Annotated in this window: 85 protein-coding genes and 1 pseudogene (1 of these 86 running past the window's edge); 13 read left to right on the top strand and 73 right to left on the bottom strand. The window is 40.3% G+C overall.

All coding sequences use genetic code 11. The annotated features are described in order from the left end of the window. From KW850_RS20615 to KW850_RS20585, 7 genes are all read right to left on the bottom strand, one after another. On the bottom strand, positions 1-392 hold the 5' end (the start) of the coding sequence (locus KW850_RS20615) for an aminotransferase A (protein ID WP_218349636.1). 793 nt of this gene lie to the left of the window's left edge; only the first 392 of its 1,185 coding nucleotides appear in the window; its start codon is at positions 390-392; its stop codon lies beyond the left edge, outside the window. Positions 393-434: 42 nt separating this feature from the next. Next, positions 435-1,712 carry an MFS transporter gene (locus tag KW850_RS20610; protein WP_218349658.1) on the bottom strand — a complete coding sequence of 426 codons (1,278 nt, stop codon included), beginning with the start codon at positions 1,710-1,712 and terminating at the stop codon, positions 435-437. A gap of 297 nt (positions 1,713-2,009) precedes the next feature. Next, entirely contained in the window at positions 2,010-2,690 is a 681-nt protein-coding gene (locus tag KW850_RS20605; RefSeq protein ID WP_218349635.1) for an RraA family protein, read from the bottom strand. A 718-nt stretch (positions 2,691-3,408) separates the two neighbouring features. Further along, on the bottom strand, positions 3,409-4,353 hold the full coding sequence (gene manA / locus KW850_RS20600) for a mannose-6-phosphate isomerase, class I (RefSeq protein ID WP_218349634.1): 945 nt from the start codon (positions 4,351-4,353) through the stop codon (positions 3,409-3,411). Positions 4,354-4,565: 212 nt separating this feature from the next. Then, positions 4,566-6,509, bottom strand: coding sequence for a PTS fructose transporter subunit IIABC (locus KW850_RS20595; protein WP_218349633.1), 1,944 nt, complete (start codon positions 6,507-6,509; stop codon positions 4,566-4,568). 169 nt (positions 6,510-6,678) lie between these two features. After that, the gene (locus KW850_RS20590) at positions 6,679-8,598 is read right to left on the bottom strand and encodes a BglG family transcription antiterminator (protein WP_218349632.1); all 1,920 of its coding nucleotides are present in this window, start codon (positions 8,596-8,598) and stop codon (positions 6,679-6,681) included. A 181-nt stretch (positions 8,599-8,779) separates the two neighbouring features. After that, complete coding sequence (locus tag KW850_RS20585; protein WP_218349631.1) at positions 8,780-9,400, bottom strand: YARHG domain-containing protein; 621 nt, start codon at positions 9,398-9,400, stop codon at positions 8,780-8,782. Between the two features lie 440 nt (positions 9,401-9,840). Between KW850_RS20585 and KW850_RS20580 the strand changes: the two genes are divergently transcribed. The 5 genes from KW850_RS20580 (at position 9,841) to KW850_RS20560 (ending at position 14,122) form a co-directional block, all read left to right on the top strand. Continuing rightward, positions 9,841-10,383, top strand: a complete 543-nt coding sequence (locus KW850_RS20580) for a hypothetical protein (protein ID WP_218349630.1) — start codon at positions 9,841-9,843, stop codon at positions 10,381-10,383. Positions 10,384-10,766: 383 nt separating this feature from the next. Further along, the gene (locus KW850_RS20575) at positions 10,767-11,639 is read left to right on the top strand and encodes a LysR family transcriptional regulator (protein WP_218349629.1); all 873 of its coding nucleotides are present in this window, start codon (positions 10,767-10,769) and stop codon (positions 11,637-11,639) included. A gap of 159 nt (positions 11,640-11,798) precedes the next feature. Next, the gene (locus KW850_RS20570; RefSeq protein ID WP_218349628.1) at positions 11,799-12,458 is read left to right on the top strand and encodes a type 1 glutamine amidotransferase domain-containing protein; all 660 of its coding nucleotides are present in this window, start codon (positions 11,799-11,801) and stop codon (positions 12,456-12,458) included. Positions 12,459-12,521: 63 nt separating this feature from the next. Beyond that, the gene (locus tag KW850_RS20565; RefSeq protein ID WP_218349627.1) at positions 12,522-13,727 is read left to right on the top strand and encodes an MFS transporter; all 1,206 of its coding nucleotides are present in this window, start codon (positions 12,522-12,524) and stop codon (positions 13,725-13,727) included. Between the two features lie 155 nt (positions 13,728-13,882). After that, the gene (locus KW850_RS20560; RefSeq protein ID WP_218349626.1) at positions 13,883-14,122 is read left to right on the top strand and encodes a hypothetical protein; all 240 of its coding nucleotides are present in this window, start codon (positions 13,883-13,885) and stop codon (positions 14,120-14,122) included. Between the two features lie 459 nt (positions 14,123-14,581). Here the strand turns inward: KW850_RS20560 and KW850_RS20555 are convergent, their stop codons facing one another. The 6 genes from KW850_RS20555 to phaQ all read right to left on the bottom strand — a co-directional run bounded on the left by KW850_RS20555 (position 14,582) and on the right by phaQ (position 20,159). Further along, the gene (locus KW850_RS20555; protein WP_308128831.1) at positions 14,582-14,809 is read right to left on the bottom strand and encodes a hypothetical protein; all 228 of its coding nucleotides are present in this window, start codon (positions 14,807-14,809) and stop codon (positions 14,582-14,584) included. Continuing rightward, on the bottom strand, positions 14,806-16,017 hold the full coding sequence (locus KW850_RS20550) for a Ger(x)C family spore germination protein (protein ID WP_218349625.1): 1,212 nt from the start codon (positions 16,015-16,017) through the stop codon (positions 14,806-14,808). The genes KW850_RS20555 and KW850_RS20550 overlap by 4 nt, the downstream gene beginning before the upstream one ends. Beyond that, positions 16,014-17,120 (bottom strand): GerAB/ArcD/ProY family transporter, encoded by a 1,107-nt coding sequence (locus KW850_RS20545; protein ID WP_218349624.1) that lies wholly within the window; start codon positions 17,118-17,120, stop codon positions 16,014-16,016. The genes KW850_RS20550 and KW850_RS20545 overlap by 4 nt, the downstream gene beginning before the upstream one ends. Before the next feature lie 13 nt (positions 17,121-17,133). Next, complete coding sequence (locus tag KW850_RS20540) at positions 17,134-18,720, bottom strand: spore germination protein (protein ID WP_374226372.1); 1,587 nt, start codon at positions 18,718-18,720, stop codon at positions 17,134-17,136. A 448-nt stretch (positions 18,721-19,168) separates the two neighbouring features. Beyond that, positions 19,169-19,738, bottom strand: a complete 570-nt coding sequence (locus tag KW850_RS20535; protein ID WP_218349623.1) for a hypothetical protein — start codon at positions 19,736-19,738, stop codon at positions 19,169-19,171. After that, on the bottom strand, positions 19,713-20,159 hold the full coding sequence (gene phaQ / locus KW850_RS20530; protein WP_218349622.1) for a poly-beta-hydroxybutyrate-responsive repressor: 447 nt from the start codon (positions 20,157-20,159) through the stop codon (positions 19,713-19,715). Before phaQ ends, KW850_RS20535 begins: the two co-directional genes overlap by 26 nt. A 117-nt stretch (positions 20,160-20,276) precedes the next feature. On the opposite strand from phaQ, the gene KW850_RS20525 reads away from it, so the two are divergent. Beyond that, on the top strand, positions 20,277-20,591 hold the full coding sequence (locus tag KW850_RS20525; RefSeq protein ID WP_218349621.1) for a hypothetical protein: 315 nt from the start codon (positions 20,277-20,279) through the stop codon (positions 20,589-20,591). Between the two features lie 94 nt (positions 20,592-20,685). Here the strand turns inward: KW850_RS20525 and KW850_RS20520 are convergent, their stop codons facing one another. The 19 genes from KW850_RS20520 to KW850_RS20430 all read right to left on the bottom strand — a co-directional run bounded on the left by KW850_RS20520 (position 20,686) and on the right by KW850_RS20430 (position 53,165). Continuing rightward, complete coding sequence (locus KW850_RS20520) at positions 20,686-21,501, bottom strand: ABC transporter permease (RefSeq protein ID WP_218349620.1); 816 nt, start codon at positions 21,499-21,501, stop codon at positions 20,686-20,688. After that, a complete protein-coding gene (locus tag KW850_RS20515) occupies positions 21,498-22,520 on the bottom strand; it encodes an ATP-binding cassette domain-containing protein (protein WP_218349619.1) in 1,023 nt (340 codons plus the stop codon). Before KW850_RS20515 ends, KW850_RS20520 begins: the two co-directional genes overlap by 4 nt. Before the next feature lie 465 nt (positions 22,521-22,985). Continuing rightward, positions 22,986-24,806 carry an ABC transporter ATP-binding protein gene (locus KW850_RS20510; RefSeq protein ID WP_218349618.1) on the bottom strand — a complete coding sequence of 607 codons (1,821 nt, stop codon included), beginning with the start codon at positions 24,804-24,806 and terminating at the stop codon, positions 22,986-22,988. A gap of 8 nt (positions 24,807-24,814) precedes the next feature. Further along, on the bottom strand, positions 24,815-26,569 hold the full coding sequence (locus KW850_RS20505) for an ABC transporter ATP-binding protein (protein ID WP_218349617.1): 1,755 nt from the start codon (positions 26,567-26,569) through the stop codon (positions 24,815-24,817). Between the two features lie 416 nt (positions 26,570-26,985). Then, positions 26,986-27,861, bottom strand: a complete 876-nt coding sequence (locus KW850_RS20500; protein WP_218349616.1) for an ROK family protein — start codon at positions 27,859-27,861, stop codon at positions 26,986-26,988. A gap of 20 nt (positions 27,862-27,881) precedes the next feature. After that, a complete protein-coding gene (locus KW850_RS20495; protein ID WP_218349615.1) occupies positions 27,882-28,790 on the bottom strand; it encodes an ROK family protein in 909 nt (302 codons plus the stop codon). Between the two features lie 39 nt (positions 28,791-28,829). Further along, positions 28,830-30,242 (bottom strand): glycoside hydrolase family 1 protein, encoded by a 1,413-nt coding sequence (locus tag KW850_RS20490; protein ID WP_218349614.1) that lies wholly within the window; start codon positions 30,240-30,242, stop codon positions 28,830-28,832. A 20-nt stretch (positions 30,243-30,262) separates the two neighbouring features. Continuing rightward, positions 30,263-31,771 carry a response regulator transcription factor gene (locus tag KW850_RS20485; protein WP_218349613.1) on the bottom strand — a complete coding sequence of 503 codons (1,509 nt, stop codon included), beginning with the start codon at positions 31,769-31,771 and terminating at the stop codon, positions 30,263-30,265. Beyond that, a complete protein-coding gene (locus KW850_RS20480; protein WP_218349612.1) occupies positions 31,764-33,566 on the bottom strand; it encodes a sensor histidine kinase in 1,803 nt (600 codons plus the stop codon). Before KW850_RS20480 ends, KW850_RS20485 begins: the two co-directional genes overlap by 8 nt. Before the next feature lie 155 nt (positions 33,567-33,721). Then, on the bottom strand, positions 33,722-35,179 hold the full coding sequence (locus KW850_RS20475) for an ABC transporter substrate-binding protein (protein WP_218349611.1): 1,458 nt from the start codon (positions 35,177-35,179) through the stop codon (positions 33,722-33,724). 23 nt (positions 35,180-35,202) lie between these two features. After that, positions 35,203-36,081, bottom strand: coding sequence for a carbohydrate ABC transporter permease (locus KW850_RS20470; RefSeq protein ID WP_218349655.1), 879 nt, complete (start codon positions 36,079-36,081; stop codon positions 35,203-35,205). Positions 36,082-36,240: 159 nt separating this feature from the next. Next, entirely contained in the window at positions 36,241-37,170 is a 930-nt protein-coding gene (locus KW850_RS20465; protein ID WP_218349610.1) for an ABC transporter permease, read from the bottom strand. A gap of 266 nt (positions 37,171-37,436) precedes the next feature. Further along, the gene (locus KW850_RS20460; protein WP_218349609.1) at positions 37,437-40,547 is read right to left on the bottom strand and encodes an alpha-mannosidase; all 3,111 of its coding nucleotides are present in this window, start codon (positions 40,545-40,547) and stop codon (positions 37,437-37,439) included. 25 nt (positions 40,548-40,572) lie between these two features. Further along, complete coding sequence (locus KW850_RS20455; RefSeq protein WP_218349608.1) at positions 40,573-42,453, bottom strand: beta-N-acetylhexosaminidase; 1,881 nt, start codon at positions 42,451-42,453, stop codon at positions 40,573-40,575. 28 nt (positions 42,454-42,481) lie between these two features. Continuing rightward, the gene (locus tag KW850_RS20450) at positions 42,482-43,102 is read right to left on the bottom strand and encodes a YesL family protein (protein WP_218349607.1); all 621 of its coding nucleotides are present in this window, start codon (positions 43,100-43,102) and stop codon (positions 42,482-42,484) included. Positions 43,103-43,141: 39 nt separating this feature from the next. Continuing rightward, positions 43,142-44,473 carry a glycoside hydrolase family 125 protein gene (locus tag KW850_RS20445; protein ID WP_218349606.1) on the bottom strand — a complete coding sequence of 444 codons (1,332 nt, stop codon included), beginning with the start codon at positions 44,471-44,473 and terminating at the stop codon, positions 43,142-43,144. Positions 44,474-44,484: 11 nt separating this feature from the next. Beyond that, positions 44,485-47,184 (bottom strand): alpha-mannosidase, encoded by a 2,700-nt coding sequence (locus KW850_RS20440; RefSeq protein ID WP_218349605.1) that lies wholly within the window; start codon positions 47,182-47,184, stop codon positions 44,485-44,487. 199 nt (positions 47,185-47,383) lie between these two features. Continuing rightward, on the bottom strand, positions 47,384-50,389 hold the full coding sequence (locus tag KW850_RS20435; RefSeq protein WP_218349604.1) for an endo-beta-N-acetylglucosaminidase: 3,006 nt from the start codon (positions 50,387-50,389) through the stop codon (positions 47,384-47,386). 106 nt (positions 50,390-50,495) lie between these two features. Continuing rightward, entirely contained in the window at positions 50,496-53,165 is a 2,670-nt protein-coding gene (locus KW850_RS20430; protein WP_308128830.1) for an endo-beta-N-acetylglucosaminidase, read from the bottom strand. A 1,022-nt stretch (positions 53,166-54,187) separates the two neighbouring features. Here KW850_RS20430 and KW850_RS20425 point away from each other — a divergent pair. Beyond that, positions 54,188-54,622 carry a CBS domain-containing protein gene (locus KW850_RS20425; protein WP_218349603.1) on the top strand — a complete coding sequence of 145 codons (435 nt, stop codon included), beginning with the start codon at positions 54,188-54,190 and terminating at the stop codon, positions 54,620-54,622. A 257-nt stretch (positions 54,623-54,879) separates the two neighbouring features. Here KW850_RS20425 and KW850_RS20420 read toward each other — a convergent pair whose 3' ends face one another. The 5 genes from KW850_RS20420 to KW850_RS20400 all read right to left on the bottom strand — a co-directional run bounded on the left by KW850_RS20420 (position 54,880) and on the right by KW850_RS20400 (position 59,885). Next, positions 54,880-56,184 (bottom strand): MFS transporter, encoded by a 1,305-nt coding sequence (locus tag KW850_RS20420; protein ID WP_256358355.1) that lies wholly within the window; start codon positions 56,182-56,184, stop codon positions 54,880-54,882. Positions 56,185-56,333: 149 nt separating this feature from the next. After that, the gene (dgoD, locus tag KW850_RS20415; RefSeq protein WP_088090027.1) at positions 56,334-57,482 is read right to left on the bottom strand and encodes a galactonate dehydratase; all 1,149 of its coding nucleotides are present in this window, start codon (positions 57,480-57,482) and stop codon (positions 56,334-56,336) included. 28 nt (positions 57,483-57,510) lie between these two features. Then, positions 57,511-58,140 (bottom strand): bifunctional 4-hydroxy-2-oxoglutarate aldolase/2-dehydro-3-deoxy-phosphogluconate aldolase, encoded by a 630-nt coding sequence (locus KW850_RS20410; protein WP_218349601.1) that lies wholly within the window; start codon positions 58,138-58,140, stop codon positions 57,511-57,513. A gap of 25 nt (positions 58,141-58,165) precedes the next feature. Beyond that, positions 58,166-59,119 (bottom strand): sugar kinase, encoded by a 954-nt coding sequence (locus KW850_RS20405; protein ID WP_218349600.1) that lies wholly within the window; start codon positions 59,117-59,119, stop codon positions 58,166-58,168. A 16-nt stretch (positions 59,120-59,135) separates the two neighbouring features. Next, a complete protein-coding gene (locus KW850_RS20400; protein ID WP_218349599.1) occupies positions 59,136-59,885 on the bottom strand; it encodes an IclR family transcriptional regulator in 750 nt (249 codons plus the stop codon). Positions 59,886-60,175: 290 nt separating this feature from the next. Between KW850_RS20400 and KW850_RS20395 the strand changes: the two genes are divergently transcribed. Beyond that, complete coding sequence (locus tag KW850_RS20395) at positions 60,176-60,745, top strand: DUF6241 domain-containing protein (protein ID WP_218349598.1); 570 nt, start codon at positions 60,176-60,178, stop codon at positions 60,743-60,745. Between the two features lie 167 nt (positions 60,746-60,912). Here KW850_RS20395 and rph read toward each other — a convergent pair whose 3' ends face one another. The 9 genes from rph to KW850_RS20350 all read right to left on the bottom strand — a co-directional run bounded on the left by rph (position 60,913) and on the right by KW850_RS20350 (position 71,493). Then, the gene (rph, locus tag KW850_RS20390) at positions 60,913-63,585 is read right to left on the bottom strand and encodes a rifamycin-inactivating phosphotransferase (protein WP_218349597.1); all 2,673 of its coding nucleotides are present in this window, start codon (positions 63,583-63,585) and stop codon (positions 60,913-60,915) included. Between the two features lie 139 nt (positions 63,586-63,724). Beyond that, positions 63,725-63,907 carry a hypothetical protein gene (locus KW850_RS20385; protein WP_218349596.1) on the bottom strand — a complete coding sequence of 61 codons (183 nt, stop codon included), beginning with the start codon at positions 63,905-63,907 and terminating at the stop codon, positions 63,725-63,727. 168 nt (positions 63,908-64,075) lie between these two features. Next, positions 64,076-64,270, bottom strand: coding sequence for a YkvS family protein (locus KW850_RS20380; protein WP_218349595.1), 195 nt, complete (start codon positions 64,268-64,270; stop codon positions 64,076-64,078). A 739-nt stretch (positions 64,271-65,009) separates the two neighbouring features. Beyond that, entirely contained in the window at positions 65,010-65,555 is a 546-nt protein-coding gene (locus KW850_RS20375; RefSeq protein WP_218349594.1) for a hypothetical protein, read from the bottom strand. Positions 65,556-65,636: 81 nt separating this feature from the next. Beyond that, a complete protein-coding gene (locus KW850_RS20370) occupies positions 65,637-66,269 on the bottom strand; it encodes a YjgB family protein (protein ID WP_308128832.1) in 633 nt (210 codons plus the stop codon). A 270-nt stretch (positions 66,270-66,539) separates the two neighbouring features. Next, complete coding sequence (locus KW850_RS20365; RefSeq protein ID WP_218349592.1) at positions 66,540-67,811, bottom strand: metal-dependent hydrolase family protein; 1,272 nt, start codon at positions 67,809-67,811, stop codon at positions 66,540-66,542. Between the two features lie 76 nt (positions 67,812-67,887). Further along, positions 67,888-69,078, bottom strand: a complete 1,191-nt coding sequence (locus KW850_RS20360; protein WP_256358354.1) for a hypothetical protein — start codon at positions 69,076-69,078, stop codon at positions 67,888-67,890. A gap of 21 nt (positions 69,079-69,099) precedes the next feature. Further along, the gene (locus KW850_RS20355) at positions 69,100-70,290 is read right to left on the bottom strand and encodes an amidohydrolase (RefSeq protein WP_218349591.1); all 1,191 of its coding nucleotides are present in this window, start codon (positions 70,288-70,290) and stop codon (positions 69,100-69,102) included. Between the two features lie 18 nt (positions 70,291-70,308). Next, on the bottom strand, positions 70,309-71,493 hold the full coding sequence (locus KW850_RS20350) for a M20 metallopeptidase family protein (RefSeq protein WP_218349590.1): 1,185 nt from the start codon (positions 71,491-71,493) through the stop codon (positions 70,309-70,311). Positions 71,494-71,735: 242 nt separating this feature from the next. Between KW850_RS20350 and KW850_RS20345 the strand changes: the two genes are divergently transcribed. Together KW850_RS20345 and KW850_RS20340 are read left to right on the top strand one after the other, a co-directional pair. Continuing rightward, the gene (locus tag KW850_RS20345; RefSeq protein ID WP_218349589.1) at positions 71,736-72,674 is read left to right on the top strand and encodes a LysR family transcriptional regulator; all 939 of its coding nucleotides are present in this window, start codon (positions 71,736-71,738) and stop codon (positions 72,672-72,674) included. A 375-nt stretch (positions 72,675-73,049) separates the two neighbouring features. After that, on the top strand, positions 73,050-74,009 hold the full coding sequence (locus KW850_RS20340; RefSeq protein WP_218349588.1) for a bile acid:sodium symporter family protein: 960 nt from the start codon (positions 73,050-73,052) through the stop codon (positions 74,007-74,009). 568 nt (positions 74,010-74,577) lie between these two features. Here the strand turns inward: KW850_RS20340 and KW850_RS20335 are convergent. The 13 genes from KW850_RS20335 to KW850_RS20275 all read right to left on the bottom strand — a co-directional run bounded on the left by KW850_RS20335 (position 74,578) and on the right by KW850_RS20275 (position 89,476). Next, the gene (locus tag KW850_RS20335; RefSeq protein ID WP_218349587.1) at positions 74,578-75,279 is read right to left on the bottom strand and encodes a FadR/GntR family transcriptional regulator; all 702 of its coding nucleotides are present in this window, start codon (positions 75,277-75,279) and stop codon (positions 74,578-74,580) included. 353 nt (positions 75,280-75,632) lie between these two features. Further along, complete coding sequence (locus tag KW850_RS20330; RefSeq protein WP_218349586.1) at positions 75,633-76,553, bottom strand: aldo/keto reductase; 921 nt, start codon at positions 76,551-76,553, stop codon at positions 75,633-75,635. 66 nt (positions 76,554-76,619) lie between these two features. Beyond that, positions 76,620-77,561: a glycoside hydrolase family 43 protein gene (locus KW850_RS20325; protein ID WP_218349585.1), complete on the bottom strand. Its 942-nt coding sequence runs from the start codon at positions 77,559-77,561 to the stop codon at positions 76,620-76,622. A gap of 59 nt (positions 77,562-77,620) precedes the next feature. Then, positions 77,621-78,733 (bottom strand): Gfo/Idh/MocA family protein, encoded by a 1,113-nt coding sequence (locus tag KW850_RS20320; protein ID WP_218349584.1) that lies wholly within the window; start codon positions 78,731-78,733, stop codon positions 77,621-77,623. Positions 78,734-78,755: 22 nt separating this feature from the next. Continuing rightward, complete coding sequence (locus KW850_RS20315) at positions 78,756-79,760, bottom strand: Gfo/Idh/MocA family protein (protein WP_218349583.1); 1,005 nt, start codon at positions 79,758-79,760, stop codon at positions 78,756-78,758. A 164-nt stretch (positions 79,761-79,924) separates the two neighbouring features. Beyond that, positions 79,925-81,730, bottom strand: coding sequence for a glycoside hydrolase family 2 protein (locus KW850_RS20310; RefSeq protein ID WP_218349582.1), 1,806 nt, complete (start codon positions 81,728-81,730; stop codon positions 79,925-79,927). Between the two features lie 110 nt (positions 81,731-81,840). Continuing rightward, a complete protein-coding gene (locus KW850_RS20305; RefSeq protein ID WP_256358353.1) occupies positions 81,841-83,634 on the bottom strand; it encodes a glycoside hydrolase family 2 protein in 1,794 nt (597 codons plus the stop codon). Positions 83,635-83,666: 32 nt separating this feature from the next. Continuing rightward, complete coding sequence (locus KW850_RS20300; RefSeq protein WP_218349581.1) at positions 83,667-84,089, bottom strand: hypothetical protein; 423 nt, start codon at positions 84,087-84,089, stop codon at positions 83,667-83,669. A 55-nt stretch (positions 84,090-84,144) separates the two neighbouring features. Next, on the bottom strand, positions 84,145-84,981 hold the full coding sequence (locus tag KW850_RS20295) for a carbohydrate ABC transporter permease (protein ID WP_218349580.1): 837 nt from the start codon (positions 84,979-84,981) through the stop codon (positions 84,145-84,147). Between the two features lie 12 nt (positions 84,982-84,993). Next, on the bottom strand, positions 84,994-85,929 hold the full coding sequence (locus tag KW850_RS20290) for a carbohydrate ABC transporter permease (protein WP_218349579.1): 936 nt from the start codon (positions 85,927-85,929) through the stop codon (positions 84,994-84,996). 131 nt (positions 85,930-86,060) lie between these two features. Further along, positions 86,061-87,332, bottom strand: coding sequence for an extracellular solute-binding protein (locus KW850_RS20285; RefSeq protein ID WP_218349578.1), 1,272 nt, complete (start codon positions 87,330-87,332; stop codon positions 86,061-86,063). Positions 87,333-87,531: 199 nt separating this feature from the next. Beyond that, complete coding sequence (locus KW850_RS20280; RefSeq protein WP_218349577.1) at positions 87,532-88,233, bottom strand: FadR/GntR family transcriptional regulator; 702 nt, start codon at positions 88,231-88,233, stop codon at positions 87,532-87,534. A gap of 334 nt (positions 88,234-88,567) precedes the next feature. Further along, positions 88,568-89,476 (bottom strand): ArsR/SmtB family transcription factor, encoded by a 909-nt coding sequence (locus KW850_RS20275; protein ID WP_218349576.1) that lies wholly within the window; start codon positions 89,474-89,476, stop codon positions 88,568-88,570. Positions 89,477-89,845: 369 nt separating this feature from the next. Here KW850_RS20275 and KW850_RS20270 point away from each other — a divergent pair, with 369 nt between their 5' ends. Further along, positions 89,846-89,983: a hypothetical protein gene (locus KW850_RS20270; protein WP_218349575.1), complete on the top strand. Its 138-nt coding sequence runs from the start codon at positions 89,846-89,848 to the stop codon at positions 89,981-89,983. 252 nt (positions 89,984-90,235) lie between these two features. Here KW850_RS20270 and KW850_RS20265 read toward each other — a convergent pair whose 3' ends face one another. Together KW850_RS20265 and KW850_RS20260 are read right to left on the bottom strand one after the other, a co-directional pair. Beyond that, positions 90,236-91,411, bottom strand: coding sequence for a NupC/NupG family nucleoside CNT transporter (locus KW850_RS20265; RefSeq protein ID WP_218349574.1), 1,176 nt, complete (start codon positions 91,409-91,411; stop codon positions 90,236-90,238). Between the two features lies 1 nt (position 91,412). Continuing rightward, positions 91,413-91,862, bottom strand: coding sequence for an AmiS/UreI family transporter (locus KW850_RS20260; protein ID WP_218349651.1), 450 nt, complete (start codon positions 91,860-91,862; stop codon positions 91,413-91,415). Between the two features lie 765 nt (positions 91,863-92,627). On the opposite strand from KW850_RS20260, the gene KW850_RS20255 reads away from it, so the two are divergent. Next, on the top strand, positions 92,628-93,002 hold the full coding sequence (locus KW850_RS20255; RefSeq protein ID WP_218349573.1) for a hypothetical protein: 375 nt from the start codon (positions 92,628-92,630) through the stop codon (positions 93,000-93,002). Positions 93,003-93,193: 191 nt separating this feature from the next. Beyond that, entirely contained in the window at positions 93,194-94,054 is an 861-nt protein-coding gene (locus KW850_RS20250) for a hypothetical protein (protein WP_218349572.1), read from the top strand. A gap of 201 nt (positions 94,055-94,255) precedes the next feature. Here KW850_RS20250 and KW850_RS20245 read toward each other — a convergent pair whose 3' ends face one another. From KW850_RS20245 to hprK, 12 genes and pseudogenes are all read right to left on the bottom strand, one after another. Then, positions 94,256-96,361: a HAMP domain-containing sensor histidine kinase gene (locus tag KW850_RS20245; protein ID WP_256358352.1), complete on the bottom strand. Its 2,106-nt coding sequence runs from the start codon at positions 96,359-96,361 to the stop codon at positions 94,256-94,258. Beyond that, a complete protein-coding gene (locus KW850_RS20240; RefSeq protein WP_218349571.1) occupies positions 96,336-97,022 on the bottom strand; it encodes a response regulator transcription factor in 687 nt (228 codons plus the stop codon). Before KW850_RS20240 ends, KW850_RS20245 begins: the two co-directional genes overlap by 26 nt. A gap of 457 nt (positions 97,023-97,479) precedes the next feature. Next, positions 97,480-97,779 (bottom strand): hypothetical protein, encoded by a 300-nt coding sequence (locus KW850_RS20235; protein WP_218349570.1) that lies wholly within the window; start codon positions 97,777-97,779, stop codon positions 97,480-97,482. Between the two features lie 456 nt (positions 97,780-98,235). After that, positions 98,236-98,406: a hypothetical protein gene (locus KW850_RS20230; protein WP_218349569.1), complete on the bottom strand. Its 171-nt coding sequence runs from the start codon at positions 98,404-98,406 to the stop codon at positions 98,236-98,238. After that, positions 98,403-99,410: a TIR domain-containing protein gene (locus KW850_RS20225; RefSeq protein ID WP_218349568.1), complete on the bottom strand. Its 1,008-nt coding sequence runs from the start codon at positions 99,408-99,410 to the stop codon at positions 98,403-98,405. Before KW850_RS20225 ends, KW850_RS20230 begins: the two co-directional genes overlap by 4 nt. A 135-nt stretch (positions 99,411-99,545) precedes the next feature. After that, positions 99,546-100,190, bottom strand: a complete 645-nt coding sequence (locus KW850_RS20220; protein WP_218349567.1) for a hypothetical protein — start codon at positions 100,188-100,190, stop codon at positions 99,546-99,548. Between the two features lie 275 nt (positions 100,191-100,465). Beyond that, positions 100,466-101,182 (bottom strand): amino acid ABC transporter permease, encoded by a 717-nt coding sequence (locus KW850_RS20215; protein WP_218349566.1) that lies wholly within the window; start codon positions 101,180-101,182, stop codon positions 100,466-100,468. A gap of 64 nt (positions 101,183-101,246) precedes the next feature. Then, on the bottom strand, positions 101,247-102,002 hold the full coding sequence (locus KW850_RS20210; RefSeq protein ID WP_374226374.1) for an ABC transporter substrate-binding protein: 756 nt from the start codon (positions 102,000-102,002) through the stop codon (positions 101,247-101,249). Between the two features lie 59 nt (positions 102,003-102,061). Continuing rightward, positions 102,062-102,784 carry an amino acid ABC transporter ATP-binding protein gene (locus tag KW850_RS20205; protein WP_256358351.1) on the bottom strand — a complete coding sequence of 241 codons (723 nt, stop codon included), beginning with the start codon at positions 102,782-102,784 and terminating at the stop codon, positions 102,062-102,064. A gap of 782 nt (positions 102,785-103,566) precedes the next feature. Continuing rightward, positions 103,567-111,333 (bottom strand): Ig-like domain-containing protein, encoded by a 7,767-nt coding sequence (locus KW850_RS33450; protein WP_483862187.1) that lies wholly within the window; start codon positions 111,331-111,333, stop codon positions 103,567-103,569. Positions 111,334-111,387: 54 nt separating this feature from the next. Beyond that, a pseudogene (locus KW850_RS34300) lies at positions 111,388-112,221 on the bottom strand (RCC1 domain-containing protein); the annotation flags it as partial. Positions 112,222-113,643: 1,422 nt separating this feature from the next. Further along, positions 113,644-114,579 carry an HPr(Ser) kinase/phosphatase gene (gene hprK / locus KW850_RS20130; protein ID WP_218349563.1) on the bottom strand — a complete coding sequence of 312 codons (936 nt, stop codon included), beginning with the start codon at positions 114,577-114,579 and terminating at the stop codon, positions 113,644-113,646. Positions 114,580-115,343 lie beyond the last annotated feature (764 nt).

Genomic DNA, 115,343 nt, shown 5'->3' with positions numbered 1-115,343 from the left:
CTGATAAGCGGTTCGTACCCTGGATAAATAGGAGCTGGGAGAAGGACTTCATCTCCCTCACGCAAAATCGTGCGAAATGCTGTATCAATCGCTTCTGTTGCTCCGTTGGTTACAATGATCTCCTTTTCGGCATCATAGGATAGACCGTATTTAAGCTGCACAAAGTCACTAGCTGCTTGTCTGAGGCTCAGCATCCCCGCATTATGCGTATAGGCCGTTTGATTCTGTCTTATTGCTGTAATACCAGCTTCTTTTATATGCTCAGGAGTACGAAAATCAGGTTGACCAAGGGTAAGATTAATAGCATCAGGATAATCAGCAACCATATTGGAAAATTTTCTGATACTGGGAACCTGAATCGTCGTAACTCTTTTATTGTTCAAATTTTCCATGTGATCTCACCTTTTTTAGTTTTACACTCATTTCAACATTTCCTATTTATTTTCCACTGCAACTAAAGGACGATCAGGCTTAATAAAGAACCAGATCAAAGCAGCAATAATGACAGGGATAATGTTGATTAATAGAGTGGTGTTCCAACCCATTTCTTGTGCAAACCATCCGCAGATAATGGGAGATGTGATCCCTCCAATGGCACCCCATGTATTCATCCAGCCGCTGACGGAACCTGAGAATTCTTGACCTAAATCGTTCGCAATCGCCCAAGAAGCAACAATAGGAAGCCCTAGTGCACCAAGAGTGATGGTCAACCAAACAACGTTTGACCAATGACTAACAGAGTAAGCAGAGAGATACAAGCCTACCATGAAAACGACAAAACCGAATATTGCCATACCGCCACGAGCGATCATCCGCGAGTTTGTTTTTTGTAGGATTCTATCTGAAACAGCACCTCCGATTAGAACAGAGAGACAGATAGCCAACCAAGGGAAACTTGCAGCAAATCCCATTTCTTTTAGAGAAAAGTTCCTTGCCTCCATCAAATATGTAGGCAGCCATGTTAAAAAGAATGTGTTCATGTAGATCACAACTAGATATTGAATCCCTACCAGCCAAAATCGGTAGTTTCTCAAATACTGCTTCCAAGGGGCTGATTTTTTTTGAAGACCGGAAAAACTGCGGTTTTCAATAATGAGCCTTTTTTCTGTTTCAGAAATCCAAGGATGCTGTTCTGGTTTATCCCGTCCGAAGAAATACCAAGCCACTGCAACCACGACACCCAAAAGGCCAAAAACATAAAATACCCCATGCCAACCAAACGCTGCCAAAATGGCTACTGAAATCCCAGGTGCAATAACCGGACCCAAGAAGGAACCAGCTAACAAAGCACTAGACGCACGTCCTTTTTCATGCTTTTGAAACCAGTGCGAGTTGAATACAGCGTTCCCCGGATACATCGGGCCCTCACCAGCTCCAAATAAAAACCGTACGATACACATGACAACATAATTGGCACTAGCAGCTGTTAAAGCAGTAAAGATGGACCACCATGCAACGGCGATGGTCACGATCTTCCTTGCGCCAAACTTTTCTGCCAGCATACCGCCAGGAATTTGCGCAAAACAATACCCTAAGTAAAAAAGTGAAGAGAGTAGTCCAAATTGAACTTTATTCAATCCTAAATCTTCCATCATTGGTACAGCTACGATCGAAATATTTGATCGGTCCATGTAAGCGATGAAACCAATGATAAAAAATAGAAAGGCAAGTCCCCATCGTAACCCGATTTTCTTTTCTTTTACCTGTACCATTTCTATTTGTTTTTCAGCTTCCAATCTTCCCATCGAACCCTCTCCTTTTTTAAAGGCTCTGTTAAACTTGCCTGTTGATTTCCGCTCCAGGCGCTTCGCTTTCCGCGGGCGGTCCGGGGAGCCTCCTCGTCGCTGCGCTCCTGCGGGGTCTCCCCTGCCCCGTCCTCCCGCAGGAGTCTTCGCGCCTTCCACTCCAATCAACAGGGTGCCAAAATCAACAATAAGGTTTAACATAGCCTTTTTAAAATAAATGTAGAAAAGCAGAAAAAATGGTAATCATTTAATAGATTCATATCATTAGTCAATCTTGTTCTTTTCTACCAGCTGATCCCATAATGGGTCGAAACGGCGTAGATAATTCTCTGCACCTAACTGTTCTAAATCTTGGCGGCGTTTTTCATCGGCTTCCTGTTCCTTTTTACCAATTTCGAGATAGGTTACTGCATCCTCTTTTGGGACCACTAACAAGCCATCGTTGCTTCCGACAATAATATCACCGGGATTAATAACACAACCGGAAATGGATACGGGCACATTTACATCGCCATCAAGACTGTAAACTTTGGTTGTTAAAGGGGAAACAGCGTAAGAAAAAACCTTAAATTGGAGATCAATAATCACCTTGGTATCGGTAACCGGTCCGTTAATGATACAAGCAATAGCACCCTTTTCCATCGCAAGTTTAGTTGTGATTTCTCCCCAACAAGCAAAACGTTCTTCTTCGTTCATATCAATAACAACGACATCACCAGGTTTCACAAAATCCAGTGCCTTATTGACTAATAAACCATCATTGGGAGGAATTCTTACGGTGATTGCAGGTCCTGCAAAGGTGTTGTCAATTGGAAATAAGGGTTTGATTTTTCTTGTACTGATTAATTGAAAATTGAGACTGTGTCCATAATCACTTGGCGAAATCGCTTCCAATTCTTTAATCACTTGTGGATCTGGTCTTTGAATTTCAGAAATAATCTTCATTAAGTTATTTCTACCCCTCTCTTCTATTGTATACAAATACAAATACATTATATATGTGGAAAAGATAAATTGTAAATACTATTTAGAAAATTAAACTTTTTACATCCTATTCTTAAATTCGGGATGTCCTAATCTAAGTGGAGCCCCAATCGATCGTAATATACAACCAAGTAGTAAGGCATGAGGAAAGAGGAGAAATGGATAAACCACATAAATGCTGTATGTACTTTTTTAAAAAGGAACCACGGTTTGTGCTGAATCAGAATCTGTGCCATACCCGTTTCCACGACTTGTTGCTAATTACCTGCCGTGAGCTTCATTTTGGGCGTAAAGGAAATCCGTGATTATAGTAGGGAAACAGGGGTGGCAGATAAATTACTAGAAGTGGCTGATATATTCCAAAAGTGGCAGATAAAAATGGAAAGTGGCAGATAAATTACTAAAAGTGGCAGATAAATTACTAAAAGTGGCAGATAAAATTGGAAAGCGGTAGATAAATTCCCCAAAGCGGCAGATAAATTGATCAAACCTTTTAATCAAGTAGCGAATGATCACAAATGGTAACTAAAAAGTACTGCATTGCTGCAAATGAGCTTACTATTCGAACTTTATTTGCGGTAAAAGAGAGTTTATTTGCGATATCACCCGCATTTAACTCCACAGAGACGGTTCTCCTGGCTTTTTTTGAGGTTAAACCGTCCCTATGGTCTACCCTGTTCTAAGTATGTGATACGATTAGTTCAAGTTCACCATTTAATTCAAATTCTCCCAAACCGACTGGGATAATGAAATGTGTTCCTTTTGTCAACGGATACTTCTCACTATTGTGAACTAGCGTTCCATCACCCTTGATCACACTTAGAAGTAAATAGTGATTATTATATTCAAAAGCAGCCTTACCCTCTATTTCCCACTTGTAAACGGAGAAAAACTCAGATTCCACAAATGTTGTAATGGTTACATTTTCCCGCCCCTCAACTTTAGGAGCAACCCCCGCATTTTGATGCGGCACAGTCGTTACATCTATCGCTTTTTCTAAGTGAAGCTCCCTTAAATTCCCGTCAGCGTCCCTACGATCATAATCATACACACGATAGGTTGTATCAGAACTTTGCTGTGTTTCTAATACAAGAGTCCCTTCACATAGAGCATGAATAGTTCCGCTTGGCACGTAGTAAAAGTCACCTGGTTTGATTTTGACTCTGCGAAGCAGCTCGGTCCATTTTCCTTCTTTCATTTTCTCGACCAATTCTTCTTTTGTTTTGGCATTGTGACCGAAGATCATTTCGGCGCCTTCTATACAATCGAGAATATACCAGCATTCTGTTTTGCCAAGTTCGCCATTCTCATGAACCTTCGCATATGTATCCTCAGGATGGACCTGAACAGATAAATCCATATTTGCATCTAATATTTTTGTTAAAAGAGGAAAAACTTCTTCCTTTGGGTTACCAAAAAGTTCTGGTTGTTCTCTCCATATTGCATCCAATGACATACCTGCATAGGGCCCATTTTCAATAATAGAGGGTCCATTTGGATGAGCAGAAATAGCCCAGCATTCTCCTGTTTTATCATTTGGTATTTCATAGCCGAATTCTTCTTGTAAAGCTGTACCTCCCCAAATTCTTTCTTTTAAAACTGGTTTTAAAAACATCGGTTGCATGTATAATACCTCCATCATTTTTATTTTCTACAATCTCGATTCAAGGACGTGCTTACTGCTTTGCCTTTTTTGGGCATAGTGTCATCTATGCCTATGGTATAGTAATGTACGTTTATAAGGAAAAGAGAGCAATGGCTGCTCTCTCTTTCCGGATGGTATCTTTATTAACCTAATTCATTATTCGCAATTGTTCTTTTTGGTTTCTTTCTAGGTTACTGGATTGTCTCAAGCAATTTGAACGCTCCTTCTTTAGAAGTGACCTTTAATAATCGCTCTCTAAAGCTGTCATCCATTAGTTTGCGTGATAGCATTTGTAAGATCTTCAGGTGGGCATCTCCTGCTGCTTTTTCCGGTACGGCAATCATAAAGATTAGTTTTGCATCTGTACCATCTAGACTCTTCCAGTCTACACCGTTACGTTTAATTCCAAAGGCAACAGCTGGCCGTTTAACCGCACTTGATTTTCCATGTGGAATGGCAATATTCATACCCAGACCAGTAGAAGATTCACCTTCACGGTTCAGGATCGCTTGTTTAAATTCTTCCCTCGAACTTAAAACACCAGTAGCATCAAACTTTGTAATCAATTCATCGATAACACCGTCACGAGTTGTTCCGTCTAAATCAACTTCAATTAAGTCCAAATTGGTAATATCGGTCAATTTCTCGATTTCTGCCTTTGTGGCTTCTGCCATTACACCATTTCCTACTATGGGCGCAGCAGCTTGAGTTCCACCATCACCAACAGCAGCAGCCGGCGCTGCCTCAACATCCTTCTTCAATGCCGTAACCATTAACGCTGTTATAACTACCCCAACAATAACTGCAATAAAGAACATAACGACATTGTCTACGGCACCTAACACGGCAACAATCGGACCGCCGTGGGCCACTTTGTTACCAACACCTGAAAGCATGGCAATGACCGAACCAGCCATAGAACCTACAACGATACTTGGAATAACACGCAGCGGATCTTGTGCTGCGAATGGAATCGCACCTTCCGTAATACCGAATAAACCCATTGTGAAGGACGCTTTCCCTGCATCTCTTTCAGTTGGACCAAATTTTCGTTTGTTCAAGAATGTAGCTAGTCCAAGTCCAATTGGAGGAATACAGATCGCTACTGCAATCGGTCCCATAATTTCATAGTTTCCTTCTGCAATCATAGCTGAACCGAATAAGAACGCTACCTTGTTGAATGGTCCACCCATGTCAACTGCAATCATCGCTCCAAGAATCATCGCTAATACAATCGAACTTCCGCCTTGCATACTAGCAAGCCAGTCTGTTAAAGATTCAAATATTTGCGCAACCGGAGCACCGATAACGAAAATGAATAATAAACCTACAATAACAGATGAAAGAATTGGGATAAAAATAATCGGCATAACAGGTTGAACTGCTTTTGGCACCTTCAACTTCTTAATTCCAAGGGCTACATAACCTGCCAAGAAACCGGCAATAATCCCACCGATAAATCCGGCACCTGCTTCACTTCCATAAAAACTACCATTAGCTGCAATATATCCGCCGATCATCCCTGGCACTAGTCCTGGGCGGTCAGCAATACTTACCGCAATAAAACCAGCCAAGATTGGCACCATGAACATGAATGCTGTACCGCCTAGCTTTTCAACTTGTTTCCAAATGGAATCGTCTGGAATGACAATTCCTCCAGGTGTTTGTTGTCCGCCAAGAGTCAAGGCAATCGCAATTAATAATCCCCCAACGACAATAAATGGAACCATGTAAGATACACCATTCATCAAATGCTTATAAATTGGATTCTTTTTACTTTTACTATTCGTTGATCCACCAGCAGATGCTAATTCTGGTTTATAAACAGGAACATCTCCGCTCTGAATCTGCTTAATTAGTTTTTCAGGGTTCTGAATTCCATCTTTAACACCGGTAACAATGACTTTTTTACCAGCAAAACGGTCCTTTGGAACCTCTTTGTCGGCCGCAATTATAATTCCATCTGCTTCCGCAATTTCCTGTTCCGTTAACGCATTTTCTACCCCAATGGACCCTTGTGTTTCAACTTTAACCTCTATGCCTAACGCTTTGCCTGCTTTTTGTAAGTTTTCAGCAGCCATATACGTATGAGCAATACCAACTGGACAAGCTGTTACAGCTAGAATTTTTCCCATAATGGTTTCCTCCTAATGAAAAAATATTAGTAATCGCTTACTTATATAATAAATCCTCTTTGTCTAGTAAATTTTTTTTATTTTTACCGGAAGTTGCGGTAAAAATCATTTTATTACAATAATAAGCAACGAAAAAAAGAGTGGATCACTCGATCTACTCTTTTCTGCACTACTTATTTATGATCCGTAGAAAATCCTGATAATTCTCTGCTTCTGTTAACTCATGAATAACCAATGGTGACTCACTAAGGGAAGCTATTTTTCCGATCACCGCGCGAATGTCTCCTTGATTTTCTTTTGAAATCGCTAGCAGGAATACTAATGAAACCCGTTCATCGCCCCACTCAATTGGCTCATTCATGATGGCTGCCGCTATTGCAGATCTTTGAACCGCAGACGGATTTCCATGCGGAATGGCCACTCCTCCGCCGATCGCTGTAGAAGATTTCCTTTCCCGATTCACAGCGCTATGGATAAACTCTTTCCTAACATAGCCTTTGTTTAAGAGAGTAGTGGCAAGCATTTCGACAACTTCATAACGGTGTCCCTTATCCAAATGAAAAAACACAAGGTCTTCCGTCAAGAATTGAGAAAAAGCATTTTGTTCTAGAAGGTCAGGCTTATTCTGCTTTACCTTCTTAACAAATTGACTTAATCTTTTCTTATCCTCCTGCCCAAATAGCGGTGAAATGACGATGTACTCTATATTGATTTCAAGAGGAACAGTTGAAATAATAAAATCAACGGGATGTTGCCTAGTATAAGCTGCTACTTCTGCTTTGCCGATACAGGCTACTATATCAATGTCCTGATATTGCTGTTCAATTTTTGCCTCTAGCAAATGAGACATGCCAATTCCCATATGACATACGATAAGTGCCTTTTTCTTTAGGTCTCTCTTCCCCTCCATCCGTTCAATCGAGGCTTGAAAATGAAGAACGATATAAGCTGCCTCATCTTCAGGGATTTCTAAATGGAAAGTACTTTTAATTTCTTCGAGCTGTAAAATAACCATATTAAACATATAGGGATACATTTTCTTAATATTAGATAGCAGCGGATTAAAGATCGGAAAACCGTACTTAATTCGATTGATAACGGAGAGCATATGGACAGCAAGGCCGTTTAGTAAAACCGAATCGGCTTCAAAATCAAATAAGGTCAGTTTTCCCATTTTCGCAATGAACACACGTAGGATCTCTGCAACCTCTTCATCATATTCCATAACCTGTTCAGATCCCTCATCTACTCGCTTGCTGCTAATAAGGTGCCAGGTAAAATAGATCCGCTCTGCCTCAGGAAACGTAAGCCGAAATATGGATTCCAGCTGATTAAAAAACCAAATTGCATACTGGTATTCCTTTCGACCAAGTGCCGCTTTCTTTTCAGACTCTTGGACAAATACGGAAGACCTTTGCCGGGTCCGTTTGATCATGATCAGAGCATGAACCAGCAGGCTCTCTAACGCATCATCTGGAAAAGTTATCGAAAACTTGTCCTGCAAATCCTCCAGCGCTTTCCTCACGGTTGTAATTTCATAAGGCAAAAATAGATCCAACACAAAATTTTTCCCGTTTGAAAGAGAGGGAATAAGCTCTGATAAGTGAGCCAACGCGCTCCGTTTTTGCAGCTCTGTTCCTTCAATCACACTTCCAAGCCGTGGTTTAGTGATCAGTTCAAGATTAAATACCTGAAGCCAGTTCGCAATGTCTTCCATGTCTTTTTTAATAGCCGCTTTGGGCATGTAGTAAGAATCGGAAAAATACTGCAAGGTTATAGCCTTATTACTAGTTAAGAGTTGATAGGTGATTTCAATCAGCCGCTCTTCATTTGATTTGGGTTCACTAGAAAGTAGACTTCGCAAAATGGCAGACCGTTCTCCCTCGCCAATTCCAATCATGATTCCAAAACCAGGCTTACGGGTCATTCTAGCGCTGGAATAATCAAGAAGAAACTCCTCTATCCGGTCTAAATCATTCCGTACTGTTTTCTCCGCACAATCAAGCCCCTCCGATAAATCCCTTATATGCAAGGCCCCTTCTTCATTCGTCAGCAATATTCTAAGTAATTCCTTTTGTCTATTATTCATTCTTGCACCTGCTCCAAATAACGATATAGTAAGTGTATCTTTCTTTTGACATCTATTCAATTGGAACAAGGCAAAGTAGTATCCGAATTACTTTAGAAGAATAATGATTTCAGTTGCTTTTTCTAACGAAGCACTCTGAAGCACACTAAAACATTTTCACCACATCTAACGATAATCTTCACTAAAGACTGTCCTCTCTCGCCTTTATGAAGTCTACATTTTCTTTTTCTATTTCATTTAAAGAGCCATCAAAGGTATGGTCTGGATGATACCATGATCTACCCGAAAAATATGTTTGTAAATCCTGTGATTTAAAGACATACCCATGACGCGCGTAGATCTCATTTCTCGCTAAACGCAGCTGCCCTTTTGTAAGATTAGCAATGTCTTCTTCACTCATCATCCTCTTATCACTAGCAGGCAAAATATGTTCTGAAGAGGAAAGATTTGAACTTTCTTGTTTTTTTTCTTCAGTTGAAGGTTGATCATGACTAGCTTGATCTATATTTTCTACATCTTTATCTTTTGATTGATCAATTGTTTTTGTAGCTGTTACATTCGATTTAGGTTCAGGCTTATAAAAATCTTTAACCATTAAGGTTACGCTTATGACAAGCAGCAAACCTATAATCGATCCGAGTCCAACTAATAATCTCGTTTTTGAACGATTTTTCTTTATTTCAATGCGCGTTTCTTGGACTGAGGGCATGTTCTTCTGATCTATTGCAACCCTCGAACCGCAGTATGGACAGAATCTACTAGATTCATTTAATTTTTCACCACAATTTGTGCATAAATCCATTTAAACACTCCCTTTCTATTAAATATCCCTTAGTAAAGGACATCCAAAATTCTATACTTGCAATCATACATATTATAGAACAAAAAGAAGGGGTAATTATTTCAAACAGATTATTCTGATATGACAGCAGCATTTCATTTCAAAGCTCCAAAATCTAAATCCGGGGAACTAAGATTTATTTAACGGTTTATCTATTCAATGGGCGAATTTCCAGGTTCAATGAGCGAATCTGGGGTCATAATGAGCGAATTTTGGGCTTTTATGAGCGAATCTTATGTTTCAATGGGCGAATTAATGAAACAACACTCTATTAGACCTGGGCGATTTCAATTCCGTTAAGGTAGTTGGGACACGCGTCCTTGTGAGAGTAGAACGTTGCCAGGCACATCTAAGACAACCTAAAAAAGGTTGTTTTTGTGTTATGAAGTGGAAATTGGTTAATGTTAAATAATTATGGGTTTTACATGCTTGTTTACGGTCCAATGTCTATCGTAAGCGCTCCGATGGACAAAACTCATGAGAAATCCGGAAAAATGTCTATCGTAAGCTCTTCGATGGACAAAACTCATGAGAAATCCAGAAAAATGTCTATCGTAAGGGTTCCGATGAACAAAACTCATAGGAAAACTGGAAAAATGTCTATCGTAAGCGCTCCGATGGACAAAACTCATGAGAAATCCAGAAAAATGTCTATCGTAAGGGTTCCGATGGACAAAACCCATAGGAAAACTGGAAAAATGTCTATCGTAAGGGTTCCGATGGACAAAACTCATGGGAAATCCAGAAAAATGTCTATCGTAAGGGTTCCGATGAACAAAACCCATAGGAAAACTGGAAAAATGTCTATCGTAAGCTCTCCGATGGACAAAACTCATGGGAAATCCGGAAAAATGTCTATCGTAAGCGCTCCGATGGACAAAACTCATGGGAAATCTGGAAAAATGTCTATCGTAAGCGCTCCGATGGACAAAACGTTTGGTTGAAACGGCTGCAAGTACTGATGGAAAATCATTTTACCTGCATAGGAAGCAAGAAGCTTGTCGAATCACGCTCGAAAATTCCGCAGGAAATAACCCACCTTTCTACAAAATCAGATGGGTTTCTCGCAAACTTCCATTATTCTATTAACATCCCGCCATTTCGAAACTAACCAAACGTTTGATTAAAAACAGCCTCGGGTCCTTCCATTCCTGGCTTTTCCCATGCAAATGCGTGAAAAGAATGTCGACAGTTGTCTTCTTACAACCTGCCTCTTTTAAAAAGAAACTTATACTATCGAAGCGTGACACCCAGAAGATTTTAGTATAGGATTATCAAAAAACAATTCTCGTTATCCTCCCACTTAGAAATAAAGGAGATTTTTTATATGGTCGATTTTGAATGGTATAGAAGCTTTATTTATATCTATAAATACAATTCGGTTTCGGAAGCAGCGAAAACGCGCATTATGACGCAACCAGCAATGAGTCAGCACTTGGCTTCATTAGAAGCAGAAGTTGGAGAGCCCTTATTTACTAGAACTTCTCGAAAAATGATTCCTACCGAAAGGGGAAAGGAATTATATTCACAAGTAGCACCTCTTATTGAGTCTTTAGAGGAGACTAGTTTACGTTTTCATTCTACTTCGTTACCTACTCTCTCCATTATCAGGATTGGGTCTGCCATTGAATATTATTACGAGAATATACTTCCACAACTTCCCGAATACAACACCTGTACCGTTTCTCACTTTGGAACGGCTGATCAATTGTTAGAACTATTAAAGGAAGACACCGTCGATATCCTGATTACTTCTCAAAAGTCACAAACGCCGGGCATTGAGTATATAAAATTATGTGATGAGGAATTTGTCATTGTTGCACCGAAACAAATGGAAATACCCCATCATGATGACCAGAAATGGAAAGAACAATGGCTTTTTTCTCAAAAATGGATTAGTTATGGACTGGATTTACCTATTATTCGAAGACTATGGCGAGAGCACTTTAAAAAAAGACCTTCCATAAAACCAACTCATGTCATTCCTAATTTACATCTTATTCTCAAGACAATCGAACAAGGCGCGGGACTTAGTTTAATTCCAACCTATATCTTAAGGAATTCCATGGATGAGGAAAAATCAAAAATCATTTTCGATGAACTCAAAGTAACGAACGAATTATATATTGCCTACAAAACCAAAAATAAACATCTCCCTGAAATATATCATATAAAGAAGTTATTTCTGGGTGAAAAATAACCATAAAAAGTCATTCAGTTTACTTCTGAATGATTTTTTTGTTATCACCCCATCTATAAATTTATTTATACATAACCCATAAAAACATAATTTGTTTTATAGATTCAACGGGATTAGAATAGCAAATGTAACAAAAATACTTTATGGAGGTCATCACTTATGTCTAGAAAGATTTTAATGGTTGTCACAAACCATAGAGAAATAAATGAAGAAAAGCAGACGGGAATTTGGTTATCCGAGTTTGCTGAAGCATATATCGAGTTCACAAAGAAAGGGTACGAAGTGACCGTGGCAAGTCCCCTTGGAGGAAAAAGTACAGTCGACCCGGGCAGTGTAGATGCAACGACACCGCAAGAGTTTTTAGATACAGCAAAGTATTTACAGGACACATTGAAACTGGATGAAATTTCTCACCAAAGTTTCGATGCTATTTTCCTGCCAGGAGGTCATGGAACTATGTTTGATCTTCCTGATCACAAAAAACTTCAAGAATTGTTACGTGACTTCTTTGAAGGAAACAAGATTGTCGCTGCTGTTTGTCATGGACCTGCCGGATTGGTTGGTGCGACATTATCGAATGGGCAGTCTCTTGTTGCTGGTAAACGAGTGAACGCCTTTACAGACCGAGAAGAGGCAGATACTGGCCTTGCCCAGCAACTTCCATTCCTTTTGGAAAGTAAACTTCGTGAATTAGGGGCTATTTTTGTGGCTGCTCCAAACTGGTCTACTCATTACGAAGTAGACGGGAATTTAATTACTGGGCAAAACCCGCAGTCTACATTAGCTGTAACAAAAGCAGTAATTGAAAAATTAGGTTAATAAATAGGGAGACTGATAGAGGAAATGTCAGTCTCCTTCTCTATTAGAAAAGGAGGGTTCCAAATGGGCTTAATGAACATTAGCCACAATACAACAAATGCTTCAACATCCAATAGCTCAACAGTAGCTCTATATGCCCTTACTCTAGGTGCATTTGCCATTGGTTTAACTGAGTTTATCATTATGGGATTACTCCCAGATGTGGCTTCTAGCCTGCACGTCTCCATCCCCATGGCTGGTATGCTTGTTACTGGATATGCGTTAGGAGTTGCAATCGGCGCTCCCATCATCACCGTAGCCACTCATAAAATGAAACGGAAGCAACTTTTACTTTTCCTTATGATCCTTTTCATTTCAGGGAACGCGTTAGCGGCTCTAGCACCTAATTATTCTATTTTAATGGTGGCGCGCATCTTGGCAGCATTAACCCACGGTTCTTTCTTTGGAGTAGGTTCAGTGATCGCCGCAGAACTGGTTCCGAAAGAAAAACGTGCAGGGGCGATAGCGATTATGTTTACCGGGTTAACGTTAGCCAATATTTTAGGCGTTCCCATTGGGACATTCCTAGGACAGGCATATGGCTGGCGATCAACATTTTGGTCGATTACCATCATTGGTATTATCGCTCTGGTTGGAATCGCTCTAATGGTACCAAAAGTGAAAATGTCCGCCTCTAGTTTACGCCAGGAGCTCGGGGTTTTACGGCGACCAACGGTTCATGTCGCACTCTTGATGACGGTATTTGGTTTTGGAGGAGTCTTTACTGCCTTTACGTACATCACTCCCATTTTGGTAGATATCACAGGATTCTCACCAAAATCGGTTTCATACATTCTCGTATTATTCGGTGTCGGTATTACTATCGGGAATATTTATGGAGGAAGATGGGCTGATAGAAAGTTACTGCCGTCACTAATTGGAATTCTTATCCTGTTAGCGATTGTCCTGGCTCTCTTCAGCCTAACCGATCAATCTAAACTATTGACGCTGGTAACAATATTTTTATTTGGGATTGCCGCATTTGGAACAGTTCCTGGATTGCAGCTGCACATGCTGAATACCGCTAAAGAGGCACCTACCTTAGCGTCTACATTAAACATCGCTGCCTTCAACCTTGGTAATGCGCTTGGTGCCTATATCGGGGGAGTCGTGATTGATATGGAAATCGGCGGCGGCCTTCCGGCTGTTCCGTGGGTGGCATCACTGGTAACAATTGTTGGGATCCTATTAACTATTTTGGGTGCTCGGCAACAAAAACCGAAGCAGTAGAAACTCCACGGGGACGGTTCTCATCTGAACCGTCCCCTGATCAACAAAAACTTTCGATTATTGTCACATCATAATTGTTCAGTGGGATGTTTTTTAACGTATACTTTTTAAAGGTATAGTGAATTCGGCAGCCTTTATGGAGGAGAGGTTAGAATATGCGAGTGGTAACAAAGATCAAATGTGACGAGGTCGAGATTATTAAAATCTACACAGGCAAGAGATTGACCATTACAGTAGAAATTTTCACCGTTCCGAACGGTTACAAAAGCTTTGCAACCAACTCCTTTCTATGCCATGAGTCTTTAACAGGAACCGGATTTCAAAAAAGTAAAAAAGAGAGTGCCAAACAAGCGGTCAAAGATTTACTTAAATCGATGAAAGCGTTTGCGGGATAACGCCCAAAACCATCAAAACTATGCTGGTCAACAGCGTGGTTTTTTTCTTTTTCTCAGATTAGGCATCTAACCATCACTATCCTCTTCCGTCACGTACCGACACACTTTCGACCAAATTCCAAATAGGCTATACTAATCAAACGTTTGATTGAAACAACTGCATGTACTGATGGATAAGAACTTCACCTAAAAAGAGAGCAAGAAGATTGTCGAGACTCGCTGGAAAATTCCGCAGGAAATAACCCATCTTTTTACAAAATCAGATGGGTTTCTCGCAAACTTCCATGATTCTATTAACCCCCTGCCTTTTCGCAACTAACCAAACGTTTGATTAAAAATTGGCTCAGCGCACTCCATTCCTAAGTTTATCCTTCTAAATACCCGAGAAGTATGTCGAGAGATGACATGATCAATGACCTTTTATCTGTTCCAACCAGGGCCTGTCTGCCATCACCCGAATCATTCCTCGAGCAATTTTCCTAACGGTCTAAATAGACGATCAATGAACTGAGTCGGACCTGGTAGATCTGGAAAAAAAACCAACAATTGAGCTAGGAGCAATCCTAAAAGAGAAAGGGTAACTAAGGCAGCTTTTTCCTTTTTCTGGTTTGGTTTCATTTTTGGCCATTCGAATAAAACGATCAGTATTACAATGATGCTATTCCCTGCGAACATGCCCCATTTCACTCATTCTCCACCTCTTCATTTGGAATTGCCGAGGGAGTGGTAACCATACCAGGTCTATGAACCCTCGCTCTGGTTTCAATCGTTACCTCAATATTTTGAAAAATATCGTCCCACTTGTTCTTGTGTTTTTCATAAATTTCAGGATAGGCACGATGAAAAGCATCTGCAAATCCAATAATATCGGCATTCATGTCATTTTGAACCAGGCTTAACGCCATTTCCACTCTCTGATCAATATTTTCTACCAAGTCTTTTTCTAGCGTCTTGATCACTTTAGGATTCAATACGTCTAATTTGGTAGCGTTTTGGATAATATCATCTTCAGTATTTATTTTCAATGTGATTTTCCATTTTCCATTTTTTATTTTCGGTACCAGCTTGGAGTGGCTGCTACGCAAATTCAACGATATGAAGCCTTGCGCATCCTTTGGTTTTAGCGTGACAACTGCTAATTTTATTTCGTTTCTTAGCCATAATACTCCTCTTGTCACTGACTCATCTAGATATCCAACCATTTTTCCTTCTTTTAACACGGCTGTACCAACAATATAGGCAATGGTTTGTTTTTTTCCCAAACCTGATTGAGGAGGCAATATTTTGATATAGGGCACAGCAGCAGCTTTTGAATCACTGATTAACATTTGAGCCAAATCCTTCACGGTTATATCCATTCCAATTTTCAAAACGGCTAATTCTCGGAGCACTTCCGATAAACTTCGTTCTAAAGGGGGCTCAAGGCTCAGAATTTTTTTTACTTTCTGCTGACTAATAAATACGTGGGAACGTTCACGAAGCTGTGGATGACGAAGGATAAAATCAAGATGCGGCCGTAAATCCTCATTAGATAATTCCTTATCGATGATAAACACATCATCGTGCCCCCAAAATAACTTGCGTGGGAATTCTTGCTGAAGCTTAGACATCGCGTCAGCAATTGTATTCCCTTCTGCTGATCGCACTAATTTTGTTGCTCTGCCGTCCCCACCGCTTTCCCCCATCTGCTGCCCGCCTGCTGATTTTGGAACAAAGACAAGAGCGGTTAACTCAATCGTCTTATCTGTTTTTTTATCGATACCAGCAGCAGTAATGATGGCCAAATCATTCACTTCTCTTCGATCCCAGCAACCAGCTAGAAAGAAAACAGTCAAAATTAAGGAGAATATAAAGATTATTCTTTTTCGATTCGATAAAAAGAAAGAAGAGTTCATTTTATTTCACCCTTATTCTGTTGTACTTTTTTTCTTAACATAGCGATAAGAAGCAAAACACATGGAATGCCTAGCTGCAGGGTTAAAAAGTAAAAAGGAGCTGACGTACTTAGAAAATGTTCTAGTTCTGGCAAATTGGGTGCTGTCCATAAACCAAAGATGACTAAAAGTAAGCCAATCGGCAATATGATTGGGCGATAATCGGAAAGATTAAGCCACTGGGCTGTTCCAAGAGCAAGGGCATAAAAGAATATGGTTATTTTCACAAATACACCAGTGACCCAGATGGCCATTACAATTGCCTCCAAATGTTCTAGAAAATCAGCAATACTGATGTAGCGGACGGCAACCATTACTGGATAAGTAAAAGTACCTGTAAGTCCTCCAAATAACATATACGTGGATATATTCGCTAGAACCAAAATAAACAAAATGCTGCATATTGAAATAAATCCCCACTTGAAGCCTTTTTGTCTGTCCTTCAAATATGGCAGCATAAAGGTAATGAGAAGAAATTCACTAAACCAACTTTGAGGAACGATAGAACCCATAAAGGAAGGCTTCATTCCATGCTCCATAATTGGTAGTATATTTTTAACTTCCAAGTCCTTCATAAGCATGAATGAAATTAATAGGTAGAGAATGATTACCACTGGTACAATGATTTGAGCAGCTCTAGCGATGACCTCGATTCCGCCGTATACGGCAAAGGCACTGACTAAAATCATAGCGGATATCACAATAATCATCGGAGTTTGCATAAGAAAAGTTCCGATAACAAACTCCCCATATTCTCGAATGATGATGCCATTGATATGCAAATAAAAAAATAGATAAAAAAACCCTAAGACCTTCCCTGGAATCTTGCCAAGGATATGACCGCTGTATTCAATGATGGTTTCTTTAGGGTATAAACGGTTTAAATGAAAGGCCACATAAACAACTATTAACCCAATGATGGATGCCCAAATAGGTGATATCCACAGATCTTGCTTTGCATGTCTCGCTGTAACTGCTGGAACTAATAGCAATGCGGTTGCCAAAATAGTTGGGTTCATGATAATGGCCATCTGAACAGCCGATATTTTCCCCTTTTCAATCATCTTTTTTCAACTCCTACTCGGTACCTTTCGTAGGATCCGGTTTTTGTCCGGAGGCCTGTCGATATTTGTTATAATTCCCGGTTAGGCGTGGTCGGGAAGTAAGTGACCACCATGGTGCCCTTATCAGTACATCTTTCAATTCTGGACCTTTCATCGGGCCTATTGGCGACAAATACGGCACACCAAAGGAACGCATCGTGCACAAATGAATAAGGATGACAATAATCCCAAGCATAATCCCGAGCAGACCTAATGTACCTGCTAACAACATGATGGGAAAGCGCAGCATTCTGATTGCGATCGCAGCATTATACCGAGGTATGGCAAAGGATGCGATTCCTGTAATCGCCACTACCATAACCATTGGTGCTGAAGCAAGTCCAGAAGAAACGGCTGCTTGTCCGATAACTAATGCACCAACGATGCTGACCGCTGATCCGACTTGTTTGGGTAGCCGAATTCCAGCTTCTCTAAGCACTTCGAAAGTGATTTCCATAATGAGCGCCTCGACAAGAGCAGGAAAAGGAATTTCTTCCCTGGTTTTTGCAATACTGAGCAGCAGATTAGTAGGGATCATCTCATGATGGTAGGTTAGAATCGCCACATATATAGAGGGCAGCAGTAATGCAATCATGACAAAGCTATATCGAAGCCATCGAATTAATGTCCCGATCATAAAACGCTGATAATAATCCTCTGGAGATTGAAGCAGGGAAAATAATGTCGTTGGAACAATCATGACAAAAGGAGTTCCATCTACTAAAATGACTGCTCGCCCTTCAAGGAGACTGGATGTTGCCACATCGGGTCGTTCTGTATTTAAGACTTGTGGAAAGGGAGAAAAAGGATGATCTTCAATAAATTCTTCGATATAAGCGCTTTCTAAAATACCGTCGATATCAATACGCTGTAGCCGGTTATTTATCTCCTCCACTAGGGTAGGATCGGCAATGCCCTCCATATAAGCAATCATGACTTGAGTCTGGGTGTGTCGGCCGATTTTCATGGAGGTGATTTTAAGACTGGGACTTTTAATTTTTCTTCTTAATAATGAAGTGTTAACCGTCAAAGTTTCAGTGAATCCTTCACGAGGACCACGAACGACGGCTTCGGACAGCGGTTCTTCAATCGATCGCTTCTCCCACTTAGCCAATCCCACAGAAACGCCAAAGGATTGTTGATCGATGAGAATCACAGGATTGCCTGATGAAATTTGCTCAATCACTTCAGAAAACGATCGGATCTCTTTTATATTAGAGACCGTTAAATTCTGTTCAAATATCGTATTCATATTCAAGTTATCAGCTGTTGTTTGCTGCATCAGCGGTGAAAGTACGCTTTTATCAATTTCTTCAGTATTAGATAGACCCTCAATATAAATAAGGACGGCTTTTGTTCTTCCGCCAATTAAAAACAAGCGAAAAAAGACATCGGGGCATTTAGTATAAATGGATTGGATAATATGTAAATTTGTCTCTAGACTCATCGTTAGAGAATCATGTTTTGAGTGAGACTGAGAATCCATTCCTTGATTTTGATCAGGACCATGAGACCTTCCTTTCTTCATCTTCTTTATTAACATTTTTTTATACAAATCCATGATCAATCTCCTATATAACAAAATCATTTTCAATAGGCATTATAATCATCATTTTTTTGACATTCATGCGAGTATTTGTTTGTAAATTGGAAAATCTTGTTTTCGCTTCTTTATTTTTCCCACCTTTAAACAAAGGATACTTAGTTTGGCGCATAAATAAAATTTGCTATATAAAATAAAAAATGAACAATTATAAAATGACTGATAGATCAGCATTTATTACAATTGTTCATTTTCTAGATTGAAGAAATCGGTCGCTTATCTATCGTTAAAATTAAAATACCATTGTAGCTGAAATCTGTGCCTTCCTATTTTCTGGTAGATAATTAAAAATTTTTTTAAACTATAATCCAAGTAATAGATTTTGAATTTAAAAAAGAGACAATCGCCCGAACGATTGTCTCTTTACTATTTTTAAGGATGAATCTTAATGATTTATCCTTATTAATTATTTATTAACAAGTACTTTTACACTTTGCTCGATCATGGAAAAGATGTTTTTATGGTTGTTTTTTGCAAATTCTACATATTCACTTGTAACATTTAGCAAGTCGTTACGACGCTCTCTTACATAGTGTACATAATTCTCACTATTTTCCACAAGGCTATTATCAAATCGATCCATTAGATCGAAGGATAATTTAATTGGAGTTAACGCTAGATTCTCTACACGATCAGATACATCTCGAAATTGGTCTGTAAGCTCTGAAAAATCAATCTGTAAGGCATCATTTTTTTTATTAAGGGCGCTTACACTATCAACGATTTCACTGTTAGTCTTTTTAGATTCTTGATAAAGATTTAAAAAAGAATTTCTAAAGTCTTTATTGAACTTAGTCGTTTCTTTTACAGTCTTTAGATAAGCTTCTTCTCCACTTTCTTGTAGTTCCTTTGCCCAATCTAACGATAGCTCGAATTGATTCCATAATGTGTCTACAAATGGCATGACTTGATATCCTTTTTCCTTAACTTCAGCAGCTTTCTTTGCTTGCTCACTTTTTTTTGTCGGTGTATTCATTTTCATTCCTCCTCTTGTCATTGGTGCCTTTCTCTATTGGATCCTTCCTTTTAATTGAAGGGATATAGAGCTCTAGTAAATTAGAATACATTGTGAAGAATTGATCTAACATTGATTGGTAGGTTTCTAATTGATTTGCATATCCCTTTAAGTATGTAACGCCTACCTCCGTGATTGTGTAACGTCTCTTTGCAGGACCATTTCCAGTAGTATCCCATTCAGATGAAACAAGGTTTTCCTTTTCAATCTGACGAAGGAGCCGATATAAGTTTCCTTGATCAATCGTATTAAACCCAAATGTTTCAAGCTTTTGAAATAGCTCGTATCCATGAAGTGACATTTTACTAAGATTTAATAATATAAAAGGCAGAACAAAACTCTTTGATGGTTGAATGGTTTGATTGGCGCTATCTTTTGCCATGGGATTATCTCCTTAGTTCTTCTATATGTGTAATTTACACCTACAGGAATATTATGTCAACCATTTTTATTATAAATTATTTATAATATTATTTATGTTATTACGTTGGAACAAGAGATGGCTATTACTGATTCAACTGATCAAGATTCGGATACACCTGGTTCTTCATTTATTATGAGCACACAGTCTCAATTCTTATTCATAATCCAGATTGGGCCGCCTTACATGAATGACTTCCCTCACTGGACTGCTGTGGCTAAATTTAGTCAAAACAGAAACACAAATAAAAAAGCAGCCAGTTTTCGTAGACCGCTTTTAAGCAAGAACACTAGCACCATTACGCATTTTAGTATTGCTCTAAAGGAACTTAAAGCAAATCAAAAAGGCTTCACGGGGAGCGAAACCTTTTTGTTAACAGAGATATTATTCTAATGTCTTGATTTAAATTAAATATTCTAACCTACTTTACTTTCTTCTATGGCATGTTGCTGTGATCCTTTTCATTAAATCTAACGAATAAACATGTCTATGCTCGGCGCATATATGCACGTACTGTGATAGGTGCAAAGATCAATACAATGACAGCAGCCCCAATGAGAGAGATGCCGAAATCCGTTCCAATGGTTCCAGAATTGGCAAGCTCTCTGACTGCTGTCACAAGATGGGAAACCGGGTTGAACTTCACGAACCACTGAAGCCAATTAGGCATGGTCTCAACTGGAACAAAAGCATTAGAAAGAAAAGTAAGTGGGAACAGCACTAGCATCGAGATTCCTTGTACGCTTGAAGCCGTACGTGCAATCACACCGAAGAAGGCAAAAATCCAGCTAATTGCCCAAGAGCACACAATCACAAGTAGTCCAGCGATTGCGACATAACCTAGACCTCCATCAGGTCTATACCCCATAACGTATCCCATAACAAAAGTAAGCACAGTGGCAATGGCATACCGAATGTTATCTGCCAACAATGCTCCTGCTAACGGAGCAATACGTGCAATCGGCAAAGACTTAAATCGATCAAACACGCCTTTATCCATGTCCTCACGCAGTTGGACCCCAGTGACAATGGAGGTTGAAATCACCGTTTGAACGAGGATACCTGGAATGATGACTGGTAAATAGTCCTGTACGTTCCCAGAGATTGCCCCGCCAAAAATGTAAGTAAACATCAGCGTGAAAATGATGGGCTGAAGTGTAACGTCAAACAATTGTTCTGGTGTGCGACGAATTTTCAACAAACCTCGATAGGCCATTGTAAACGAGTTACGTACTGTTTGACCGATGCTTGTGTTATTTTTTAATTGGCGATTAGAAACCAACTCATTTGTATTGTTTTTCATATGCCTACCTCCCCTACTTCTCCCGTTTCACCAGGCAATGTGTCCTCTACACCATGACCAGTAAGGTTTAAAAAAACTTCATCGAGTGTTGGTTTTTGCACACTCAACTCAGCCAATTGGATTCCTGACTCACGGAAGGCGATAAGTAAGTCAGTCACTTTGTTAGCATCCGCCATTGGTGCAATAATCTTCACACCTTCGGACGACACACTTGACTTAACTTTAAGTACCCGTTCAACCGTATGACGAGCGTTTTCCATATCTTTTGTATTTTTTATTCTCAATTGTAACGATGAGTTCCCAACTGACGCTTTCAATTCGTCCACAGTTCCCTCGGCAACAACTCTGCCACGATCGATAACCGCTATCCTATCAGCAAGTTCATCTGCCTCTTGTAAATACTGCGTTGTTAACAATACCGTTGATCCCATCTTTACCAATCGGCGGATGGTCTCCCACATTTGATTACGTGTTCGTGGATCCAGTCCAGTCGTCGGTTCATCCAAGAAGATAAGCGGTGGCTGTGTAATGAGACTTGCCGCTAAATCTAATCTGCGACGCATACCACCAGAGAAATTTTTCAAAGGACGTTTTGCAGCTTCTGTTAAACCAAATTCCTCTAACAACTCGTTTGCCTTACGTTTTGACTCTGCACGCCCTAGTCCTAACAGTCGAGAAAAGATGACCAAATTCTCCGTAGCACTAAGTGACTCGTCTACCGATGCGTACTGGCCAGTCACTCCAATTAGTTGACGTACAATCTGTGCTTCTTTCACTACATCGTGTCCAAAGATTTTTGCTGAACCCTCGTCTGATCGTAAAAGCGTGGCCAGCATTCTGATTGTGGTAGTTTTCCCTGCTCCATTGGGACCAAGCACACCGTAGATAGTACCGGCACGTACGTTCAAATCTACCCCATCAACAGCACGGTTGTCGCCAAACGTTTTAACAAGTCCACGTGCTTCAACAGCCCAATCTCCATTTTCCGGAAATGTTATCTTTTTATTTATATAATTCATTTCATTTCCTCCCCATATAACTGAATACATAAACAGAGTAGCAAACATTTGTGAATTGAAGATGAACTATTGAGAATTCCATCTAATCTGTACAATTGTCTTACCTCCTTTACCACAGGAAGGTAACCTAAACGAACGTCCAATAGCTCCACTGAAATTAGAAGATAATCACTTTAACGTTCCGATCAAACAGAACCAAGTTAAAACGGTATTATTTTAATTAATTGGAATTACCAACAAAAAGCCTAATCCTTAATTGATTAGGCTTTTTGTTATTATTTCAAAAAATTTAGGAACCGCTCTTACTCGGCCGACATAGCAAAATTTTTGGGCTGATAGGCATTATGAATGGCTCTATCGACCACCATGGCATTTTTCTTTCTATGGCGGGCTTTATGAGCTCTTTGTATCATTTTACAACCCCTCCACCTTCGTTTGCCTAGGTCCATAATTTGGTGTCAGCCATCACACCACATCAAGCATTTTGTATTGGGCTTTCACTAATTCATAATAAACTCCTTGTTTAGCCATCAGAGTGTCATGGTTTCCCTGCTCAAGAATATTTCCATGATCAAGCACCAAGATTTTATCTGCTTCCCTGATCGTCGATAACCTGTGCGCAATCATAATCGCTGTTCTTCCTTTTAATAACGTTCTTAATGCCTTTTGAATCTTGACCTCTGTTTCCGTGTCAATACTTGCGGTGGCTTCATCCAAAATGAGAATTTTCGGCCCAGCGAGAAGGGCTCTGGCGAATGAAAGTAGCTGGCGCTCACCCACAGACAAGATATTGCCCCGCTCTTCCACCTCCGTTTGATAGCCATTGGCAAGCTGGTTAATAAACGAATCAGCTCCTACTACCTTCGCTGCAGCCATCACTTCCTCGTCACTTGCTTTCGGATCTCCAAAACGGATATTTTCCAAAATCGTTCCTGAAAAGATAAACGTATCCTGCAGGACCACACCAATTTGCGAACGGAGACAAGCAACGGACAATTCGTGAACGGGATGGCCATCGATTTTTACAACACCTGACGTAGCATCATAAAAGCGGCTGACCAAGTTGGCAATGGTCGTCTTCCCGGAGCCCGTATGTCCAACAAGTGCGACCGTCTCCCCCGATTTTATGGAAAAAGAAATACCGTTTAACGCCTTCCGCGAGGCATCATAGGAAAACTCCACACCCTCAAAATCAATCTGCCCTTTAATAGAAGGGAGAACCAACGGGTTTGAAGCCTCCGCCACAATCGGCCTTTCATCTAAAAACTCAAAAATCCGCTCAGAAGAAGCCATCCCAATCAGCAGCTGATTATACAGCTGACCAAGACGTGAAATCGGCTCCCAGAACATCCCTAAATAAAAGGCAAAGGAGACAAATTCCCCAATCGTACTTTCACCGCCCGCGACAAGAAAAGCCCCGTACCAGATGAGAATGGCCGTCCCGATAGCATTGGTGATCTCGACAAACGGTCCAAACATGGCATTTTTATGGACAGCTTGTTTCCAAGTTTCAAAGTTTTCCTGGTTGACTCCCTTAAAAAATTGAATGTTTTCTTTTTCTTGGGTAAAGGCCTGTGTGACGCGAATTCCTTGAATACTTTCATTTAAATGGGAATTGAGCTTCGACTGGACGAGCCGAACCGATTGCCACTGCAGCCGGATTTTTTTTCGCAGGCTGGTGGAGATGAAAAACATAATCGGCAAAATCACCATAATCGCAACCGTTAATTTTGCATTCAAAGAAAATAAGATAATAATCGTCGCAAGCAATAGGAGAAAATCGGTTAATAGATTAATAACACCACTTGTAAACAACTCCTGCAATGAATTAATATCATTCATAATCCGTACAAGAATCGACCCGCCCGAACGCTGGTCGAAGAACCTGTGCGATAGGGACTGCACATGTGTAAACAAATGCTTCCGCAAATCATAAATGACATTTTGCCCAAGCTTGTTCATCCAACGGATTCTTAGCAAATTGACAAAATAGGATAAAACATACAGCCCTGAAATGATGAGAATCAGCTGGAGTAATAAGGTTGTATCTTTTTCAACAAGCGCCTTGTCAAGTGTATAGACGCCAATTAAAATCGGTATGATTAAACGGATGGATGTTGAAATGATCACAGCCATAAACGAAAGGGGCAGTAAATTTTTCGTATAGGGCTTTAAGTATTGCAGCAAGCGCCACATCTGATTCCATTTAAATGATTTATCAATCACTTCATCCTGAGAGTAATGAAACCGCTCGAGGATTAGTTGTTTCTTTCGTTTTTCCTCCATGTTTTCACTTACCCTCCCGTCTTTTGCATAATGGCTGCCTGATCTTGATATTGAATGTTGTAGATGCGCCGGTACGCTCCATCATGGGCAAGCAGCTGTTCGTGTGTACCACGTTCGATGATTCTTCCCTGATCCAGCACCAATATTTCATCGGCATGCTTTAGTGATGAAATACGATGGGCAATAATAAGCGTCGTTCTTCCCTTCATGACCTCGCGGAGGGCCTTCTGAATTTGAAATTCAGTTTCCATATCGACCGCACTTGTTGAATCATCTAAAATGAGAATCGCAGGATTCATACAGATGGCTCGTGCAATCGCAATCCGTTGTTTTTGCCCCCCGGAGAGCCCCATCCCCCGTTCTCCCAGCTTCGTGTCATATCCTTCAGGCAGCTCCATAATAAAATCATGGGCCTGCGCCCGTTTGGCCGCATCGATAATTTCCTCCATCTCCGCATCCGGCCTTCCGTAAGCGATATTTGCCTTGATGGTGGATGAAAACAGAAAGGTTTCCTGTAATACAACGCCAATTTGCGAACGCAGCATTTTCAACCCATATTCCTGAATAGGACGATCATCAATCCGAATTTCACCTGCAGTCGGTTCATAAAAGCGGGACAGAAGCTGAATGATGCTTGTTTTCCCGGAGCCTGTTGCGCCAATAAGCCCAATTGTTGTCCCTGGAAGCGCGGAAAAAGTAATCTCCTTGAGCGCTGCTGCCTCTTTCGTTTGATAGTGGAACGTGACCTGATTGAAGGCCACCTTGCCTTCCATTCTGCCGGTACTCCTGATGTCATCGCCGTCAATAATCGTTTCATCCGCTTCCAATACTTCCAGAAGTCTCTCGCCGGAAGCTTTTGCCTGGGAGAACATATTGATGGTGAATCCCAAGTTCATAATCGGCCAAATAATATACCAAACAAGACTGTAAAAAGCGACAAGCTCCCCAGGCTTTAAGGCCCCATTGATCACTTGAAATCCTCCATACGCCAGTAGCGTGACAACGGAAATATTGCCGATCAGCTCCATCAGCGGGAAATATTTCGACCATACCCCCGACGTATACAGCTGTTTGGTCCTGTACTCTTGATTGGAGGAGTTAAAGCGCTTCATTTCCTCCTTTTCTTTGGACAGAGCTTTAACTGTATGGATCCCGTTAATATTTTCCTGCACCATTGTATTTAAGCGGCCGAACGATTCGCGAATCCCGCGGAATGCCGGATGGACGGCTTTGTCGAACTTATAAACCACCACACTTAAAAAAGGCAGCGACATCATCGTGACCAGAGTCAGGGAGACGGAATAATAGAACATCACACAAAGACTGGTGCCCACGACAATAATAAAGCGAAGGACCTCGCAAAAACCGAAGGATACAAAAAAACGAAACCCTTCCACATCCGCGGTTAAACGAGACATTAAATCCCCTGTCTTTGCGTTATCATAATAGCTGAACGATAACCGCTGCAGTTTTTCATATAAGGCATTTCTAAGCATAAACACGGATTTAATGCCGAACATATCCGCCAAATAATGCTGGATGAAAGTAGAGAAGGCTTTTACCGCCATAAGCGCGATAAACCCCAGGGCAATCCATGGCACCCAGTCATATTGCCGGCCAAGCACAACATCATCAATGGTTACCTGCAAAATGACCGGATAGATGACTGTAATGGCTGCGACAATCAGCATAAAGAGCAGCGACCAGATGAAATCCCTTTTAAAAGGAAGATAAAACGACTTTAACTTTTTAAAAACGAACATTTTTTCCTCCTTATGAAACCTATAAATTTACATGCTTTACATATATATAAGTCTAAGTTAGAAATATTTCGAAAATCTTTAAATTAGGTTGTCTAAATTTTTCTTGAAAAATGGTGAACGAAGCTTATAGGTACCACCAGCGAGTTACCACCGTTAACCAATAGCACCTTTACAAATGGCTCACTATGTAATGCATCAAAAGATTATTTGATTGATAAACTCCACCTCCTTTAATAAACATAGTTTCACTTAATGCCATAAACTGGCACCAATGTAAGCCTTTCCACTATTTTAGCAGTACTATCCCTTCCGTCCTATTGGTAAAAACATAGTTTCATTGGTTAAAATAAAGAACACTGTTGATCAAAAACAGAATCAAAAAAACGTACCACACTACGAAGTGGTACGCTTTTCTATTAATAGTCTTTGTTGCTCTCAATCAATGACTGATGGGCCAGCAAAAGCGCCCCTGTAATCCCTGCATCATTGCCTAAACCAGGGGTTACAATATATTCTGAAAGCTCCGGCAATGAAACATAATCACGCAGAAACTCCTCTAAATACTGATAGATAAAAGGGAAAACTTGTTTTTGGTTCATGACGCCGCCGCCAAGGATAATCTTTTTCGGAGAAAGAATCAGAATATATTGCATCAGGGCCTGGGCGATATAGTATCCTTCCAATTCCCATACTTCCTTCCGGCCCGCCAAGTGGATTGATTTTTCACCCCAGCGTTCTTCAATGGCAGGGCCGGCCGCCAGTCCTTCCAGGCAATCACCGTGGTACGGGCACCTCCCTTGATATGGATCCTCCGGATGACGTTTGACCAAAATATGCCCCATTTCCGGATGAGAATACCCTTGAAGCAGCTGTCCCTGAACAAGCGCTCCTGCGCCAATTCCTGTTCCCACAGTAATATATAAGCAACTGTCCAGTCCTTCGGCTGCACCAAAGGTCGCCTCTCCTAAAGCCGCCGCATTTACATCGGTATGAAAGCCGATTGGAACATCAAATGCTTCCTGAACCGTTTGCACGAACGGATAATCCTTCCACCCTGGTTTTGGTGTCGACGTAATATGTCCGTAAGTGGGACTTTCCCGGTTGACATCAATGGGACCAAACGAGCCAATCCCGATTGCCTCCACTGGATATCGTTTAAAAAAGTCGATTACTTTTGGAATGGTTTCTTCCGGGGTAGTAGTGGGGATTTGAATCCGGTCCGCCATCTTTCCCTTTTCGTCTCCGACGGCACAAACAAATTTTGTCCCTCCCGCTTCAATCGCACCCAGCATTCGCAACTCCTCCTAATCTATTATTCTTCAAACCGGCCTTTGTCATTCAGGAAATGAAACAATGCCCCGATTAAGTTGGCATCATTACCAAATTGACATGCTTCCACTTCAATATGTAACGTGGAAATATCATTTCTTAGCCCCTTTAATTCACGATTGATCCCAGCAATCACTTCCTGCCGTTTGCTAATTCCGCCGCCAATGAGGATTTTTTGCGGGTCTAGGGCATATTTTAAATTATAGATACCGATTGCAAGCCTCTGATAAAACTCGGAAAGACATTCTTGGGCAATCGGGTCACCTTCTTCGGCCAAACGAAATACCTCTTCTCCGTTCAGCTCCCCTTTTTCAAGCGAATTTCTCTTTTTCACTTCCTCCACAAGGGCATTGGTGGAAGCCACAAGGCTCCAGGTTGCTTGAAGCGGATTTTGGAAGGGTGCTCCCATAATCATGTAACCGAACTCCCCTCCGTGAAGCGAAGCCCCGCGTAAAATCGATTGGTTCATGACAATACTGCCGCCAATTCCTGTTCCTATCACAATACAAATATAGTAATCCGTTCCTTTGGCCGCACCTAACCAGCCTTCCGCCAAGGCAGCACAATTTGCATCATTTTCAATCGCTGCCTGAAGTCCCGTCCGTTCCGTTATGAGGCCAGCCATGTTCACCCCATGTATATAGGGAATCGCACTGGCCCCGCCAATAAAGCCTGTTTTTACATCTACAGCTCCCGGAGAACTTACCGCAATTCCTTGAAGATCAAAATCAGCCGAATATTTTTCTACTATTCTTTGTAAAGTCAGCAGGAAACTCTCCAATCCATCTTTGGGCGTTGCCAGCTTTCCGCTTATCAGTTTCTTGGCCGTTTCATCCATAACCGAATATTTAATAGATGTGCCGCCAATATCGAATACCATGTAGGCTTTCATTGGAATCCCCCTACTATTAGAATTTTGGCTCCACCAGGCTTAAAATCCATTGTTCTCTGCCAGCAGCTTATACCATCTGCCCGATTTCTTAATGGTGCGTTTTAAACCATTCTTCAAATCTACTTCTACCAATCCGTAGCGGTTCTTATAGGCATTTGTCCAAGACCAGTTATCCATGAATGTCCAGATATGGTATCCCAGGCAATTGGCCCCTTCCTGAATTCCTTTATGTACCCATTTTAAGTGTTCTTTCACAAACTCAATCCGGTAATCATCCTCAATAAATCCTTCTTCGTTGCGAAACTTCTCCTCGCCTTCAACCCCCATGCCATTCTCGGAGATGAAGAAGGGAATATTGCCATAATGGTCACGAAGATCGATCATAATGTCATAGATGACTTCCTCGCAAATCTCCCAGCCGCGGTGCGGATTGATTTTCCGCCCTGGCATGATATACGGATCAAATAGATGTTCCGGCATAAACGGAGCATTCTCCGGTTCCGGCTTCTCCTTGGCTTTTACGCGGCGCGGCTGGTAGTAGTTCACACCTAAAATATCAATCCGATTATCTCTTATCACTTCCAAATCACTGACCTCCACAGTTGGAAGCAGGTCTCTTTCTTTTAAAATATCAACCAAGTCACGCGGATACTCCCCTTTTGTGACTGGATCGAGAAAACTGCGGTTAAAGAATAGATCCGAAATATGGGCTGCGGTCTCATCCTCCGCATCCTTGCTTCTTGGATAAGTTGGGGTTAAGTTTAGGATGATGCCGATTTTGCCATCCACATTCAATTTCTTAAAGGACTCTACCGCCCTTGCATGGGCCACAATCGTATGGTGGGCAACAACGGCAGCCCGTTTGAAATCTGTTACATTAGGATAATGCCAATTATATAAATAGCCCGCCTCGACAGGAACAATCGGTTCGTTAAAGGTAAACCAATATTTCACACGGTCGCTAAATAATCGAAAGCAGGTTTCGGCATACTTCACATAGGCATCGATGACTTCCCGGCTTTCCCATCCGCCTTTTTCCTGCATGCACATAGGCATATCAAAATGGTATAAATTCATAAATGGTTCGATGTCATTAGCAATCAGTTCATCGATGACCTGGTTGTAAAAGGCAACAGCCTTCTCATTTACTTCTCCTGCTCCATCTGGAATCAAACGTGACCATTGAATCGAGGTGCGGAAGGAGTTATGGCCTGTCTCTTTCATCAGCTGGATATCTTGTTTATACCGATGATAGAAATCGGATGTATGTTCCGGTCCTACTCCATTATGAAAACATTCCGGCTCAATACTGTTCCAGTAATCCCAAACGCTTGGTTTTCTTCCATCTAAATGGGCTGCGCCTTCTGTTTGCGGGCCTGATGCGGCACTTCCCCACCAAAAGTTTTTTGGAAAACGATAGGCAAGGTTATTTTCTTGCAGCTTAATGTCCATTGATCATCACCATCTTTTTATTATTTAATTTTTCTCCATTCACTTGGTGTGGTTCCCACACTTTTTTTAAACTGTTTATAGAAATAAGCAGTATCCGAATAACCGACCTTTTTGCCAATTTCACCTGCACGATAATGGGTGGTTTTGAGGAGCTCCTTTGCCTTTTCCAATCGGTACCGGTTTATGTATTCTGAAAAGACTACCCCTACTTCTTTTTGAAATAATTGCCCCAAATATATGGCATTTACATGAAACTGCTGGCCCAATGTTTTTAACGAAATCCCTTCATGATAGTGGGCATGTATATAATCAAGGACATTTTGGACAATCGGACTGCGATTATTGACCTGTTTGTGGATCGAAAAAATTAATTCCTGACAATATTCCTTCAACATCGCTTTCATCTCGTCAATATCAGAGCTATACACCATTCTTTCTATTGCAGCTGTATAATAGGAGAGATCGTTCGGCTGCAACGAAAAATGGATATAAGAAAGTAAATCAAAGATATATTTTCTGGCAGCTTGCGGTGAGATAAATTTTGAATTCTTTGTAAGATCCTGAAAAAATGAATCAATCAGTTGTAAACCTGCTCCATTTGCTTTCAATAGCTGCTTTACAATCGTTTCTTTAAATTCTTGCTGTTTTTTTAATTCTTCATGCTTATCAATTGTCAGATGTTCTGAAATAAGCACATTTGGGACTGAATATAGCTGCAATAAACTATATTCCCTTGCAATCATAAAACTCTCTTCTAATTCATCTAACGCTATTACCGGCTTTCCCATCGCTAAATAGAATAAACCGGCCCCGCTATTTTCATCTCTTAGATACTCTACCAAGCTTTGATTGTATTGATACAATTCCTCTTCCTTTTCGCTCCCCAAAATAATGATCAGGTCTTGATTGGGACTAAATAAACAAACGGCTGAGCAATGGTCCTCAATAAAGCTTCTGATTTTCTTTAAAATCTCAGCTCTGTAATAGTTTTCAAAATTTAAAATAGAAACTGCATAATACGGCTGAGTAAACTGGAGATCATATAATGACAATCTTTCAAGACAGTCATTCTTATCAATCTCGCCATTTAAAAACCGCCATAATGTATTATCCAGTAGGTTAGAAGGTTCCTGTGCCTGATTACCTCCCGACACTGCATTCATTTTCCTGCCTATATTTTGAATGGTCGTTAATAGTTCTTCCTCATCCACAGGTTTGACCAAATAGTTTTCTATCCCTAATAACAGACCTTGTTTAATAAACCCGAACTCCTGGTAACCAGTTAAAACAATACTTTTCACCTTCGGCTGGACTTTTTTCGCTTCTTCAATTAAGTCTAAACCGGACATTTCTCCCATTAATATATCCGTAATAAGTAAGTCGATTGGGTGTTCTTTAAGATAGGCAAGAGCCTCCTCCCCGCTCTCAGCACGCGACACGATTTCAAACCCATAGTCCTCCCAATCCAGGAGAGCTTGAAGGCCTATCGTAATTAACGGTTCGTCATCGACAAGAAGCACCTTATACATGGCTGTTCCCTCTTACTGGAATAGTAAGTGTAACAATCGTTCCTTTATCTTTGATACTTTTGACAGAAATGCCGAATGGATCTCCGTATTTCAGTTTTAAACGTTGATGGATATTTCTTAATCCAATTGAATCCATTTCATCTCCCTCTTCACAATTAAGATGATGGACAATCATCGCAAGATCCTCCTCTGTTATCCCCTTACCATTATCCTCCACTGTGATTTCCAACTTTTCCCCAAGATGAGTGGCACGCACGTGTAACTCATTGTCAGCCCGGTCCTTTCTAAAACCATGAACAAAATAATTTTCTATGATCGGCTGCAAAATTAACTTTTGCACAGGTGTTTGCTCCACATCACTAGGAATATTAAAATCAACCTGTAATTTATTTGGGAATTTAAATTGCATTAATTTTAAATACTGATTTACATATTCAATTTCCGTATATAAAGGAACCGTGTCTTTTGACTCTAACGAGTAGCGAAATAGTTTTGATAAATGGAAAATCATTTTACTAGAAGTTTTTGAACCCTCTACGACAGCTACCATCCGTATAGCCTCTAACGTATTAAATAAAAAATGAGGATCGATTTGTGCCTGAAGCGCTTTTAATTCCGCTTGCTGCTGCTTTAAATTTAACAGGTAAAATTGTTCAATATAATTATTCAACTCTTCTAACATCGAATTGATATTGACTGCAATCCTTGATAACTCATCTTCATGTTTGGATTCCGGTATCCTGGCATCCAGATTTCCATTCTCAACCTGCCGAATAATCGAAACAATTTTATTAATACGCCTTGAATAATTTCGAGTAAAGGAATAGGAAATTAAAATGGAAATAATGATGAAGAATATAATGACACCCCACATAGTTCCCCTGACAATCGTCAGCTTTTGCCACCCTCTATCGGGAATAACACTGACATACGTATAATCACCCTGGTTCGCAATGGTACTTATATAAAAACGGTCATTCTTCCACTTTATTTTTTTCTCATTTGTTTCAGGCTTTATCTGTTTGATCATATCTAAGGGAACATCACCCTTATTTACGGAATAGATGATATTGCCTTCAGCATCCACGATAAAAAAGGAAGCAGGTACTCCATCGTGCTTTTTGACCATCTTGTCTAGACGATTAGTAGAATAAAAAATAGTAATCTCACCTATTTTTTTCAAGGTCACTGGATTGTTAACGACAATTTTTTTGGTAAAGGTATCTCTTAGTTTCCTGCCTCTTGGAATACCATCCCCGCTAAACTTGGGAAACCCTTCTGAAAGAAGTGGGCCACCCAAATACATGGAATGATCGATGATGCTTTTATTCCATCGTAAATTTTGATAAATGAGCAGGTATTCTACCGAAGGGGTTTCCAACGAACGTAAACTGATTGCATTAATATCGCTATCTTGACCGAAATAGGCATTGAAATACGTATCAATATTATTCGGTACAAATGACGGGCTCTCCGAAAATTTATCTAGACGATATTCCAAATATTTCGAATACCCGTTTTGAAGGGCAAAGGAAATATCGTCAATGACATCCCCTTTAACATAAAAATCCCTTTTGGATCGATTAATATCTGCATCTTTAGCGGAAAAGTAATCCTCCACCCGTTCCATCGTTCTGGTATTGACGTTCACTTCTTTTTGAATAATAACTTCGGAATAATAGTTAGTAATCGTCACGATTAAAATAATAATGGTTACAATAATAGTGATAGATGATGCCAAGAATAGTTTATTAAATATCTTTTGAGTAAAACGTCCTTTTCTTCTTAATTCCATTTTGATGTCCTCAAATTATACTTATTGTTTTTTCTAGTCTACCACTGGATACAAATCCATAACACACCTGTACGGTTTCTATGGTTTTGATATCAACGGAATAAGTTGAAATAAAAGCAAGCTGAGATGTTCCACCCAGCTTGACTTTTTTGTTATTATTTTTGCTTGCTCTTCCATTCGTCAAATTGCTTTTGAATTTCTTTTAAGACTTTGTCAATTCCAGCTTCTTTTAACTTCTTATTATATTTTGGCAGGTACTCTTCTGGGTCAACAGAACCTGTTGCCAATGCCGGATAGAATTCTTTTGAAATATTTGTAATCGAGGCAAGCTCAGATCTTACTGGGTCACTGTTAAAGTGGAAACCAAGTGTTGGCGCTGTTTTTGCAGATTTGTTAAACTCTTCGAATTTATCCCATTTATCTTTAGGATCATTTTCATACAAATCCAAAACAAAGAAGTTTCCAAGTGAATAAGATGGAACATTATAACGATCTATACGTGCTGGAAGGTCTTTAATCATTCCATCCTCATTCTTTTCGTAATGAACGCCTTCAATACCTTTGTCAACAAGGTTGCGCAGATATGGATCTGTGTTAAGCAGTGTCAGGAATTCCATTGCTTTCTCAGGATTTTTTGATGTGGCTGAGATTGCCTGAATGGAACCGGATACAGAATCATTAATGGTAATCGGATCTTCAGCCGGAACGGAAACAACATCATACTTAGACGCGCGGGACCACAATAAATCAGCATATGGCTGAGAATCACCCATGCGGACAAACCAGTTTTCTACATCCATCGGCCAGCTGTCTTTACTTGTCGCTGCATCTTCTTTAAGAAATCCAGATTTATAATATTTATGCATTGTTTTATATGTTTTCATTGTTAAATCAGACTCAAATTGATTGACCACATGGTCTCTATCGCCTTCCATAGCAAAGGCAAATGGCATTTCATTATTAAAGATATAATCGTATGGCAGATAGGCTTTGAATGTAGCCATTGGTGTTACGCCAGGTTCATTCGCTTTAATGGTTTTTAGCATCGGTTCAAGATCTTCCAAGGTTTTTACTTTTGAAAGATCAAAGTGGTATTTGTCTACTAGGCGTTTATTAAATGTATAAACCGATTGTCTTGCTGCCTCTTTATTAGTAGGAACGCCATAAACTTTTCCGTTGACCTTAATTCCTTCTAACAGGGCCGGATTGAGAGTCTCTTTAAGTTCTTTGCCCTCTTTTCCTAACATATCGTCAATGGACGCAAATGCACCTTTTTGGGCATTTTGAACGTAAGAGGTGCCATTGGTAAAGATAATATCAAATGGTTCCCCTGAATTGATCATCACTTGTGATTTTTGATCCCAATCCCCCCAGTCAATTTGGGTCATTTTCACTGTGGCATTAATTTTTTTCTTTGTATACTTGTTGACTTCTGCAAAGACTTTCTCAGTATCTTTTTGCGGGGTTCCAATGGTGTACCATTTAATTTCATAAGGTTCGCCATTTTTACCGCCTTTTTCTGATGTGGCACTGTCTTTGCTGGTGCAGGCAGATAGAAGGGTTCCAGCTGCCAGTACGGATGCGAGAATAATGCCTAACTTCTTTTTCTTCATTCCTCTTCTCCTCTTTCTGTTGATTATTCTTTAACGCCGCCAATCGTCAGTCCGCTAATAAAGTACTTTTGAAAGAACGGATAGGAGACTGCAATGGGTAAGGTGGCGATTACAACCATAGCCATTTTGGCCGTTTCTTGCGGAATCGTATCAAATAAACCTTTCTGCATGATCGCAACATCCATATTTTTTCTCATAAATTCAAGATTGGCCTCTATTTTCATGAGTAAAGCTTGAAGCGGCACCAGATCGGGGTTATCAATATAAAGCAAGGCTGTAAACCAGTCATTCCAATAACCCAGTGTACTAAACAAGGCAATCGTGGCAATCCCCGGTAAGGAAAGCGGGAATATGATTTGGAAGAAGATCCTCCATTCACTTGCCCCATCTATTCTTGCCGATTCTAAAATCGATTCAGAAACGGACTTTAAGAAGAAAGTTCTCATGATGATAATGTAAAACGCATTCATGGCAAGTGGCAGGATCAATGCCCAAATGGAATTTTTCAAATGCAAAAATTGGGTGACAACGATGTAAGTCGGCACTAGCCCGCCGCTGAAAAGCATCGTAAAGAAGGCCAGGAACGTGAAAAATTTTCGATACTTAAATTGCGGTCTTGAAATCGCGTAGGCATAAAAGGTAATCATGAACACACTGATCATTGTACCGATAATCGTAATAAAAATCGTGACACCATAGGAGCGGAAAAAGGACTCCTTCATACTCCATAGATAATGATAAGCATCCATGCTCCAATCCTTCGGGATCAGTTGAAAACCGTTCCTGACAATACTTTCCTCACTTGTAAACGAAATGATAATGACATAGATAAAAGGAAAGATACACGTAAACGCGAGAATTCCAAGCAGCACACTAATAATGGCATTTGCGGCCGGATGCATATGTTGAGGATCTCGATACTTTTTCCTGGGGATCTTAGCCTCAGCCTTTTTACTTTCTTCTACTGTTTTTGAAATAGCAAGCGATGAATGGGTTTGTTCTAGTTTTGGCATATCATTAGCCGCCGGGCGACTTTTCCTCCCTTCGTAAAGAAATGAACATTAAAACAATGCACTTTCCTCATCTACTTTTCGGACAATGTAGTTGGTAATGATAACGAGGATAAATCCAACAGCCGACTGATATAGACCTGCTGCCGTGCTCATACCAATATCCCCCAGATTCATAAGACCGCGGTATACGAATGTATCAATAACATTGGTAACTCCATATAGAGCTCCCGAATCTCTTGGCACTTGATAAAACAATCCGAAATCCGAGTTGAATATTCGGCCAATATTCATGATGGTTAAGATAATCATTAATGGCTTAAGCATTGGCAAGGTAACATGTTTAATCTGCTTCCATTTTGAAGCACCATCAATCATTGCTGCCTCATAATACGTCCGGTCAATCCCGACGATGGATGCTAAATAAACGATACTGCCGTAACCTACACCCTTCCACATGCTCATAAACACGAGAATAAACGGCCAATATTTCGACTCGCTATACCATGAAACAGGGTCAACATGGAACCAGCCAAGAATATGATTTAACAAACCGTGTTCCGTACTTAAGAAAGTGAAGACAAAGTAACTGCCGATAACCCAAGAAATAAAATGCGGGAACAAGATAGAAGTTTGGTAAACCTTTGACAGCCTCTTATTGATTAACTCACTAAGCAAGACGGCTGTTGCAACCGCCGTTACCAGCCCTAATACAATAAAGACAAGATTGTAAAGGATCGTATTTCTTGTAATAATCCACGCATCATTCGTACTAAATAAATATTTAAAGTTGTCAAAGCCAACCCATTCACTATTCATGACGCTGGCAAAAAAACCATCGGGATGAATCCGGAACTTTTTAAAAGCCAATACTTGTCCAAACATCGGCAAATACGAAAATAACAGCAGCCAAAGTGTTCCTGGTAAAACCATAAGCAGCCAAACTCGATTTTTATAGAGATCGTTTACTATCCTTTTCATATTTCTCCTCCTCCCGCTTTAATGTAAGCACTTCCATATACTTATTCTATAGCGAAAAGAGCCCTATTTATAGTTGACTAATTTGGGATTAAGTGCAAAAATCTTAGAATTTACCACAACTTATGTTTAACAAATGGTGAAAGTGAGAATGCAGGATTTGCGGATCATAGTTAAAATGAGCCGAAAATAACTGAGTCGAAAAAAGTCCACAAAATATTACCCTATCAAATAACCGACTGGAGCGATCCAGCCGGTTCATTTTTGTCCTATAAAACTCGAAAAGTCTTAATCTCATACGGTTTGATTTCAACCTCAATAGGTGATGCCGATTCTTCTCCGATTGGTTCTTCCATCAAATTGGTCTCCACCCATGAAGTGATGCCTCTGGCAACATCCAGAGAAACCTTGCCTCTTCGTCCTTCATATTCGTGCAAGCGGATAATGATACCGTTACCATCATAAGCTGGCTTAATGGCATCAATCCAAACATGGTCCGAATCCATTTCCAGGAATGACTCTTCCTTTGCCCATTTCCCTTCGACAGCGGCAACAGGGTCGTTCAAATCCCACGCTTTCTCCACGGTCTTCGCTTTTCGCCATTCCCCCTTATGCGGATAAAGCGAATAAACAAACGAATGTGTTCCTTGATCTGCTTGTGGATCAGGATGAATCGCTGATTTTAATAAGGTGATCCGCATTGTATTTTCTTTAATGTCGTAGCCATATTTGGAATCGTTCAGTAAACTTACCCCATAGTCCGGTTCTGACAGGTCGGCCCACTGATGGCCGACCGTTTCAAATTTGGCCAAATCCCAACTTGTATTCCAATGGGTTGGGCGCTTCACATTTCCATATTGAATATCATAGGTGGCCTCAGTTGCGCGGATATCCACAGGGAAGGCTGCCTTCAGTAATTTTCTCTTTTCATGCCAATCCACCGTTGTTTCAAAATCAATGCGGCGGTCATTGTGATAGAATACGACCCGCTGAGAAATTGCAGAATGGTGATACGTCCACTTGGCAAGAAGCGTAAACGCCAATTCACCATTTTCCACTACTTCAAATGTTACTAAATCACGGATTTCTTCCATTTTTTCTTGATAAAAGATATCGATATCCCAAGCATCATGGGCAAGCGGCTTATCTTCGAAAATTTGCAGGATATTCCCCTTTTGATTTTCAGCGAGAACTTGGCGATTGCCTTCCTTATCAAACAGCGACGTGAGTTGGCCATATTCATTCCATTCAACATGGTAATACGGTGTTTCTAATTTCCGGTCTTGATAGATAAAATTTGATTTAGTCTCCTGAATGGCTACCACCGGCTCAAAATATAAAGTCTTGGCACCAAAGGATGGAAGGGTGTCGACCTCAATGAGCCAGCCGTTATCCCGTTTTTGATGGGTTAAAATTTCTCCCTTGCTGTTTTTCCAAACACCTCCGGCAAAGTCAGTAAATTGAGGTACCGCCACATTCTTCTTACCCTTATGGTGGGTCGCGTTAAATAGTACGACAGAGCGGTCATCCTGTTCGACTCCATGCTGGATGATACGGGATTCCAGGTTTCGGACTAACTGGTGCGCTTCCTTGTATTCTTCCTTGGCATCCTCGTACACTTCATGAATGGAGGAGCCAGGAATAATATCATGGAATTGATTGCGCAAAATAATTTTCCAGCCATTTTTCAGCTCGTCATCCCCCATCCATTGGCCATTTTCGGAAAGCCAAGAAGTTAGGAATTCGGCCCGTCTGTATAAAAGTTCCAATTTCCGATTCATCTGCTTCATAAATGCCTGGCTGGTATAGGTGCCCCGATGGTACTCCAGGTAAAGCTCGCCATCCCAATTATGGATATAGCCATTTGCTTCTGAAACATTCTGGTGAAGCTTGTCAAAAAATTCTCCGGCTGTCGACGTTTTCACCTTCGGCATCCCTGGCAGTGAATCAAATCTGCGGCGCATTTCAAGCATATGCCGGTTGACGCCGCCGCCGCCATCACCATATCCATAGGAAAGAAGCAAATCTTTGGATAACTCCTTATCACGATAGCCTTTCCAAGCGCCATTCACCGTTTTTGCAGAAATAAAGCCATTATACGTATAGAACCAAGAGTCCGGGGAATTCCATGGCTCTGGCGTCGTAATAAAATGCGTTAAAATCTCCGTACCATCGATTCCTTTCCAGTAAAAGGTATCATGCGGCATCCGGTTATACTGGTTCCAGCTGATTTTAGTCGTCATCATCGTTTTGATGCCTGATTTTGTTAAGATCTGCGGCAGTGCCCAGCTGTAGCCAAACACATCCGGAAGCCATAAGTACTGGCAATCGACGCCAAACTCTTCTTTAAAATAGTTTTTCCCGTGAAGGATTTGGCGGACAAGCGATTCGCCGCTGGGAATATTACAGTCAGCCTCAAGCCACATGGCACCGCCGGCCTCCCACTTGCCTTCTGCCACTCTTTCCTTTATTTGAGCGTAAATCTCAGGGTAATCGGTTTTAATATAGTCATAAAGCTGCGGCTGTGTTTGCAAGAATAAATATTCAGGGAATTGCTTCATTAAATGCAAGACCGTTGAAAAGGAACGAGCGGCCTTCTCCCTTGTATTTTTTAACCGCCAAAGCCAAGCCACATCAATATGGGTATGGCCGACTGTGTGTATGGTGATGTCTGATGATTTGGTGAAGGACTGAATCGCTTCTGTAAGGCTTTCCTCCGCCGCATAACAGGACTGATAAAATTCTGGACTGCCGGGCTCGGTCCAATTAATCAAATGCAGGGCATCCGAAATCAACTTCTTCAAAATGGTATAGGCTGAGTCGGACTCACTTGTTTCTTTTAACACCTCATTAGCGGCTAACAGCGTATAATAGAGGTTATCTACACGGGGATCTAGCCAGCCGATTGCGGCCATTTGCAGTTTAAATTCATTTTCTGTCGGGATCCCTCCACCCTCAAGACCCGACCAGAGTCTGAAATCCAAGCGGATCGGTCCCTTAGCCGTTTGATCATCGAAGAGAACTTCTTCATGGTTGGAATCGACACCTTGATAGGGTTTGCCATTGACAAATAAAAGAGATTCAAAGCCGGAATTATTGCCCCCGCCCGTTTTTCCAAACGAGAATAGGCCGACCATCTGCCGATCGGCATAGGGCAAATGAGTATCAATCTCTGCATGAAGCCATATATATCGATCGCGGCCTTTCCAGTAGTCGCCGATTTTCATTACATTTTGTTCATCATAGGCAGCCGGTGGATAGGCGCCGATTGCACCCTCATCTTCATGGACGAAAAATTGCTTAATTCCCGTGATGTCACGGTACCGGTAACCCTCTAATTCCCTGATGCGCTCTTCAAATTTTCTTTCCGTTAAGAACATGTTTTCACCTCATCATGACTAGTTATTACAATGAAAAGTTTCCTGCAGTGACGATCCGATGATAGACATTGCCGCCTACCAGCCCGTCAACAATTTCCCATGGCCCATCATGAAGCAATCGTTTTTCTTCCAATTCCTCAATCCGGGGAATTCTTCCCTCGAGCCACTCCTGAATCCGGTATTTGACGGAATCAATCCGGGTCATGACACCGCCGTAACGAATATCGATCACTTCCCAGCCAAATGGCTTGTACGCTGCAAACCAGATGCTTCGGTGCTTTTGCCTTAAAAGATCAACATTCGCTTGGATTTTATCCAAAGTAATAAGAATGGATTTCATTTGTACATAATCGTTGTTCTGATACGCCTCTAAGATCCTTATGCCGATTTCCGCTTTGTCGGCCAGCACCATAGCCAGTTGTCCATATAGACCAAAAAGGGCTTCCCATGCTGGATTCTCCCGTCTGGCTTTATCAAACACCGGCGCCAGCTGTTGATAATGCTCCCCTAAAGAAAGACCGCGGACATTCTCATCATATAAACCTATTAAACTATCTTGGTAGAGCAGCACTTTCGACGTCATCGAGGTATTCATGTTATCCTCCATAACACCAGGGGTTTCATCCAATAATTTCAAATTCATAAAATCAGCAAAATGTCCCTCACCGCAAAATTTAAAACGCTCTGACACCTTTTCAAGGGACACTTCCTTCTGGTAGGTGTGCTCGGCAAATAATTGTAAAATTGGATAAGCGGTTGCAAACGGCGTTTCGGCCCCGTTATCCCCCCACAATGTGACAAAGATTTCCCCGATTCCTTCCTTTTTGCAGGCAGCCAGTGCGGCTTCTGTTGTCGCAATCGCCTTGCCATAGTTCGGCGCTAGTCCATTCCAGGTCCAAGCCCCGCCGGCAAAAATCGGCGTGGAGCCGAGAAGCTTATGGTTTTGAAAATCTCGTTCATACACTTCTTGTTCTTTCCGGTAATAGTTCCAATAAACAAGCTCCACATCCGGAATTCCGTCAAGAATATTTTGACGGATGCTGCCGCTTTCATCCTTATAGGGGCTGTTTTCGGCAAACAATGGGAAATACATATCGCTCCAAATCATCGGTTTTAGACCCAGCTTATTGGTAATGGAGACCACCTTTTGCAGATGTCGATTCATGAGATCAATATGGTGTTCAAAACCATGCTTCTCTAAATATTTTCCTAAGCCAAGCTGAAACGTCTCGTCCATGCCGATATGAATCCGTTTGGTCCGAAATGGCTCGGAGGCTGCTTTAAGACAGCTCTCTAAAAACTCATACGTTTTGGGCTCATCCACGAGTAAGATATCATCTGTGTCTTTGAATCCGGAGGCATAATTCCATTTAAGGCCTTCCCGTAAGTGGCCCAATGTTTGAATGCAAGGGATCATTTCAATTCCGAGCTTCCCTGCATATTCATCGCAGGCTTTTAACTCCTCAAACGTATATCTTCCCCGCATATATCCAAAATAAGGATATTCCTTCACCTCATACGTATCCTCCGTATAGAGCATCAGGGTGTCTAATCCCATCACCGCCATGTGCTGGAGAAGCTTCTCTACTTCAGCAACGGTGGGAACCGCATTTCTCGACGCATCCAGCATCACACCACTCATGTTAAACTGTGGATTCTCTGTTAAATCGAATTCGTTACTTTTTTGAAAATTCTCCAGCCACAATCCGAGCGCCCGGAAAAAGTGAACCGGCTTTTCAAACGAAATTTCTCCTTGTCCGCTTTTATTCAAAACCCTTAACGGCCCTTTCTGATGTTTCACTTGAATCGGATAACCATCAGTAGAAAGTTGAACATTTAATCGTTTTGAAACAAACTCAAGACCAGCTGCTACTGAAGATGTGTCTCCCTTTAAGAACAGTTCCACTTGTTTTCCCCCTGTATTTTCCATATTGTTAATACTGCTGTGCTCTTTTCTCTAAAAAGGAAAATCGGCTGAGACAAACCCTCATGATCCAAAAGGCAGGAGCCACCGCAGAAATAAACGGGATGAGGCCAGGAACCTGATGGATCAGGTAGCCAATCACAAAAAAACCGGCGCCAATCCATATGGTTGAAGGCAAACCTGTTAAGGTGATGAGAAAGGACTGTTTGATATATTCCTTACTGGAAAGCTCGTAATGGGCATAGACGGCAAAGAAATAGCCAACAGCTACTATTAAAACAATCACTAGGATGTATAGGATAATCGAAATAAAACTAGCAAAAACACCTGACATATAGCTCTCTGTAATCCTGATATCGATAAACAGAAAAAGGCCAATGCTGTAAAAAACAAGGCCTATTCCATTACTTCGCTTCCATTCTTTGAAATACACTTGCTTAAACGTCTTCCAAACAGGGACATCTGTATCTTTTCTCAGCCATTTACGAACAAGGGTAAACAGGGCAACAGATGCAGGGAAAAAGCCAAAAATCCCTAACCCCAAGCCGGTAAAGGCAATCCAGCATAAATTTGCTGTGATTGCCCTCCAAATCCATTCACAAGCAACGATCATCCATGGAACTTTTTTCATACGGCACCACCCTTTCCAATAACCTGCTCAAAAATAAACTTAAGCTTGATTGCTGTAATTTTTCATGAATTGATGATAAAGCGGACTTCCGTTCACTGCTTTACCTGATAAACTTAGCACGAATTCACTAAACATCGTATTCGCCCACGCGAACCAGTCCCTTGTAAATTCCTCAGGACAATCGGCGTTAAAGCCTTCATGCATAAAATTCGTACCGCCATCTGAGTTTTTAAAATAAGCAAAGATTTGCTGTTTTTCCTCTTCATTTGTCGCGGTCATCCCTTGGATGGCAAGGGCAATATGCCAAATATAGTGGTCTGGCGTATGCGGGCTGCCGATACCATTGGCATACTTCCCTTCGTAATAATAGGGATTATCCCTGCTTAAAAGGAAACTTCGTGTATTTACATACGTCGGATCATCAAATGGGATGTACCCTAAATACGGTGCCGCAAGCAAACTTGGAACATTGGCGTCATCCATTAAATGGACGCGGCCTTCCCCATCGGTTTCATAGACATACATCTCACCGTAGATCGGGTGGTCCAATTTCGCATATTGTTCAATCCCCTGCCTAATTTCGTCACGAAGTTTTAAGCATTCTTCTTTTAAGGAAGAATCAGTTAACACCTCATCACACATTTCAGCCGCATATCCCAACACGACAACGGCAAACATATTCGCCGGGACAAGGTATCCGTATGTGCAAGCATCATCACTTGGACGGAAGGCGCTCCAGGTCATTCCGGTCGGAACAACACGCCCGCCTTTTCCTTCTCGAATTAATGTATCGGATTGGCGCACATCGGCCCGCTCAAACCGGTAAGGAGACTTGTTTTCATGATCCTGCTCCGTCCTCCAAACATGGATAATCTTCTCGAGCACTTCTTGGAACGTTTCTTTTATATAGGAAGTACGTCCGGTTGACTTCCAAAACAGATAGGCAAGCTGGATCGGATAGCATAAAGAGTCAATTTCGTATTTCCGTTCCCAAATATGGGGTGTCATGTTGGTAAGATCGGTCTGATGCCCCTTGCCATTTTCCGTTTCATTAAAAGCATTGGCATAAGGATCATGTAAGATAAAGGCGAATTGCTGGCGAATGACCCCTTCGAGTAAATCAGCCAGTTCTTCATCCTCCTCTGCAGCAAGCAAATAGGGACGAACTTGTGCTGCTGAGTCTCTTAACCACATCGCCGGAATGTCCCCGGTTACGACAAATGTTTTTCCGTCTTCTAGTTTTTTCAGCGTCGTGGTATACGTATTGACAAAGCATTGTTCAAACATTTGGTGTAATTTTTCATCCCCAGGAAAACATTCCTTCACATGTTGGATCAATTTTTGCATCGATTTTGGAATTAGTGCTGTCATCTTTCCCTCTCCTATCGCTTTGGTTGAAAACCTAGTGTAATAATTTCATAGCCAGCCACTTCATACTGGTCGCTGGAATCCTTGGTTTTTTCTTCAAGTATCGTACTCTTATAAGATCTAAAATCCGGCTGGATGGATGCCTTAAGACTTTTACTAGTTAGCGCCGGATTAAACCAGCGAATCATCACGTCGTCACATTCCTCCGCCACTTTCATGGATGCCCACGCAAGGCCCTCGGACTCCCACTTCACAAACTGATGGTCAGCTGGCAAGGTTCCTTCATGGGCACTTGTCTGAATAACCTGAAGGGGAACTTTATATTGATAAGCCTCCACAAATGCTTTTGACGCCACCACATCTTTTTCATGCGGGAGCACTTGCCATTCGGCTGTTTGATTCCCTAGGCACTGAGCCTCCGGTGTCGGGAAGTAGCCCCAGTCGCCAAGCTCTGCAACCGAGCGAAGTACGGTGAGGGCAATCGTTCCGTCCGCCGGCAGGATTTCATATTCCTGAAGACCATCCGTGGCCACGGTTAAGCCTACTTCGTCATCCGCAAGACTGGCGAAGCGCTGCTGATGATGACAGAAGCTTGGATTTTCCCATTCCTTTTCCGGTGTATTCGGGCGTGTCACAATCTCAAAAATACTGTCTGCCTGGTGTGTTTCCGTTTTCAATCCTGTTGGGAAAAGGACACGCAGGCGGTGATCCGTCGCTTGATTGTTAATGGTCAGTTTGAAGGCTGGACCCTTCATTCCTTTTTCAAGAGTGGCAACGGTACGCAGTGTGATGGTCGTCGTTTCGCACGATCTGCCTGCTTCTCTTTCCTTATGCCAAATCAAGCGGTTCCGTTCGATCGCTAATCGATCGTCCGCTGAAACCGGGATGGTTAAGGTGTGCGTAAATTCAAGCTCGGTTCGAAGCCGTGTTTTTTCAATGAAACGAAATTCGGCCGGCACACCCTTTGTCGTAATCGGATCATGTCCTTTTGCTTCCTTGTACATATATTCATTCCCGACATCCCCTGTGTCCTCGTAAATACCGAGACAATGGAAAGTCTTGCCGGTTGCTTTATTCGTTAGATCATAGGTGCCATCCTCATGAAACAGGATGTGAACATATTCATTTTCCATCTCCATACCGCCGTCGGCCGAGTGTTCTTGGAGCTGCCCGCCAGGCTTCTCCTGCGGAATAAGATAGAATGTCTTGTAGCCGAATGCCGGTATATTTTCTGCAAAGAAGGACAGCTTGGCCCGTTTGGCAAAAAACGGCTGGCGGAATTTGTCATCCGGTAAATCATAGCCAAACTCAACCACCGGGTTTTCCAGATGACATTCGATGGTATTGCCCGCTTGGTCCACCAGCTTGTAGGACGGCATGTCTTTATCCTGTAAATAGATTGGAATTTGCTCAAAATGCATTTGGGAGAAATAGACTTTTTCCAGATCGACTGTTTTCGTGACGACTTCGTCTTTGTTCCAGCCCGTTGTATTCAAGACAACAAGAGGAATTCCGCCTTCCGGTGCGCCAAAAGTATCAATTTTACGGACAAGCTCCGCTGCATGCTCCTGAACAAAAACCTCTCCCATTTGCGAAACCGTTTCAAAGCGGGTCACCATTTCGCGGTGCACCTCATCCACGCTGCAGCCGCAAATGCTGTCATGAGGGTGATTTTTCATCAATGATTTCCACATGAAGCGGAGATATTCCCTTGGGTAAGTCCCGCCTGCTAAAAAGGCCATGCTAGCGAGCGGTTCGGCAATCTTTTCCAAAAGAGATTGACAGTGGTTGTTCCATTGCTTTAAATAAATCCGGCTGGATGCGGTATTGACTAGCGTCGACCAGCCATCGGTCCGCTGATTGCGCAATTCTCCTTCAATGACCTGCAGTTTCTCTGGAAGAGCTTCTTTTAAAGCCTTCGTATATTCATCAAAACTTGAATGCTTAAACGTGTAATCAGGATATAAACGGGATGCGGTTTCAATGGCCTGCGGAATCGTTTTTTGCAGCGGCTGGTGGTCACATCCGTTCATAAACAATAACTGATTGGTGGACGCATATTTTTCGGCATCCCGGAGCTTCATATCCCAGAATTTTTTCGCTTCCTCTTCGTCCACCGGGATTTCATTACCGTTAGAATACCAATTGGCAAAAAGAATTCCCAATACATGGGAGCCGTCCGGTGATTTCCAGATCATCTCGGAATAAGGAGATTCATAATCAGGAGAATCTGACACCGTGTTATTAAACCCGGTCGGTTTTACGCCTCTTCCGAAGGCAGCCGTATCAATCCCCGCTTGCTTTAAAAGCTGGGGCGCCTGCCCATAAATGCCGAAAGTGTCAGGAAAATAGCCAATTTTTGATACATGTCCATAAGCTTTGGCATCATTTAAACCGATTTGCAGGTTTCGGACATTTGCTTCAGAGCTTGTTAAAAAAGCATCCTGCAGCACATACCACGGTCCGATATGCAGCTTTTCCTCTTCGATTAATTGTTTAACGATCTCCCGGTTTTCCGGATGAACGGCAAAATAGTCTTCCAAAAGAACAGTCTGGCCATCAAGATGGAACGCTTGAAAGGCATTTCCTTCTTTTTTGAACTGGTCTATTAAATCATTCATAAGCTTTATGAAGTAGTAACGGTGCTGTTCAAAAGGCAAGTACCATTCCCTGTCCCAATGGGAGTGAGAGATAATATGTGCAGTTTTGTTCATAGATTCTTACCCACTTTCCTTTATTTCAGCGATACGAAAACGCTATCATTTACTTTGACTTCATTTTAACAAGCCAGGATTTTGGAGCAATAGATTACTAGTAAGTCCTATGGATTTTACAGTGTATCTTAAAATAGTTCATAAAAAAGGGGGCAAACCTCATTGCTTTCATGCAATGAGGTCTGCCCCCTTCTCTTATTTAATTTCCATTATTGAAATCCTTTTTTAATTCCTCCATCCGATCCATTAACTGAACCAGACGGTCATAATTTGTTACCTGTTTTCGTAAGGTTGGATGAAGCTTGTTGTAGGCAACTTTGCAGTCATTGACACGATTCTTATCATCTAACGTCAATTGATCCACGTCAGGAAGAGCGTTGATTTGACGAATGACTTGCGTTACCTTTTCGTTCAAGTAAGCGGCACTAAACCTTAGGCTTTCTCTTTCATCTTCCTGTTGGATAGTGTAATAGATTCTTCCAGACTCAGAACCGAAATCCAGCTGTTCAAATGTGATCGTTCCGTCTTGGTCAGCCGTCTTTTCTGCCAGAATACTCTTTGCATCTAAGGACTTATATAATCGAACCGTTTGACCTTTTTTCACTCTTTCAATGGTTACCTTATCTTGGGCCCCTGCATGATTTTCAGCCTTTACAAAATGCATCATCACATTTTCTGTTCTCGGAAGGGCAGAACTTTCAAACATCTGCCAATCATAGATACGGATCGCACCCCAAGGGGAAGTACCGCTATTATAAATCTGCAGTTTGAATTCCCTTGCCGTAACAGGCTGATCTAACACCACATCTGTCACAGCTTTCGTATTATCTGTAATCCGTTTGGCGCTGATCCATTCGCCGTTTTGATTTTTATAAAGCAGCTCAAAATCCACGGTGTTCATGTTATTGGCTTCCCCGCCATATTCAGCATGTTCAACACGCCAGCGGCGGATTGTTTTCTCCTCACCAATATCAATGGTCATATAACCGGTTTTCAAATTGGTTGCGCACCATTTACTATTTGCGAGGGCAGTTCCGTCCAGTGCTTTAGAGGCAGGTTCTGCTGCATTTTCAGCGGAGACAGAGGTTACTTTGGCCTTTAACGCCACATTCGGAGAAGTAGGGTTTTTCTCGATCTCGGTTGCATCCGTTCCCATGCCCCAGTCAAAAGAAACTGTGGCGGCTTGACCGCGTACATAATCCTGATTGACCGGCACCACTTTCAGTTTCGTGATGTTATCAGCCGAAGCATTTTCAATCGTTCTCGTAATATTTGGTGTATAGAAATAGTTATTCGGTGTTACGCCCAATAGTGTTTCCACACCATCAGCATTCTCCTGGTAAACCTCATAATGCAAGACATTCTTCTGCTCGGACCAGCTTAGGCGGGCTTCCGCCTCAAAGGCTGTTTTCGGCATCTTTTCCATAATTTTCACATCAGCAGGTTTCGTCAGCACGGCTGCTGCGGCATCATAGACGGACAGCTCGCCTAAATGAATCGAGTAGTTTTCCATTTTTTCAGCGTTGTTGACTTTCAGACTTAGCGCATAGGCTGTTTTCCCAGCATCCTTTCCAAGATCAACAACCGCTGTCTGCCAGCCATCACCCGACTTAGGCAGCGGATAATATTTCATGTTGTTTTGTGCATAGTCTTCACTATAGGCCACACCCAATGACACATCCGCTCCCGATTGGTTTTGATAAACAACACGGACCTTTGTTGTGTCCGTAATCGGAAGTTTTGAACTGTACAGCATCGTGTTATTGACAGACCCCGCTTCGAGTGCACCGCTAAATTTCAGGGAATTTCCTCCGTTAAAGGCTTTATCAAAATCATAGGCTACCTTGATTTTGCTGCCTTGACTGCGGATCCACCAGCGCCAAGTCGGCATGATATCCTGGATAGAGCGGTTATTCCACTCAAGTTCATTGGCGATTTTCCCGTTCACAAAATATTGTTTTCCGTGGCCGCTGTTAAAGTTAGTGGTAAACGGCTTAGATTGAATAACAGATGCATCAGTGACAAAACGCGCCATCCCTTTCCACTCAGCCGAATCATCTGCACGGGTGGGATCACCCTGCGGACCTGTCCATAAATTCTTTTCTTTTTCATGGAAGTCAGCAGGATCAGCCGCTAATCCCATTGTCGAGTTTGGCGCATAAAGGGCAATCGACACTTTTGGCTGTTTCTTTTCATCGAGCAGTGCATTGGTATTAATTTTGGTATTATAAGAATTCTGTTGAATTTCAAAACCCGCATAGGCATCAAACGGGCTGCGGTTATGGCTTCTCATCGTTTCTACTGTGGTGTTAATCTTACTGGTTGTCCAGTTATAGTTTAAAAAGAACTCATCAACGGCATATATCCCATCTTCTGCCGGTTTCACATACATGTCATTTTTGCTGTTGATGGAATCCTGATAGTTGATGGCTCCCGTATTGTCCTGCGCGTCATACCAGCTGACATTCAGGTTGGAATTCCGTTTTATATAGCGCATCATTTCATTCATGCGTTCAGCAGTGGCCTTGCTGACACCAGACGTTTCCTGATTGAAAAAATAGCCGTCAAAACCATAGTATTCCGCTACCTCCATCATCTTGTCAGCGACTGGGAAACTGCCATCTTGTTTCTGCTGTGTGAACTTTTCGATTTCGGCGACTCCCTCAGCGGATTTGCCCCATGGGAAACCAAGCGTAGCATAAACAGGCACCCCATTCCGGTGGGCAGCATCGACGATATCCGGTGTAGGAATCGCAAAAATTCCTTCATTGGTTCCTGACCAGTAAATATAGGAATCTAGTAATTGCCAGTTGTCGAAAGCATAAACATTAAAATCATTGCCTCCGACAGAGCTGGCCTCATCATGATTCCAGTTCGTAATCGCAGCAGAGGTGATGCCAGCTTTTGGATTTGCCAGCGGATTAACCTGGGAACCTTTAAAGCGATTTTTGTTTAACGGAATGCTGGCACGGTCTATTTCGGCATCCGGGTCGTTTTCAGGCGACCAGTTCAGAAGTGTTTCCACCTTGAAGGCCGGTGCCAGCGGTTTTAGACTGAGCCTGTCCGCATAATTTTCATTGACGATGTCCGTCCCGTCCCCATTAACAGCGGCTTTTGCCCCGGGGACATCCAGTGAACCGAGTAACATGAAAGCAGCCGATACAGATAAAATGCGGCCGAACAACTTGCTTCTATTTCTCCTCATCTTGCTCCTCCTCTAATTCAAGCCTGCGGGACGGTTCTCATGGCTTTCTCCCAAGGTTCACCTGGAAAAAGCCAGCGGAACCATCCCCATGGCCCCATGGTCATGGTTATGGATTCAGAAATCCATGGACTTCAAATTCAAATATCCTCGCAGCCGTATCGCCGCCTTGGGTTGGTTTGTCAATCCATAAACGAACATAGCGTGCGTTTGTTAACGCGATGCTGTGTTCCGAAACAGCCGCTGTATTATCCGTAACCTTAACAGCCTCTGTCCAATTGACTCCATCCGTGCTTACTTCAATCCTAAAGGCCTGGGTGTTAAAGGCTTGCGGTTCCCCGCCCGCTTGTGCATGGCGAATGACAAACTTGGAAAGAGCAAATTGATCTCCAAGATCAACCTGCAGCCAATGAGGAGCATTCCCCAATGCACACCATTTACTGTTTACTTTGCCATCGAACGCATACTTCGCTGCTTCAGACGGAGCACATTGTCCACTGGCGATCGCGGTCTTATTCAATGCCACATTTTGAATGTCCTTGGCTGCTTCAGAAATGGTAATCATCGCTTCTTTTGTCAGGACACTTTCACCCTCGCTGTTTTTCGCAATCAGGGTAACCGTGTAGACGCCTTCTTTTTCATAGGTGACGACCGGATTTTCCTCATTACTCACTGCTGGGGTTCCACCTTCAAAGTGCCATTCCACCTCTTCTGTTACTTCTGATGAACGATTAAGAAAATGAATTTCCTGCCCCGGAGCCGCTACCGTTTGATCGGCACCGAAATCGGCTTGCGGCTTTGGATATGGCGGCCAATCGAAGGTAACCGATGTCGGTTCGCTGCGTTTGAACTCTTTGTTCACCGCAACAATTTCCAACGTGGTGCTGCTTTCTTTGCCACTTCTCTTCAGATTGGATAGGTAATACACCTTATTAGGGGTAGCACCAACAAACTCTTTTTCATTGTTCGGCAGCTTCCGGTAAATTTCATAGTGGCTCACATCGGAATCAGACGGCATCCAAGCAAGTGCAACGTCCGCATAGATTCCTTTATTAAACTCGATTTTATTTACCTTTGCATCGTTCGGAGCAAGGATGGAATTATGCTTTTCCTGTTTGTTATAAACCTTGATTTCTCCGATATTGGTCGTAAAATCTTTCTCATCCTTATCACTTTCAACCAAAAGCGAAATGGCTGCGATGTTTTTACCACTGTATTTTTTTAGTTTGAATGAATCAGTAGTCCACGGTTGATCCGTTAGTTTTTCCACATCAAAGAACACAAATTGGTCGGGTTTGTCAGTAAAGCTGACTCCAAGTTTCATGTTTGGCTTTTTCAAATCTGTTTTGTATGTCAGCGAGATTTCCGTATCCTTTTGAATTGGCAGATTGGTTTTATAAAGCTTAATATGTGTTGGGTTGTCCGCCTCGATTGTTCCTGAAAGCTTTAACGAGCTGCCGCCGTAATAGGCTGTATCCCAATCGAAATCGACGTTAACAGCCTGCCCGCCCTCTTTCAGCCAGCGCCAGGTCGGAAGGATATCCTGGAGACTGCGGTTATTCCAGGACTGATTGCTTACCGTCGTTCCATCTGTAGCGAAAAACTTGCCGCTTCCTGTATTAAAGTGCGTCACAAAAGGAAGCTCCTCGATCGCGGTTTTAGCCGTAAAGTAATGGGCCATCCCTTTCCATGCCCCGTTATTGCTGGTTACTGCAGGGTTTTTGGACTTTCCTACCCAAAATTCATTCTCCTTCTGATAAAACTCCTCCATAGTGCTAGCCGTTTTAAAGGCCCAATCCGGACGATAAATACCTAAAGAAGTTAACGATGCTTTACCCTCAGGGAAGATCCCCTCCCAAGGAACGTTAGTGCTTGTCCCATTTGCTTCCACATCAATCCCGGTAAACAAATCATACGGGCTTCTGCCAATTTCCTGAGCCTTGTTAACAGAAGATTGCTGATTGCGCCACCAGAAGTTTAAAAACATACTGTCAGAAACACGTGTCTCCCCATCCTGCAGGAAGCTGCTGTTTTGATTGGTCAACGCATTTTGCCAGCTAACCCTCCCGTCCTTTGTCATCGAATCGTACCACATGATATGCATGCCTTCACTCTTATGCTGCTGAAGATAGACAAGGAAATCCTTCATTTTTTGAGCTGTCTTGGCATCTCCGCCTTCGGTTTCCTGGTTAATAAACCAGCCGTCAAATCCGTAATAGCGTGCCGCTTCAAGCAGCTTGTCCGCCGCTGGGAATGAGCCGTCCTCCCGTTGGGTCAACATTTGGTTCAGCCACGCAACTTTTCCGCCATAGACGGTCGGTGGAAAGAAAACGTTTCCCAAAATCGGTACGCCATTTTTATGGGCAGCGTCAATGACGTCCGCACTTGGCGGCACGATAATCCCTTCACCGGAAGAACCTGCCCAATACACCAGGATGTCGACGTATTGCCAATAACTAAAGGTATTCGCCAAAAATTCCTTCCCGCCTTGGGACGGTACTCCACTCGTTGTAGGGTTGAGTGCAGACAAAGCTACTACCTTTGCATCTGACTGGGCATTTTCATTGACTTTGTATAACACTTCCCGTTTGCCCAATGGAATTTGGCTGCGGTTAAACACCGCATCCGGATCGTTTTCTGGCGTCCAATTTAATAATTGCTCAGGATACCAATAAGATGATTCTGGCTGTTTGGCATAGCTTGTGTTGGGTGATAACCCCATCACAAAGATGCCCAAAAAGAAAACCAGCCACAAAAAGCCCTTTTTCACATTTTTCACTGTTTCTCCTCGCTCTCTATCTATTTTTTATATTGAAGCTTATGTAAGCATGCTTCCCCTTTCCCTGAATGGGACTATAGAATGATAGCGCTGTCAAAATTGCCTTCGATGATGTTTTTCCGTCAGTCATTCCCATTTGACTCATTTTTTCCCATCTTATTCCGAGCGGTTTTCTCCGTCAATGAATTATAAAATGTGATTTAGTTTTTCCATTATCTCTAAGGTTTTTCCATTAAAAATCCCCATGATGTGAGTAACTGGCAATGACAAGCAACTGAATCTATGTTGACATAATCAGCCCAGATTGACGATTCCAGACACTATTTCGATATTTCATTTTACGGATACTTTGAAAGTTTAAAAAAACTGGATAGCCCCTTTAAGGCTATCCAGAAAATTGTATTAATCAATCTTAATAATTAGTAGAATCTCTTTTTATGCCTGGAATTTTAACGTTTGATTTTACATGGAAAGATTTTAAGTAGGAATCACGATAGCAAAATGATATCAACGAAACCAAGCACCTAAATGAGGTGTATTTTTTATGCCCAAAAAAACTGTTGAACGATGACAAAATTCGCCCTGTTTCCCTTCTAACCAAACGTTTGATTAGTTTCAGTTCAGCCCTTGATATATCTGGGCTAGTCCCGCCTTGTCCATAAATAAATTGTTGAAAAACAAACAAAAAATAGTCGAAAAACAGCCTTTAAACCACTTTCGTCACTAACTGACACACTTTCGACCAAAATCCAAATAGAATATACTAATCAAACGTTTGATTGAAACAGTTGTAAACACTGCTATATATGAATTTGCCTTGCAACTCAAGATTGAAGATTGTCGAGATATGCTACTATATTTCGCAGGAAATAACTCACTTTTCAACAAAATCGGATAGGTTACTTTCCAAATTACATAATGTATAAAAACACTGTACAGCATATATTTGTTTAAAATTACCATTAATAATATCGCCAATGTTCCCCATCCTATAGAAGAAAAATATAATTGGAGGTATTTTCATGGCACAATTAAGAGATATCATGACATCAGATATTGTTACCGTTAACGAAACACAGACCGTACAGGAAGCTGCAGCGTTAATGAGCGAATATAATATCGGAGCTATCCCAGTAGTAAATAACAGCAGACAAATGGTTGGAATTGTAACGGATCGTGATATCACCCTTCGTACGACAGCACAGGGAGAAAATGCACAAACACCAGTCTCTCAAGTCATGACTGCACAGCAAATCGTACAAGGTACACCTGATATGGATGTTCATCAAGCAGCAGATTTGATGGCACAGCAGCAAATTCGCCGATTGCCGGTAATTGAAAATGGACAAATAGTGGGAATGGTTGCTCTAGGGGATCTAGCCGTACAAAATCAATATGCAAACGAGGCAGAACAGGCATTACAAAGTATTTCTACTCCTTCCGCACCTCAACAATAGTAAGGGGCTACTTTTAATTAGCACAGACTCATACCTTGCTGGCTGCGTATCCGGAGAGACATTAAAACCATGCTGGAACAACAGCATGGTTTTTGATATTTGATCAGACTAAACATTTTTCAACCCATTCTATCAATCTTCGATAAATCGGAAGGGGCAAGATTAAGGTACTTCTTAAAAACAACAAATGTCCCTCACAGTATCCGAAAATACGAATAAAAAGAGCATGAACGCCGTCCCAATGAATCTCCCCTAAATTAAGAGGCGACTTTTCTCAATTGATCGATTGGATCTTTTACACGTTCAACTTTGCCAACTAGGAAGATATATGACAATGCTCCCGTTAGGGTTACACACGCAATGAAGGTTAGTGCAGGGGCAAAGTTACCGCCTTTTACCAAGAATCCAATAACGATTGGAATAATGATAGAGGCCGTACCACCGATGAAGTTAAATACCCCTCCAGCTATACCGATTAATCGTTTTGGAGCCAAAAGCGAAACAAATACCCAAGTAATCGAGGCGAAACCGTTACCAAAAAAGGCAATAGACATAAACATCACGATTAATCCAGGACTATCAACATAATTTGCACCGATAATGGAAGTTGATAATAATAAACCTGTAATAATAGGGGCTTTTCTTGCCTTATCTTTTGAAACACCCTTTTTCACGAGGAAATCAGAAAGAAAGCCTGCTGATAAAACACCTACGAAGGCCGCGAGAAACGGCAATGACGCTAAAAATCCTGTCTTAATAAAACTTAATCCTCTATATTCCACTAGATAGGTAGGGAACCATGTCAAAAAGAACCAAAGTGTGGAGCTCACTGCAAATTGTCCAATAAAAATGCCCCACAGTTTTCTACTACTCAAAATTACACGGAAATCCTTTGCTCCAATTTTAACCTTTTCTCCCTTTTCTGACGCTTCAATAAATCCGTCTCCTTCGCGGATATAATCAAGTTCCGATTGATTGACCTTTTTACTTTTATTTGGATCGCGATAGAAAATATACCAAAGGACTGACCAAGCAAGACCAACGATACCGGCAATGATGAACAATCCCCGCCAGCCAAAGGATTGCTGTAAGAAGATAAGGGTTGGTGTTAAAAAGGCTAGTCCAATAAATTGACCAGAAGTGTAAATGGAAATCGCTCTAGCTCGTTCATTTTCTGGAAACCAGCTAGCTGCTACCTTACTGTTTGTTGGAAATGCAGGGGCTTCAAACATACCCAAACCTACACGTAATAAAAACATTCCAGAGAAACCGCTTGCAAACCCTTGCAATAAAGTCATAATAGAAAATCCTGCAATACCAATAGCGTGAGTGTTTCGGTTTCCTAACTTATCTAAAACCCAGCCGCCAGGAATTTGCAGGGCACAATAGGTCCAGCCAAAAGCAGAGAAAATTAAGCCCATTGTGACAGAGTCTATTCCTAATTCCTTTGTTATAAAAGGAGCGGCTATGGAAATATTGCTACGGTCCATATAGTTAACAATGACCGTTATGAACAACATGAACACAACACCATAACGAACCTTAGTCGCTTTATTATTCATTTTTCTCATTCCCTTGTAGTCATTTTTTTGATCCTTTTAACGTCCAATCCATACATCTTTCGAAATGCGCTTAGAGGACTTACCTTCGCCGCATTACCCGGTGTTCAAAGGTAAGCCCAGCACATTTTCACCCTTTCAAAAAAGGAGGATTACCACTCTGCTACACTACCATCACGATGGCGCCAAACTGGGTTTTGCCATTGGTGACCTTCTTTTGCCATTTTACGAACAAACTCTTCATTCACTTCAATTCCAAGACCTGGTCCTTGTGGAATTTTCACATAACCGTTTTCATAATCAAAGACAGTTGGATCCTTTAGATAGTCTAATAAATCACTGCCCTGGTTATAGTGAATTCCCAAGCTTTGTTCTTGGATAAACGCATTATGTGCAGTGGCATCTACTTGTAAGCACGCCGCTAAAGCGATGGGTCCTAATGGACAATGCGGAGCAGCGGCAACATCATAGGCCTCAGCCATGCTAATAATTTTTTTACATTCGGTAATACCGCCTGCATGGGATAAGTCAGGTTGGATAATATCTACGTATCCACCTTGTAATAACGGTTTAAAATCCCATCTTGAGAACATACGCTCACCCGTTGCAATCGGAATTGAAGTTAACGAAGCAATTTCTTTTAGTGCCTCGTTATTCTCTGGCAAGACAGGTTCCTCAATAAACATAGGATTAAATTCTTCAAGGGCTCTAGCCAATACTTTTGCCATAGGTTTATGTACACGGCCATGAAAATCAATACCAATTCCAATATTTCTTCCAACGGCCTCACGAACAGCTGCCACGTTTTCTAGTACTCTATCAATCTTGTCATAGGAATCAATGTATTGTAATTCTTCGGTTCCATTCATTTTAACCGCTTGAAATCCTCTTTCTACACACTCCTTCGCAGCTCGGGCTGTATCACTTGGGCGATCTCCGCCAATCCATGAATACACCTTAATCGAATCGCGGCATGCTCCTCCTAGTAACTGGTAAACTGGTGCATTGAAATATTTACCTTTGATATCCCAGAGAGCTTGGTCAATACCTGCAATCGCGCTCATTAAAATAGCGCCACCTCGGTAGAAGGCACCTCGGTACATAACATTCCAATGATCTTCAATTCTTAAAGGATCTTTACCTACTAAATAAGTCATCATTTCATCCACTGCAGCTTTTACTGTTGCCGCTTTACCTTCGATAACCGGCTCTCCCCAACCAACAATACCTTCATCTGTCTCAATTTTTAAGAATAACCAGCGTGGTTGGACTGTGAATAATTCATAACCTGTGATTTTCATAATGAACACTCTCCATTTAATAGTAGTATTAGTTTTTAGCTGCTAAGGTAAATTGCTTTGCTTTTTCCGTTAAACGCACTAAATACTCCTCTGTTATTTCCTCTTTTGTATTCACAAGAGAACTACCAATTCCGAGTCCTGCAGCTCCAGCAGCAAGATAGTCCTTGATGTTGTTTAAGCCCACACCGCCTGTTGGCAATAAAGGAATTTGCGGCAGTGGTCCCCTAATATCCTTGATAAATTGCGGACCTAAAGTCGTTGCCGGAAAAACTTTAATAATATCTCCGCCTTGTTCATAACCCTCTAAAATTTCAGTCGGAGTGTAAGCGGCAGGAATACTCACCGCACCATATCTTTTTGTCATCCGAATCGTTTCAGGCTTCAACGTAGGAGATAGAATAAATTGGGCACCTGCAAGAAGGGCACTGCGAGCAGATTCTGGATCCAAAACAGTTCCTGCACCTACGGCCATTTCTTTACCAAATGTATCAGCGACCATCTCAATTGCAGATAGCGCTTTCGGGGAATTCATCGTGATTTCAACGACTCTTATCCCGCCTTCATATAAGGAGCGAACAATGTTTAATGTATCCTCAGGGTTTGCTCCGCGTATAATAGCGATTAATTTGTGATCTAAGATTTTTTGCAGTGTACTCATTAGACATTCCCTTCCTTCTTAAAAACTAGCGATTGACTTCATCCTTTAAGTTTGATTGAGTAAATTTCTCCAATTCAGTCCTGTCCGGTAGTCCTTCTATATCACCGTTTATGGTAGCAACCATAGCACCGATCGCGCAGCCTCGTTTCACAGCCTCTCCAATAGATAGGCCATCGAGAAATCCAGAAAGTACTCCTGCAGCAAAACCATCTCCTGCTCCGACTGGATCGGCTACGTTTTTAACTGTAAAACTATCAATATATCCTTTTTCAGCTGCAGTAGAATAATAAGCACCTTTTTCGCCAAGCTTGACGACAACGGTCTCTGCACCTAAAGCAAGTAAGGAACGAGCTGCTTTTTCACAATCCCTTGTGCCAAACAAAAATTCACATTCACCAATCCCAGGTAAGACAATGTCTGATTTCCCTGCAATTTCTAAGATGGTTGCCCTTGCTTCGTCATCTTCCCACAGCTTCCTGCGAATATTCGGGTCAAACACAACTCTTCCCCCGTTACCCTTAGCTATTTCAATCGCATAAAAGATGGTCTCTCTACACGATGGACTTAGAGCGGGAGTAATTCCTGATATATATAAGAATTTGGCCTGAGCGATATACTCCTGATCAAGATCAGCAGGGGTGAGCTGACTCGCTGCTGAATTTTTTCGATAATAGTAAATATTAACCCGATCTTGATTGATAATTTCTTTAAAAAATACACCTGTTGGAGCATTCTCGTCCAAAGCTACTTGACTAATATCTACACCTTCTCCGCGAACGGAAGTTAAGATTTGAGCTCCAAATTCGTCTCTCCCTAACCGGCTAATCCACCCCGCCTTATGGCCAAGTTTAGCTAGCCCAATAAGTGTATTCGTCTCTGCACCAGCTATCTTCGAGGTAAATTGATTTGAATAGCGCATTTTTCCAGGCGTATTTGGGGTTAGTAAAACCATCGTTTCCCCAATGCTAATAACATCCATGTACTCACCTTGTTTCTTATAAAATACATCCCATACTTTCAGATATTTTCTTTGATGTCCAAAGGACGCGTTCCACTACCTCTGCTTTTTGAGCCAGCATTCGTTCTTTTGGACCTGCCACACTAATAGCAGCTTGAATCCTTCGGTCTGCACCAAAAATAGGAGCTGCTACACAATATAATCCTTCTTCGTTTTCTTCATCATCAATCGTGTAGCCAATTAATGAATACTGATACAGTTCTTTCTCTAACTCTTCCCTATTGGTGATGGTTTTCGCGGTGATCGGTACTAAGTCAACCCGATCTAAGATGCTTTTTCTTTCCTCATCTGCCATATTCGCTAAAAAAGTTTTACCTAACCCCGTACAATAAAGCGGTTTACTGTATCCCGTTTGAGCGGTTGTTCGAATCGATCGATTGCTGTTTATTTTAGTAAGATAGACCAGATCTTCCCCTGACAGCGTTGCCATAAATACCGTTTCCTGAACACTTTGCATTAATTTTTCAAGATATGGCTTCGCTTGAAGAGAAATATCTAAGTTCTCCATAGCCATGGTGCCAATGTGAACTAACTTTGCTCCAAGCTTATATTTCTTCATGTTGTCTAAACTTAAATACCCTTGTTTTAAAAGAGTGGCAATAAGGTTCGATGTGCTGCTCTGCGGAAATGAAAGTTTTTCACTAACCTCTTTAATCGATAACCCATCAGGATTATGGGCTAGTAATTCAAATACCTGGAGAACTCGTTCAGCCGATTTTACCGACATACTCTCCCTCCTTTTTATAAATCACATATGTGATGTCAAATCCTATATGTGATTATCGTAGACACATAATAGCACCACTCAATCCCTCCGTCAAGGGCGTTAATGCAACCGTTCACAAAAAATATGGACTCCCACTGTGAAGGTTCTTTTCGGGACAACAGTGTATGAAACAGAAAGAAAAAATGTCGATAGCTGTCTTCTTTGAAGGGATTATGTTATTTAAATAAGCTAGAATAATTCTGAATTTTTTGTTAAATTAGAGCTATCCAGTACCAACAGGGGGGAATGAAGTGAATAAGGTATTAATCATAATTGGTATTATTTTGACCGTTTTAATAGGCGTAAAATACGGAGGATTTAAATTAATCGACAATGGAGCCGAATCTGGAAAAAAACAAGAGAAAGTAGAAGCGAAAGCTGTTCAAGATACTGTCAGTAAAGAGAAAAAGGAAGTGGACAAGCAACAAACAGCTAAAATTGGCGGAGTTCAATATGATATTGGGATAGATGACAATAGTTCACAAGATGCTGTTATCGAAGTGATGCACAAAATGACACATCAAAAAGTGAAAGCGAAAGAAAAATGGGGAGCCATACCTATGATTCCTGATACGATTAATCAAGTTTATAACATTGTGGAGAACAGTGAGTTCGAACAAAAAGATGATTTGCTGGCCATTTTAGATAAATGGAAAAAAGGTATTTTTTCTAAAGTAGATGATGACCACAACTATTTCTGGACGTACCAAGGCGGGACAGTCGGTAAGGCTTATGGAATCATGAGCAAATCAGAAGAAGAAACTTTCATCCTGAATAACTTCGAAGGAGATATTGTAAGTGAAGTAAGCTCCCAGCAATAATTGGCTGGGGGCCTCTTTTAATCATTACCCTAGTTGTCGAGAGATGAAAAAAATTTGAAGCGGAAAAAGAAACTGAAGGAATAAAAAAATGCTCAGAGTACAAAACTCAGAGCAAAAAAAGATTTCGTTATACTTTTCCTCTACCCTTATTTAAAATCCACAACATTTTAAGTATCTTTATAACTTTCCAAGATTTCAACATATCCATGGGTTCCGTCTACTCGTATATACTGACCATCCTTAATTTTTTTGGTTGCTTCATCTACACCTGCAACAGCTGGAATTCCATACTCGCGGGCCACAACTGCCCCATGAGTCATTAAGCCTCCTACTTCCATGACCAGAGCCTGGGCTGAGTTAAATAGAGTCGTCCACCCCGGATCTGTAAAAGGTGCGATTAATACCTCTCCTGGTTTTAGGTTCCCTTGCTCTGGACTTAACACCACTTTTGCATAACCTTCCGTTACACCCGGAGAAACAGGTGTACCAATCAAAGCTCCAATTGGAGCCTGAATATCGCGTCTTCTTCCTGTGATGATTTCGCCTTCGCTGGTCATTACACGGGGAGGGGTAAGCTTTTGGTACCATTCAAATTCCTTTTTTCGCTGATGAATCAACTCAGGTAAATCGCCTGCAAAACGGTTTTCCACTATCGCGAGTATCTCATCTAAAGTTAAATAAAAAACATCTGTCTGATGTTGAAGAATCCCCTTATCGACGAGTTTATCGGCTTCTTCTAAAATAGCCTGTTTGTAAAGATTGAGATGTTGCACAAGCATATATTTTGGATGCTCACGAATGCCCATTCTGTCTCGATATACCTTTATCAACCGAGACATCCATCTTTGTTTAACCAGCCCGCCGCGAGTCTTCCGTATCCGTTTCAAAATGGACTGGCCTGCGTGTTCTGCTTCTATTTTTCCACTGTCATATTTCTCACGATGTTCTCCTGGTTTTAGATTTTGAATATGACTCAAGATCGATGGCACAAGCATGGTAGGGGATTCCCGCCAGCGCGGCTTTGTAATGTCAATTTCCCCTGGGCAGCGCATCCCATATTGATCCATATAAAGCTCAAACTCTTTCCGAAAAATGTCCCCTCCTGCTATTTGACTGAGCCCTTCATAAAAGGAATGGTCTTCTGCCTCTTTTAAATATTGGATCACTTCAGGATATGGTCTGGCTGTATCCGCCACATCTCCTAGAGCAAGACCCATTTCACTGGTCACATTGCCAGGTAATGATTTATTAAGGACATAGGCTTCCTGATCGTCCCCTAACCAGCGCTGGGATAAATATTGGATCATTTTAAAAGCCATGATGCCTGACAACGGATAGGGCACCATATCCTGAAAAAATGTCATCATTAACTTCCCTGCACTTTCCTGAACCCATTCCATTCGCTCTGAACCGGATACAAGAGATAGTTCCTCTTTACTTTGTTTAACCAAGGTTTCCATCAATTCATTACACCGCTGAATAGACTTAGATGTATCTCGAAAAAGAATGCTCTTGATGACATTCGTTAATATCGGTTTCATCATTTGCCGGGCTTTCTTGATGACCTGCCTATTCGGCACTGCCTCTTTTAAAAATCGCTCCCGCTGAGTGAATTGCTCAAGAGCATTACTTATTAACTCATCAATATTACTGATCATTTTAGGCATTATTTTGCGAGCGGGTTTCCAATACAACACTTCTGTCGGATTGAGGAACAATCGTCCGCCTGCAGCTGCCATTGCTTCACTCTCGGAGGTGATATTCCTATTTCCAAATGGGAAAAGTGTGCGCCAAAGAGAAATAGCCAGCGGTTTCATCGCTTCTGTCATCATTTGTTGGTGGCCAAAGGAAAAGAAAACCTGCAAGTTTGCGTCGCCATTAAGGTCCGGAAGAGGATACAAGGAGGTAATTGGCCTGCTTTGCAGAATAAATATTTTCCCATCAGCCAAACCCCACTCAATATCTTGCTCTGTCCGATAATGGTCTTCAATCTTTTTTCCCAGTCTAGCTAATTCGGAAATTTTCTCATCGGAAAGTGCCTGTTTATTCCGTATGTCCGGAGGGACCTCTCTGGTTATCGTGCCGCCTTCTGGCAACGCATAAATCGCTACTTTCTTATCTGCAATTTGTTTCTTTACAATTTGTCCGGAACGAACTTGGTATAGATCCGCCGAGACAATACCAGAGACAAGCGCTTCTCCAAGACCAAAACTCGCATCAATCGCGGTGGTTTTTCTATGTCCTGTGACAGGGTCTGCGGTAAACATAATCCCTGAGACCTCAGGAAAAACCATCCGCTGTACCACAACCGAAAGAAATACGGAACGATGATCGAACCCATTTTTCATCCGATACGAAATCGCTCTGTCTGTAAATAATGAAGCCCAGCACTTTTGGGTCGCTTGGAGAAGTTGATCTCCACCGATGACGTTTAAATACGTATCCTGTTGACCAGCGAAAGAGGCTGTGGGCAAGTCTTCAGCCGTGGCGCTCGAACGAATGGCATAGGCAGAGTCTGTTCCAATCCTTTTCCACGCTTCTAAAATCGCACCTCTGATATTGTCAGGCATCGTCAAGGACTCTAAAGAAACGCGGATCCGTTTTCCTAAATTTCGGATTTCATCTAGTTGATCAGGTTTCAATTGGTCAAGGAGGCTAAACAGTTCATCCATTTCATCGCTTGTTCCTAAAAAAGCGCGATAGGCGGAAGTCGTAATGCAAAACCCTTGCGGTACGGGAAAGCCGGCCCTGCTCATTTCACCCAGATTAGCTCCCTTCCCCCCAACGAAAGGCAAACTTGATTGATCGATTTCATTAAAACTCAACACATATTGGACCATTTGAATCACCACCCTTTTTAGCATATCTAATAACAAAAAAACACACGATATTTTCCTATGTGAAAGGCCGTGTGTTTCTCCATGTGATTTTAATGATTGCACCTCTGAAGTAATCCCGTTAGTAGATCCCAGCTTTTTGTTATTTTTCCTCCATATCCAATTGCAGGTAACTATAATAGATAAATAACTCGTTCAAGATAAATTCAGCTGAATATCGTATTGGATCTTGTAAGTGTAAATCAAAGAGCATCTTTGTAAGGGTTCCTAATGATAATTGTTTCAATTCCTTTTCGTCCATTTGATAGGATTGATAATTTGTCATCGGTCTTTTCCCCCTAATTGTTATATTCCCCCCCCAGAGTACAAAACACATTAAGTTATTTTCTATTTCTTTATTCCCTATTCAGAAAACGCTTACATTTTTAAATTTTAATAGAATGCGTACAAAAAAGTTTCATATAAAATCGAGGATAAATGATTTCCTTTCGCTTCATGCATAATCAATAACCTTGTAATTTTTATGTGCTATAACTGTCCTATTTCCTCCAAACTCCAACTCCGTCTTATTATCGGTTATATTTACAATGACTGAATTTTCATTGACCTTCTCAACGACTCCTTGGATTCCATTCTTAAAAAGGATATGATCTCCTATTTCTGCGATCTTCTTTGCCTTGAATTTCATTTCATTCCCTCCAATCTAAAAATACATTAAGCCTTTTACTTTATCATTCTTAAATTCAAAGCCTGGTCCTATAATTATAGTAATAAAATTATGATATTAGAATATGTAAAATATAGTGTTTATTTTGAAAATACAAAATTTAAGGAGAAAATACCAAGAAAAACGCCACAGGGACGGTTCTCATGGTTTTGAATGGGAAAGTCAATTTATCAAACAACGGACAAAAACCAGAGGAACCGTCCCCTTGGTCACTTTCACGCTTTGGAGATAGTTGTTCGAGAAACGCCTAATATTCTTGCAGTTTGGCGTTGCGACAGGTGGAGCTTCGGCAAGCTAATGAACTGGAAATCTTCCTCAAACTGGTTGTTAACGCTCACACTCTATGTATATTTCTCAAGGCACGCAAGGGTTGGACAATCATTACTTTTTGGGACAATTTCATCAATATTCTTACGAATGCAAGAAACGTCTGCATTAAATGCAAACGTTCTTTGGAGGTAAAACTTAATATCTTTGGTCTGGTGTAGTAATAACATATGTACTAGATATTAAAATTGATTGGACAAGTGCTGAGTTAAATGAAAATTTCCCTCAATATGGTTTAATCCATTGGTAATTCAAATGAATTGATGCATAATCTAGAGTGTAGCCGCCCATAACCAATCCTTGACATATAACCTTACTGAGGATCGTTCAAGTACAACAAAGGGCTAATTTTAAAATTAGCCCTCTTTTGATATTAAGGATTAGAAGGAACTACTGTAATTGCTTCCAAGCTGTTCGAACCGTCACCCTTTATTCCGGTAATAACCCATTTTTCGTTCAAATTTTCTATTGTAAGATACGCCCTGACGGATCCTGCATATCCCGTAGAAGTAGCCAGTCTAAACTCTACTGTATAAACCCATACCTCTTTATCCGTTTTACTTCTTTTTAATATGGGATACTTATCAACCCAAGGGCTTGAAAGGCCAGTTACCCAGTTTAGCTCTTCAAATGTTCCTTTCGTCTGTTCCTGCAGATCCGGGGAAAGAACTGCGAATTGAACGGCACCGTTTCTCAATTTTACAGCTTTAGCCCATGTTTTAACAGCTTCCTTTGCAGATTGCGGTGCGATCCAGTCCTGCAACAGCTCTACCTGACGCTGCAGTGAATTTGGGTCCGGTGTAACGTTTGCTGCAACACGATCCGATTTATTCGAATTCGCAGCATAAGCAGCTCCATTTAATAAACCAGTTACAAAGAATATGGAAATAAAAAAAAGGATCCAATTTCTTCTTCTCACAAAGATGCCTCCTTGATTCCGTTTAACTTTCAATCAGCTAAACCATCTTATTGTTTATAAATTTCACCATTTATATTTTTATCATCCTGCCATTTGATTTTTCGCACCTGCCGGATAAAAGACAGAAATATGGTCGACGGTCGATTTTGAACCGACGAATTTTAATTGGAATTTCTCATTGACGTTATACACCCATATGGTGTCCCCGCCACTGTAACGAACTTCATCTGGTTTGCCAAGTACTCCCTTTACCTCGTCAAAGGTTATTTGTTGAATCTCTTTGGAATAATAGCGTACATCAAAAATTTGTTCGCCCTTATTAACACCGAATACAATTCCACGGCTGGTATACGTGAAATATCTATTTCCTGCAACAAAATCTTCTTGATCCGGTTTTCCCCATTTTGCGATTACCTCATCAATAACCGTTGTATCTGCAGGAAAACTACAATCTTTGACCGTTCCCACTTTAGCAAGTGTGACAATTTCATATATCAATGTTGCATTTTTATTTTCCTTCATGTTTTGTTTTGAATTGGATTGATTATTGGATGGATTTTTTGGTGGATTATTTTGGGTAGTTTGATTAGGTGAATGGGTACTAGGATTAGACGTAGATTGCTTTGGTGGAGAGGTTATAGACTGCTTTCCTTGATCATTAAAACAGCCTGCTAAAAGCACAAATAGGCATGGAATAAAACAAATTTTTAACACCCTTTTCAAATGATTACATCCTTTCAGTTTTCATTCTATTCGTGAAAGTGGTTAAGTAATTTTCTTTTATCAACATCCCCCCTTCACTTATTTAGAACGAAATAAGCTTATACACTGTTACATAATTCACAAAAATTGGGCCCTTATTCATAAGGTACTTTGTGAACCACAATATGTTCCATCTGTTTTTCCAAAAAATTAGGTCTGGCTTTAATTAGAATAAAAAGAAGTGTCCTCATAGCTTCAACTACAAGGACACCTTTTCACCTTTTATCTTTGTGCTGCCAGTTGTTTGCTGTCAACACGGATATCTTTTTCAATGACTCCTTCTTTACCAACGACAACAATATTATTTCCATCTTCTAGAGAGCGAATATCTTTTAACGGATTCGTTTTGGTAATAACAAAGTCTGCTAGTTTTCCTTTTTCGATAGTACCTATCTTATCTCCCAAGCCCATACATTCCGCGGCAACTTTTGTAGTGGCGACGATCGCTTCCATAGGTGACATTCCAATCCCGCACATTAAGCCAAGCTCACGCAGGTTGGTTCCATGAGGCATAACGCCAGCATCTGTTCCCATTGCAATTTTGACACCTGCTTTATAGGCTTTGGAGATGCTTTCCCGGTGGATATCGACCACTTCACGTGCCTTTTCCACAGCGTATGCAGGCATGTCACTGCTTTTTTCGGCTGCTTCCAATACAGAAACAGGAGCCAGTAATGTTGGAACAAGATAGGTACCGTTTTCGAGCATTAGTTCAATTGCTTCATCATCTAAAAAGATTCCGTGCTCGATGGAATGAATCCCAGCCTGAACCGCGTTCTTAATTCCTTCAGCTCCTTGAGCATGGGCCATCACCTTCACACCTTTTCTGAATCCGGCCTCTTGGACGATGATCGCTAACTCTTCCGGCGAAAATTGGGTGAATTCCGGATGGTCTGTCGGGCTCATAACACCGCCTGTTGCATGCACTTTAATAATATCGGCTCCAGCCCGCAGCATTTCTCTTACTTTTTGCCGGACCTGCTCTGGCCCATCACATAGCCCGGAAGGCATGCCTGGATAGCTTTTGCTTGTTATATCAATTCCGGAACGCATCCACGAGTCGCCGTGGCCGCCGGTAATCGTTAAGGGATTGATGCTAACCTGCATGCGCGGCCCTTTAATTAAGCCTTGTTCAACGGCCTGTTTCACGCCGTAATCGGTAAAACCGGCATCCCGGACAGAGGTGATTCCGACATCTAACGTTCGTTTCAGGTATTCTATTGCCTGAAAGAATTTTATTGAAAAAGGAGCAGCCAGTGATTCCCGGATATCTTTTATTTCTAGCATCATATGAACATGTGTATCTATCAAACCAGGAAGAATATAACCGTTTTGAGCATCGATGATTTCGACGGTTTCATCTGGAAGTTGAAGATCATCTAGGGTGCCAGCAGAAACAATGCGGTTATCTTTAATTAAGACGGCTGCGTCAGCAATAATTCCTTTGCCCGTTCCATCAATAAGACTTCCGTTTTCAATTAATTTATACCCCATTTTTTCTCCTCCTATTAGTTTAATAAACAATCAGCAAGGGCCGCGCCGGAGGCCCTCATCTAATTGAAGTTTCCTTTTATAATGTTTTGACGAGAATGCTGGCGATGATGACGGACCCAATCGTTACAGAGGTGAATCCTCCGATTAGCATGGATGGCAGAATTTCATTAAGGATTTTTTCCTCTTCCTCTTTTGTTCTACCCATACTGCGGCTGACCTCCTGGCAAATGAGGAAGTCGCCGGGAAATCCATACATCGCTGTTAAAACAACAGCAATTCCTTTGTTAGGATCCCATTTAAATAGTTTCGAACCGATGAAACCGCCTAGTATTAATCCAATAGATCCGACGATAATAATAACCGCTACTGCAGGCAGAACACTTACGATCGCTTTAATGGTTACAGTGGATAAGGAACCTAGTACAAGAAATACCAAGCCCACCATTGCAATGCTAAATCCATTTGCTTTCTCTAATACCTTTTCGGGATAGAAGCCTAAAAATGCACCGATAATACCGATGGCCAAACCCCAAAGACTATAACTGATACCAGTTAAACCCTGTAAATAAATCGCAATGGCACTGCCAATAAAAATCATAAATAAGAGAATGAAACTGCTTTGCTGAAACTTTTCAGGGATCAGGTTTCTTTTTTCTGATTTTGCATTTGTATCATGCGCTTGTACCCCATCCACGGTTGCCACAGCTGCTGCAGCGAAAGTTCCAGCATCCATGGTACGCTGAAGTTTCACAGCATGTCTTCTTAGTAAAAAGGAGGTTAATGGCATTCCGACAACACTATGAAGGGTTAAAACGATAATAGGGATGACCACTAAGGCTGCGAATCCAGCCTTTTTAAGAGCATCGGCCGTTACAATATAAGCAATAATCCCGCCTGTCATCGGACCAGCACCTGCTACAGCCGTTTTATAATCAAAGAAAAGTGGAACGATTAACAGCATCAGTAAAACGGAACAGGCTAAACCGAGTAACGTGATCAAAACAGCCTTATATTGACTTTTCATTACTTTCATCGGGATTAAGGTACCCATATGCACGAGCAGTGCTGGCTGCAAAACGGTTCCGACTACTGTAAAGGTTGAAGCTTCAATAATATTCATTGGAACAATGCCCGTTTTAAAAAGGGCAAAGATCAAGACCATCATGACGAGTAATGTCGGAACTTTTGCTCTTGAGAAGATGGATACTAATTCTCCAACAGCCACAATGGCCAAAACTATTAGGGTGGCATATACCGGATTCATCATTCACTACCTTCTTTCTATCGTCTAATCGGTTTTATTAAGCTTCAATGCAGCATTTACGAGAATCTTCAAACCGTGTTCAAGAGCATCTTCATCAAATGAAAATCTTGGGTGATGGTGTGGATAGACTATGCCCTTTTCTTCATTTCCCGCAGCCACTAACAGGAAACACCCCGGTACTACCTGTGAAAATGCTGAAAAATCTTCACTCCCCATCATTGCACAGGAAGGTAAAGGGAGGACAAACTCTTCACCTAAAACTTCTTTGATCATTTCTTCTACTTTTTGTGTCAGAGTATTTTCATTCACGACAGAGCTATAGCCAATATCGTAATGAAAATCGTAGGATGCTCCATGCGCTTCTGTTATTCCTTTTATAATTCTTTCCATTAATTTCGGTATTTCTGTTCTAATGTTTTGGTCAAAACTTCGAACGGTTCCATTTAATGTCACAGACTGAGGAATAATATTTTGGGCAGAACCGCCATGAATTTGTGTAATCGAAATGACTGCCTTTTCACGGGTGGCAATATTTCGGGATACGATAGTCTGAAGGTTTGTCACCACTTGCGCACTGATCACCACTGGATCTATTGCTGTATTGGGCTGTGACGAATGACCGCCTTTTCCATTTATGCTAATCGTAAAGGAGTCACAGTTTGCAGAAAGGGTACCGTAGCCAACACCAATCTTTCCAACTTCAAATGGTAAGGCAAGATGTAATCCGATGACTTGATCGACCCCATCCAATACTCCGGCTCTCACCATTTCTATGGCTCCGCCGGGAGGAACTTCTTCAGCATGCTGAAATAAAAATCGGACTTCACCATGAAGTTGGTCCGTAAATTGTGAAAGCACTTTTGCCGCTCCTAAAAGCATGGCAGTGTGACCATCGTGACCACAGGCGTGCATGACGCCATTATTCTTGGATACAAATTCGAAATCGTTTTCCTCATGGATTGGGAGAGCATCCATATCCGCCCTTAGTGCAAGAATTTTACCAGGCTTTTTACCGATCAAACGGGCCATAATACTCGTTTTCGTAGGCCGGGAAATTTCTAAATTCCCAAAACTCTGAAGCGTTTCAAATACAAATTGGGAAGTATGTTCTTCTTGAAAAGATAATTCGGGATTTTGATGAAGATATCTTCTCCACTCTATAATGGTTCCTTTCACTGATTCTATTAATTCTTCCGCTTTAATCGTGTCAATCATCTGATAAACTCCTTTCTATCAATCATTTCCGAGGATTTTTTTCGTAAGGCTTACAAAGATCCGAACCCCATGCTCTAATGAGTCCTCATCAATATTAAAACGTGGGTGGTGGTGGGGATAGACAATTCCTTTTGCCGTATTGCCTGCCCCCACTGGTATAAAGCAGCCAGGCGCTTTTACAAGATAAGCCGAAAAGTCTTCTCCGCCCATCGCGGCTTCCCCATATTCGATAAAATCGCGGCCAAATTCATCCATAATACAAGCTTCAACAGTTTTTGTTAACTCTGCATCATTGAATACAGAGCTGTAACCAAAATGGTATTGAAAATCATAGGAACCGCCATATGCTTCGGTGACACCTTTCGCAACTCTTTCAATTAACGAAATAGCCTGCTGTCTCACCTCTGGACGAAAAGATCTTACAGAACCGCCAATTTGTACGACTTCAGGAATCACATTTTTGGCTACTCCTGCTTGTAATGTCGTGGTGGAAATCACTAATTTCTCTGCGGGATCTAAATTTCTTGATACAATTTGCTGGAGGTTTGTAATAAACTGGGCTGCCATTAATACCGGGTCAATGGAATTCTCAGGCTGTGATGAATGACCGCCTTTTCCGATAATCTTTAAGTCAAAGGTATCTGAATTTGCGGTAACCGGCCCATAGACTATGCCAATTTTCCCAATGGGCAGGGTCGACATGAGGTGGATCCCCACAATATAATCAACATCATCAAGAACCCCTGTCTTCATTAATTCTTGGGCACCACCGGGAGGCAATTCTTCCGCATGTTGAAAAATAAATCGTACTTCACCATTAATCTCGTCTTTCATGGTGCTTAAGATCTTGGCGGCCCCAAGCAGCATGGCCGTATGTCCGTCATGACCACAAGCATGCATCACACCGGAGTTTTCTGAAGCATAGTCTACGTTATTTTCTTCGTGGATGGGGAGGGCATCCATATCGGCGCGCAAGCCAAGCACCTTTCCCGGCTGCCTTCCAATCAGCTTTGCGACCACGCTCGTCTTAGTTGGCCGTGTAACCCTTAGACCGCCGAAGGATAGCAACTGGTCATAAACAAACTGTGAGGTTTTTTCTTCTTGAAACGACAATTCAGGATTTCTGTGGAGATACCTTCTCCACTCGGTTACGGTGTCTTTAATAGCGGCAATCAATTGATCATTGAAACTTGTATTAAGCATTTTTTCACCCCTGTAACAAAAGTTAGATTTTTCAGAAAACTAAAACTTTGAAATTAGCATAACATTATATTGATAGTGAAAAGTAATAGAAAATTTTTATACCCTCTTGAGGTTAGGATGTAAATCGATATTAAAAAAGATTGATAGAAGGCAGTTTTATTATCTTACATATTGAGTGAGGGAAATAACTGCTGTAGAATAAAGAAAATAGAGAATATTCTACCAAAAGGGGTGTGTATGGTTTGGACTTACAGGGTCTGGAATCCTTTCTAACAGTAGCACATAAAAAAAGCATTTCCAAAGCTGCTGCATTCCTTCACATGACTCAGCCAACACTAAGTACAAGGATTCGCAGATTAGAAGAGGACCTTGGCTTTCAACTCCTTGAAAGAAGCTGGGAAGGCGTAAAACTATCGAAACAGGGTCAATACTTTTTACCCTATGCAGTTCATTTCCTGCATGAACTAAACAATGCTTCAACCGTGATATCAGACTTTGATGACCTCGTATCCGACATGACAGTTAAAGATGAAAACAATGATCATGATAGCCTCCGAATCGGCATCAACATTTGGCTTGCACCCGTTTTTACAAATGCTATTATTAGTGAACTCACCAAGCATTTTCCTCACCTGGAATTCAGTATCGTTACTCGTCCGACAAACACACTAAAAGAGTTGATGGAATATGAAGAGCTTGATATGGCCATTTACTACCAAAACGAGACGATTTCTCGGCATTTTAGTCAGCTGTTAATCAAAGACGAAATGGTGCTGTTATGCTCGAATAACGATTGGAGCATGATCGGAAAAGATCCCAAAAATATTATGCTGTTGGATAAACCCTATTTATCATTTGATAATCCTGTATTAGCAAACAATACTAAATTGATAAACACTATCAGAAGCAGATTAAATATTAATAAATGGCTAATGGTAGATCATGTAAGTGTCATGCTTACATTGATCGCCTCCAATAAAGGGTACATTGTCTTACCAAAAACCGGTTTATATCAATTAGGAAACATTTCCTCATTGCCCATAACAGTAGTTCCGCTTGGAAATATATTTCCAAGCATCGACATCCATTTAGAATATAATAAAAGCTCTCCACTTATTACACCAATACAATCCATTGAAAAAATGTTATTCACTTCTTTTGCAGTTGAGAATGCAAGTTAAAGTACAACTGTGGGCGTGCCATCAAGTATAATGGGGAACAGTGATAAGCACTGTTCCCCATTAACGTTTCCGAAAATATAAAACTTTGCAAGCCAAATATTGCGCCCCATACCACTCCTTAACAAATCCCCTTTTCAGTGAGTCGCAAGTCCGTTGTTTTTCTCATAATCCATATAATTTGCCTTTAATATTAAATGTTCTTGAGGGATTGTATTAGACGATGGAGGACATCCGTTGCTAAAAGCTTTCACACTTTACAGCTTTAAACTTTTAATTTAGTAGCACGAAATATATTGATTTTTGGAAATTTTACTCTAATATATTAAAATGATTAATATTTTAAAATATTTAAAAAGTTTAATAGGAGGGTTTATTTTGAAGGTCATCGAGAAAATCAGCAGTTTTGCAGGGAAAACATTTACGTTATGGGTTTTAATCTTTGCGGTAATTGCTTATTCTTTTCCTGAGCATTTTGTATGGTTGGGAGGCTATATTGTTCCTCTATTAGGGATTGTTATGTTCGGAATGGGATTAACACTTGAGTTATCAGATTTTAGAGAAGTGTTTAGAAGACCGAAAGACGTAGCGCTTGGAGTCGTTGGCCACTTTGTCATTATGCCGTTGCTTGCCTTTCTACTGGCAGTTGGACTCGATTTACCGAAGGAAGTTGCTGTAGGTGTCATTTTAGTAGGATGCTGCCCGAGCGGCACAGCTTCCAATGTTATGGTGTTTCTAGCAAGAGGAAATGTCGCACTGGCTGTTGCCATTGCCTCTGTTTCTACGATTCTTGCTCCAATTGTCACACCATTGCTCATTCTTCTGTTCGCAAGCAAATGGGTTGATGTCAGTGTTTCATCCTTATTCCTTTCGATTGTACAAGTTGTCATTGTTCCATTAGCAGTTGGCTTTCTCATTAAAAAATTCTTTGGAAAACAAGCACAAGCCGGAGCAAAAGCATTGCCGCTTGTATCCGTTATTGCGATTGTGTTAATTGTATCTGCGGTCGTAGCCGGCAGCGCAGCCAAAATTGCGGAAACTGGTTTACTTATTTTTGGAGTGGTAATCCTACATAATCTGCTTGGATTCTTGATTGGCTTTTTCTTTGCCCGTTTATGCGGAATGGATCTTGCAAAACAAAAGGCTGTAGCTATGGAAGTTGGAATGCAGAATTCCGGATTGGGAGTGGCCATAGCCTCCGCACATTTCTCGCCATTAGCGGCAGTACCGAGCGCTATTTTCAGTGTCTGGCATAATCTGTCTGGTTCGGTTCTTGCTAATATTTTTAGCCGTATGAAGGACAAACATCAAAGCGACAAGCATGACATCGCAGTCTAGAAGAAAACACTTAAACCACCCTTTTACACAGGGTGGTTTTCGCTTGGTTGTTGATAAATTTTTCTCAGTGAAAGCGAAAAATATTCTTCAACAGGAATGATTGTTAAAATTGGGTTTGCGTGACATGAAGTCCAATACATTGTTTAGTGCTATTGTGCTGCTTTGGAAACGATGGAAAACCTTTTTGGCCCTCCGAATAAATACCAATTTAATAAGGTTAGGAAATATCATCCTATTACACTGACAAATCTCTACAAAATGCCCTATCTCAAAACTAAACAATCGTTTGATTAAATGTACAGAAAAGCCTTTTACATAAGGATTTTCTATGATTGGAAGGTGAATTTTTTGTCATTTAACTAATCGTTTGATTAAAAATACCTTTAACACGCTCAACTCCTAGATTTTCCCCCTTAAATTGCCGCAGGAAATGTCGAGGCCCCTCTAAGCTTTCAATTTGAAAAAAGAACCTCGAAAGGCTTCTAAACTGTATTGTGCAGGTACAAAGTGTTGTAGTACTTGTTGCGGGTTCATGCTCTACAAAACATGCTCATCTGAATACAACTCATTAATCATTCTCGGTCCCTTTTTCTTTTATCATTTGAACGGTCCGTTCTACGGCGTCTACAATCTTATTAAACTCGCGTAAAGCATGAACAGGGTCTCCCTGTTTAATCCCTTCGAGCATCGTCACATGATACGGTAGGGTGTCCTCAAATATATGGTCGATTCCGAAAGGCTTCTTCCAAAGCTTATTGAAAGCTACTGAAACCGAATCAGCGACGCTTTCCAAGAGAGGGTTATGGGAGGCTTTATAAATGGCTTGGTGGAATGCCCAATCCACGGATGAAGAGTCCATTCTAGCGTCTTTAAGTGCGATGACTTCCGTAATCAGTTTTTCCATTTCTTGAATCTCTTCGTCGGTTGCCCTTAAAGTGGCCAGTTCTACTGCTTTTCCCTCCAAGGCTCTTCGCAGTTCAATAATATGTAATAAAGAGTTGGTTTCCTGTTCAATATTAATCTTCGCTTCTATTTTTAAGGAGCCTGCATCTTTAACAAATATCCCTTTCCCATTTAGCACTTCGATTATTTCGATCCCCTCAAGGAATCGTAAGCCCTCGCGAATACTCGTTCGGCTCACCCCAAGAATAGTGGTCAATTCTCCAACAGAAGGGAGTTTATCTCCCCTTTTTAAGTGATGCTTGTTTATGAATCTCTTGATTTCCTCTGCAATCATTTCATGCATGGGAACTTTTTTAATGCTTTTCATGAGACAGCCACCCTTTAAACAATCTATTTTTTACTATTCCTATGACTTTCAGCCTATCAGATAGGTCAAGTTTAGTTATAACATTCTAAAAAGTCAATCTGTGGAAAATAAGCAACAATTCCATCCTTCATGCATGATTGGTCAACCTTCAACCAAATTCTTATTTCCCTTAAATTAATCAATCGATTGATTAAAAACGCTCAAAATCTTGCAAACAAGGGAAAGAATCTACTCAAGTTGAAAAAAGATTGTCGAGATATGTTTAAGTTTTTAAGATGATGCTAAAAAAAGCGTAAAGAACTTCAATCAAGGTCCTTTACGCTTTTTTCCAACTATTCAACGCTCCTTTATGTCTAAAAAAGTGCCCTTATAGTCAAAAGTTCCTCCTCTTCTAATAAAGGGCTAACAGAAGCACCTGCATTTTCTTCAACCTGCAGCGTTGTTTTGGCACCAGGAATGGCAGTAGAAACGGCAGGATGAGCGAGGACAAATTGTAACGCCAATTGTCCAAGAGTTCGATCCTCGTTCACGAATTCTTTCAGTTTTTCCACTTTCTCCAGCTGTTCTTCAAACCATGTTTGATTCCAATGCTGCCGAACATCGTTGCCAGTAAAGGTGATTCCCTTCTTGAATTTTCCCGTTAAAAGCCCTTTTTGCAGGGGACCGCGTACGACAACTCCAATTTTCTCTTCCTCACAGTATGGAAGGATCTCTTTTTCGGCATTGCGATTTGATAGACTATAATCCACTTGCAGGACATCAATGGATTGATTCCGGTTGAATGTTTTCAAGTACTCAAAGTTGTCGGTTGAAACCCCGACAGCCCTCACCTTGCCATCTCGCTTCAAGCGGTCAAACGCTTCAAGGAAAGCCTCCGTTTCCTTTTCAACATGCCACCAGATATGACAGAAATAAACATCAATATAATCCGTCCCAAGTCGCATCAAGCTATCTTCAAAAGCCTTAATCACTTTCTCCGGCTGGTCATAAATCGGCTCCAGTTTCCGAGTATGCCCCATGAGCCCGCCTTTCGTTGAAAGAACAATTCGATCTCTTCTTTCTTTTAAAAGCTCATGAACTAACCTTTCACTGCGCCCTTCCCCATAAACATCAGCTGTATCAAAAAAATTGACTCCCAATTCAAAAGCGTGATTCATCGCCTTAATCGACTGCTGGTCATCAACTGGGCCCCAGGCATCCCCGCCAATTGCCCATGCACCAAAACCAATTTCAGATACCTCTATCCCTGTTTTTCCAAGTGTTCGATAGTTCAATTTATCTACCTCTCTACCATTATAAATTTTAAAAATCAATTTATCTTAAATGATTGCAGTTTCATCCTACTCCGCAAGGATGATTCCATTCTCCACTTCTTTGACATTGATAAACAAAGGTCTTTCGCTTCCATGAGGAGTATCTGGGAAATGGGTGGATAGATACAGTTCGCCTTGAAGATTGCGAAAGAGACTGGAATGTCCGGCATTACGATCGAGCAGCAATTGTTCATCATGTGTCCATGGACCTGTAACCTCACCAGACGTCGATCTGGAGATAGCCACTGTATATCCACCGAGCCCGCTATCTCCATAGTTTGGCAACGAGTAACTGGACCATAACATCACGAGCTCACCATTTCTTGCTTTATAGAGAAAAGGGGCATCCGTCAAATAACCGATTTTCTCAATTCTAGCGTCTCCAAAGTGGCGAATCCAAGGCATCGCCGCCGCATTAAGAATTTCAATTGGCTCACCTAGAGGTTGTTTCAAGTCAGAAGACAAACGTTGCGCCATGATTTTCCCTTCGTAAATTTGCGTCCATTCATGACAAAACACAATCCAGCGCGCGCCTTTCTCGTCTTCATAATAGGTTCCGTCAAGGCATTCCCACTCATTTGGTGTAACAGGGCCATCACTGTGTGGAAGATAGGGCCCTGCCGGATGGTCTGAAACCAAAATCCCTGTTCCACGATGTACTCCTATTCCACCTTTAAAGGAAGCAAACATGTAAAAACGACCGTCGATTTCAAATACCTCTGGTGCCCAGTAATGCCGCACACCCCAAAACCCTCCCGGTGGTTGAAAAGCGGTATAAGGTCCTTCCCAATCCTCCAGGTTCTCACTGACATAAACCTCAAAGATTGGATCCTCGTCCCCACATCCATCGGCAAAAGTGGTGCCAAAGAGGTAGTATTTTCCCTCTTTCTGTGAGGTGAACACAAATGGATCCCTAATATGAATCATGTCTGTTTTCACTTTTTTAACTTTGCGAAATCCAGTAATCATGGTTATCTCCTAATATGCATATTTTTCAGAACTGATTGGTTTACGAACAGTGCTTCCCACTACTTTTTCAATCCTTGAACCAAGCTTTTCTCCTCAAAATAAACAGCTTTCCCTGTTTTGGCAGATTCATAGATGGCCTCTAAGATTTCCGTTACAACGAGTGCTTCTTCAGGTTTTACGAGCGGTTCGGTATCGTTGATAATGTTCTCAATCCATAAACGAGCCTCGAGATCCGCATCACTTTCTTGTTTTCCATCATAGAAAGCTACACCGCCAGTATTCAAATCTACATTCGTCGTGTATAATTTCCCATATTTCTCTCCGTGGATGCGCAAGCCATCCTTCATATCTGCTCCGCCTTCCGTTCCACTTAGGGAGCATTTCGCTTCATCGACTTCGAGCGAATTAAGAGCCCAGCTGGTTTCTAAAACAATTGTGGCGCCATTTTCCATCGTAATAAAACCAAAGGCAGAATCTTCGACTGTGAACTTTTCAGGATCCCATGGTCCCCAGGCATTCGCGGCATTTTTCTTCTGACTTAATTTGTGATACGTCGTACCCATAACGGATTTCGGCTTATAGTTGTTCATCATCCATAAGGTTAAATCAAGAGCATGTGTTCCAATATCAATTAATGGACCGCCGCCTTGCTTTTCTTCATTAAGAAAAACTCCCCAGGTAGGAACAGCGCGGCGGCGAATCGCATGTGCCTTCGCAAAATAAATCTCACCAAGTTCACCATGTTCACAAACCTGATGTAAATATTGGCTGTCCGGACGGAAACGATTATTATATCCAATCGTTAATTTCTTTCCTGATCGTTTAGCAGCCTCCACCATTTGCCGTGCTTCTGCTGACGTCTTCGCCATCGGTTTTTCACACATGACATGTTTACCGGAATCCAGGGCGGCAACCGAAATTTCAGCATGAGAATCATTCGGAGTAAGCACGTGCACCACTTCGATCGACTCATCCTGAAGTAACTCTTGATAATCGCCGTAAACTTTGGCATTTTCAGCGCCGTACTCCGCAGCCGCTTTTTCAGCTTGTTCAACAAGTACATCACAAAAAGCCACCAATTCAACATTTTTTAATTTCGCTAAGCTTGGCAAATGTTTGCCCTTAGCAATTCCCCCACAGCCAATAATCGCTACTTTTACTGTTTTGCTCATCATTTTCCCTCCTAATAATGAATTATTTAATCTCAGTCAGCTCAATTCTTCTTCCTTCTTTAGTAGAAAGAGCTGCTGCCTGATTGATCAAAGTTAACTGAAAGACATCTTGGTTTGTGATGGCAGGTACCGCTCCATCTTCGATCGCACGAATCCATTGTTCCATCGGCATCGGAAGAGATGCCGGTAATTCTTTGGGTTCCATCCAGCTCTTCTTATCCTGGTGAACACTTTTGACACGAATTTGATCATCCTCTATTAACAAGGCACCTTCTGTACCATAAAGCTCCAGCTGAAACGGACTTCCTGCTGATAGAAATCCCGTTTCAATAATTCCTAACGCCCCGGACTTGTACTCCACAATGACTACAGCGTTATCATCCACCTCATCACTTTGAGTGTTTTGTAATCTCGCCGTGACAGCTTCCACATCCCCAGCTAGACGGTTTGTAAGATAGATAGGATGTGCCCCCAGGTCGATTAAGGCTCCTCCACCACATTGTTCACGATTGAAAAAGTGCCCAGGAAGCCAGCCCTTCGGATGCTCATCCGTTGAAACCGCTCCATTATGAGCCAGACGGCAGCGAACCGTGGTCAGTTTGCCAAGCAGCCCTTTGTCGACGACCTCCTGCGCATATAAGTAATACGACTCTGTCAATCGAGGTAAAGAGACCATTAATTGGACATTCGCTTCTTCCACGGCAGCAAAAATTTCACTTACCTCTTTACTACTGAACGCTAGGACCTTTTCCGTAAAAATATGCTTTTTGTGTTTAGCCGCTGCTAAAATGACTTCTGTATGTAGATTCGTAGGAGTAGAAACAATCACCGCATCAATGTCAGGATTGGATAAAACTGCTTCTAAATCACGTTCAAATGGGACACCCAACTCCTCCGCCCATTTTTGTCCACGCTCCCTATTTTCGTCCCAAACTAGTTTAATAGATAGCTCTTTACTATTTTCAGCTTGACGTGCATAGTCCTCTGCATGGACATGCCATTTACTTAATAAAGCAACATTTATCATCGTCATTTCTCCTCTTCATCCCAAAAGTGATTAAAACAAAAACATCCTTCCTCAAAAGAATTTCGAACACTATATATAAATAGTTTCAAAACAATCTTTTAAGAAAGGATTTTAATGATGGTCATAGATGAAGTTTCCAGGTAGTACTTCTCTTAAAATGGAATTTAAGCCTTTACAGTAGTGGAATGCCACATATCATTAATTTCTTTTATTTTTGCTAACTCACACTTTGGTTCTCTAGTATAAGTTAGTAAACCATTTATCTCTTGTTCTACATCCGTTAACTGCGTATAACAGAAACCATGCAAAACGTTCGAAGCGTAGACCGCTTCCATTACCCGGCGATAATCCGCAATGAACTCTTCTACATTTTTCACAGATGTATAACCCCATCCGTTCTCTTCACCGACTTTGAATCCGATCCCGCCAAACTCTGTTAATAAGATTGGCTCTCCTTTATGATGAAATCCATCGGCATAGACTCCATGGCCGGATGGTTTGGAGGTGAGAAGCGTTTCTTTAGTCGCTAACGTTTCTTTAAAGGCTTCATATTTTGCCTTTTCTTCGTCTGACCCATGACTATAATTGTGAATGGCACAAATATCCGTTTCTGTCAGCTCCCAACCGTCATTGGAGATGACCAAACGAGTCGAATCAAGGGAATGGATCAGATGAAACATCGCTAAGGAATGATGCTGCTGCTGTTTGTTCCCTTTTATAAACGGCACTCCCCAACTTTCGTTCACTGGAACCCACGCCACCAGTGAGGGATGATTGTAATCCCGTTCAATGATTTCAATCCATTCTTTTGTCAATCTTGCCACCGCATCCTCGCTATAGGATGGCGATGCTGCGCATTCTCCCCAAACGAAGAAACCTAATTGATCGGCCCAATAAAGAAAACGCGGATCCTCTACCTTTTGATGCTTTCTGCAGCCGTTGAAGCCCATTTCTAAAGCCAGTTCAATATCCTTTTTCAAATCCTCATCAGAAGGTGCCGTCAATAGCCCTTCTGGCCAATACCCTTGATCAAGAACTAATTTTTGATAATAAGGTTTGTTATTTAAATAAACCATGCCATTTTCTCGATGAATCTTTCTCATACCGAAGTAAGAGTCCACTTCATCGAATGTCACCTGATTCGCCTCATCTTTTAACGTAATCTTGATATCGAATAAATTGGGGTTCTCTGGTGACCAATTCCAGCCCGTATTATGGAAAGCGGTTCTGAAAATCTTTTTATTATATAGATTAATAGAGCGCTTATTATAGCATTCAAATACCTCAATGGAATCATGAGCGATTTTCTCACCCTTAAAATGAATTTCAATGTCCACCCTCTTGTCAAGAAAATCCCCTAAAACATCAAACTCCACCATAATATCTCCACGATCGATATCAGGTGTTAACCTTAGCTTAGAAATACGTGTCGCACTAACAGGCTCCAGCCATACCGTTTGCCAAATTCCTGTTGTCCGTGTGTACCAAATAGCTTTAGATTTTTCCTCCCAGATTTGCTTTCCTCTAGGAATCGTTTCATCTGTTGATGGATCTTCCACTCTTACGACAACCGTTTCGGTTCCCCAAGTTAATTGATCGGTAATATCGAGTGAAAAGGATACGTGTCCGCCTTCATGGAATCCAGCATACTGTCCATTTACATAAATCCATGCTCGGTAGTCAACCGCCCCAAAATGAAGAAGGACTCTCTGATCATTCCAGTCATGGGGTACAGTAAATTCACGGCGGTACCATACATGATCATGGAAGGAAGAATCCTGTATTCCGCTTAGCTCCGATTGATAAGCAAACGGAACATTTATTTTTTGATCAAACGGATGATCCTTTTGAAACCACTTTTCCTTTAATCCAACATTTTGATCGTCAAACGTGAAGTCCCATTCGCCGTTTAAATTTAGCCATTCTTTTCTTACAAATTGCGGTCTTGGATATTCTGGTCTGAAATTCATGTAATTCCTCTCCTCATGTGTTCAAAAGAATTACCGTCCGTCATCATGCTGCCGAACGGTAAAATTGGTCTTCTACTTATCCTTCTATTTAAATAGAAGGAAAAACACTGTTATCTTCTATTTAATTCTCTTATTTTTTCAAGGCTTACCTTCGGTTCCCTTGACTCAGTAAGGAAACCATTCACTTCCTGCTGGACATCGGTTAATTGTGTATAACAATAACCGCAAACATACGGAGTATCTTGTACAGCCCGCGTGATTTTTCCTACACGAGCAAAGAACTCTAGTTCTGAGCTTACCTGGTCGCCATAGCCCCAGCCATCTTCTGACACAAAAGCCACTCCGCCAAATTCACTGATAAGAATCGGCTGTCCCTTATATTCATAGCCTTCAGCCATACAAAACTTATCGTTATTATGAGCAATCACATTGTTGGTAATTTGGTCTTTATCTTGATATCTGGCAGAAAATCTCTCACCGCTAGATTCATAATCATGTAAGGTAATAATGTCTGATACCGTGTGCTCCCATCCATCATTGACAATGACCAGGCGCATCGGATCCACCGCTTTTGTCAAATAATAAATTCCTTCCGTAAAGCGTTGCTGCGATTTATCTTTGAAGACATTCCGGATTCCCCAGGATTCATTAAACGGCACCCAAGTCACAATCGAAGGATGATTGTAGAATTGGTTCACGATAGCGAGCCACTCTTTCGAAAAATGTTCCACGGCCGTGTCGGAATACTCATAAGTGGAAGGCATTTCCGCCCATACGAGCAATCCCTTTTTATCACACCAATAATAAAAGCGCGGATCTTCTATTTTTTGATGCTTACGGACCCCGTTATAGCCCATCTCTTTGATTAGTTCGATGTCTTTCACAAGCGCTGCATCAGAAGGCGGAGTTAAATGAGATTCCGTCCAGTAACCTTGATCTAAAATTAACTTTTGATACAGCGGCACATTATTTAATAATATATTCCCATTATATGTAGAGATTTTTCTCATCCCAAAATAGGAATCTACTTCATCGAGTAATACACCGTTTTGATAAAGTTTGAAGGTAACATCATATAAATTTGGATGCTCAGGTGACCATAATTGCAGTTTCCAGTCATGGAATTCATGAAGCAGGTTCAAATTCAACTTCACTTGCTCTCGATCCATAAAGATATTGGCCTTTCTAACGACCTGTTTATCAAACGAGATGATCGTTTCGACCATTACTTCCTCGGATGCCGGAACATTGACCGTAAACTCCATATCAATGGAATTCGTATCAATATCTGGCGTCATTTTTACCCGTTTCAAGGAAACTTCGGGAATAAACTCGATCCATACCGTTTGCCAAATGCCCGTTGTTTGTACATACCAACAGCCGAAATTTTCATCCGTCCAGCGCTGCTTTCCTCTTGGCTGATGACAGCTTTGGCTGTCCTCGACCTTCACGACAATCGTATGTTCACCTGAATGCTGGAGTTTGTCGGTAATATCCAACGAGAAAGCAGAGTACCCTCCATCATGTTTACCGGCAAACACTCCATCTACCCATACCTTTGTCGTAAAATCCGATGCTTGAAAATGTAAAATGGTTCGTTTATTTTCGCGATGGATGTTGGTGATGGTTTTCCTATACCAAATGATAGGGTGAAATTCCTTTTCGCCAATCCCGCTGGCATCCGTTTCATAGGTAAACGGAACTTGAATCGTCTTAGAAAAAGTTGTGTCTATTGTCTTAGAAAGGGGTGTGTTTTGATACCATTTTTCCTTTTCCCCAACATTTGCATCATCAAATTGGAACTCCCACTCGCCATTGAGGTTGATCCAATCCTTTCTAATAAACTGTGGTCTTGGATATTCACTTCGTACATTTTTAATGGTTACAGTCATTTCCTCTTGCATCCCCTTTTCTCATTGTTTTTATAAGCTGATTGTTACCCAAGAATTTCCGAATGATCGTTTTCCAATTTCGCGATCGATTTATTTTTCGCCAGGGCTAAAATTCCTGCGGACAGAAACATTAATGAACTTAGAATATCCATCAGGAAGTAAGAAGCCAGTCCGATACAGATCAGCCAAATGGGCACTTTAACCGTTATCGTATGATCCTTTAAATTTTTTGCGATAAAAAAGTTAATCAAGCCTATTGCCAGGAAGAGCATTCCAAAGGTAACGGTAAACATATATAAACTGCCAAATAGCGACTGTATGGCTTCCACCTTAGCGAACGATGTTTCCTTCATGCCTAGTCCTTGCTTTTTTAAAGATGAAGCATAGAAGAAAATCGTAATAAAGCCTGTTATCATTTCCCATATCGCACCAATGAAGATGAGTTTTCTTTCTAGTTTTCGATTCACAAATGGGCCCTCCATAACCGTGGAAACGTATTTCTTTTGATAAGAGAAAAGCTTCCTATCCCTTTACTCCTGAAGATAAAGAAAGAGATTCCAAAAAGTATTTTTGGGTAAATAAATACAAAATAAAGGTTGGAATCATCGCGATTAAGGCCGCAGCGAGCGCATGCCCGATATCCGCCTGGTACATCCCTTGGAGTAATTGTAATCCAGGAGTAATCGGCATTTTTTCAATATCATTAAAGACGATTGATGGCCATAAAAAATCATTCCAGGCTCCAGTAAAAGTAAATAATGCGACGACTGTTAATACTGGCTTTATGAGAGGAAGAATAATTCTAACGAAAATTTGAAATTCCGAAGCGCCATCGACTCTTGCCGATTCGTCAAATTCCTTAGGAATCCCCGCCATAAATTGTTTAACCAAAAAGATATTAAACACACCTGCCGCTCCTGGAACGATCGCAGCTAAATAACTGTTCACCCACCCAAGGGAGTCTATGATTTTATAAAGAGGAATGAGATTGACAACACTAGGAAACATCATGGTCGCCATCAAGAAAACAAATAAGGCGTTTCTTCCCTTGAACTGCATTCTTGAATAGCCATAAGCAGCCAGTGAGACGACAATCAGAACTAATAATGTTTGGGATACGGCGATAATTAATGAATTCATGAACCATTTTGCTACAGGTGCACTTGTATTATTAAAGAGCACCTCTTGATAATTCACCAATACCCACTGGATTGGCAGGATGGTAAAGCCGTTTGTTTGGATTTCGGCCTCTTGTTTAAAGGATGTTAGAAAGGAATAAACCAATGGGATGATCCAAATTAGAGCCATAATTAGCAGAAAAAGGAAAGAAACTATTTTTGGAGCTGAAATTTTCTTCATCAAAAGCACCTCCTAATCTCGTTGTCTCAAAAAGAAAAATTGGATAAGCGAAACGACCATAATGCATAACCCTAAAATGACAGCCATAGCCGATGCCATCCCTGCGATGGATTGACCCTGACCAAAGGCATCTTGCCTGATATACATTAATAAAACGGCGGTTGAACTATCCGGCCCGCCTTTTGTTAACATAAGCGGCTGACCGTAGACGTTAAATTGAGCAATCGTTGTAATGACGACCGTATATAAAAGCTGGCCTTTGATACTAGGGAGTGTAATTCTAAAGAACTTCTGAATACTTCCGGCACCGTCGATTGAAGCGGCTTCATAATAATCTTTAGGGATGCCATTTAATGCCGCCTGGTAAATAATCATATTGGCACCAATACACCACCACACAGTGACAGCGACTAAGGTCATCCATGCATATGGCTGAACCGATGTCCAGTTTGTATCGACTTTAAGGTAATGATTAAGCGGTCCGAAAGAAACGTTAAATAGCATGCTAAAAATAATCATGACGGCTGAAACCGAGAACAAGGTTGGCACATAAAACAACGCTTGGAAAATCTTCATCCCTTTCGGCTTCGCATGTAAACCAGCTGCTAATAGCAAGGGGACAATGATACAGGCCGGGACAGAGTATAAAACAAATTTGAAGGTATTGCTTAATCCTGTATGAAGCTCAGTATAAAAAGTAGAGTCCTTATTAAAGAGAATTTCTTTATAATTATCTAGTCCTACAAAATCAGGGGAACTTATAAGGTCCCAATTCGTAAAAGAAATATAGATACCAAATACCGTAGGAATTAAGAAGAAGGTCAAAAATAGTATTAAATGAGGTCCAACGTACATAAGTGGAGTGAACTTAAAATTCATTTTTCTTCCAGTTGAAAGATTTACCGAAGCGGACATATTCGGTTCTTTGCTAACGTCTAAATTATTCATACGCTTTACTCCTATTCCTTTTTTTCGAATAGAGAGAGAATTCCCATTTGGTTTATTTATGGGAATTCTCCAATTGGTTACACGTAAACGATGATTCTTTTTCAGAAATCGATGAAAAATGCTATTCCTGATTATTTCTTTTCATCTTGAGCGATTTTATCTTCAACCGCTTTTTGAGCCTTTTTCAGCGCATCGGGAATCTTTACTTTTCCAAATGCAGCGTCACCAGCAATCTTATCGATTTGCTCCGCAACAAAGCCATTGTATTTGTAATCAAAGATTTTCAAAGTTGCCCGTTCCTTTTCATCTTTAAGCAAGAATGTTTGTGGCAGTGATTGCACTTTTGCGTCATTTACGTTTAATAATGATGCAGGGTTTTGACCTGCCTCAGCCCAAGGATTGGAGTTTTGTCTTACATAATCAAGAAACTTGATGACGCCTTGTGTTCTCTTATCATCTCTATCTTTGCTTTTGAACATGACGAATTGATGGGAAGAAGTCCAGTTCACTACTTTTTCAGTTGAAACTTGAGGGAAGTTTGTCATGCCCCACTCTAAAGTTTTGATATCTTTTAAGCTATTTTGCATCCAAATTCCTTCAGGGTAGAAAATGGCTTTACCAGATTTAAAGAGCTGTGCTGGATCTTGACCATCTTTGTTTGTATATTTTTCAGTAACAAGTGACTTCAAGAATTCTAACGCTTTAGCAGCCTCTGGAGTATCAAGAGTAGGTTTTTCTCCATCACTTGTGATGTCGCCGCCCATTTGATTGTATAGTGATAAGAAGATCGGTCTCATCCAAGTTAATCCGATTGCCGTGACGCTATCTTTTTTAGCAAGATCTCCAGCTGCTTTAATTTCATCAAACGTTACAATATTGTCTTCTAAAGCATGAGGAGCATATTTCTCAACTAATTTTTTGTTGTAGTACATAACAAAGCTGTGTACATCCAATGGAATCGAATATCTCTTTCCATCTAAATTCCCAATATCCCAACCAGCTTTAACGTAGTTCTCTTCTTTAATATCTGGATAGCTGCCTAAAACATCGTCATAAGGAGTCAACATCCCTTTTTCCACAAACTGCTTGATTCTTTCGGCATGGACGATGGTTACATCAGGGATGTTTTTACCGGAATTCACCACGGTCGGAATTTTCGCATACATATCGTCTGCTGTAATGGAAACATTTTTCACCTTATATTCCGGGTTTGTTTTATTATAATCATCTACGATCTTTTGCATGTTTTTCCCGTCCGGACCTGTAAATACATTCCAGAATACAAGTTCTTTACTATCTTTGCTTGTTGAACCAGATGAACTTTTCGAACTACAGGCCGCTAATGCCAGGGCCATGGTAAAGATTAATGCAATACTAAAAATCTTCGTGATTCTTTTCTTCATCTTAATCCCCCTACTTTTAATTGTTTTTTTATAGATAAAAATTCCCCCTCTCTTCTATCTGCAATGAAGAGAAAGAAAACTATTACTATTTTAATTGTTTGGTTTCTGGAATTACGGCGAATACGAAACCGCTTTCAAAACTATAGGTAAAAATTGGATTTAAATGATCTTTGTATTACAGTAGAGCTTTAAAATGGTTCTATCCATCCTTAATCCTTCCTTCTTCTATTTTTCGAACAGTAGATTCCACAATGTCTATAATCTTATTAAACTCTTGTAATGCATAAACAGTGTCACGCTGTTTAAGTCCAGCCAGCATCGTATGGTGGAAGGGGAAAGTATCCTCAAAAATACGATCAATTCCGAAAGGTTTGTTCCAATGTTTATTAAAAGTATCTGTTACAGATTCAACAACACTTTCTAAAAGAGGATTATGGGAAGCTTTATAAATGGCTTTATGGAAAGCCCAATCCACTTTAGCTGAATCCATTCCGGAATCTTTTAAAGAAATTGCTTCATCAAGCAATCGTTCCATTTCTAGGATTTCCTGTTCTGTCGCCCTTTGTGAGGCTAATTCCACAGCTTTTCCTTCCAGAGCTCTTCGTAGTTCACTAATATGTAATAAATAATTTTTCTCTTTCTCGACATCAATTTTTGCTTCTATCCTTAATAAGTCACCATCTTTAACAAAAATCCCTTTTCCGTTTTGCACCTCAATGACATCGATCGCCTCAAGGAAACGCAAACCTTCGCGGATACTCGATCGGCCAACACCTAAAATGGTTGTTAACTCTGCAACGGATGGGAGTCTATCTCCTCTTTCCAATTGATGTTTAGTAATGAATTTCTTGAGTTCATCCGCAATCAATTCATGCAGGGGAACCTTTTTAATCGTCTTCAAAAGAGGGTCACCTCCAGGAGTATGATTTATTAAAAGCACTGCTTTACTGTATGCCTGTATGATAGGTTGATTCTATTTAAAATATTCAAAAAAGTCAATTCATAATGATAAAATTTGTAATAAAAAAATACACGTTTGTTTAGGTAAAAAGAATCATTTACGCTGCCACATAAATACCTGCCCATCGGTCATTACAGGGAGAAATCCCGAAGCTCCAACCTTCACAAACGTCTGACTAAACTTGGTAATATTATTATTACATGTTTTATCATTTTATTTCAAGTATTTTTATAACAAAAAAATACCTCAGCCACTGAAGCTGAAGTATTTTTGACTAATCGTATCGAATATTTAACAAAATTCCTTGTTCATAGTTGCCAAACTTAGAGCCAAACAGGTTCATTCCGCCTTTGTTAACGGCATCCTGCTTAACGCCATATTTAACGGACACAAACGGTCTTGATTCTAGATCCAAATCCATTATAGTAATGTCAGAGATTTTCACACCATCTATGAAACTTCCTTCTTTATTGATCTTCCAAGCTTTCAACAGCCCAAACTGAGTATTATTAATTTCCCACCACTTCGGAGTGAGAAATCCCCTTTTTCCGCCAAAATCACCGGGAGAAATCCACATTCCTACCTCCTTACCGTTGATCCAGCACGTGATATCGGAAGGCCAATCATCCTTATAATAAGGGGCCTCGGAGCACAATTCGGCGGATAAATTCAGTTCTTCCACGACGGCTCCATATGGAATCCTGTTGGGGAAGTGATACTCCACAAATCCGCTTCGAAACCATAATAGCTGGGCACGCTTCCGTTCCGGTTCATAAAAAGCTCTCGGATCGTCAATCATATTAATAATCCCGTCCTCGCTTAGAAGACCACAGGTAGGCTCGACTTCACAGCTGACAAACTCGCCAATTGGCATTTCAATCGAATACATTTTTTCTTCATCGCGTTCGTCGTCCTTTAGATTGATGACAATTTTATCATAGCGATTCGAGTTTACCTTTTGTGACCCTCTCCCCGGGACCATTTCGGTAGAGATCAGCTGAGCATCCTCGAGTTTCTTAATATTTACAGCCGCTGTCGAGAATGGAACACCCAATTTCTCGGAGAGCTCATTTACATTTTGCGGACCATTGGTTAGGATCCGGATAATTTGCATCCGCTGCTCGTGTCCCAGTGCCTTACAAATCTCGATTGCTTCTTCAAACGTTAAAGTTAGTGTTCTCACATGACCATTCCTTTTATTACGAAATTACTTGTAATAAAATTATCACCCTATGTCTTTATAAAGTCAAGGTCAAAATTCTAAATACTTCCAAAATCAGAATGGGGCCTAAAAATAAATTCATTCTATTTATCAATAGAATCGAGATTAAACTCCCCACCACGCTAAATCTGCAAATGGATAATAATGAATGATTGGAAAAACGTATTAAATCTAGTTCAATTGGGAGAAAAGCTGCTTCCAAGAGAAAGTCTTGTAGTTTCTTTTATTAAGAGAAGATAACAGTCTATTTACAAATAAGTGAATATCCGATTGTTCGACAAATTTTAAAGAATCGCTTGTTATAATGGCTATATCTTAGAAGGAAGGGAGTTGAAAACCACTAACCCCTATAAAAATGAAGAAGGAGGAATCATGGCGGAAATTTTATTTTATCTTGGTACATATCTATCCGCTGCTCTTGCACTTGGTTGGCTGATTTCATGCGCTTTTGATCTATTTTTTAAATAAAGTAGCAAGTTTAAGAGTTCAATAAAACATTATGCCACTTCTGGAAGCACTGAGGCTGTGTCAGAAACTGCCTGTGGACAAATCAGAATATTCTGTACGTTCCCATTGGACATAAAAAGAAGTTACCGAGTATGACGGTAACTTCTTTTCTTTTTCGTGACAGGCACGGGATTAAAAAATCCCCTTTAACACTTTTATTTCCAATAGGTAAATAAAGTGAAAAAGAGGATTTGAATCATCATTATTAAATTATTATAGGAACAAACCTACAATCGTTCCAGTTAAGACTGATCCCATTGTTGCTACCAACAATACCTTTAAACCAACCTTAGCTAACTCACTTGCCTTTTCATTATTGATAGCTTGTACAGTTCCTAAAATAATTCCAATAGAAGAGAAATTAGCGAATGATACTAAGAATGCTGAAACGATACCTACCGTCTTATGAGACATATGAGGAATCATTTTCATGAAGTCTAACATAGCAACGAACTCGTTTGCGGCTACCTTAGTACCCATGACTGAGCCAGCTTTAACAATCTCATTTGCAGGAATACCCATGATCCAAGCAATTGGCGCGAATACATATCCAAGTACACCAGTGAAAGAGATACCGAAGATTGAAGTGAAAATCCAGTTAACTGCCGCGATCAATCCTACATAAGTGATAAGCATAGCGCCTACGATTAAGGCCGTCTTTCCGCCGAGCAATGTCCAGTTACCGATTGCTTCGAAAAGTGATTTCTCAGGAATCATTCCCTTAATATCGATTTTTTCATCTTCTTCTTTACGAACAGGACATACAATCGTTGATAGGATAAGTCCAGAGAATACGTTAATTGGTAACGCAACCAATACAAACTCCGCTGGAATCATTTGCATGTAAGCACCTAAGATGGAACAGCTTACCGCAACAAGAGAAGAAGTAACAACAACGAACAAGCGGTTACCCGAAAGATTAGGAATAAATGACTTAACAGAAAGGATAGCAGAAGTATCACCAAATACCATCGAATTCACCGCAACAAATGATTCCACTTTTGGTAAACCTGTTATTTTACTTACTGCACCACCAATGTATTTAATCGCTAATGGTAATATTCTTGAATAAGTTAAGATACCTAGCAGAGCTGTTACGAATACAATCATCATTAGAACATTTACAAAGAATAAATTCTTTCCTGCAAGGTCACCGAATACGAATGAGATACCGTCATTCCCGAAAGAAAGAACTTTGTTAAAGCCATTTACGATTTTGTGCAGAACTTTTTGACCGATTGAAGTATTGAGCATAAACCAAGCGATTAACAACTGAACAGCTGCCATGATACCAACTGCACGATAGTTAATGTTTTTCTTATCGTTTGACATCAACCAAGCGACACCTACTAGAACTAGTATACCAACGATTCCGATTAAGATTGACATATTATTTTACCTCCAAAGCATTGATTACTTGAATTGTTTGACCGCTATTGTCATTTTTATATGAAATTTTCGATTTGAAAAAACTTACAACAAAATAGACAATAGCTAGAATTACTACGCAGATCCAGATTTGATAAACAATTTGTGTATTCCAGACACCTAAAAAATAAAGGAGCGCTGGTATGGTCAACGTTACCCATGACTGAACAAATGCAACCATTCCAGTATCATGTTCAATTTTCTTATTAAGTGCATTGGATAAAAAGAATAGATACCATAAGAATGCCCACAAGGCCCCAGTTAATGCATTGACAACATTATGAAAGTGAATAATAGCTGTTAAGGTATATACCACCCCAATAATAGCAACCCATAGGCTAAACCAACCGAGTTCACTTTCTTCAAGCCCCTTCAATAAGGTGAACCCAACAAATAAATAAGTTAAGCTAATTAATTGTTGTAAAAAGTATTTTTACAACATCGCCCTCCTTCACCTTAATCACGGTATTTTCTTCCCTAATTTTCTAACACGACCTTATCCGACGTGAGCGCTTTCATTATTTTAAAATTACCTAAATAAATATATCACATATCCTGAACAAATGTTAAATAACATTTGAACAAAATGTAAATTTATTTTTTACCAATTTCCGCAAAAATGCCCAATTTTATATATTTAATAATAATATACGCACATTCATTATTAATAAATGAAACTTTGTCAAAACAATGTGAAAAAATGTAAATTTCCCATACCTAAGATGACACTCTGCAATGGCAATCTATTTAATCAGTGAAAAGAGATAAATGGTCAGTGGTCAGCCTTGTGCCTCTACTTGCGGGGGTTAGTGCATGATCAGGTAATAGGTTTATAAAGGAGTCCAGTGAGAGTTCATCTTAGGAATCCTGAATATACGTTCGTCAAATGAACTACCAATAAGCGGATTATTTATAGAAACGAACGAGATCTGACTAAGGTCTCGTTTTTTGTAGGTTATATCGCACATTGAGTCTCATATATTTATAAAAAAGATTCAACCTTTCTGGTTAATCCTTTTTTGGCGTCTTCTACGCTTTGTGAGCCTAATCCTTCTAGGTCCATTGACAGCTAATGAAAATAATTAACCCAAATAACAGTGGACAATTTTCGTATCAAACCTGGCTGTAAAAAAATATGTCAGGCCTCATACTTTTATCAGACAAGGAGCTGATGCAAATGAGTATACCCGTTAATGGATGGCTGCATTATACTTATCGTCCGCAACAATCGCCAGAAACCATGAATAGGCGCCCAGTAGATAGACGTTTTGATTTGAGCTTCCAAAATGCGTCTGAAGAGGATCTAGGACAAGGGTTCAAACGCTATACTTGGAGCACTGGAATCCGGATAAATAATCATGAATATGTTGACTTTCGATTAGAGGCACAAAGAAATGAAAAAGTTATTAGTGCAGGATACTTAACTGATCCAATCGAAAACATATATTCAGTACAAACCGGTCCTAGAGACCCTAATGTCATGGTCGTTATCCTTCATAATGCATCAAACGTAGATTCAAAAGTTTACCTGTGGCTAGTGGTTAAAGGATAGAATTTTCATCTACCCATTGTAGAATTGCAACAGTACAATAAAAGCCTCCCCTCCAGGAGGCTTTTGCCTATTTTTTGTACGATACATCGAGACGAATCAAAATGAGGTATAAAAATTGGAGAATCTCTAATAATAAAAAGATATTTATTAAAACAAACTTTATGTATTCGGCTATTAACGGAGTGAACGTTGTGCATAATTCTTATTGGTTTTTTGCTCTACTTATTTCAAGCACGATATTGTTTTGTTTTATACTATTAAAAAAAAGAAACACGCAAACCCTGTTTCTTTACTTAACAATGGTTGGATATGGTTATATTATCGAGACCACCATATTTAATTTCTTAGGATCCTATGATTATAACCCAAATATTATCAAACATAATTCTTTTTATGACAGTGAATTGGGAGCGTTTTTCTCAAACGCATTTTCTTTACCAGTCACAGCAACCTTGATAGCAACTTTCCAGTTAAATTGGATTTGGATGGTCTTCTTTTCAGGATTCTTTGTAGGGATTGAATGGTTATTTTTAAAGCTTCACATCTATTCACATAACTGGTGGAGGTTAGAATATACCGGATTGGGTCTCCCTATTTATTATGTTTTGGCCAAGATTTTTTATAAATGGATTTTACTTCCCTCAAGAGGGTTCAAGCACAATTTGATTCTCTATTTAATCACTGGCGCCATTTCTGCCAGTGCCCATATTCTTCCGATGCTTTTTTTCTTGAATCGATATTATCGCCCTGGATGGTTTGAAAATGTAGGTCGCGATTCCATTGCCTTCTCAGCAATTTACTATTTATGCGCAAGCTTTTTTTATTGTCTAATGGTTAAAATCAATTGGAAACCGAAGTGGATAAGATATATTTTAACAGGATTATTTATTTATACAGTGAATCAAGTTTTAATAAAGATGGGAATCCTTTACAGTCTCGTACCGTGGGACCAGATGTACTATGTTTGTTTAGCCTTATTTACTATCCTGCTTGTTGGACTCATAGATAAAAGATTATCTAATCAAATATTAGCCGTTAAAAGTCCATCCTAAGAAAAACAGGTGCGTTTGGCCACAAGAACCGTCCCCATGGGTATTAAAGAATAATGGAAATGTAGCAAAAAACCGCTGCAAGCAACCCCTGCAGCGGTCTAATCTATTCCTATTTTCTCTCTTTAATGGTCATTTCCTTACTGTAATGGTCAGACCGATGATGCACCATTTATTAATGATTGGTGCATTTCTATACCGCTTTTAACTTTCTTCCACATCTTTCGATTGCGTATCAGACATCTTAGGGAAAGAAATAACAGCCTTAAATAAATCTCCGTCAACGTGGATGTTAAATTTCCCCTTTTGAACTTCGATGAGGCTTTTCGCAATCGATAACCCAAGCCCGCTGCCTTGGCTGGATCTGGATTCATCGCCACGCTTAAAACGTTCCATTAATTCGTCTGCTGAAATATTTAACTCATAAGCGGAAATGTTCTTAAAGGTAAACAGAATTTCATTACCCGCATCCTCGATATCGATATATACTCTGGAACCATTGAGCGCATATTTAAAGATATTCGATAATAAGTTTTCAATGGATCTCCATAGTAATTTTCCATCCGCTCTAATATACATCTTATCCTGGGGATGATTCAGCTTGAATTGCAAATTGGAGGCTTCAATTTTATCATTCACTTCTCCAAGTCCCTGGGTAATTAAAGACACAATATCAATTTTCTCAAACTCAACTGAAATATTTCCACTCGTCGCTTTGGCAGCTTCAAATAAATCATCCGTTAATAGTTTTAGTCTTTTCGATTTTTGATCTAAGATATCGATATATTCGAAAGCCCTTGGCGTAACCTCCTCGCCTTTTAGTAAATCCACATAGGTGATGATCGATGTTAACGGTGTTCTTATATCATGAGATATATTGGTGATTAACTCCGTTTTTAAACGCTCACTTTTGAGTTCACTATCAACAGCGTTTTTCAATCCATCCGTGATGCTGTTTATGTTGCTAGCAAGTGTTTTAAACTCTCCACGGTTAGCCACATCGATTCGATGATGAAGATTTCCAGCCTTAATTCTTTCCACTCCATCCTGGATGGCTTGAAAACTCTTAACCTTTTTATAAGCAAACCAGGCTGCCAGGCCTATGGTAACCGGGAACATAAAAAACGTTAACGCAACCAATACTGGGTAACCAATGACGATTAATACCGTCTTGACCCCGACATTTCCTGACTCATAGACATTTCTTACAATGGTTATGAGCTTATGGATGATAGCCAAAATCAGGGTATGCTTAAAGAACGTTTTATGTTTAACGTGTTTAACAAGTGAGAGTATCAAAACAAACACGGCTGCTGAAATCGGGATTGTGATGGGAATGGCCATTTTATCAATGCTTTGGTGTGCCACATTATCCATCCATGTAACCCAAATGGCAATCAGGCTAATACATAGCACGATATTGATATCATTGTATAGTTTATTCACTGGATGAAGGTGTACATGATCATCTTTAAATGACCTTCTTCCTGTCACGAGGATGAGATAGCCAAATGAAAGGATGAAACCTAGCAAAAATGCGGCTAAAATATAAAGGTTCTTTGTGACAACTGCTTTATCTTCATTCCATTCGTTTATTTTTTTGTTTAAAAAGTCGTCTGTAAACGCAATATAAACCACCGTCTTGTCCTGGTTCAATTCCTCAATTGGATCTGTAATAAATTGGAATAGCTCATTCTCTTCGATTACTTTAGGATAAACCTCTCGCTTATAATCTTCAAACACCAAATAAGTAGGATACTCTTTAAACTGCCCTTTTTCTGTCTTAGTTGTGTTCGTATAGACATTTACACCATCACTGGCATAATACAACGGATTTTTCTGCTCTGAAAGCTCTTGCACCAAGGCATGATAATTCCTTAAATCATCCTTTATCAACCTTTCCCTAACCTGCTTAATCTTGTCGGCATACTCTGCTTTAAAGGTGGTATAGTTCTCCGCTTCGCTTAAATCAGGCCGATAGCTCCTAGAATATTGCTGAAAATCTGAATATAACTGCATCTCTTCAACCTTCATCCTATCTTCACGAATCGACTCGCCCTTTAAAATATTGTCCTCACTCTTGTACTCTCGGAGAAGGGTAGTGAGATTGCTCACGATCTTTTCATTTTCTCTAGCATATGCCTTACTGAGAAAGTAGTCCTCTTCCATAACCATGCTAAAATATCCATCATTGACCACTTCAACCTGGATCATCGCTTTGATGATACCCGTAAAACAAACGACCGCAATCATAAATACAATGATTTTCGTTGTTAATAAGTGGCTATATTTTTTCAACTTTATATCCAACTCCCCACACCACCTTTAAATATTTTGGTTCCTTCGGATTGATTTCGATTTTCTCTCTAATTTTTCTAATATGAACGGATACGGTATTTTCAGGACTAAACGCTGTTTCATTCCATACCCTTTCATAGATATCCTCAATCGAAAAGACTCTTCCGGCGCTCTCCGTCAGCAATTTCAAAATCTTATATTGCACCGGTGTAAGATGGACCTCTTCCCCATCGACTGTGATGATTTTACTTTCATCATCTATGACCAGTCCCCCCGTCCGAAAGACATTCCTTTTCGTTTCAAGACTTCCCAATGTGGTATATCTCCTCAACTGGGACTTGACCCTTGCAATCAGCTCCAGGGGATTAAACGGCTTTGCTAGATAGTCATCTGCCCCTAAATTTAATCCGATAATTTTGTCTGAATCCTCCGATTTAGCAGAAAGCATAATCAATGGTATATTATTTTCTTCTCTAATCTTCATCGTAGCTCTTAACCCATCCATTATAGGCATCATAATATCCTTGATAATAAGATGAATCTCATGATCTTTGATGATATGTATGGCTTCCAAACCATTAAACGCTTTAAATATTTGATAGCCTTCATTTTCTAAATAAATTCCGATCGCATCCACGATCTCCTTATCATCATCACAAACCAACACGTTCATGGAAATTCACTCCCAACTTTGGCGGTTACCATTTCTATCACCCTTTAGTATGACTGTAAAAAGAATCATATCAAGCAAATCTTAACAAACACATGATGTAAATCTTAAGGTTTTCTTAATGTCTAAAAAAAATGGCTTTATATTTAAGTTTTGTTCAATTATCTGGCCCTTTAAGGAACTCTTTCCGTCCGAGTACCCCTAGGGCGAATGGATTCTGAAGGGGTCAGCACATGTTGGCAATCGCCGGTTCAATGCAGGCAGTTGCCAAAAGAAAAACTCCATCCGTTCCAGCTGCTTGCAGCTTAACGAGATGGAGCTAACCGGTTCATGTGGAGTAAGGAATCGTCGCCTTATTGGAGTTCTTATAATTGAATTTAGCTATTTATTATCGCCCATACACGCACAAAAAACGGGCTGTTAATTATAAGAGTGATGAATCCCATTTATCAAATGGGATTCATGGGAAATTTATTTTTTTCTCTTTTTTATCTACCTTCATTGTTGTAATTAGTAATTGAACAGTAATGATTAACATAAAAATCAAAATTACAGCGCTCATATAGTATTGAATATTAGGTTTATATCCATACGTACCGAATATAAAAAAAGATAAGATAAACAAAAAAGATAAAAACAGCTCAAAAATTAATGTAATGATAAAAAATAGTACATAAGGAATAACAACCTCTTTGTGAGAAACGTGTTTTAAAGTTAATCCCTCCCAACATAAGTCTGCTAATTTATTTATTTTCCTCATTGGTACCACTCCTATTAATCCCAACTCAAATAAATTGCTTCAATTAAAGAATATATAAATATGACTAATTATTTCCTTAATATTGAAAAAATAAACGATTATGTTTCATTTATTGTATTTGCGTTGGTTTTATGGCGGTACCTTTAATTTAAAAATAGGAATGAATACTGATCAATATTTTTATAGCACTTAATAAACACTTCTTGATTATGAAAAAGAAAGAGGGAAGGGAGCAAAATCACAAAAATAAAGTTGGATACTCTATTATTTACTTCGGGGCAAATTCCAGTTGATTTGAAAACAGGAGAAGTTGTAGACGTTGGTAGACAGAGCATGCACATCAAGTAATGAAAAACTTACAAGCTGTGCTGAAAGAAGGAAAATCGGATTACTAAAATATGTTAATAAACAAAAAAAAGAGAGTTCCACTCTCTTTAAAATGATGATCTATGTTATTTAAGCTCGTTTCCTAAACGGGTCTTCCCTATAATCAGCTTTTCGTTTATAAACAATTTTTCCTGATTCTTCTTTTCCATATTTAGAGGTAATAACTGCTCTTACACCTGTAACAATTTCTCCAAGTTTATACGAATTTTTTTCTTCCTTCGATATCACTGTTCTTTTCATGAAGAAGCACCTCCAAAAATATTATTTATCACACTCAAAAGATTATAATTATTAAGAAATATATCGTCAATCTGTTCTTGACTTAATGCCCTTCTTCCGGATATGGCAACCGTCAGAACTAACTGGTTTCCTATAGGATAGCATAATACATAAGTATTATCAAAGGCATTCCTATTTTTTTGTAAAACCAGCTCAGTACTTTGTAAAAAACAATCAATGACAATAATTCGATCCGTATACCCTCTATTTTCATTAACATCAAATGTGTAAAATTTTCTTTTGCCATCATTTCCAGCAATCTGTCTCAAACCATCGCTGCCCTCCGCTTGCCAAACTCCTATTCCTTCAACATAATAGGAACCTGGGGCTTGATAAGCGTTCCTAACAGCTTCTTGTAGATATTCAAACTTTTTTGTTGGATCCACTAAGAGCCTTTTAGATAGCGTTCTTAGTATACGAATCAAGGCATAGTCTTTATCCATGTTTGTTTGGGCTTCCGCTAAGAGCCTCGATGGATCCTGAAAGATGCCCAATTCTTCGATTTTTCTTTTAATAAAACTACAAGCAATATTTACTGCAGCATCGTAGTTATTATCACTTCGAATTTCGTACCTTAATACAGCAAGTCCTTCCAAATCTGAAGGTAGACGAAACCCTTTAGCACCCTCACTTTCAGGTGTATTTCTGGGAATAATGTAAAAAACTCGTCCTCTTCTTAACCTTCCCCAGAATAACCCCATTTCAAACAAAGTATTGTCCCTTGTAGTAAATGTTAAGGTGCCTCGAATATTTATAATGTCATCGGGTGAAAATACAAATACTGCAAAATCATTTCCATCTAATAGTCGTTCAAGATTTTCCATATTGTATTCAAGTGGGCGAAATGCACCCGCTGACCAAGGAGTTACTTCAGCAACATGAGCGAGTGAATTATGAATCGCATTAACATATTCAATGGATTCTCTTGCAGATCCTATAAATACTTTTGGTTTGATTTGAGTCATAACTCCTCCAACAAATGTAATGAACAATATATTTATACAAATATTATATCATTTTTTCCATATTTTAGATTATTATAAAATTTTCAAGAAAATAAATTTAGAAAAATGAAAGTTTTAGTTAACCAGTGCACAGCTTTAAATTCTCAATATACTTTTAACTTTTAACCATAATTTCTTCATTTTTTTGAAGTGCAACGAAAAAGAATAAACTACGGTATAAACAAAAATCAATACACAAAAAACAATATCCAACACTAAAGTTAAATCAAAGAATGTTTTCGTCATTAGTTCCGTAAATATTTTGAAACTTGTTATGATAATCAGCAATAACGGAAAAACCAATTTATACAAATAACCAGCTATGGAACTAAACAGCTTAAAGCTGTTCAGGTATGACTTTCCTTCTCTAGTGAACATATCTCCCAGAGGATCGTAACATGAATTTAATTCGGCCTCGACCTTATGGATATAATGGTATTGCCGTTCAACTACTATGTTAGTTTGAAAATACCTGACCACCAAACACAATAAAACAAACCATAGCATCGTGTGAATTTCATCTCGATTTATGCTCAATGTGATTTTGAGTTGTTCCTTAACAATGTCGGAAACAGCTTTTGAGGGATCAACAGGTATGATCGTCAGAATAAACATTGCCGCGAAAACCAGCAAAGTATAAACGAATAATCGGTCTCTTAACTTCAAGTATTCCCTCTGTAAAGCAAAAGTATCTTTATAATGATCATGAAGTGTTTGAAACTTCACATCTTCCTCACCCATAAGATTACCTCAACATATAGATTTTTTAGTGCAGTCATGATTCATCTTTAGGAAATGAATTAGCCTATGATACACCAGCACCCTTATGTTCCTATTTACATCAAGTTATGATAAATTTCTAGAAAGATGTCCCATTTCCTGCAAAATTTCATTTATTATTTCCATATACATGGTCCGAAACAAAAAGCCCTTTCATTGTCATCCATACATGAAAGGGCTTTGTTTTTAGTTATTTTACAACCATCAGCTCGATTTAATGTCTTCATGAAAGTCGATTACACTCTGTTTATCTCTTCTGCAGGCTTTTTAAAAAAATTAAATATTGAATTTGACTTCTGCTTCCTTCCTGGCTCTGTTACATTCATTCTTGCTTCTAGTTTACCGGAGAGGAAAGAGAAGATGAACACAAGAACAAAATAATACAATCCTACAATCACATACGAATTCAATTGTTGAAAGCTGGATGCTGCGACGCTAAGGCCCGCTCCCCACAAATCCGCCATGCCCACGTAGGCCACAAGAGAAGAGTCCTTTAAACCAATGATGAACTGGTTACTGAGCGGAGGGATAGCTGATTTAAACGCTTGGGGCAGAATGATTCTTCTCATGGCCAACGGATAGGACATTCCAAGTGATCTTGCAGCTTCCATTTGCCCGCGGTCAATAGATTGAATGGCCCCACGAAAGATTTCGGCAATATAAGCCCCGCAATGAATAGCCAAGCCAATCGCTCCGGCCCAGAACTGCGACAGAGTCACAATCGATGTGATGCCAAAATATAGAACCGCAATCTGAACAATAAGCGGAGTTCCACGGATCAAAGTGATATAGACATGTGCAATAAAGTTCAAAAGTTTGTTATTGGAGAGACGAAAAAAGGCAAAGATTAAGCCAATAAGAGAGCCAATCAGTAGAGACGTAATGGTAACCTTGAGCGTAAGCAACGTTGCTTCAAAAAAAAGTTTATAATTGGAAAGAAGAATTTCTAGCAAATGGATTCACCCCACGTATGATCTGTTATCAGGTGCCCCTTGAGGGCACCCTTTTTCACCCACTCTAGTTGTTGGTTCCTAAAATGTTGCGGCCAAAATATTTATCAGAAATTTTGTCATAAGTGCCGTCCTTTATGATTTCATCCATTGCCTTGTTCAGCTTGTCCACTAATTCCTTATCCTCTTTCCTGACGGCAATCGCTTGATCATCATGTGTCATAGGCTTTCCAACATCCTTGATTTTAACGGTGCCGGCCTTGATAATTGGCAGTCCGACCATTCGATCGGTTATCGCAGCGTCAATTCTTTTGGTAGGAAGATCCATAAGAGCCACTAAATCTGTATCATATTCAACAATGTTTTCTTTTGATGTGTATTTTAACGCCAGATCCTTATAAGGCGTTCCCTTGGCCACCCCGATACGCTTCCCTTTCAAATCATCCGGCGATTTGATATCTGTATTATTTTCCGATACGAAAACCTGTGAGCCTGATCTGTAATAAGGATTTGAAAAGTCAACCACCTTTTTTCGCTCATCCGTAATCGTCATGCTGCCCAGGATGGCATCGTATTTTTTGGCTTGTAGGCCTTGGATGATCGTTTCCCAAGGATTCGTTACCGGAACGGCCTTCATTCCCATTTTTTTAGCAAGTGCCTTGCCGATCTCAACATCAAATCCCTTCAGTTCGCTGTTTTCTTTATAATTAAACGGTTTGAACAACCCACTCATGGCATAGTGAAACTCTTTTTTCCCTGCAGAAGTCTGCTGGGAAACTTGTTCTTTCGCTCCACACCCAGACATGATCAAAACTCCAGCCATACAGGCTGCTACAAGACTGATAATTGACTTTTTCATTTTTTCTTCCCCCTTATCATTTGCTATAGAATACTGTTAAGAAATTGCTTTGCTTTTTCATGCTGCGGATTTTCAAAAAACGTCTTAGGTGCCCCCTGTTCAAGAATCTGTCCATCTCCCATAAAGACAACACGATCTGCCACTTCCCGGGCAAATCCCATCTCGTGGGTAACTATTACCATAGTCATCCCTTCATTGGCCAGTTCTTTCATGACCTGCAAAACTTCCCCTACCAATTCTGGATCAAGCGCGGAGGTTGGCTCATCAAAAAGCATCACATTGGGTTTCATGGCAAGCGCACGAGCGATGGCAAGCCGCTGCTTCTGTCCCCCGGACAATAAATTCGGATATGTATTGGCCTTATCGCTTAATCCCACCTTCTCCAGAAGACTATAGGCCGCTTTCTTCGCGTCCTCCTTTCTTTCTCTTTTTACATGCATCGGGGCTTCGATGATATTCTCCAGCACTGTTTTATGTGGGAAGAGATTGAAATGTTGAAAGACCATCCCAACTTCTGCACGTACGCGATTTAAATCCGTTTTCCCCGGATCGATCTGTTCGTTGTTTATCCATACCTCTCCTTTATCATAAACTTCAAGGAAGTTAATGCAGCGCAGCAATGTACTCTTTCCTGAACCGCTGGCTCCCACCAATACCACCACTTCCTTCGGCTGAACAGACAAATCGATTCCCTTCAGCACCTCTAATGAATCAAATGACTTGTATAATTGCTTTATCTGAATCAACAAGACCCCCCCTTTTCTATAATTAAAAACGGATTCAAACTGATGAAACATAATAAATGATGGAATTTCACTCTATTATAATAATAAATTCCGAAAATTTCAAATTGTATATAAATTGCAAGCGGTTACAAAAAATGTTTAATATTAAATGTTTGTTATTTTCTGGTGTTCTCTTTTTCCATTCTCCCTTCTACTAAAATAATATTCTAATAATTATAATTATTCATGAAATAGATGAATAAATCAATTATTTCCAATTCATTTTTAGGGGGGTTCTTTGGAGATGGTCATATACAATAACAATAGAACAAACAGTGCTTGGATTCTAGTAATCCAAGCGCATAATCACTTTTGCCAATAAACAACATCATTTCGACCAAATTCCGTATAAGATATACTAATTAAACGTTTGGTTGAAACAGCTGCAGGACTGATTTAAAAGTATTTCACCTTCCAAATATGAAGGAAAATCGTCGAAAAATGCAAAGAAATTCCGCAGGAAATAACCTACCTTTTTACAAAATCAGATGGGTTTCTAGCAAACTTCCATTATTCTATACAATCCCCGCCTTTTCGTCACTACACAATCGTTTGATTAAAAGTTGCCTCCGCACGCTCCACTCATAGATTTATCTCTCTAAATGCTCGAAAAGAATGTCGAGGGATGTCTTCAAAAATGACTCGTTTAAAAAGGAACCTAAGTAGGCGACTGAACGTGGATTTGTGCCAAACGAACCAAAATCCCCTCCACATTATGTGAAGGGGATTAATCTTTTTAAAAATTATTTCACTTTTACTACTATAGCTGCCTTACTTACATTCTTCGCTTTATCAGTTGCTGTCACACTTAAAACCGTTTTCTTCTTCTGTGCTTTGATTTTCACTTTGAAGTTTCCTTTGGAATCAGCCTCGGCTGTACCGATGACTTTGCTACCGACTTTTATTGTTATCGTAGAGTAGGCTTCAGCAGTTCCAGTAACTTCTTTTGTTGTGCTTTTTACTGTAGTTTTAATTTTCGGTGCTAATGGAGCTGTTTTGTCTATGACAATCACACTCTTAGCTACACTTACATTTCCTGCTGCATCTTTCACTGTCACAATTACCTTTGTACCTGCTTTTTGGACAGGAATCGTTACCTTATAGTTACCCTTAGCATCCGCTTTGGCGATGTACTTTTTGGTTCCAATTGTAACAGTAACAATGGCTCCTGCTTCTGCTTTACCAGTTACCAGTTTTGCTAAGTCCGTAACAGTGGTAACGGTTGGAGCAACCGGTGGCGTTTTATCAATAACGGTGATACTTTTTGCGACACTCGCATTACCCGCTGCATCCTTGGCAGTTACGATTAACTTTGTGCCTGCTTTTAGGATAGGAATGATCACTTTGAAGTTTCCATTTGGATCAGCTTTAGCTGCATAAGTCTTTGTGCCGATTAGGATCGAAACAGTTGCTCCCGCTTCAGTCTTGCCAGTTACTTCCTTTGACTTGTCTGAAACTGTATTTACTGTTAAAACTGATGGAGCTGTTTTGTCTATAACTTTTATGGTGGTTCCTTCACTTTCATTTCCGGCAGCGTCTGTTGCGATGATCACTAATACCGTTCCAGCTTTCTGAACTCGAATGGTAACTTTATATTTACCATCTTGTCCTGCTGTTCCTGTACCAATTACTGAGCCATTTACCTTCACTTCGATTTTGGATCCCGCTTCTGCTTCACCAGTTATAGTTGTATCTCTATCGCTTACTAGACTTACTACTGGTTTCTTAGGGGCGGTTACATCTTTCACCACTACTGCAGTTTCTTCACTTACATTGCCAGAATTATCAGTAGCAATAATGACTAACTCTGTGCCTGCCTTTTGCACGTCAATGGTCACTTTATATTGTCCATCTTCCTCGGCAGTTCCAGTACCAATCACTGAGCCATTTACTTTCACTTCTACTTTTGATCCAGCCTCTCCTTGTCCAGTAACTGTAGTATCCTTGTCCGTTACTTCATTTACTTCAGGCTTTTCTGGGGCTGTTACGTCTCTCACCACTACTGTGGTTGTTTCACTTACATTGCCTGCCTTATCCGTTGCAATAATGACTAATTCGGTGCCTGCTTTTTGCGAGGAGATGATCACATTATATTGACCATCTTCTCCGGCAGTTCCCTCACCAATCACTGAACCATTTGCCTTTACTTCTACCTTTGATCCAGCTTCCGCTTGTCCTGTAACTGTAGTATCCTTATCGGTTACTTCATTTACTATTGGCTTTTCTGGGCCGGATACGTCTCTTACCATTACTGTCGTTGTTTCACTTACATTGCCAGCCTTATCCGTTGCAACTATTTCTAATTCGGTGCCTGCCTTTTGCACGTCAATGCTCACTTTATATTGACCATCTTCTCCAGCAGTTCCAGTACCAATCACTGAGCCATTTACTTTCACTTCTACTTTCGATCCAGCTTCCGCTTGTCCAGTAACAGACGTATCTTTATCTGTAACTTCATTTACCACTGGCTGCTCTGGCGCTGTTGCGTCTCTTATCACGACTGTGCTTGTTTCACTTACATTGCCAGCCTTGTCAGTAGCAACAATGACTAACTCGGTCCCTGCCTTTTGCTCGGAAATGGTCACTGTAAATTGGCCATCTTCTCCGGCAGTTCCCTCACCAATCACTGAACCATTTACCTTTACCTCTACTTTTGATCCAGCTTCCGCCTGTCCTGTTACTGTAGTATCCTTATCGGTTACTTCATTTACTACTGGCTTTTCTGGGGCGGTTACGTCTCTTACCACTACTGTCGTTGTTTCACTTACATTACCAGCCTTATCAGTAGCCACAATGACTAATTCGGTGCCTGCCTTTTGCACCTCAATGGTCACTTTATATTGGCCATCTTCTCCAGCAGTTCCAGAGCCGATATCTGAACCATTTACCTTTACTTCTACTTTTGACCTGGCTTCTGCTTGTCCGGTAACTGTAGTATCTTTGTCGGTCACTTCATTTACTTCTGGTTTATCCGGGGCAGTTACGTCCTTCACCACTACTGTGGTTGTTTCGCTTACATTGCCAGCTTTATCCATTGCAACTATTTCTAATTCTGTGCCTGCCTTTTGCACGTCAATGGTCACTTTATATTGACCATCTTCTCCAGCAGTTCCAGTACCAATCACTGAACCATTTACCTTTACTTCTACCTTTGATCCAGCTTCCGTTTGTCCTGTAACTGTCGTACCCTTATCAGTTACTTCATATACTACAGGTTTTTCTGGAGCTGTTACGTCTCTTACCACTGCTGTTGTTGTTTCACTCACATTTCCAGCTTTATCTGTAGCACTAATGACTAATTCTGTTCCTGCTTTTTGCGCGGAGATGATTACTTTATATTGACCATCTTCTCCTACAGTTCCACTACCAATCACCGAACCATTTACTTTCACTTCTACCTTTGATCCAGTTTCGGCTTGTCCAGTTACAGTAGTATCCTTGTCTGTTACTTCTTTTACTTCAGGCTTTTCTGGGGCTGTTACGTCCCTCACCACTACTGTGGTTCTTTCGCTTACATTGCCAGCCTTATCCGTAGCAATAATGACTAATTCGGTGCCTGCCTTTTGCCCAGAAATAGTCACTCTATATTGACCATCTTCTCCGGCAGTTCCAGTCCCAATAACGGAACCATTTACCTTCACGTCTACTTTTGATCCTGCTTCCGCTTTTCCTGTAACAGAAGTATCCTTGTCCGTTACTTCATTTACTTCAGGTTTTTCTGGGGCTGTTACATCCTTTACTACTACTGCAGTTTCTTCACTTACATTACCAGCTTTATCAGTTGAAATAATAACAAGTTCAATGCCTGCTTGTTGTACTGGAATTGTCACTTCATAGCGGCCATCTTCTCCGGCAGTTCCAGTCCCAATCACTGAACCATTTACCTTTACTTCTACTTTTGATCCAGCCTCTGCTTGTCCTGTGACTGAAGTATCCTTGTCGGTTACCTCATTTACTGCAGGCTTTTCTGGGGCGGTTACATCTTTTACTACTACTGCGGTTGGTTCACTTACATTCCCAGCCTGATCCATAGCAACAATGACTAACTCTGTGCCTGCCTTTTGAGCGGAAATCGCCACTTTATATTGACCATCTTCTCCGGCAGTTCCAGTGCCAATCACTGAACCATTTACCTTCACTTCTACTTTTGATCCGGCTTCCGCTTGTCCTGTAACTATAGTGTCCTTGTCTGTCACTTCATTTACTTCAGGCTTACCTGGGGCGGTTACGTCTTTTACCACCACTGTGGTTGTTTCACTCACGTTTCCAGCTTTATCTGTAGAAATAAATTTTATTTCAGTTCCTGCTTTTTGGACTGGGATATTGATATTAAACTTTCCATCTACCCCAACTGTACCTGTACCAAGTACTGAATTTTCTACTTTAACTTGTACTTTTGAACCGGCTTCCGCTTTCCCGGTTACTTTAGTGTCTTTATCAGTTACAACTACTATTTCCGGCGCATTTGGTGCAGTCACATCTTTTACGATTACCTTATTACTTTCACTTACGTTTCCAGACTCGTCAGTTACAAACACTGTTATTTCTGTTCCAGCGTGTTGAGCAGGGATCGATACAAGGAAATTCCCATTCTCATCTGCTTTCCCCGTGTATTCAGTTAATCCATACTCAATTAACCCTACTCTAACCGTAACCTTTGCTCCTGCTTCAGAGGTTCCAGAAACTTCTTGTGATTTGTCAGTTACTTCATTTACTTGCGGTGTATTTGGAGCCGTTGCATCTTTTACCACGATATTAGTCGGTTCACTTTGATTTCCCATAGAATCTGCCGCTATTACCTGGATAGTGGAACCAGCACTTTGAACTGGAATCATCACTTGATAATTCCCATTTTCATCTGCATATCCCGTACTAACCAACACTCCATATTGTGGTGATGTATATACTACATATACCTTTGCTCCAGCTTCTGTTGTTCCACTTACTTCAGATGACTGGTCATTAATTTCGTTTACTATCGGTGCTGCCGGCGGAGTTCCATCTTGTACGATTACTTTTCTGGCATCACTTATGTTTCCAGCACTATCTGTAGCTGTTACCTCTATCACAGTTCCTTCCTTTTGTGCTGGAATAGTTACTTCATAATCACCAAAAGGATACTCTGCAATCGTAGTATATTGGGATTGACCTATTGTTACAGTCACGATTGAACCTACTTCTGACTTTCCCCATACCATTCTTGATATATCGGATACATTTTCTACTATTGGTGCTAATGGCGCAGTACCATCCTTAACCACGATTGTTGAAGAACTGCTCATGTTACCAGCATTATCTGTTGCAGTAATGTTTAGCACCATGCCTGCTGTTTGTGATGGAATAGTAACATTAAATTGGCCATCCTCTCCAGCTGTTCCTGTCCCGATAACTAAACCATTTACATTAACTTCAACTTTAGACCCTGTTTCTGCTTCACCTGTTACTGCAGTGTCCTTGTCAGTTATCTCATTAACTACTGGCATTTCTGGGGCGGTTACGTCTTCTACTACTAGTGTGGTTGTTTCACTCTCATTTCCAGCCTTATCAGTTGCACTAATAGCTAGTTCAGTACCTGCCTTTTGCACTGGAATTGCCACTGTAAAGCTGCTATCTTCTTCTACTGTTCCTGAACCTATCTCAGAACCATTTACTTTTACTTTTATTGCAGTCCCTGCTTCACCTTGCCCGGTAACAATACTATCTTTATCTGTCACCTTATTTGGTTGAGGTTTTTCAGGAGCAGAAATGTCTAGAACCTCAATTGTAGTGGCTTGACCAGAATTCCCATAAGCATCTATTACATATAGATTGATTTTAGTACCAGCAGATTGTTTATTTACCCAAATTCCGAATAATCCACCATTCCCTACTGGACTACTACCAATCTGCGAACCGTTTACTTCTGCAACAACATATCCATTTTCCTCGGCAGTCCCCGTAATCATATTTTGGTTGTCACCGAATGAATCAACAATTGGCTTGGCAGGCGGAATGTTATCTACAACCGTAATATTTCGCTTAATGGTTGAACTATTTCCAGCCTTATCTGTAATAGTATATTTAAGCTTATAAACACCTGGCTTGCTGATATCGACAAACCCCTCCACCATGATCAGTGAAGTAAGATCGCCATCAACATTATCCGTAGCTTTTACTCCATCCATTGCATCAAAAGGAGTATTCATTCCAACTGTCTGATCAACTACACCTGTAATTTCAGGTTTTGTATCATCCGTAACATTAATAATTACTCTATAATACTTCGTATTTAAATTACTTGCAGTTATTTTTAAAATAAATGTATTTTCACCTTGAACAAGGTTCTTTAAGCCGCTACCTTCAACGGTAGCTTTACTATCCTGGCTTTCTCCACTTAAAAAGATACAAGTTACATTACTTGGTAAGTAAACAGAATAAGTATCCATTTCTGAAGAGAATCCAGGTGTAAGTGGGTGGCTATTACTTCCATCACTGACAGTGATACTAGCTAAATTTGCATTTGAAGGATCACTTGCATAAAAAATCTTCTTTTGATCATAAGTAACTTCATTACCAGCTAAATCGACTATGTTTGATAAAAGGCCGTATACCACTCCATGCTGACCCTCTTTAATTTCATAGTAGATTTCATACTCTAAACCATTACTTCCCTGAACCTCACTCATGGTATACTCTTCATTATCTATTCCACCAGATAATTTAAGTTTAACACCCGGTTTTACGGGTTCAGTAAAAGTAGCAATAATATGAGCATAGTCCCCTACTTCATATTCTTTCTCTTCTGATTCAACGGAAAGAATAGCAGGATTTATACCATCTGTGTGAAATACATCATCTTTACTATAAGCTGGTGAGATATTGCCTGCTAAATCCTCAATCCCTTCAATATTCGCATGAATGGATCCTAGGTCGCCTTCCTTCACCACATATTCATAGTTAAATATAGTAGAGTTTGAGTCCTCTACCTCATTCATAGAAACATTTTGTAAATTAACACCATTATTTAATGATAGAGTAAAGTTTGGTTTTATCGGCTCATCAAACACTGCAGTCAGTAATACTTTATCTCCTAACTTTGCTGAAGCAGTTGAAGCTGTTAAGCTTTTTAAACTTGACCTAATTCCATCAACCATAAACAAATTGTTACTAACAAATTCTTGTGACAGCTTGTTATTTTGATCGTATACTTCTTTGAGATGAGCATTAATGTTACCAGTAAATCCTTCTAGAACAGTATAATCGTACGTATACTTCGTTCCATTACTGCCTGCTACCTCACTCATGACAACAGGTTCCATTTCTCCAGCTCCATCAAATGAAAGCTGGACACCATTTTTAATACTTTCCATAAAATTTGCAGTAACTGTTACAACATCACCAATTTTTGCTTTTTCTTTAGAGGCTGTAAGAGAGCTAATCGGCGCCAATCGATTTTGCTTTGTAAAAACGTTTTGTTCGGTATAACGATTAAAAAACACACCACTAACTGTTTCTACATTTTTTAGTGAAGCATGAATAGTACCTTCTTTATAGTTATAAGGAATAGTATAAGATAGTATAAATTTTGTTCCATTACTTCCAGCCACTTCAGTCATTGAAGTAGGCTTTAAATCCACTGCCCCACCTAAAGAAAGCTGGAAACCAGGTTTTACACTCTCATAAAAGGTAGCAGTAATCGTTACCTTATCGCCTGAACTTACTAAGGACTTCGAAGTTTTAATTGATTGTAATGGAATTACTCTAAAATAGTCATTTTTTACTAAACTATTACCATAGAAATCTGTTATTCCAGGGACAGAAACATTAACGATTCCACTATCAGTCGGCTTAACTATATAATTGAATTCATAATCTAGATCGTTAACTTCTTCAAACTTCCCATCAGGTAAAGTGATTCCCCCACTCAAGGAAATCCCTGGGTCAGTTAATTTATAATATTTATCTTTAGAAAAAGTAATTTTTAAGTTATCGTTTGGCTTTATAACATTTTTATTAATGTTAATCTGGGGGTGAATAACTTCATTTGGATATGTATAATTATTTGAATTAATTATGGTCCCGTCATTTCTAAGCCCCACTGTTTGATATTCGTTCGCTGAAATATCTTTAATATTTTTCCAACTTTCTAGACTTACTTGACCATAAGGATTATTTCCAACACCAACTACTGTCCCATCACTTTTTAGGCCTACTGTAAAATCCATACCTGCCGCAATGTCTACGATACCCTTCCAATCACCTGTATTGCGCTGACCAGCAGAGCCATTACCTGTTGTTACTACCGTCCCATCTTTCTTCAACCCAACAACATGATCATTTCCAGATGTTATAGCAACAATATCTGTCCAATCACCAACATATATACGTCCGTAACGATTATCTCCAGCAAATACAACGGTTCCATCCTTTTTTAAACCAACTGTATTCCAATAACTAGATGAAAGAGCAACTATGTCTTTCCAATCGCTAAAATTTAGCTCACCATAACCATTATCTCCAACCCCAACCACTGTTCCGTCTCTTTTTAGACCCACGGTATGTGTACTTGCAGTTGAGACCGCTACGATATCAGTCCATCCACTAACATTTAGTTGACCGTATTGATTACTTCCTACTGCTACTACTGTTCCATCACTCTTTAAACCCACAGTATGATTCGCAGCAGCAGATAAAGCAACTATATCCTTCCAGCCACTTACATTTATTTGTCCCTGGGTATTATAATCCATACCGACTACTGTTCCATCCTCTTTCAAACCAACGGTGTGATTTGCACCAGATGAAATTGAAACAATATTGTTTACTGGATTGAAGTTTATTTGGCCATAGCCATTATTGCCAACTCCAACTACTGTTCCATCACTCTTTAATCCGACAGTATTGTATTCATCTGCTGATATTGAAACAATATTTTTCCAGTCTCCCACATTTGATTGTCCATCTGAATTTCTCCCTGCTGCTACTACGGTTCCATCACTTTTTAAACCAACTGTATGGTTAGTTCCAGCTGAGATACTTACAATATTTTGCCAACTACTTAAATTTCTTTGGCCAGAATTATTGTCTCCTACAGCGACAACTGTACCATCGCTTTTTAAACCTACCGTATAAAAATCTCCTACTGATATAGCCACTATATTTTGCCAACTACTAACATTTGTTTGCCCATAGAGATTATTACCTACCGCAACCACTGTTCCATCACTCTTTAAGCCAACCGTATGTCGTACCCCCGCTGATACGGCAACAATATCTTTCCAGCCACTTACATTTGTTTGTCCAAAAGAATTGTCACCTGTCGCTGTTACAGTACCATCTGTTTTTAAGCCGACTGTATGATTCTTACCTGCTGCAATGCCCTTTATATTAGACCAATCATTTACATTAATTTGGCCAATCGAATTATCGCCAACTCCAACAACAGTACCATCACTCTTTAAACCCACTATGAAAGAACTACCTTGGGTAACATAGGAAATATTAGACCATTCTAATATTTTCTCTACACCATAAGTACTACCAAATAATGATACTGTACCATTTCTATTTAAGACTACGGTCCTTGGAAAACCCGCATCGATGATCCCCTCAAAATTCTTCAATTCTCCCCTAGTCAGATTAAGATCGGCCTTTGCTGTTTTAAAGTAAGGCACAGACGTAAACCAACTTAAAGGCATAATATTAACTAACATACAAAAGAGAAGTGTTAAACTAATAATTTTTAAATGTTTTCTCATGAATTTATCCCCATTAATATATAGATTTTTACTATGAATATACTATTTTTTAAAACAAACTTTTACCCAAATCTACCTTCACCTACTTCCATCATTATGGAAATTCCGAGCTTCTCCGATATCCCAATAAATCCAGTAATATAATATATATTTTACCTATAATTGTAATTACATAGGAATATTATCATAATTCTAACTTTCATCATAGAGGTGTATATATTTACCATTTGATACCACAGTAGATAATTTTGGGATAATATTACCACAAGAACCGTCCCCATGATTCCTTCACGAACCGACACTCTTTCGACTAAATACAAAATAGGCTATACTAATCAAACGTTTGTTTTAAAACAGCTGCAAATACTGATAGAAATGGATTTTCCCTGAATAAATTGCTTAGAAATTGTCGAGACGCGCATGAAAATTCCGCAGGAAATAACCCACCTTTTTACAAAAACAGATGGGTTTCTCGTAAACTTCCATTATTCTATTCAAACCCCGCCTTTTCGAAACTAGACAATCGTTTGATTAAAAGTTGCTTCCGTACGCTCCACAAATACATTTCTCTATCTAATGCCCGAAAAGAATGTCGAGGGATGCCTTCAAATATGACTCTATTAAAAAGAAACCCAAGTAAGCGACTGAACGTAAATTTGTGCCCAAAATTAATATTGTGACTTTTTACTAAGTATCCATCAGAGAACTTAGTTTTGGGACTACATATAGGAAGTGATTAAAAAAAGAGGTGATTCTTCTTTTCAGTGCCTACACCGGATTCTACATCTTACGAACCAAAATCCCTCCACTATGTGTGAAGGGGATTTCTGGTTAGCTTATTTCACTTTAACTGTCGCTGTCTTACTAACATTCTTCGCCTTATCAGCTGCGGTTACGCCCAAGACTGTAAATAAGTTGTAAAAAAATGAACGAAAAATACAAGAAAACGTCGTTCAGAACACAACTGTCACGAAACTAGCAATAAAATAAACGTTCGAATAAAAGCTGAAATATCCATATAAAAACTGTATATAGCTCAGCCTTTTCTATATTACCTAGATAATTATTATAAATTCTTTAAAGTTAATCCATACCAGATTTGATTATATCAGCCTCAACCCTGGACATGAACTCTTCTACTGCGCTGTATCCTTGTTGCTTTAAATACCAGTTATTTGCTGCTGCCTCTATTAACCCTGCCACATCACGTCCAGGCTGAAGTTGGATTTCAATGGAAGGAATTTTAACACCCATATAGTCGGTATGATGATATTCCTGTTCTAAATCATTGTATAAGGCGTCCTTTTCCCACTTCGTTAAATTAATATCAAGGGAAATTCGTGTTTCATCCTGAAAAGCTTTACGACCGTATAAGCGGACCACATTTAATAATCCAATACTACGGAGAGCCAAAAATTCCTTAGTTTTCCCATCATGAGTACCCAGAATGGTTTGCGTACTCAGCTTCTTTAGGACAACGTTATCATCCGATACCAGCCGGTGTCCGCGGCGAATTAATGTGTGGGCCGTCTCACTTTTTCCTACCCCCGAACTTCCACGAAGTAAAATTCCAATGCCAGACACATTCATACAAACTCCATGAATAGTAATTTCAGGTGCTAGTTCCTTTACCAAAAACGCATCCAATCTAGTGATAAACTCTGAAGTTGTCTCAGGCTGGTTTGTAACTAACAAGGGAATACCCTGCTCTGTACAATGGTGAATTAAATAGGTAAGTCCTTCTTCACCAGCGGTTACGATAAAACATGGCGGATGATAGTGAACAATATTTCCGATTCGAATTTTACGTTCCTCTCTACTTAATTTATGTAAATAGGTAATTTCCTTTTTTCCTAAAATTTGAACCTGTTCTGTTGGAAAAAAGTCAAAATGGCCCACAAACTCCAGTCCCGGACGATGCGCCCGTGATTGCGTAATTACCTTCTGCAAGTGGTTTTCTCCAGCCAGTACTTTCAATGAATACTTTTGAACCAAGCTTTCTACTGTTAATTTTTTCAACCTAAACTCACGTCCTATTAGCCTTTTATAAAATTATACTTAAGTTCAATGGAAACGTCATCCATTAAGGAAATGATTCCAACACTAACCAAACGTTTGATTAGAAATTTCATCAGCATGCACCAGTCCTGAACTTATCCCTTCAAAACTCTGAAAAGATTGTCGTCCGTTATCTTCAACTTCAACCATTCTCTTTTAAAAAGGAACCTATTCTTACTATAGTCAGCGTTAATAAAGACCTAATTATTTAATTAATACGTTTGACTATTACAGTAGAAATTTTCACCGTTCCTGACGGCTACAAAAGCCTGGCAAAAAACTCCTACGAATGCCAAGATTCACTAACAGGAATCGGATTTCATAAAGATAAAAAAGCGAGTGCCAAACTAGCCATCAAAGATTTACGTCAGATGATGGCTGAGTATACGAAAGAATAGTACACAGAACCATTAAAACCATGCTGGAGAGACGCAGCATGGTTTTTTAATATTACTTCACATCTTTAATTAAGTAGGCTGTTTTTGTAAACTTTGTTGTTTTTATAGACAACCAATTTCCTTAAAGAGTTATTTCCCCCCTAAAAGTTATTGATAATTACCTTTATATTACAATAAAATCCCTTCATTCCTTCTTTCACTAGTTGAGTAGAAGAGAACCTCTCTACCTCGCGGTAGATTGTGTTTCTCCCCCCTCGCAGAACCGTGCTTGCGCTATTCACGCACACGGCTCCTCCTAGTTATCATTCACAAGATGTAGCTAATCTC

Source organism: Bacillus sp. sid0103 (genome assembly GCF_019219025.1).
This window is presented reverse-complemented; position numbering and strand designations above follow the sequence as displayed.

What these genes read in the sequence shown, in the direction of transcription:
- phaQ (WP_218349622.1), bottom strand. Translation starts at nt 20,159, where the DNA reads ATGGCAAAAGATAGCGCCAATCAAACCATTCAACCATCAAAGAGTTTT.
- KW850_RS20485 (WP_218349613.1), bottom strand. Translation starts at nt 31,771, where the DNA reads ATGTATAAGGTGCTTCTTGTCGATGACGAACCGTTAATTACGATAGGC.
- KW850_RS20565 (WP_218349627.1), top strand. Translation starts at nt 12,522, where the DNA reads ATGGGCTTAATGAACATTAGCCACAATACAACAAATGCTTCAACATCC.
- KW850_RS20495 (WP_218349615.1), bottom strand. Translation starts at nt 28,790, where the DNA reads ATGAAAGCCTACATGGTATTCGATATTGGCGGCACATCTATTAAATAT.
- KW850_RS20240 (WP_218349571.1), bottom strand. Translation starts at nt 97,022, where the DNA reads ATGAACGTGTTGGTTTGTGATGATGATAAGGAGATCGTGGATGCGATC.
- KW850_RS20525 (WP_218349621.1), top strand. Translation starts at nt 20,277, where the DNA reads ATGGCTATTACTGATTCAACTGATCAAGATTCGGATACACCTGGTTCT.
- KW850_RS20425 (WP_218349603.1), top strand. Translation starts at nt 54,188, where the DNA reads ATGGCACAATTAAGAGATATCATGACATCAGATATTGTTACCGTTAAC.
- KW850_RS20580 (WP_218349630.1), top strand. Translation starts at nt 9,841, where the DNA reads ATGTTAAATAATTATGGGTTTTACATGCTTGTTTACGGTCCAATGTCT.
- KW850_RS20535 (WP_218349623.1), bottom strand. Translation starts at nt 19,738, where the DNA reads ATGAATACACCGACAAAAAAAAGTGAGCAAGCAAAGAAAGCTGCTGAA.
- KW850_RS20515 (WP_218349619.1), bottom strand. Translation starts at nt 22,520, where the DNA reads ATGAATTATATAAATAAAAAGATAACATTTCCGGAAAATGGAGATTGG.
- KW850_RS20505 (WP_218349617.1), bottom strand. Translation starts at nt 26,569, where the DNA reads ATGTTCGTTTTTAAAAAGTTAAAGTCGTTTTATCTTCCTTTTAAAAGG.
- KW850_RS20470 (WP_218349655.1), bottom strand. Translation starts at nt 36,081, where the DNA reads ATGCATCCGGCCGCAAATGCCATTATTAGTGTGCTGCTTGGAATTCTC.
- KW850_RS20440 (WP_218349605.1), bottom strand. Translation starts at nt 47,184, where the DNA reads ATGAACAAAACTGCACATATTATCTCTCACTCCCATTGGGACAGGGAA.
- KW850_RS20220 (WP_218349567.1), bottom strand. Translation starts at nt 100,190, where the DNA reads ATGGGTGAGGAAGATGTGAAGTTTCAAACACTTCATGATCATTATAAA.
- KW850_RS20570 (WP_218349628.1), top strand. Translation starts at nt 11,799, where the DNA reads ATGTCTAGAAAGATTTTAATGGTTGTCACAAACCATAGAGAAATAAAT.
- rph (WP_218349597.1), bottom strand. Translation starts at nt 63,585, where the DNA reads ATGGTCCAATATGTGTTGAGTTTTAATGAAATCGATCAATCAAGTTTG.
- KW850_RS20550 (WP_218349625.1), bottom strand. Translation starts at nt 16,017, where the DNA reads ATGAACTCTTCTTTCTTTTTATCGAATCGAAAAAGAATAATCTTTATA.
- KW850_RS20610 (WP_218349658.1), bottom strand. Translation starts at nt 1,712, where the DNA reads ATGGTACAGGTAAAAGAAAAGAAAATCGGGTTACGATGGGGACTTGCC.
- KW850_RS20365 (WP_218349592.1), bottom strand. Translation starts at nt 67,811, where the DNA reads ATGGGGTATAAATTAATTGAAAACGGAAGTCTTATTGATGGAACGGGC.
- KW850_RS20405 (WP_218349600.1), bottom strand. Translation starts at nt 59,119, where the DNA reads ATGGATGTTATTAGCATTGGGGAAACGATGGTTTTACTAACCCCAAAT.
- KW850_RS20360 (WP_256358354.1), bottom strand. Translation starts at nt 69,078, where the DNA reads ATGATGAATCCGGTATATGCCACCCTAATAGTTTTGGCCATTGTGGCT.
- KW850_RS20285 (WP_218349578.1), bottom strand. Translation starts at nt 87,332, where the DNA reads ATGAAGAAAAGAATCACGAAGATTTTTAGTATTGCATTAATCTTTACC.
- KW850_RS20420 (WP_256358355.1), bottom strand. Translation starts at nt 56,184, where the DNA reads ATGAATAATAAAGCGACTAAGGTTCGTTATGGTGTTGTGTTCATGTTG.
- manA (WP_218349634.1), bottom strand. Translation starts at nt 4,353, where the DNA reads ATGCAACCGATGTTTTTAAAACCAGTTTTAAAAGAAAGAATTTGGGGA.
- KW850_RS20335 (WP_218349587.1), bottom strand. Translation starts at nt 75,279, where the DNA reads ATGAAAAGCATTAAAAAAGTTCCCATGCATGAAATGATTGCAGAGGAA.
- KW850_RS20325 (WP_218349585.1), bottom strand. Translation starts at nt 77,561, where the DNA reads ATGATTACTGGATTTCGCAAAGTTAAAAAAGTGAAAACAGACATGATT.
- KW850_RS20295 (WP_218349580.1), bottom strand. Translation starts at nt 84,981, where the DNA reads ATGAAGAAAATTTCAGCTCCAAAAATAGTTTCTTTCCTTTTTCTGCTA.
- KW850_RS20320 (WP_218349584.1), bottom strand. Translation starts at nt 78,733, where the DNA reads ATGAGCAAAACAGTAAAAGTAGCGATTATTGGCTGTGGGGGAATTGCT.
- KW850_RS20315 (WP_218349583.1), bottom strand. Translation starts at nt 79,760, where the DNA reads ATGATAAATGTTGCTTTATTAAGTAAATGGCATGTCCATGCAGAGGAC.
- KW850_RS20255 (WP_218349573.1), top strand. Translation starts at nt 92,628, where the DNA reads ATGAGTATACCCGTTAATGGATGGCTGCATTATACTTATCGTCCGCAA.
- KW850_RS20305 (WP_256358353.1), bottom strand. Translation starts at nt 83,634, where the DNA reads ATGCAAGAGGAAATGACTGTAACCATTAAAAATGTACGAAGTGAATAT.
- KW850_RS20595 (WP_218349633.1), bottom strand. Translation starts at nt 6,509, where the DNA reads ATGGGAAAAATTCTAGCTGTAACAGCTTGTCCAGTTGGTATTGCTCAT.
- KW850_RS20380 (WP_218349595.1), bottom strand. Translation starts at nt 64,270, where the DNA reads ATGAAATTCAAGGCAAAGAAGATCGCAGAAATAGGAGATCATATCCTT.
- KW850_RS20410 (WP_218349601.1), bottom strand. Translation starts at nt 58,140, where the DNA reads ATGAGTACACTGCAAAAAATCTTAGATCACAAATTAATCGCTATTATA.
- KW850_RS20545 (WP_218349624.1), bottom strand. Translation starts at nt 17,120, where the DNA reads ATGATTGAAAAGGGGAAAATATCGGCTGTTCAGATGGCCATTATCATG.
- KW850_RS20465 (WP_218349610.1), bottom strand. Translation starts at nt 37,170, where the DNA reads ATGAAAAGGATAGTAAACGATCTCTATAAAAATCGAGTTTGGCTGCTT.
- KW850_RS20385 (WP_218349596.1), bottom strand. Translation starts at nt 63,907, where the DNA reads ATGACAAATTATCAATCCTATCAAATGGACGAAAAGGAATTGAAACAA.
- KW850_RS20590 (WP_218349632.1), bottom strand. Translation starts at nt 8,598, where the DNA reads ATGAATAATAGACAAAAGGAATTACTTAGAATATTGCTGACGAATGAA.
- KW850_RS20500 (WP_218349616.1), bottom strand. Translation starts at nt 27,861, where the DNA reads ATGCTGGGTGCGATTGAAGCGGGAGGGACAAAATTTGTTTGTGCCGTC.
- KW850_RS20290 (WP_218349579.1), bottom strand. Translation starts at nt 85,929, where the DNA reads ATGAATAATTTAGACGTTAGCAAAGAACCGAATATGTCCGCTTCGGTA.
- KW850_RS20490 (WP_218349614.1), bottom strand. Translation starts at nt 30,242, where the DNA reads ATGGACATTAAGCTGCAAGAAAATAACCTTGCCTATCGTTTTCCAAAA.
- KW850_RS20445 (WP_218349606.1), bottom strand. Translation starts at nt 44,473, where the DNA reads ATGACAGCACTAATTCCAAAATCGATGCAAAAATTGATCCAACATGTG.
- KW850_RS20235 (WP_218349570.1), bottom strand. Translation starts at nt 97,779, where the DNA reads ATGAGGAAAATAAATAAATTAGCAGACTTATGTTGGGAGGGATTAACT.
- KW850_RS20510 (WP_218349618.1), bottom strand. Translation starts at nt 24,806, where the DNA reads ATGGAGGAAAAACGAAAGAAACAACTAATCCTCGAGCGGTTTCATTAC.
- KW850_RS20540 (WP_374226372.1), bottom strand. Translation starts at nt 18,720, where the DNA reads ATGGATTTGTATAAAAAAATGTTAATAAAGAAGATGAAGAAAGGAAGG.
- KW850_RS20560 (WP_218349626.1), top strand. Translation starts at nt 13,883, where the DNA reads ATGCGAGTGGTAACAAAGATCAAATGTGACGAGGTCGAGATTATTAAA.
- KW850_RS20225 (WP_218349568.1), bottom strand. Translation starts at nt 99,410, where the DNA reads ATGACTCAAATCAAACCAAAAGTATTTATAGGATCTGCAAGAGAATCC.
- KW850_RS20520 (WP_218349620.1), bottom strand. Translation starts at nt 21,501, where the DNA reads ATGAAAAACAATACAAATGAGTTGGTTTCTAATCGCCAATTAAAAAAT.
- KW850_RS20400 (WP_218349599.1), bottom strand. Translation starts at nt 59,885, where the DNA reads ATGTCGGTAAAATCGGCTGAACGAGTTCTCCAGGTATTTGAATTACTA.
- KW850_RS20310 (WP_218349582.1), bottom strand. Translation starts at nt 81,730, where the DNA reads ATGAATTTCAGACCAGAATATCCAAGACCGCAATTTGTAAGAAAAGAA.
- KW850_RS20575 (WP_218349629.1), top strand. Translation starts at nt 10,767, where the DNA reads ATGGTCGATTTTGAATGGTATAGAAGCTTTATTTATATCTATAAATAC.
- dgoD (WP_088090027.1), bottom strand. Translation starts at nt 57,482, where the DNA reads ATGAAAATCACAGGTTATGAATTATTCACAGTCCAACCACGCTGGTTA.
- KW850_RS20210 (WP_374226374.1), bottom strand. Translation starts at nt 102,002, where the DNA reads ATGGCTGGAGTTTTGATCATGTCTGGGTGTGGAGCGAAAGAACAAGTT.
- KW850_RS20480 (WP_218349612.1), bottom strand. Translation starts at nt 33,566, where the DNA reads ATGGAATTAAGAAGAAAAGGACGTTTTACTCAAAAGATATTTAATAAA.
- KW850_RS20605 (WP_218349635.1), bottom strand. Translation starts at nt 2,690, where the DNA reads ATGAAGATTATTTCTGAAATTCAAAGACCAGATCCACAAGTGATTAAA.
- KW850_RS20435 (WP_218349604.1), bottom strand. Translation starts at nt 50,389, where the DNA reads ATGAGGAGAAATAGAAGCAAGTTGTTCGGCCGCATTTTATCTGTATCG.
- KW850_RS20230 (WP_218349569.1), bottom strand. Translation starts at nt 98,406, where the DNA reads ATGAAAAGAACAGTGATATCGAAGGAAGAAAAAAATTCGTATAAACTT.
- KW850_RS20460 (WP_218349609.1), bottom strand. Translation starts at nt 40,547, where the DNA reads ATGTTCTTAACGGAAAGAAAATTTGAAGAGCGCATCAGGGAATTAGAG.
- KW850_RS20585 (WP_218349631.1), bottom strand. Translation starts at nt 9,400, where the DNA reads ATGGATTTATGCACAAATTGTGGTGAAAAATTAAATGAATCTAGTAGA.
- KW850_RS20350 (WP_218349590.1), bottom strand. Translation starts at nt 71,493, where the DNA reads ATGCTTAATACAAGTTTCAATGATCAATTGATTGCCGCTATTAAAGAC.
- KW850_RS20265 (WP_218349574.1), bottom strand. Translation starts at nt 91,411, where the DNA reads ATGTCAATCTTAATCGGAATCGTTGGTATACTAGTTCTAGTAGGTGTC.
- KW850_RS20475 (WP_218349611.1), bottom strand. Translation starts at nt 35,179, where the DNA reads ATGAAGAAAAAGAAGTTAGGCATTATTCTCGCATCCGTACTGGCAGCT.
- KW850_RS20450 (WP_218349607.1), bottom strand. Translation starts at nt 43,102, where the DNA reads ATGAAAAAAGTTCCATGGATGATCGTTGCTTGTGAATGGATTTGGAGG.
- KW850_RS20355 (WP_218349591.1), bottom strand. Translation starts at nt 70,290, where the DNA reads ATGATTGACACGATTAAAGCGGAAGAATTAATAGAATCAGTGAAAGGA.